This window comes from Streptomyces sp. NPDC001393 (genome assembly GCF_053597455.1).
The window spans coordinates 1-113,036 of record NZ_JBSFIH010000012.1 but is presented as its reverse complement, the minus strand read 5'-3'; the positions used below and the strand labels follow the sequence as shown (position 1 = coordinate 113,036).

Sequence of the window (113,036 nt, the reverse complement as noted above, 5' to 3'; positions counted from 1 at the left end):
CCCGACCTACAACCCGTCGGTCATCGAGGTGGACGCCGAGCGCGTGGCGTACTGGCTGGGTGTCGGCGCGCAGCCGACCGAGCCCGTTCTCGCCATCCTGAAGAAGACCGGCGACTGGCAGAAGTTCAAGGGCGAGCCGGCTCCCGCGCCGCTGCTCACCGCCGAGCCCAAGCCGGCCCGTCCGTCGTTCGAGGCTCTCGGCGGTGACGACGAGGGCAAGGGTGAGGCGATCACCCAGAAGAAGAAGGCTGAGAAGAAGGACGAGGCGGCCGCCGAGTCCGCGTCGACCGAGGCCTGAGCAGCATGCTCGAAGAGGCGCTTGAGCACCTCGTGAAGGGCATCGTCGACAACCCTGACGATGTGCAGGTCGCCTCGCGCAACCTGCGCCGCGGGCGCGTGCTCGAGGTCCGGGTCCACCCGGACGACCTCGGCAAGGTGATCGGCCGCAACGGCCGCACCGCGCGCGCTCTGCGTACCGTCGTGGGCGCCATCGGCGGTCGCGGTGTCCGCGTCGACCTCGTCGACGTGGACCACGTCCGCTGACGCTTCAAAGCAACCGGCTCGGGCCGGGGAGGGCCACTGGGCCGTCCCCGGCCCGCAGTCGTATGAGCCTCGCGGCTCTCGTCGTTCCGACAGGAGATCAAGCACAGTGCAGCTGGTAGTCGCACGGATCGGCCGCGCCCACGGCATCAAGGGCGAGGTCACCGTGGAGGTACGAACCGACGAGCCGGAACTGCGGCTCGCCCCGGGCGCCGTCCTGGCCACCGACCCGGCCTCCGCCGGGCCCCTCACCATCGCCACCGGCCGGGTCCACAGCGGCCGTCTCCTGCTGCGCTTCGAGGGCGTCACCGACCGCAACGCGGCCGAGGCCCTGCGCAACACCCTCCTGATCGCCGAGATCGACCCGGAGGAACTGCCCGAGGGCGAGGACGAGTACTACGACCACCAGCTCATCGACCTCGACGTGGTCACCGAGGACGGCGTGGAGGTCGGCCGGATCACCGAGATCTCGCACCTGCCCTCCCAGGACCTGTTCATCGTCGAGCGCCCCGACGGCAGCGAGGTGATGATCCCCTTCGTGGAGGAGATCGTCACCGAGATCGACCTGGAGGAGCAGAGGGCGGTCATCGCCCCGCCGCCGGGCCTGATCGACGACCGGGCCGAGATCGTCTCGTCCAGGGACGCGGGAGACGAGTCGTAATGCGCCTCGACGTCGTCACGATCTTCCCCGAGTACCTGGACCCGCTGAACGTCTCCCTCGTGGGCAAGGCACGCGCGCGTGGGCAGCTCGATGTCCATGTGCACGATCTGCGCTCGTGGACGTACGACCGCCACAACACCGTCGACGACACCCCGTACGGCGGCGGCCCCGGCATGGTCATGAAGACCGAGCCCTGGGGCGACGCCCTGGACACGGTCCTCGCCGACGGCTACGAGACCGGCGCCACGGCCCCCGCGCTGATCGTGCCCACCCCCAGCGGCCGCCCCTTCACCCAGGAACTCGCCGTGGAGCTCTCCGAGCGCCCCTGGCTGATCTTCACGCCGGCGCGTTACGAGGGCATCGACCGGCGCGTCATGGACGAGTACGCCACGCGGATACCGGTGTACGAGGTCTCCATCGGCGACTACGTCCTCGCCGGCGGTGAGGCGGCCGTCCTGGTCATCACGGAGGCCGTGGCGCGGCTGCTGCCCGGCGTCCTCGGCAACGCCGAGTCCCACCGTGACGACTCCTTCGCGCCCGGCGCGATGGCGAGCCTCCTGGAAGGCCCCGTCTACACCAAGCCGCCCGTCTGGCGCGGCCGGGGCATCCCGGACGTGCTGCTCAGCGGCCACCACGGCAGGATCGCCCGCTGGCGCCGTGACGAGGCCCTCAGGCGTACGACCGCCCACCGGCCCGACCTGATCGAGCGCTGCGACCCCAAGGCCTTCGACAAGAAGGACCGCGAGATGCTCTCCATCCTGGGCTGGGAACCGGACCCGGAAGGCCACCCGTACGGCCGATTTTGGCGGCGGGCCGGGGGCGTGGAACAATAGACCGCTGTTGTGCGCCCGTCCGGCGTGCGCCCCTGCCACAGGGGGACACGACGCCCGCCCCGACCCGCACACGGCTTCGTGCAAACACCTAGTTTCCGTTGATGACCTGTGGCATCAGCGAAGAAAGCAGACGAAATGTCTCACCTGCTCGACTCCGTCGACGCCGCGTCGCTGCGCAGCGACATCCCGGCCTTCCGTCCGGGTGACACCGTCAACGTCCACGTCCGCGTCATCGAGGGCAACCGCTCCCGTGTGCAGCAGTTCAAGGGCGTTGTGATCCGTCGCCAGGGCTCCGGTGTCCGCGAGACCTTCACGGTCCGCAAGGTCTCGTTCTCCGTCGGCGTCGAGCGCACCTTCCCGGTGCACACCCCGATCGTCGAGAAGATCGAGCTGGTCACCCGTGGTGACGTGCGCCGCGCCAAGCTGTACTACCTCCGTGACCTGCGCGGCAAGGCCGCGAAGATCAAGGAGAAGCGCGAGAGCTGAGCGCTTCCCCGGTGTCACGGCCCTGACCGGGCGCACAGCGGAGCCGGATAGCATCGGGCTCCGATGGACACCGAAGCACAGCCGACGGAACGCGACCGCTCCTCCCACCCGGATTCCCCGGGGCCGGAGGGACGGTCGCGTTTCGCGTTGGTGACGCGGATCGCCGACTGGCTGCCGGGCGGCAGGATCACCCTCACGCTCTTGTGCTGCCTGGCGTTTTTGCTCGTCCTCAACGCTTTCGTGGTGCAACCGTTCCAGATTCCGAGCGGTTCCATGGAACAGGGCTTGAGGATCGGGGACCGCGTTCTCGTAAATAAGTTGGCGTACCGTTTCGGTGCCCAGCCGCGCCGCGGCGACGTGATCGTGTTCGACGGCACGGGGTATTTCGGGGACGCCGACTACATCAAGCGGGTGGTCGGTACGGGGGGAGACCATGTGGTCTGCTGCGACAGGCAGGGGAGGATCGAGGTGAACGGCCGCGCCGTCGACGAGTCGGCGTTCCTCTATCCCGGGGACAGCGCCTCCGGCGTGCCCTTCGACGTCGTCGTACCCGCCGGCCGTCTGTTCGTCCTCGGCGACCACCGCAGCGACTCCAGCGACTCCCGCGACCATCTCGGCTCGCCCGGCGGTGGCATGATCCCGGTCGGTGACGTCATCGGCCGCGCCGACTGGATCCTGTGGCCGTACGACCATGTCACGCACCTGACACGGCCCTCCGCCTACGCGCGCGTGCCCGCTGCGGAGGGCGCGCATGGGTAACCGCGGCAAACCGCGCGGGGTGTCCAGCAACCCCGCCGACAACCTGCTGCCCACCGGATCGCGCCGCACCTCCGCGCCCGGCGGCGGCCGTACGCGCGCGGAGCGGCGGAAACTCCAGCGGAAGGTCAAACGCAGGCGCAGGCGTTCAGCCGTTCGGGAGATCCCTCTTCTGGTCGGTGTCGCCGTCCTCATAGCGCTGGTCCTGAAGACCTTCCTCGTCCAGGCGTTCGTGATCCCGTCCGGCTCGATGGAGCAGACGATCCGGATCGGCGACCGCGTCCTGGTCGACAAGTTCACCCCCTGGTTCGGTGCCACGCCGCAGCGCGGGGACGTCGTCGTCTTCCACGACCCGGGCGGTTGGCTGGCCGACGAGCAGACGGCCAAGCAGCACGACCCGGTCGTCGTCAAGCAGCTCAAGGAAGGCCTCACCTTCATCGGCCTGCTGCCCTCCGACAACGAGAAGGACCTGATCAAGCGGGTCATCGGGGTCGGCGGCGACCACGTCAAGTGCTGCGACGCGCAGGGCCGGGTCACCGTCAACGGCGTACCCCTCACCGAAGGGGATTACATCTATCCGGGTGACGTCCCGTCCGCCCAGCCCTTCGACATCACCGTCCCCAAGGGCCGGCTGTGGGTCATGGGCGACCACCGGGGCAACTCCGCGGACTCCCGTTTCCACCAGAACACCCCGTACGGCGGAACGGTGGCCGAGGAATCCGTGGTGGGCCGGGCCGTCGCCATCGGCTGGCCGATCGGCCACTGGACACGCCTTGCGGAACCTAAAACCTTCGCAAGCGTCGCCGACTCCGCGGCGGGTGCGACCGCCGGTCGCTCACCGTCGCATAGGGTTGCCCCCGAGAATCCGAACGGAACGACCCAGCTCCCGACCCCTGCGGAACTCCCGCTCGTTATGGGAGTGGTGGGCCTGCGTCGTATGCGGTGCAGGCGGCGGCACAGAGTAAGGAGTTGGCGTGGGGGATGTGGCGGTTGGCGCACGGTCGGGGCACGACGGCGAGGAGCACCGCGGGCACCCCGTGGAAGACAACGCCCCCGTGCCGGACGGCGCCATGACCTCTGGGAATGACGCGGCGGGCGACGAGGGCGCGCCGGACGACGGGCAGCGGCCGAGGACCGACGCCGCGGGTGCGGGCGCATCCGCGGCCCGGTCGAGGAAGCCCCGCTCCTTCTGGAAGGAGCTGCCGATCCTCGTGGTCATCGCGCTGGTGCTGGCGCTGCTGATCAAGACGTTCCTCGTGCAGGCGTTCTCGATCCCGTCCGCCTCGATGCAGAACACCCTCCAGGTGGGTGACCGCGTCCTGGTCGACAAGCTCACCCCGTGGTTCGGCTCCAAGCCCGAGCGCGGCGAGGTCGTGGTCTTCCACGACCCGGACGACTGGCTGGCGGGCGAACCGGCACCGAGCCCGAACGCCGTGCAGCAGGTCCTCAGCTGGATCGGCCTGATGCCGTCCGCCAACGAGAAGGACCTCATCAAGCGCGTGATCGGCGTCGGCGGTGACACGGTCCAGTGCAAGGGCGACGGCCCGCTGCTGGTCAACGGCCACGCCCTGAACGAGCCGTACGTCTACCCCGGCAACACGCCGTGCACCGACGACGAGCTGGGCGGCCAGTTCAAGGTGACCGTCCCCAAGGGCTACATCTGGGTGATGGGCGACCACCGCCAGAACTCCCGTGACTCCCGGTACAACCAGTCCGACAAGCACCACGGCATGGTCCCGGTCAGCGACGTCGTGGGCCGCGCGATCGTCAAGGCCTGGCCGATCAACCGCTGGGGCACCCTGCCGATCCCGGACACCTTCGACCAGCCCGGCATCAACCAGCAGACCTCGGCGTCCGCCGCCCTGACGGTGGCCCCGCAGGGCGTGGCCATCGCGGCGGTGCTGCCGGTGGCGATCTGGCGCCGCCGGCGCACGGACCGGCTGGAGTCGAAGACCGAGCAGAAGACGGCCGCGGGCAGCCGCTGACCGAAGGCGTCCCGGCGCTCCCCGAAGGGTGGACGGTGGACCGCCTGGGCTGCTGGGCCTCGTACGGGCCCGATCGACCGAGGCGATCCGGAACCTGTGGGTCCGGCGGCCGTCAGTCCTGTGCCCCCGGTCCGGCAGCGGTCGTGAAACAGGGGCTGCCCCTGCCCGGTACTGCCGGGTAGGGTGCGGGTCCATGGGTGGCGAGAGCACGACGCGTACGGCCCCGCACAGCGGCGGGACAGGCACGGCACAGCCCGGCGGCAGCCGGCTCGGACAACGGCTGTCCTCGGTGGCGGTGGCACTGGGCCTGGTGCTGTTCCTCGGCGGATTCGGCTGGGCGGCGGTGACCTACCGGCCGTACACCGTGCCCACGAGCTCCATGACCCCCACGATCGACGCCGGTGACCGCGTGCTGGCGCAGAAGGTCGACGGCAGCGAGGTGAGGCGCGGTGACGTGGTCGTCTTCGAGGACAAGAGCTGGGTCACCAACGCCAAGGTGGTCAAGCGGGTGGTCGCGGTCGGCGGCGACACCGTCTCCTGCTGCACGAACGGCAAGCTGACCGTCAACGGCAAGCAGATCGACGAGCCCTATCTGCCCAAGGGCAGCCTGGCCGAGATCAAGAACATCCCGACGGTGACCGTCCCCCAGGGCCGTCTGTTCCTCCTCGGTGACGAGCGCCAGGGCTCCCTGGACTCCACGGCCCATCTCACCGACGCGGCCAAGGGCACGGTCTCCCGCGACGCCGTGACCGCCCGCGTCGACGCGGTCATCTGGCCCTGGAAGGGCTCGCTCAAGCGCCCCACCGGCTTCGAAGCCCTCGGCACACTGTCCCAGCCCGGCCCGCTGTCCACGATCGAGCTGCTGATCGTCGCCGGCGCCGTTCTGGTGCTGGCCGGCGGTGCCTACGGCCCGATCGCGAGTCGCATGGGCCGCTCACGCGCGCGTGGCGCCCGCCCGGAGGCGGCCGGTGTCCGCTGAGGCCACGCGGCCCGGCGAGGACTCGTGCGGGGACTCGTACGAGGGCGGGCTGCGCAAGGTGGCCCGGGTGGTCCTGCTCGACCCGGAGGACCGCATCCTCCTCCTGCACGGCCATGAGCCGGACGATCCGGCCGACGACTGGTGGTTCACCCCCGGCGGCGGCCTGGAGGGCGCCGAGACGCGCGAGGAGGCCGCGCTCAGGGAACTCGCCGAGGAGACCGGCATCACCGACGTCGAACTCGGTCCGGTGCTGTGGCGCCGCATGTGCTCCTTCCCGTTCGCGGGCCGCCGCTGGGACCAGGACGAGTGGTACTACCTGGCCCGTACGACGCAGACGGCCACTGCGGCGCAGGGGCTGACGGAGCTGGAGCGGCGCAGTGTCGCCGGAGCACGCTGGTGGACGTGTCAGGAACTGACCCGGGCACATGAGACGGTGTATCCGACCAGACTCGCCGGGCTGCTGCGCACGCTGCTCGACGAAGGTCCCCCGGCCAGTCCTGTGATCCTCGACGCGGAAATCGTCTGAGGGGCCGTCGGACTGGCGCACAATGGGGGGATCGCACGGCTGAAGGGGAACATGCCATGAGCGCCGAGGACCTCGAGAAGTACGAGACCGAGATGGAGCTGAAGCTCTACCGGGAGTACCGAGATGTCGTCGGTCTGTTCAAATATGTGATCGAGACCGAGCGGCGTTTCTACCTCACCAACGACTACGAGATGCAGGTTCACTCGGTGCAGGGTGAGGTGTTCTTCGAGGTGTCGATGGCCGATGCCTGGGTCTGGGACATGTACCGGCCGGCGCGCTTCGTGAAGCAGGTGCGGGTCCTCACGTTCAAGGACGTGAACATCGAGGAGCTGAACAAGAGCGACCTGGAGCTTCCGGGCGGGTGATCCGGCCTCTCGCTTGCGGGTGACGGAGTTTTCCACAACCGCCGGGTTGTCCACCAAGATCAACAACTTGGGGCGGGATGCGTGACGGTTGGCGCCGGAGGTGGTGCCGACATGAGCAACGCACGCAGCGCACTCGGCAAGTACGGCGAGGACCTGGCCGCCCGGCGGCTCGCCGAGGCCGGAATGACGATCCTGGAGCGCAACTGGCGCAACGGCCGTTCCGGCGAGATCGACATCGTCGCGCGCGACGGTGACGCGCTCGTCGTCTGCGAGGTGAAGACCCGCAGGGGCGGCGACTACGAACACCCCATGGCCGCGGTGACCCCCGAGAAGGCGGCCAGGCTGCGCGAGCTGGCCGAGCACTGGATCCAGGCCCATGGCGGGGCACCGCCGGGCGGCGTCCGCATCGACCTGATCGGCGTCCTGCTGCCCCACCGCGGCGCCCCGTCCGTCGAGCATGCCCGGGGGGTGGCCTGAATGGGATTCGCCCGCACTTGCTCCGTGGCCCTGGTCGGCGTCGAGGGAGTGGTCGTGGAGGTCCAGGCCGACCTCGAACCCGGCGTCGCCGCCTTCACCCTGGTCGGCCTCCCGGACAAGAGCCTCACGGAGAGCAGGGACCGGGTCCGGGCGGCGGTGGTGAACTCGGGCGGCGAGTGGCCGCAGAAGAAGCTCACCGTCGGACTCAGCCCGGCGTCGGTGCCCAAAGCCGGTTCCGGCTTCGATCTGGCCGTCGCCTGCGCGGTCCTCGGCGCCGCCGAGCGGATCGATCCGCGGGTCCTCGCGGACATCGTCATGATCGGGGAGCTGGGGCTGGACGGCCGGGTCCGGCCGGTCCGCGGCATTCTGCCGTCCGTCCTCGCCGCGGCCGACGCCGGCTACGAGCAAGTGGTCGTGCCCGAGTGTGCCGCCGCCGAGGCCTCGCTGGTCCCCGGCGTCTCCGTCCTCGGCGTGCGCAGCCTGCGGCAGCTCATCGCGGTCCTCACCGAGGAACCCGTCCCTAAGGAGGAACCGGACGAGCAGGGTCGCCCCGACCCCCTCCTGGCCGGTCTGCGCGTGCCGGGCACGGGCGCGGCCACCGGCATGCACAGTGCCGGCGCCGCGCAGCACGAACACGATCACGACCTGGCGGACGTCGTGGGCCAGACGTCAGCCCGTACGGCCGTGGAGGTGGCCGCCGCCGGTGGGCACCACCTGTTCCTCGAGGGCCCGCCCGGCGCGGGCAAGACGATGCTCGCCGAGCGGCTGCCCGCCGTCCTGCCCCGGCTCACCAGGGAGGAGTCGCTGGAGGTCACGGCGGTGCATTCGGTGGCCGGGCTGCTGCCGCCGGGCAAGCCGCTCATCGACGTGGCTCCCTACTGCGCCCCGCACCACTCGGCCACGATGCAGTCCCTCGTCGGCGGAGGCCCCGGCATCCCACGCCCCGGGGCGGTCTCCCTGGCCCATCGCGGCGTGCTGTTCCTCGACGAGGCGCCCGAGTTCCACAGTCAGACCCTGGACGCCCTGCGACAGCCGCTGGAGTCGGGCCATGTCGTGATCGCACGCAGCGCCGGCGTCGTCCGGTTCCCGGCGCGCTTCCTCATGGTGCTGGCGGCCAATCCCTGCCCCTGCGGACGCTTCTCGCAACGCCACTCCCTGTGCGAGTGCCCGCCGTCGGCGATCCGCCGCTACCAGGCCCGGCTCTCCGGCCCGCTGCTGGACCGGGTGGACCTGCGCGTGGGGGTCGATCCGGTCACCCGGACCCAGCTCACCGAACCCGGCGCCCAAGGCGAGTCCACGGCCACCGTGGCCGAGCGGGTGCGGCAGGCCCGCCGGCGCGCAGCAGCCCGCCTGGCCGGGACCCCCTGGCGCACCAACAGCGAAGTCCCCGGCCGCGAACTGCGCAGTCGCTACCACCCCGTCGCCGGGGCGATGGACGAGGCCGAACGCAGCCTCGAGCGGGGTGTGCTCACCGCCCGGGGCATCGACCGGGTCCTGCGCGTGGCCTGGACGGTCGCCGACCTCGTCGGACACGACCGCCCGGACGCCACCGACGTCGCCCTCGCCCTGCAGCTGCGCACCGGAGTACCGCGCGGGGTGCCGATGGCCATCGGGGCACTGACATGACCACGGGCGAGGGCCCCTCGGACGAGATGCTCGGGCGGGTCTTTCTCTGCCGGGTGGTCGAGCCGGGGGACGAGGTCGGTGGGCGGTGGGTTCGGGAGTTCGGGGTCGGGGAGGTGGTGCGGCGGCTGCGGGAGGGGGTGCCGGCTCTGCCGGGGGTGAGCGAGGCGCGGTGGGCCGGGCTGGTCGCGCGGGCCCGGCGGGCCGTGCCGGAGCGGGATCTGGCGGTGGCCGCGGAGGCCGGGGCGCGGTTCGTGGCCCCCGGGGACGCCGAGTGGCCCGGGCAGCTCGATGATCTCGGGGACGCCCGGCCGATCGGACTGTGGGTGCGCGGGCGGCCCAGTCTGCGGATGTGGGCGCTGAAGTCCGTGGCCGTGGTGGGCGCGCGGGCCTGCACCGAGTACGGCACCCACGTCGCCGCCACCCTCGCCGGAGGCCTCGCCGAGCGGGGCTGGGTGGTGGTCTCGGGTGGCGCGTACGGCATCGACGGCGCCGCCCACCGAGGCGCCCTCGCCGCCCGTGGAGCCACCGTCGCCGTCCTGGCCTGCGGCGTCGACCGGCCCTACCCGCGCGGTCACGCCGCCCTGATCGGCCGGATCGCGGAACAGGGACTGGTGGTGGGCGAGTTGCCCCCGGGCGACCATCCGACCCCCAGCCGGTTCATCCTCCGCAACCGCGTCATCGCCGCGCTGACCAGGGGCACCGTCGTCGTGGAGGCCGCCTGCCGCAGCGGCTCGCTGGCCACCGCGCGGGCGGCAGGGCGCCTGGGACGGTTCACCATGGGCGTGCCCGGCCCCGTCACCAGCGCCCTCTCCGCAGGCGTGCACGAACTGCTGCGCACAGAGTCCACCCTGGTCACCGACGCCGCGGAAGTCATCGAACTCGTGGGTGACATGGGCGAACTGGCCCCACCCCGGAAGGGCCCCGTGCTCCCGCGTGACCTGCTGGAACCCGCCGCCCGGGCCGTCCTCGCCGCCCTGCCCGGCAACCGGGCGGCCGGCGTCGAGGAGATCGCGCTCGGCACACCGACCACCCGGGACGAGGCGATCGCGAGACTGTACGAACTCCGAGCACTTGGGTACGTCGAACGACATGGCGACGGCTGGAAGTTGACACGCCAGGCGGTGATGTCGGTCCGTATCGGTCACGGTCGGTGCTGACCGAGCGTGTTCGGCCGTCCGGGGGAACCACCGACGCCCTTGAGGTTTCCCGGAGTTGATGCTCGGGCCGGTCACGCAGAGCGAGCCGCGAAACCCGCGCACAACACCGGCGGGAGCGCCCCGCGCACGGGTGGAGCCGCACTGTTCGCACACCGCGACACCTCAGTCACGCTACGCTCACGAAGACGGCCGCACAGAACGCGCCAACTCGACACCAGACCGACAGCTCACCCAGGCAGCCCACTTCCCCCACCGAACCCCACCCCGTCCCACTTCACAGCACTTCACAGCACTTCACGGCAGAACGGCACAAGGCGACGAATGCCCCAGCACACCTCCGGGTCCGACCGGGCGGCGATCCCCCCAGCCGCCCGCGACGGTGGCAGCGTGCGGCCGCCCGCTCCCTCGACGCTCGACGAGCTGTGGCGGTCGTACAAGGCGACGGGGGACGACCGGCTGCGGGAGCAGCTGATCCTGCACTACTCGCCACTCGTGAAATACGTCGCGGGCCGGGTGAGCGTCGGCCTGCCGCCCAACGTCGAGCAGGCCGACTTCGTCTCCTCCGGCGTCTTCGGGCTGATCGACGCGATCGAGAAGTTCGACATCGACCGGGAGATCAAGTTCGAGACGTACGCGATCACCCGGATCCGGGGCGCCATGATCGACGAGCTGCGGGCGCTGGACTGGATCCCGCGGTCGGTGCGGCAGAAGGCGCGGAACGTGGAGCGGGCCTACGCCACCCTGGAGGCACGGCTGCGGCGCACCCCGAGCGAGGGCGAGGTCGCCGCCGAGCTGGGCATGGAGGTCGATGAACTCCACGCCGTGTTCAGCCAGTTGTCGCTGGCCAACGTGGTTGCGCTGGAGGAGCTGCTGCACGCCGGCAGCGAGGGCGGGGACCGGCTCAGCCTCATGGACACGCTGGAGGACACCGCCGCGGACAACCCCGTGGAGGTCGCCGAGGACCGGGAGCTGCGCCGCTTCCTGGCGCGGGCGATCAACACGCTGCCCGAGCGGGAGAAGACCGTGGTCACGCTGTACTACTACGAGGGCCTCACCCTCGCCGAGATCGGCAACGTCCTCGGGGTCACCGAGAGCCGGGTCAGCCAGATCCACACCAAGTCGGTGCTGCAGCTGCGGGCCAAGCTGGCGAGCTTCGGGCGCTGAGCCCGGCGGCACGACACCGAGTGGCTCCCGTTCGGCCGGGGGCGTCCGTAAAGTGGTTGACGTGCCAAGGATTCGAGCGGCCTCCGTGGCCGAGCACCGGTCGATGCAGCGAGCCGCCCTGCTGGACGCGGCCCGGTCGTTGCTGTCCGAGGGCGGGACGGAAGCGCTGACGTTTCCCGCGCTGGCCGAGCGGACCGGGCTGGCGCGGTCGTCCGTGTACGAGTACTTCCGGTCGCGGGCCGCGGTGGTCGAGGAGCTGTGCGAGGTCGACTTCCCGGTGTGGGCGGCGGAGGTGGCGGCCGCGATGGAGCGGGCCGACTCCGCCGAGGGCAAGGTCGAGGCCTATGTGCGGCAGCAGCTGGCGCTGGTCGGGGACCGGCGGCATCGGGCGGTCGTCGCCATCTCCGCGAGTGAGCTGGACGCCGGGGCGCGGGAGAAGATCCGGGCGGCGCACGGCGGGCTCGTCGCGATGATCGCCGAGGCGCTCGGGGAGATGGGGCATGAGCAGCCCCGGCTGGCGGCGATGTTGCTGCAGGGGGTCGTGGATGCCGCGGTGCGGCGCATCGAGCTCGGCGCGGCGGAGGATCCCGCGGTGGTGACGGATGCGGCGGTGGCCATGGCGCTGCGGGGTGTGCAGGGCTGACGCCGGCTGCCGCTGGGCGGGATGGGTCCCTGCCTGCGCCGGCAAGGTGCCGCTGCGCCCACCCCTGCCGCCCCCGGCACGAATGCCCGCGGCCACCCGGCTACGACGACAGCGGTACCCCCAGCACCGGCAGCAGCCGCGGTGGCCCCCTGTGCAGGAGCCAGGGCGGTAGCAGGGACAAGGGGTCGAGGTAGGTCCGGTCCCGGAGCAGGCCCCAGTGGACGCATGTCGTGGGGCAGTGGGAGCCGGCCGCCGGTTCCATCGTGCCCACCGCCTGACCCGCCCCCACCGCGTCCCCCTTGTGGACCAGCGCGGTCACCGGTTCGTACGTCGTGCGCAGATCCGTGCCCGCCAGGTCGACCGAGACGACCCCGCGCCCGGCCACCCGGCCCGCGAAGGACACCCGGCCCGGGGCGACCGCCCGCACCTCGGAACCGGCGGGGGCCGCCAGGTCCACACCCCGGTGCCCAGGGCCGTACACCGTCGCCGGTGGCTCCCAGCCCCGTAACACCAGGGGCCGGACGCCCACCGGCCAGGTGCGCGCGACGGCCGGGACCGGGGTGGCAGGGGGCGGTGCGGGGGCCGGAGGCGGGGTGTCCGCCCAGGACCGGGAGGGGGCCAGGGCGGCCAGGAGCAGGCCGAGGACCAGGCCGAGGAGCAGACCCGTCGACAGCAGGACATATCGCATGGCTTCTCGCATGCGACCACCGTCCCGCACCCCCGCCGATCATGGCCGGGGGCTGTGCACAACCCACCGGTTGTGGACAGCGGCGTCACCCGGTGCCCCGCCGGTCCCGTACACTTCTTCTGGCGATCCGGGTCACCGGGTCGACTTCGCACGCCCCGACACCGGGCCGGTCACCGGTCGGTGTCAGCGCCTCTCGGTCCTTCGCGGCAAGGCGCGTCGCGGGCGTCAGGCGCGGGAGCCGTCCGGCACCCGCGGCACAACCGAGAAACTCAAGGAGATACGGCCATGGCCGTCGTCACGATGCGGGAGCTGCTGGAGAGCGGCGTCCACTTCGGTCACCAGACCCGTCGCTGGAACCCGAAGATGAAGCGCTTCATCTTCACCGAGCGCAACGGCATCTACATCATCGACCTGCTCCAGTCGCTGTCGTACATCGACCGCGCCTACGAGTTCGTCAAGGAGACCGTCGCCCACGGCGGCACGGTCATGTTCGTCGGCACCAAGAAGCAGGCGCAGGAGGCCATCGCCGAGCAGGCCACCCGCGTCGGCATGCCCTACGTCAACCAGCGCTGGCTGGGCGGCATGCTCACCAACTTCTCGACCGTCTACAAGCGTCTGCAGCGCCTGAAGGAGCTCGAGCAGATCGACTTCGAGGACGTCGCGTCCTCCGGTCTGACCAAGAAGGAGCTCCTGGTCCTCTCCCGCGAGAAGGCCAAGCTGGAGAAGACCCTCGGCGGTATCCGCGAGATGCAGAAGGTGCCGAGCGCCGTCTGGATCGTGGACACCAAGAAGGAGCACATCGCCGTCGGTGAGGCCCGGAAGCTGAACATTCCGGTCGTCGCGATCCTCGACACCAACTGCGACCCCGACGAGGTCGACTACAAGATCCCGGGCAACGACGACGCGATCCGCTCCGTCACCCTGCTCACCCGTGTGATCGCCGACGCCGTCGCCGAGGGCCTCATCGCCCGTTCCGGCGTCGCCACCGGCGAGAAGGGCGAGAAGGCCGCGGGCGAGCCGCTCGCCGAGTGGGAGCGTGACCTGCTCGAGGGTGAGAAGAAGGCCGACGAGGCCGAGAAGCCGGCCGAGGCTCCGGCCGCCGAGGCCGCTCCGGCCGCCGAGGCCGCTCCGGCCGAGGAGAAGGCCGCCGAGGGCGAGCAGGCCTGACGCAGGCGTTGACGGCGGGGGCGGTACCTCAACCGACGGCGCCTCCGGCGCGGTCAAGTCCGCCCCCGCTGTTCACCCGTAGGTCGGTACGACGTATGCGTTCCGCGGCTACATGTGGAACGCAAACCGTGCGGATCTGAAGATCTTCCAGACTTCGAGAAAGACTCACAGACTCATGGCGAACTACACCGCCGCCGACGTCAAGAAGCTCCGTGAGCTCACCGGCGCCGGCATGATGGACTGCAAGAAGGCGCTGGACGAGGCCGAGGGCAACGTCGAGAAGGCCGTCGAGGCGCTGCGCATCAAGGGACAGAAGGGCGTCGCCAAGCGCGAGGGCCGCTCCGCCGAGAACGGCGCCGTGGTCTCCATCATCGCCGACGACAACTCCTCCGGTGTCCTGGTCGAGCTGAAGTGCGAGACCGACTTCGTCGCCAAGGGCGAGAAGTTCCAGGCCGTCGCCAACAAGATCGCCGAGCATGTCGCCGCGACCTCCCCGGCCGACATCGAGGCCCTGCTCGCCTCCGAGATCGAGCCCGGCAAGACCGTCCAGGCGTTCGTGGACGAGGCCAACGCCAACCTCGGCGAGAAGATCGTCCTGGACCGCTTCGCGCAGTTCTCCGACGGCTTCGTGCTCGCCTACATGCACCGCACCATGCCCGACCTGCCCCCGCAGATCGGTGTCCTGGTCGAGCTCGACAAGCCGAACGCCGAGGTCGCCAAGGGCGTCGCCCAGCACATCGCCGCCTTCGCGCCGAAGTACCTCTCCAAGGAGGAGATCCCGGCCGACGTCGTCGAGTCCGAGCGCCGCATCGCCGAGGAGACCACCCGCGCCGAGGGCAAGCCCGAGGCCGCGATCGCCAAGATTGTCGAGGGTCGGCTCAACGGCTTCTTCAAGGACGCCACGCTGCTCGGCCAGCCGTACGCGCTCGACAACAAGAAGTCGGTCCAGAAGGTGCTGGACGAGGCCGGTGTCACCCTGAAGCGCTTCTCGCGCATCAAGGTCGGCATCTGAGCCCGTTCCGCGATCGACGCGCGACCCGCGGGACATTCTCGGTAGGGTCGACAGCAGTCGTCCGCGCACACCGCCACACCCCGGCGTGGGGCGGACGGCAGCAGATCTGACGAGGAGGCCATTGCCGCGCATGGGAGCGAAAAGCGACCCCACCGGCAATGGCCTTCTTCGTATGTGCAACACGTGAAAGAGGCGGGATCTCCCATGACCACCAAGGCCCAGAAGAGCGACGACGGCAAAGTACGCGGCCGGTTTCTGCTGAAGCTGTCCGGAGAGGCGTTCTCCGGTGGCGGGGGCCTGGGCGTGGACCCGGACGTGGTGCACAAGATCGCCCGCGAGATCGCGGCCGTCGTCCGGGACGGGGCGCAGATCGCGGTCGTCATCGGCGGCGGCAACTTCTTCCGCGGCGCCGAACTCCAGCAGCGCGGCATGGACCGCGCCCGCTCCGACTACATGGGCATGCTCGGCACCGTGATGAACTGCCTCGCCCTCCAGGACTTCCTGGAGAAGGAGGGCATCGACAGCCGGGTGCAGACCGCCATCACGATGGGCCAGGTCGCCGAGCCGTACATCCCGCTGCGCGCAGTGCGCCACCTGGAGAAGGGCCGCGTGGTCATCTTCGGTGCCGGTATGGGCATGCCGTACTTCTCCACCGACACCACCGCCGCCCAGCGCGCCCTGGAGATCGACGCCGAGGCGCTGCTCATGGGCAAGAACGGCGTGGACGGGGTCTACGACTCGGACCCCAAGACCAACCCGGACGCCGTCAAGTTCGACGCGCTCGGCTACGGCGAGGTCATCACCCGCGACCTCAAGGTCGCCGACGCCACCGCCATCACCCTGTGCCGCGACAACAAGCTCCCGATCCTCGTCTTCGAGCTCCTCGCGGAGGGCAATATCGCCCGTGCCGTCAAGGGTGAGAAGATCGGCACGCTGGTGGGTGACCAGGGCAGCCGGAACTGACCCGGCAGCAACCCGGCCGGTGGCGCGCGGCCCCGTAAGGGGCCCGGATTCCGGCCGGGGGATGGACAATGTCCTGCCGGTCGGAAACCGTGCAGGAAGAAGACGCGACGCAGCCGGCCGCCGACCGCTTCAGGAACCGCAGCCGGGCCTTACTCAAGACACGCAGGAGCAAGTGGTGATCGAAGAGACCCTCCTCGAGGCCGAGGAGAAGATGGAGAAGGCCGTCGTGGTCGCCAAGGAGGACTTCGCCGCGATCCGCACCGGCCGTGCGCACCCGGCGATGTTCAACAAGATCGTGGCCGACTACTACGGCGCCCCGACGCCGATCAACCAGCTGGCCTCGTTCTCCGTGCCGGAGCCGCGCATGGCCGTCGTGACCCCGTTCGACAAGAGCGCGCTGCGCAACATCGAGCAGGCGATCCGCGACTCCGACCTGGGCGTCAACCCCAGCAACGACGGCAACATCATCCGGGTGGTGTTCCCCGAGCTGACCGAGGAGCGCCGCCGCGACTACATCAAGGTCGCCAAGGGCAAGGCCGAGGACGCGCGCGTGTCCATCCGCTCCGTGCGCCGCAAGGCCAAGGAAGCCCTCGACAAGCTCGTCAAGGACGGCGAGGTCGGCGAGGACGAGGGCCGCCGCGCGGAGAAGGAGCTCGACGACACCACGCACAAGTACGTCGCGCAGGTGGACGAGCTCCTCAAGCACAAGGAAGCGGAGCTGCTCGAAGTCTGATGAGCGACTCTTCCTGGGGGGCGCCGCCAGCGGCGGGCCAGGCCGGGTACTGGGGGCCCGCCGGGGGCGGGCCTGCCCAGCCTGTCCCGGGGGCCGTCCCGGCGGGTCCCGCGTACGATGCGCCTGAGGCGCAGCAGACTCGCCCCATGCCCATCGTGCCCGACGAACCCGCGTACGGCTCGGGACAGAGTGGCGACCCGGGGACCGCTCGGCGGGGCGGCCCCCTGTTCCAGGAATTCCAGGACGAGTTCCGCCCCGAGCCCCCGCAGGCCCGCGCCCTCCCGGCCGAGAACCAGAATCCGGAGCCCATGCCCGACGCCCACCAGCCGGCCCCAGCGCCGCAGAAGAAGAGCGCGGGCCGTGACCTGAGCGCGGCCATAGGCGTCGGGGTCGGGCTCGGTGTGGTGATCGTCGCTTCTCTGTTCGTCGAGAAGGCCGTCTTCGTCGGTGTGATCGCGGTCGCGGTCGTCGTCGGCCTGTGGGAGCTGACCAGCAGGCTGCGGGAGCGCAAGGAGATCAGGGCGCCGTTGGTGCCGCTCGCGGTGGGCGGTGCGGCGATGGTGGTCGCCGGGTACGTCAGCGGCGCTGAGGGCGCGTGGGTGGCCATGGCGTTGACGGCCCTCGCCACCCTGGTCTGGCGCATGACGGAGTCGCCGGAGGGCTATCTCAAGGACGTCACGGCAGGCGTCTTCGCGGCCTTCTACGTGCCCTTCCTGGCGACGTTCGTGGCGATGATGCTGACGGCGCAGGACGGCCCCTGGCGGGTCCTGACCTTCCTGCTGCTGACGGTGGTCAGCGACACCGGCGCGTACGCGGTCGGCTGGCGGTTCGGCAAGCACAAGCTGGCCCCGCGCATCAGCCCCGGCAAGACCCGTGAGGGCCTGCTCGGCGCGGTGCTGTTCGCGATGGTCGCAGGCGCCCTGTGCATGCAGTTCCTGATCAAGGACGGCACCTGGTGGCAGGGCCTGCTGCTGGGCCTCGCCGTCGCCGCCAGCGCCACGCTGGGCGACCTCGGCGAATCCATGATCAAGCGCGACCTGGGCATCAAGGACATGGGCACCTTGCTCCCCGGCCACGGCGGCATCATGGACCGCCTGGACTCCCTCCTCCCGACGGCTCCGGTGGTCTGGCTTCTGTTGGTGGTGTTCGTCGGGTCGGCGTGAGGGTTGCGTCGTACGGCTTCGGGCCCCTGCTCTGTCTCAGGGCGGGGGTCCGCTGGTGTGTGGTGGTGCGGTGCTTGGGGTGGGAGGCTGGGCGTAGGTCCTCTATCCGGAGAAGGAGGGTGTCATGTCCGCCTTCCACGAAGAGATCGACGTCGAACGGTCTCCCGGCGAGGTCTGGGCGTATCTCAGCGACCCGTCCCACCTGCCGGAGTGGCAGAAGAGCGCGGTGTCGGTCGAGCAGTTGGACGACAGCCCCTTCGGGCTCGGGTCCCGGATCCGGATCACCCGGCACGTCGGCCGCCGCGACGTCCCGATGACCATGCGGGTCACCGAGTTCGAACCGCCACACGCATGGAGCATGAGGGGCACCGACGGCCCGGTGCGGGGCCGGGTGCACGGCGAGGTCACCCCGCTTCCCGACGGCCGTACGCGCGTCACCATGGACCTGGACTTCGAGGGCCACGGCCTCGGCCGGGTGCTGATCCCCCTCGTCGTACGCCCCCAGGTCCGCAGGGAACTGCCGGAGAACGAGCGGCTGCTCAAGGAGCGGCTGGAGCACGCCGCCGCCTAGCCGGAAGCGGCCTCACGCGGCCCGGATGGCGGCGATGTCGAACTGGAGGCGGACCTTCTCGCTCACCATGGCCCCGCCCTGGGCCAGCCGGGCGTCGTAGGTCAGCCCCCAGTCGGAGCGGTTGATGGTGGTGGTGCCGTCGAAACCGACCCGCTCGTCACCGAACGCGTCGACGACATGACCGATGTAGGTGAGCTCCAGGTCGACGGGACGGGTGGTGTCCTTGATCGTGAGATCGCCGGTCATGCGGTAGACGTCCTCGCCGGCGAGCTGCACGCTCGTGCTGGTGAAGGTCATCCGTGGGTGCGCCCCGGCGTCCAGGAACTCCCTGCCGACCAGGTGCGCGTCGCGCTGCTCGACACCCGTGTCCACGCTGGCCGTGTACAGCACGATGTCGGCGCGGGAGTGGGCCGGGTCGCGGCCGTCGAAGTACAGGCGGCTCTCGTACTCGGTGAAGGCGCCCCGCACCGTCGTCACCATCGCGTGCCGCACGGAGAACCCGATCCTGCTGTGCGCGGGATCGATCAGCCACTCGCCGGTGAGGCCCGCCAGCTCGGGATCGGGCAGAACGGCGGTGGCACTGGCCACCGGCGCGGCGGTTGCCACGGGAGCGGCGGAGGGCTGCGCGCGCCGGTGGAAGGAGTTGCGGCCGAAAAGGTTCATGCTTCACGTGGGTAACGTCAGCCCCAGGGGTGGGACAAGGCCCGACCAGGAAACCCGACCGTTCGTCAGCAGAACTTCACAGGGGGCGCCGTGTGACTCGGGCGCCGGCCCGGGCCCACGAGAGCCCGAATCCCGAATCGCCCGTAGGATGACATCTGGGTAATCGCGCTCGCGGACCGGGAGAGCGCGTATGACACGAGACATCGACTTCACGGCCTTCTGTGACGCCGCACCGAGCGCGTATCTGGTGCTGGACAGGGATCTGGTCATCCGCTACGTCAACCCGGCCTATCTGCAGATCACCGGGCGAACCAGGGACGAGCTGATCGGGAGGTACTTCTTCGACGCCCTGCCGGAGAACCCCGGCGCCCCCGAGAGTGACGCGGAATCCCTGAAGGCGTCCATGCTCGAGGTCCTGCGCACCAGGAAGTCGGACACCCTCACGCTGCAGCGGTACGACATACCCGCCCCCGACCGGCCGGGCACGTTCGAGGAGCGGTGGTGGTCCGAGGTCCACACCCCGATTCCCGGACCGGACGGCACCGTGGAGTGGATCGTCCAGCAGGCCGACGACGTCACCGCCTTCGTCCACTCGGGCAGGGCGCATCCGCCCACCGAGCGCGACAAGGGCATAGCGGCCGAACTCTATGTGCGAGCGCGCGAGTTGCACCGGCTGAACCAGGAACTGCGCCAGGCCCACGCCCGCGAACGCCAGGTCGCCGTCACCCTGCAGGAAGCCATGCTCGACGACGCCGACCTGCTCCGGCACGACAACATCGCCGTGCGGTACCTGCCCGCGACCACCTCGCTCAACGTGTGCGGCGACTGGTACGACATCGTCGACCTGCCGCCCGACCGCTACGCGGTGGCGGTCGGAGACGTCGTCGGCCACGGCCTGCCCGCCGCGGCCGTCATGGGCATGCTCCGCAGCGCTCTGAGCGCAGCCATCCGGGCCCTCCCCAGCCCTGCCCAGGCCCTGGAGATCCTCGGCCTGTACGCCCGCTCCATCGACGGCGCGACGGCCGCGACCGCGGTGAAGGTGCTGGTCGACCCGCGCACCAGGCTGATCATCTACAGCAGCGCCGGGCACCCGCCGCCCATCCTGCTCCACAGCGACGGGACGTGTGAGCTGCTGGACCAGGCCACCGATCCGCCGCTCGGCGCCCGCCCGCACCATGTCCCCCGCCCCCAGGCCAGCGTGGTCTACACCCGCGGGGACACGCTCGTGCTCTACACCGACGGGCTCATCGAGCGCCGTGACGCGGACATCTACGCCGGCCTGAGCCGCCTGTCCAAAGCCCTGGCCCTGGACACCGCCCTTGCCCCTGACCAACTGGCCGACACGCTGCTGGCCCGGCTCGGCGTCGCGGGCGGAGCCAGTGACGACATAGCCCTGGTCGTCATCCGTCTGTAGCCATTTAGTGGCAGATGCCCCGGTTTGCAGTGTTGACGTCATGCCTGCGGCATATGACGATGTGCGGAACAGTGAGCGCCGAACCGTCGCCCTGTGAACCGCGCGGCGCTCCCGTCTCGGCCCGAAGGAGGGCGGCAATGAAGATGTTCCGGCGGCGTGTGCCGGGCAAGAAATCGGCGGTGGCGGCAATGGTCCTCGGAGCGACCCTCTTGGCCGCTCCGACCGCGACCGCCGCCACCGAGAGCCCGAAGCCCCAGAGTCCCGGCTTCCACCTCTGCGTCCACAGCGCCGGTCCGGCCGGACGCTATTTCTACCCGGGCTACGCCAACGTGCCCTGCCTCTGAGCGGTGCACCGGACGAGGAGTGGCTCGGTCACGCCGGGCTGAGCCCTCCTCCCGTTCCTCGGGCCGCGCCTCGAGGAACTTGGCGCACAGCGTGTCGGCATTGGTCAGGGCGACCAGTCATGGGTCGTCATGGCAGATCCCGAAGGCAACGAGTTCTGCGTCCTTGGCCGACGGCCCCAGCAGAACCCCTGAGGGCGCGGGTGTCGCCGGAGGCCAGGAGCAGGCTGCTCGGATCCTCCTGCTCCTCCTGCCGACAAAGGTCACCCAAGTGGATCTGCGACACTGGTAGGACCATGCCCAAGCCCGGAGAACTCACTTTCGTCGCGCCGCGCGGAGCTCAGAAGCCGCCGCGGCATCTTGCCGACCTCACGCCCGCCGAGCGCAAGGACGCGGTGGCCGGGATCGGTGAGAAGCCGTTCCGTGCCAAGCAGCTCTCGCAGCACTACTTCGCGCGGTACGCGCACGACCCGGAGCAGTGGACCGACATTCCCGCCGGATCGCGCGGAAAGCTGCAGGAAGCGCTGTTCCCGGAGCTGATGACCGTCGTCCGGCATCTGTCGACCGACCAGGGGACCACCCGCAAGACGCTGTGGCGGCTGTTCGACGGGACCCTGGTCGAGTCCGTGCTGATGCGGTACCCGGACCGGGTCACCATGTGCATCAGCTCGCAGGCCGGGTGCGGGATGAACTGCCCCTTCTGCGCCACCGGACAGGCCGGGCTCGACCGGAACCTGTCCACCGCCGAGATCGTGCACCAGATCGTGGACGGGATGCGGGCGCTGAGGGACGGAGAGGTGCCCGGAGGGCCTGCCCGGCTCTCCAACATCGTCTTCATGGGCATGGGCGAGCCGCTCGCCAACTACAAGCGGGTCGTGGGGGCCATCCGGGCGCTCACCGATCCCGCCCCGGACGGGCTCGGGCTGTCCCAGCGCGGGATCACCGTGTCCACCGTCGGGCTCGTGCCGGCCATCCACCGGTTCGCCGACGAGGGCTTCAAGTGCCGGCTCGCGATCTCCCTGCACGCCCCTGACGACGAACTGCGCGACACCCTCGTCCCCGTGAACACGCGCTGGAAGGTGCGCGAGGTGCTGGACGCCGGGTTCGAGTACGTCGAGAAGAGCGGGCGCCGGCTGTCGATCGAGTACGCGCTCATCCGCGACATCAATGACCAGGCCTGGCGAGGGGACCGGCTGGGCCGGCTGCTCAAGGGCAAGCCCGTGCATGTCAACCTCATTCCGCTGAACCCGACCCCGGGCAGCAAGTGGACGGCCTCCCGGCCGGAGGACGAGAAGGCGTTCGTCGAGGCCATCGCCGCCCATGGGGTGCCCGTCACCATCCGGGACACCCGTGGCCAGGAGATCGACGGGGCCTGTGGTCAGCTGGCGGCCACCGAGCGGTAATCTGGCCACCGTCCATCACATCTTCATATTCCGACAGGGGAGCGCCACAGCGCTGAGAGTGCGGCGGACAGGGCCGCAGACCCTCTGAACCTCGCCCAGGTCATTCTGGGTAGGGAGTTCGGTCATCACTCAAGCTGTTGCGCCCTGCCCGGGTCTCCCCAGCGGAGCCCGGGCAGGGCCGCGTCTCTTCCTGGCCAACCCCAGGAGGACATCCAGTGCAGAACAAGACCTTCGTGGCCGTGGCGGTCGGGCTCGGCCTGATCACGCTGTCCGCGTGCGGTTCCGGCGGCGGCGCCACGTCGTCCGCGGACTCCAAGGACGTGACGCTCGTCAGCCACGACTCGTGGGCCGTGTCCAAGAACGTGCTCGCCGACTTCGAGAAGAAGACCGGGTACAAGGTCCACGTCCTCAAGGACGGCGACGCCGGGCAGGCCGTCAACAAGGCCATCCTGACCAAGGACAACCCGCAGGGCGACGTCTTCTTCGGCGTCGACAACACCCTGCTCTCCCGCGCACTCGACAACGGCCTCTTCCAGCCGTACACGGCCAAGGGCCTCGACAAGACCGGCGCCGCCTACCAGCTCGACCAGGACAAGCACCGGGTCACGCCGATCGACTACGGCGACATCTGCGTCAACTACGACAAGGCGTACTTCAGCGAGCACAAGCTGACCCCGCCGCAGACCTTCGCCGACCTCGCCAAGCCCGAGTACAAGAACCTGCTGGTGACCGAGAACGCGGCCACCTCCTCGCCGGGCCTCGGCTTCCTGCTCGGCAGCGCCGCGCAGTTCGGGGACAACGGCTGGCAGGGCTACTGGAAGAAGCTCAAGGCCAACGGCGTCAAGGTCGTCGACGGCTGGGAGCAGGCCTACTACCAGGATTTCTCGGGCTCGTCCGAGGGCAAGAAGGCCGGGGGCGACCGACCGCTCGTCGTGTCGTACGCCTCCTCACCGCCCGCCGAGGTCATCTACGCCAAGAAGCGGCCCGGCACCGCGCCGACCGGGGTGTCGTACGGCACCTGCTTCCGGCAGATCGAGTTCGCCGGGCTGCTGAGCAACGCCAAGAACCCCAAGGGCGCCAAGGCGTTCATCGACTTCCTGGTCTCCAAGGAGTTCCAGGAGGACATGCCGCTGAACATGTTCGTCTACCCGGTCCTGCAGGGCGCGAAGCTCCCCGCCGAGTTCACCGAGTACGGCAGGGCCGCCGAGCACCCCGAGACCATGGCCCCCGGCAAGATCGCCGCCAACCGTGACCAGTGGGTCAAGTCGTGGACCTCGCTCGTACTGAAGTAGTCCCTCGAAAGGACCGCGCGAGGAGCGCGGCGCGGCTCGGGCTGATGGCCCTGCCCGTCGCGTTCTTCGCGCTGTTCTTCGCCTGGCCCGTGGCCGCGATCGTCGCGCGCGGGCTGAAGGTGGACGGCGCCTGGCAGTGGGGGCGGATCGCGGACGTCGTCACGCAGCCGGACATCCGGCACGTGCTGTGGTTCACCACCTGGCAGGCGCTCGCCTCCACCGCGCTCACCCTGCTGCTCGCGCTGCCCGCCGCGTATGTCTTCGCCCGGCTCGACTTCCCGGGCAAGCAGGTGCTGCGAACCGTCGTCACCGTCCCGTTCGTGCTGCCGACCGTCGTCGCCGGCAGCGCGTTCCTCGCCCTCGTCGGACACGGCGGGCTGCTGGACGACCTGTGGGGCGTACGACTGGACACCACGGTGTGGGCGATCCTGCTGGCCCACGTCTTCTTCAACTACGCCGTCGTCGTACGGACCGTCGGCGGGCTGTGGTCCCAGCTCGACCCCCGCCAGGAGGAAGCCGCCCGCATGCTCGGCGCATCCCCGCTGCGCGCCTGGCGGAAGGTCACGCTCCCGGCCCTCGCGCCCGCCGTGGCCGCCGCCGCGCTGATGGTGTTCCTGTTCACCTTCACCTCCTTCGGCATCGTCCAGATCCTCGGCGGCCCGACCTTCTCCACCCTCGAAGTGGAGATCTACCGGCAGACCTCCGAGGTCTTCGACCTCTCCACGGCCGCCGTTCTCACCCTCGTCCAGTTCGTCGCCGTCGGCGCGATCCTCGCCGTGCACGCCTGGACGGTACGGCGCCGGGAGACCGCCCTGCGGCTGGTGGACCCGTCGGTGACCGCGCGCCGGCCGCGCGGTGCCGGGGAGCGGGCCGTGCTCGCCGGGGTCCTCGTCACCATCGCGCTGCTGCTCGTCCTGCCCCTCGCCGTCCTTGTCCGCCGCTCCCTGGACGCGCCGGGCTTCGGCTACTACCGGGCCCTCGCGAACTCCGACGGCGGTACGTTCCTGGTGGCGCCCGTGCACGCGGTGTGGACCTCGCTGCAGTACGCCGTCGCCGCCACCGCCATCGCCGTCGTGATCGGAGCTCTCGCCGCCGCCGCGCTGGCCCGCCGGGACGCCGGACGACTGGTCCGGGGTTTCGACGCGCTGCTGATGCTGCCGCTCGGCGTCTCCGCCGTGACCGTCGGCTTCGGCTTCCTGATCGCCCTGGACAAGCCGCCGCTGGACCTCAGACAGTCCTGGATCCTCGTCCCGCTCGCCCAGGCGCTGGTCGGCGCCCCCTTCGTCGTACGGACCATGCTGCCCGTGCTGCGCGCGGTGGACGTACGGCTCCGGGAGGCCGCCGCCGTGCTCGGGGCCTCGCCCTGGCGGGTGTGGCGGGAGGTGGATCTGCCGCTGGTGCGGCGGGCGCTGCTGGTCGCGGCCGGGTTCGCGTTCGCCGTCTCGCTCGGCGAGTTCGGGGCGACCGTGTTCATCGCCCGGCCCGACAACCCGACACTCCCGGTCGCCGTGGCCCGGCTGCTCAGCCGCCCCGGTGACCTCAACTACGGCCAGGCGATGGCCCTTTCGACCATTCTGATGGTGGTGTGCGCCGCCGCGCTACTGCTCCTGGAGCGGCTGCGCACCGACCGGACGGGGGAGTTCTAGATGCCGACGGGGGAGTTCTGATGCCGCTGACCGGACGGGTGGGTGCCCGATGCTGCTGAGCCTCGATGCCGCGACCGTGCGCTTCGACGGGCGGGCCGTGCTCGACGCGGTCGATCTCGACGTCGCCGAGCACGAGGTGGTGTGTGTGCTGGGCCCCAGCGGCAGCGGAAAGTCGACCCTGCTGCGGGCGGTCGCCGGGCTCCAGCCCCTGACCGACGGACGGGTGCTGCTCGGCGGCCGCGACCAGTCGGGCGTGCCCGCACACCGGCGGGGCGTCGGCCTGATGTTCCAGGACCACCAGCTCTTCCCGCAGCGGGACGTGGGCGCGAACGTGGCGTTCGGGCTGCGCATGCACGGCGTGCCGAGGAGCGAACGGGGCGCCGGGGTGGGCGAGTTGCTGGAGCTGGTCGGGCTGCCCGGGGCCGCCCGGCGGGCCGTGGCCTCCTTGTCCGGCGGCGAGCAGCAGCGCGTGGCCCTCGCCCGGGCGCTCGCGCCCCGGCCCCGGCTGCTGATGCTGGACGAGCCGCTCGGCCAGCTGGACCGCTCGCTGCGCGAGCGCCTGGTCGTCGAACTGCGGGAACTCTTCGGCCGGTTGGGTACGACCGTGCTCGCGGTGACCCACGACCAGGGCGAGGCGTTCGCGCTGGCCGACCGGGTGGTGGTGATGCGGGACGGGCGGATCGCGCAGTCCGGCACTCCGCTTGAGGTCTGGCAGCGGCCCGCCGACGCGTTCGTGGCCCGCTTCCTCGGCTTCGACAACCTGGTCCCGGCCACCGTCGCCGGTACGGCAGCCGACAGCCCCTGGGGCAAGCTGCCGGTGCCCGAGGGCTCCCCGCAGGGCGCCCGCAGCCTGCTGGTCCGGCCCGCCGGAGTGCGGCTCGTGGCGGCCGACACCGGCCTGCCCTGCACGGTGACCGCGCGCACCTTCAAGGGCACCCATGTCGCCGTCCACCTCCAGCCCGCGGACGGGCCGCGACTGGAGGCGGCGTGCGCGCTGCGGGAGGCGCCGGAGGTGGGCGACGGTGTGGGCGTGGAGTTCGACGCGGCCGAAATCGTCGTAGTCGACTGAGGTTCCCGCCCTAGGGTGTGGGGCATGACACTGCTCGCGCATGATCGCTACTGTGAAGAAATCGCCCGCCAGGTGGACGAGTTCAGGGCCCTGGTGACCTCGGGCGCCGATCTGTCGGCCACCGTGCCGACCTGCCCGGAGTGGACGCTGGAACAGCTCGCACGGCACATGGGCGGCGCCCTGCGCTGGGCGGCCACGCTGGTCCGGGCCCGGGCCCAGGAGATGCTCCCGCGCGAGCAGGTGCCGCTCGGCGGCGGACCGGAGGCCGAGGGCGACGCGGCGGCCCTCGAGGCCTGGCTCGCGGAGACCGGGGAGATGATCGTCGGGGCGCTGCGCGAGGCCGGTCCCGAGGCCAAGGTGTGGTCCTGGATGGGCATGGTCACCAGCGGGTTCTGGGCCCGTCGGATGACCAACGAGATCACCATCCACCGCGCGGACGCCGCGCTCACCGTCGGCGCGCCCTACGAGGTCGCCCCCGACGTCGCCGCCGACGCGCTGGACGAATGGCTGCAGATCGCGGAGTGGGTGCAGCGCTCCGGGGCACGCGAGTGGGCGGGCGAGCTGCGCGGGCCCGCCCGCAGTATCCATCTGCACGCCACCGACGCCGCCCCGAACCTGAACGCCGAGTGGCTGATCGAGCTGGGCGAGAACGGACTCGGCTGGCGGCGCGGGCACGAGAAGGCCACGGTCGCCCTGCGCGGCCCGCTCACCTCCGTGCTGCTCGCCTTCTACAACCGGCTGCCGCTGGACGCACCCGGTCTCGAGGTCCACGGCGAGCGTGAGGTGCTGGAGTTCTGGCGCCGGCACGCCACCTTCGGCTGACACACGACCGCGGCCCGTCCCCTGGGGATAGGGGGACGGGCCGCGGTGGCGTACGGGTGAGGCGTCAGCTGCTGCCGCGCGCTCCACGACGGCGCATGCCGAACCAGACCGCGCCACCGCCGACGACGACCAGCGCGCCCGCGATGCCGGCGATCAGGCCGGTGTTGGAGCTGGCACCGGTCTCGGCGAGGTTGGAGGCACCGGCCGCCGGGGACGGCGCGTTGCTGGACGTGCCCGCCGGGGCGGAGCTGGAGGCGGAGGCCGACGGGGTCGGGGTTGCCGACCCGGCCGGGGCGGACTGCGTCGGCGTCGGGGAGGCCGACGGGGTCGGGGTGGGGCTCTCGCTCTTGCAGGTGGCGGCCGGGGTCGTCAGGCCGCCCGCGATGTCCTCGTCGACGAAGGGGCTGGCCGTGACGTGGATGCGGTACGTCGCGTTCGGCTGCCACTTCTCCGAGAAGGTGACCGAGGTGCCCTGGGTGGAGCCCTTGACCTCCTGCTGGCCGATCTGCTTCTCGACCCCACCGTTGTTCGTGCGGAACACGCTGATGGTGGCAGGGGTACCGGAGGCGTCGGTATCGGTGACGACGATGACGCCCTTTGCGCCGTCGCACTTGGCTTCGGCCTTGAATTCACTGATGCTGCACGCGAACGCGGAGCTGGACAGGCCCAGCACCACGGCGGCAGAGGCGGAGGCAACACCCAGAATGCGTACGGAACGGCGTACGCCACGGTGAGTTATGGACAACGTTTGTCCTTACGGAGTGCAACTGCGGGGGGTTCAGGAGGAGTTGGGGCACCAGATGAGGTGAGTGCCCCAGCACCCCCAAGAGGCTCACAGGTTTATAAGCGCTCCATAAGAGTGTCAACGCATATGCCACCTACGGCCGTTGACTTTGCCTTCTTATTAACCATCGTGACGTTTGGCGACGTTCGGACTGCGTGGGGTCAGCCCTGGACCGCCGCCGGATCCATCCAGATGACCTCCCAGGTGTGGCCGTCGAGGTCGTCGAAGGCGCGGCCGTACATGAAGCCGTGGTCCTGGGTCTCGCCGCTCGGGGTGGCGCCCGACGCGAGGGCCTTGTCCACGAGTTCGTCCACCTTCTCGCGGCTCTCGGCGCTCAGCGCGACCAGCACCTCACTGGTCTTCGTGGCGTCGGCGATCTCCTTCTCGGTGAACGTGGCGTAGAACGGCTTGGTGAGCAGCATCGCGACGATGGTGTCGCTGATCACCACGGAGGCGGCCTTCTCGTCGCTGAACTGCGGGTTGATCGTGTAGCCGAGCTCGGTGAAGAACTTCTTCGAGGCGTCGAGGTCGTTCACGGGCAGGTTCACGAAGATCATCTGCTGGTACATGACGGGTCTCTCCCATGGTGGTCCGTGCCGGGGTCGGCGTGTTCGGTGAGGTAGACCGGGGGTCCCGGGAGAACTCATCGGTCGCCGGAGAACTTTTTCAGCAGTCCATGCAGCAGTCTGTGTCAGCAGTCCGTGTCAGCGGTCCACGGGGAGGGCCGCCAGGGCGGCGACGACCAGGGTGAGCGGGCCGAACAGCGCCAGCAGGGCAGCCGCGCGCAGGGCCGCGGCCGCGCGCAGCATCGAGGCCGGGGCGCCGAGACGGAGCAGCGCGGCGGTCGTGTCGGCCCGGCACTGGCGGGTCTCCACGGCCGCGGTGAGCAGGGTGGCGACCGTGCAGCCGGTGACGAGCAGCGCGCCGAGGGTGGTCAGGGGCCCGAACGCCGGTGCCGAGCCGGCGTACAGCGTGGTCATGGCGTAACCGGCGGACGCGACCGCGCAGACGACGCCCAGCGGGCGGCCGATGCGGACGGCCTCCGTCATGAGGACCCGGCCGGCCAGGAGGCGGAGGGCGCCGGGGCGGGTGGACTGCAGGAGGCGGCCGCACAGGTGGGTGAGGCCGGGGGCGGCCAGCACCAGGCCGGTCGCGGTGAGCAGCCAGCCGAGGAGTACGGCGGCGTGTGAGCGGTCGGCGTAGGCCTGGGCCGCGAGGCCGGTGGCCAGCAGGGCGATGCCCCAGGGGAGACCGATGGGGGCCTCTTTGGGGGGCCTGGGGGTGCCGTCGGTCCAGTCGGCGCCCTGGGGCTCGGGGTCGGGGGCCGCCTCGGCGGCACGGCTGTCCGCGGGGTGGGGCTGGGGTTCCGCGCCGTCGTGACCCGGCTGCTCGCCGTCGTCGGCGCCCGCGGGCGGATGACCGGGCTGCTCGTCGTCCGCTTGTCCGTGCTGGTCGCGAGGGTCTGCGGCGCTCCGCCGCGACCGTGCCCCGAACCTGCCGTACGTCCCGAACGTCTCCCGCGCCACCGAGTGGCCGTACGCCCCGAAGCGGCCGTACCTGCGCAGGAGCGGGGTGGCGGGGCGGGGGTCCGTCGGGCGCAGGGTCAGGGCCACCGTGGCCGAGGCGAAGGCCGGGACCAGGCCCAGCAGGGTCAGGGTCGCCGGGACGGGAAGGTGCTCGCCCGCGGCCAGGAAGTCCGCGGCCGCGCCGTCGAAGGGCACGCCCGTGAGGTCACCGCGCAGCGTGAGGAAGACCAGCAGGGCCAGCAGTGAGCCCAGGGTGCAGGACAGGGCCGTGGTCAGCGCGGAGATCGCCATCAGGCGCGCCGGACCGAGGCCCACCGCGGACAGGCCCGTGCGCGGCCGGGTGCCCGGGTCGGTGCGGGCGACGGCGAGCGCGAAGTACACCGTGGCGGCGAGCGGCACCGCGCACCAGGCCAGCCGCAGCGCGGCGGCGTCCGCGGCCTCGGGGTGGTGCAGGGCGTAGCCGAAGCAGGACAGCAGCAGGAAGCCGGTGCCCGCCGAGGCCGCCGCCACCAGCAGACGGCGCAGCTGGACGGCGGGCCGGGCCGCCCGGGTCAGACGGAGAGCGACCACGCGGCGCGGCCTTCCGTCTCGGGGGTGTCCGGCAGGTGCACGGTGCTGACGCGCCGGCCGTCCAGCAGGGCCACGGCGCGGTCGGCGAGGGCGGCGGTGTCGGGGTCGTGGGTGGCGAGGACGACGGTGATGCCGTGCGAGCGGGCGGCCGAGGTGAGCGTGCGCAGCACGTGGGTGCGGTCGGCGCGGTGCAGCGGGGCCGTGGGCTCGTCGGCGAAGAGGACCGCGGGGGCCGGGGCCAGCGCCCGGGCGATGGCGACGCGCTGGCGCTCGGCCTGCTGGAGTTCGTGGGGGCGGTTGCGGGCCCGGTCGCCGACGTCGAGCCGTTCCAGCCACTCCAGGGCGGCGACCTTGGCCCTGCGCCGGCCGGCGCCGCGCAGCATCAGGGGGAGTGCGGCGTTCTCCCAGGCGCTCAGCTCGGGGACCAGGACCGGGGCCGGGTCGATCCAGCCGAAGCGGTCCCGGCGCATCCGCTCCCGGCGCATCGGGCCCAGGGTGTGCAGGGGCGCACTGTTGAACCACACCTCGCCGCTGAGCACCGGTAGCAGGCCGGACAGACAGCGCAGCAGGGTCGTCTTGCCGCTGCCGCGCGGCCCGGTGACGGCGACGATCTCGCCCTCGCGCACACCGAGCGAGACCCCGGCGAGCCCGGGGGAGCCGTCGGGGTGCCTGAAGTGCAGGGAGCGTGCCCAGAGCACGTCGTTGTCCGGTGGGGCCTCGGCCTCCATGGTCGTACACCTCGTTCTGATCCGTTTTCCCGTGCCTGTTCCCTCGTCCGGGGGAACGAAGGCTGGGCCGATCGGTCACTGGAACGCTAGGCAGACGCCGGGGCGGAGCCGGGACAGCACACGGCCCCGGGCCGCCGTTCTCACTCGAACGGGCGGCGCCGGGGCCGGGGCAGATCAGCTGATCGGATGAATCAGGCTCAGAGCTTGGTCCACGCCTCCGTCAGCGTCGCGCGCAGGATCTGCTCGATCTCGTCGAAGGTCTCCTGGTTGGAGATCAGCGGCGGGGCGAGCTGGACGACCGGGTCGCCGCGGTCGTCGGCACGGCAGTACAGGCCGTTGTCGTACAGCGCCTTGGAGAGGAAGCCGTACAGGACGCGCTCGGTCTCCTCCTCGTTGAAGGACTCCTTGGTGCTCTTGTCCTTCACCAGCTCGATGCCGTAGAAGAAGCCGTTGCCGCGGACGTCGCCGACGATCGGCAGGTCGTGCAGCTTCTGCAGGGTCTGCAGGAAGGCGCCCTCGTTGTCCAGCACGTGCTGGTTGAGGTTCTCGCGCTCGAACAGGTCGAGGTTGGCGAGACCCACCGCGGCGGAGACCGGGTGGCCGCCGAAGGTGTAGCCGTGCAGGAAGGTGTTGTCGCCCTTGTAGAACGGCTCGGCGAGCCGGTCGGAGATGATGCAGGCGCCGATCGGGGAGTAGCCCGAGGTCATGCCCTTGGCGCAGGTGATCATGTCCGGGACGTAGCCGAACTTGTCGCAGGCGAACATCGTGCCGAGGCGGCCGAAGGCGCAGATGACCTCGTCCGACACGAGCAGGACGTCGTACTTGTCGCAGATCTCGCGCACGCGCTGGAAGTAGCCGGGCGGCGGCGGGAAGCAGCCGCCGGCGTTCTGCACCGGCTCCAGGAAGACCGCGGCGACGGTGTCCGGGCCCTCGAAGAGGATCTGCTGCTCGATCTGGTCGGCGGCCCAGCGGCCGAAGGCCTCGGGGTCGTCGCCGAAGATCGGGGCGCGGTAGATGTTGGTGTTCGGCACCTTGTGCGCGCCCGGGACGAGCGGCTCGAAGGGGGCCTTCAGGCCGGGCAGACCCGTGATGGACAGGGCGCCCTGCGGGGTGCCGTGGTAGGCGACCGCACGCGAGATGACCTTGTGCTTGGTGGGCTTGCCGGTGAGCTTGAAGTACTGCTTGGCGAGCTTCCAGGCGGTCTCGACGGCCTCGCCGCCGCCGGTGGTGAAGAAGACCTTGTTCAGGTCGCCCGGGGCGTAGTCGGCGAGGCGCTCGGCCAGCTCGACGGCCTTGGGGTGGGCGTAGGACCACACCGGGAAGAAGGCCAGCTCCTGGGCCTGCTTGAAGGCCGTCTCGGCGAGTTCCGTACGGCCGTGACCGGCCTGGACCACGAACAGACCCGCGAGACCGTCGAGGTAGCGCTTGCCCTTGTCGTCGTAGATGTAGGTGCCCTCACCCCGGACGATGGTCGGGACGGGGGACTTCTCGTACGAGGACATGCGGGTGAAGTGCATCCACAGGTGGTCGTACGCGGTGCGGCTGAGGTCCTTGGTGCTCACGGTTATCGGGTCCTCACGGTTATCGGGTTCCCCACATGTAGGTCTGCTTCTTCAGCTTCAGGTAGACGAAGCTTTCGGTGGAGCGCACGCCGGGCAGCGCCCGGATGCGTTTGTTGATGACGTCCAGCAGGTGGTCGTCGTCCTCGCAGACGATCTCGGCGAGGATGTCGAACGAGCCCGCGGTCATCACCACGTACTCGACTTCCGACATGTCAGTCAGCGCGTCCGCGATGGACTCGACATCACCCTCGACGTTGATCCCGACCATCGCCTGCCGGCGGAAGCCCACGGTGAGCGGGTCCGTGACGGCGACGATCTGCATCACGCCCTGGTCGAGCAGCTTCTGCACCCGCTGGCGCACGGCCGCCTCGGACAGGCCGACGGCCTTGCCGATCGCGGCGTACGGCCTGCGGCCGTCCTCCTGGAGCTGCTGGATGATGGCGAGGGAGACGGCATCCAGCTGGGGGGTGCCGCCGTTCCTGGACTCGCGGGTGGAGTCCCTCTGGTCTGCGCTTCGACTGGCCACGACCTCACTGTGCACGAGGTCTCGACAGTTTCGCAAGCCCCGATCGATGAAATTCGTTGTTTATGAGACCGAAGCTTGCGGATTTCGCAGAACTCATGGCCGTGGGGGTGTTGAAAACGTCGGCTCGGCGACTAGTGTGGGTGTCTCAGTGAGTGGACAGTTGAACCAGATCAGGAGGCCGGCAGTGAGCACCGAGCTGCGTCGTCTGCGCAACTACATCGACGGTGAGTTCCGGGACGCCGCCGACGGACGGACCACCGAGGTGGTCAACCCCGCGACGGGCGAGGCGTACGCGACCGCGCCGCTGTCCGGCGAGGCGGACGTGGACGCCGCGATGGAGGCCGCCGCCCGCGCCTTCCCGGCCTGGCGCGACACCACCCCCGCCGAGCGCCAGAAGGCCCTGCTCAAGATCGCGGACGCGTTCGAGGAGCGCGCCGAGGAACTCATCGCGGCCGAGGTGGAGAACACGGGCAAGCCGATCGGGCTCACCCGCTCCGAGGAGATCCCGCCGATGGTCGACCAGATCCGCTTCTTCGCGGGCGCGGCGCGGATGCTGGAGGGCCGCTCGGCCGGCGAGTACATGGAGGGGATGACCTCGATCATCCGCCGTGAGCCGGTCGGCGTCTGCGCCCAGGTCGCTCCCTGGAACTACCCGATGATGATGGCCGTGTGGAAGTTCGCCCCGGCGATCGCGGCCGGCAACACGGTGGTGCTGAAGCCGTCGGACACGACCCCGGCGTCGACCGTCCTGATCGCGGACATCATCGGCTCGATCCTGCCCAAGGGCGTCTTCAACGTCGTCTGCGGCGACCGCGAGACCGGCCGGCTGATGGTCGAGCACGACACCCCGGCGATGGCCTCCATCACCGGCTCGGTCCGCGCCGGCATGTCGGTCGCCGAGTCCGCGTCCAAGGACCTCAAGCGGGTCCACCTGGAGCTGGGCGGCAAGGCCCCGGTCGTCGTCTTCGAGGACACCGACATCGCCAAGGCCGTCGAGGACATCTCCGTGGCGGGCTTCTTCAACGCCGGCCAGGACTGTACGGCCGCCTGCCGCGTCCTCGTCCACGAGGCGATCCACGACGAGTTCGTGGCCGCGCTCGCGAAGGCCGCCGAGGACACCAAGACCGGTCAGCCGGACGACGAGGACGTCCTCTTCGGCCCGCTCAACAACCCCAACCAGCTCAAGCAGGTCGAGGGCTTCATCGAGCGGCTGCCCGCCCACGCGCGCGTGGAGGCCGGCGGCAAGCGCGTCGGCGAGAAGGGCTACTTCTTCGCGCCGACCGTGGTCTCCGGCGTCAAGCAGGACGACGAGATCATCCAGAAGGAGGTCTTCGGCCCGGTCATCACCGTCCAGTCCTTCTCCGACGAGAACCAGGCCGTCGAGTGGGCCAACGGCGTCGAGTACGCCCTCGCCTCCTCCGTGTGGACCAAGGACCACGCCCGCGCGATGCGCATGTCGAAGAAGCTCGACTTCGGCTGCGTGTGGATCAACACCCACATCCCGCTGGTCGCGGAGATGCCGCACGGCGGCTTCAAGAAGTCCGGCTACGGCAAGGACCTGTCGGCGTACGGGTTCGAGGACTACACGCGGATCAAGCACGTGATGACCTCGCTGGGCGAGTAGGCACCGGCGACAGCAGTGAGCGGCCCCCGGACGGGTTCACCATCCCGTCCGGGGCCGCGCTGTCTCATGTCCCGGCGACGAACTCCGGCTCCTGCTCGGTCAGTTCGAGCCGTGCCGCCCGCTCCCGGTCCGCCGCCCGCTCCCGGTCCGCCGCCCGCTCCCGGTTCGCCGTCCGCTCCGGTCGCCGGGCTTCCGCGATCGCCCCCGTGACGCCCCTGCGGGCCGGCATCCAGGCGATGGCCACCGCTCGCACCGTCGCTTCGTGCGCCTGAGTGACCGTCCAGAGCCCGTCCACCGTACGGAGGTTGGTGTCCACGAGCGACAGGGTGTCGGGCAGCCGGGGCCATGCTCGACGCAGCGTCGATTGTCGGTGACGGCGGCGGGACGGCATCCTTCCGGGGTGCCCCAGACTTCCTCTCGCACCTCCGCGATGTCCCGCCGCTCCCTCCTGCGCGCCCTCGGCGGCACCGCCGCGCTCGGCGGCCTGGCCGGCTGCGGGGTGCCCGCCGCCTATGTCGCGCCCGGCGACCGGGCCGTCGCCGACGAGTCCGTGGCCGACAAGAAGCTGACCTGGGCGAACTGGCCGCTGTACATCGACACCGATGACAAGAACCCCAACAGGCGGCCCACCGTGGACGCCTTCGAGAAGCGCACCGGGATCTCCGTGGACTACGTCGAGGAGATCAACGACAACGACGAGTTCTTCGGCAAGATCAGCCCCGCGCTGATGAACCATCAGTCCACCGGCCGCGACCTGATCGTCATCAGCGACTGGATGTGCGCCCGGTTCGTCCGGCTGGGCTGGGTCCAGGAGATGGACCGCGCCCGGCAGCCGAACGTGGCGAAGTACCTGGACCCGCTGTTGCGAACGCCCGCCTTCGACAAGGGCCGTCGTTTCACGGTGCCGTGGCAGTCGGGCATCACCGGCATCGCCTACAACCGCAGGAAGCTGGGCCGCGAGATCCGGCACGTCAAGGACCTCTGGGCGAGCGACCTGAAGGGCCGCGTGACCCTGCTCTCCGGCCTGGACGAGTCCTTCGCGCTGCTGATGCAGGGCAACGGCGTGGACATCACCCGGTGGACGGCGGACGACTTCCACCACGTCTGCGACGAGGTGGAGCGCGAGATCCACCGCGGCCAGATCCGCCGCTTCACCGGCAACGACTACACCAAGGACCTGGTCAGCGGGGACGTCCTGGCCTGCCAGGCCTACTCCGGCGACGTCATCCAGCTCCAGGCCGACAACCCCGACATCCGCTTCGTCGTGCCCGAGGAGGGCGCCGAGCTGTGGTCGGACTCCCTGATGATCCCCAACCGCGCCCGCCACAAGGCCAACGCCGAGCGCCTGATCGACTACTACTACGCCCCCGAGACCGCCGCGCAGCTCGCCGCCTGGGTCAACTATGTCTGCCCGGTCCCGGCCGCCCAGGAGGTCCTCGCCTCCTCGAAGGACAAGGACACCGCCTCCCTCGCCGACAACCCGCTCATCTTCCCCGACGCCGGCATGCGGGCGCGCCTAGCGATCGCCCGGGACATCACGTCCACGGAGCGGGTGGAGTTCGCGAGGCGGTGGAACAGGATCGTGGGGCTCTAGGTCCTGTCGTCACCATCTTGTGACGACAGGGCCTGGCGGTGCCGGGAGGCGTCCAGGCTGAGGCTGCGGTTCAAGCACTCCGGTCAGGAGTCCGCGCGTCGGCTCGGGCCAGGAAGGCGCGCCAACTGGCCGGTGTGAAGCGAAGGGTGGCGTGGTTCCTGTCCTTGGTGTCACGGACCATGATCCGGTCACCGGTGCAGGCGACCTCGACGCAGTCGGCCGCTCCGAGGTCACTGAAACTGCTCTTGCGCCACGCCCACGGCTCTGCCACTCACGCCTCCTCCGCCTCGAATGCGGAGGGACTGCCGGCCCGGCTGGCCCGGCGAGGTGAGGTGCCACCTGCCGTCGACCGGTTACGGGCCCCTCGTCCCCCTCAGCCCGAGTGATCGCACAACGGATTACCAGCACTCGTCCTTCACCGTAACAATGCCTCGCGGGAAAGAACATGACACATCACGCCGTGACGAGGACGGCGGCCGGACATGGCCGGTTCGATAGCCGGCGAGGCACCCGTTGGTTCCGGACTCACTCCTTCCGGCGCGCGGCGCGCTAGGCTGACGGGAGGCATCTCACGAGGGGATGATCGATGACGCGTGCGGCTCCCTCTCCCTCTCCTCGGTCCTTGCTCTGGATGCAGGCGGTCTACGTGATCGTGTCCGGCACCCTGGCCTACGGCGCCGGATACGGTGCTGCCGGGCTGTTCGACTCGACACCGCTGGGCATCCTGGCGGCATCGCTCGTCATGGTGGCCGCGGGGTGGTGGGGGCACTCTCTCCACCGGGCGGCTCACCGGGTGTTGGCGACTCGGGCGCGGCGTCGGGGCGAACTGCTGCTTCCGCTCGAGTGAGTTCGCGGGCCACCGCGCGACGCCCGAGCCACCGCCGCAACCGCGCGGTGACCAGCACACCGGCGCCGCAGCCCAGTACCCCGGGCCAGTGGCCCGGATCGGGGATCACGACCGTGAACAGCACGGTGAAGAATCCGCCGATCACGACCGGCGGGATGGTGACGAGCCACAGCAGATGCACCGTGCGCGTGCGGGACGGCAGTACGTCGTGGATGATCTCGCTGCAGATGTGGATCCAGGTGTCCACCCGCCTACGTCCTGCCATGCCCGCACCCCCGCACCCGGCGCCCACCGCGCCGGAACCCCGCGCCAACCCGCGACCTTGCCATCGGCCACCTCGGTGATCCCTGGTCAGAAACCGCAGCCGGCGGTGCGGCTGCGGGCAGCGCCTTGCCTAGCGGTCCGACGCGTCGGGGCCGATGACCCGTCAACCGGGTCCGGGGGTGTGGCCGTCCTGCGTGCCGTTCCTGATCCTCAGCTTCCGCTGCGCCGCCGTCAGGGGGTCTCGGCGGGTGCAGCCAGTGTCAGGCCGTGGCTTTCGTCGCCGACATCGGCTGCCATGGAGCGCAGAAAGGTGCCGATGTCGTCCCGGAGCGCCTGGTCCTCCAGGCCCCAGAAGATCTCCAGATACTGGCCGGTGACCTCCGGGTCATTGCTCGAGTACGACTCTCCTCGTGGGTTCTCGAGATAGACGGAATCCGGCATTCCCTCCTCACGGAACTCGAAGTGGGTGAAGGGCCCCATCAGGCCCCGGTGCGCGCCCACGCCGAAGGGGAGCACCTGAACGGTGATCCGCGGATGCTCGCTCAGGTCCGCCAGCCGCTCCAACTGGGCCCGCATGACCTTCGGGCCACCGATCTGGCGGCGGATGACCGACTCGTCCATGATCAGGAACAGCTCGGGCCCCTCGTCGCCCTCGAGGATCTCCTGCCGGGCCAGCCGAGCCTCGACCAGCCGGTCCAGGCGTTCCGGCGAGGTCGCCTGCCCGGTCCCCGCGGCCATGGCCCGCATGTACTCCTCGGTCTGGAAGAGCCCGGGAACCACGAAGAAGTGGAACCCGCGGATGATCGAGGCGGACGACTCGAGGGCCAGGAAGGACAGGAACTCCTTGCTCAGCACGTCCCGGTACTCGGTGAACGGCATCTTGCGGCTGCTGCGCGCCAACTGCAGCAGTTCCTCGACCTTGCGGCGATCGGTCACCCCGTACTCGCTGAGCAACGCCTTGAGGTCGTTGACCGAGACGGCGACCTCTCCGGCCTCGATCCTGATCAGCTTGGACGGACTCCAGTACATCTTCGTGGCGACCTCACGCTGCGTCAGCCCCACGCGGTTCCGGGCCTTCCGCAACTCCGTCCTCAGACGCAGGCGCTGCACGGCAGCGCTCGGAGTGCTCACGATCGCCACCTCCCTACCTTGAAGGTCCAATGTGCAATGTAGCAGATAGTCATATCGCCAGGGAATACCTCACTAGTTGCGCGCACTGAGACGCTTGACCTGCAGGTCGGCGACCTGTGCGCTGGGCGGGCGCCACAGAACGGGGCGTCGCAGAATGCGAGATGGCAGAGGTGCAACTCACCTTCCGCCTGTCTGCATGATGGGGGTCACCGTACCGGATCTGACAGACCGACATGTCTGCGTTCGAGTGGTACGCGATCGACTGTGCTATGGCATTTCACGGCCGATTGCCCCATGGCTGCCCGCGCGGCCGGCGAACAGGTCTGCGCCGCCTACGCGCGGTTCCGCAGCACCTTGGCCTCCGGCCGCCGCACCCTGCGCGCGGTGCGCCACCCAATCGGGTTCGTCTGCCGGCCCGTCCTGTGCGACGGCAGCGACGGTGTCTGCGTCCACGTCCTCGGCGCACCGGAGGCGAAACCCGACGGGTTCGTGCCCCAAGTCTGCTGCCATGGCTACGACTTGACCAGCACCGGGCTTCGCGGCGAGCCCACGCACCGGGTCTTCGAAGTGCACAGCGATCCGTCGGGCGTGGACGAACTACGGCCCACGACGGCCGCCCCACCGCCACCCTGGTCCTGGGGCGGACCCTGCCCGGCCGGGTGGACCTCTCCCCGGGCGCCGCAGTCCGTGCGGTGAAGGCCTAGGGCAGGGAACCGGCCGCCAGTCCGCCCGCGCAGGCGATCAGCCAGTCCGCCGACGGCCACCGTGGGACCAGGCGACGTACGGCCGCGCCCGCCTGCGTGGGCAGGATGCCGCCCAGCAGGATCAGTGCTACGAGGTCACCGGCACCGATGCCCTCGTTCTGGGTCAGCGCGTAACCGGCGGCCAGAGCCATCGCGGCGAGGACGAGGTTGCGCAGGTCGATGTCGCCCAGGGACGGAAAGGCCGCTCCGGAGCCCCTGCGGACCGTGTAGAGAATCAGCACCGCCACCTCCGCGGCGATGGCGAAGAGTGCCACCAACATGGCTTGCCCTCCTAGAACTTGCAGGCCTTCTTGAGTGCGGGGATGCCGAGCAGCGCGGCGATGGCCTTGCGGTGCGCGGAGGTGAGCTTGCGGCGCTTGGCGTAGGTGCGGATGAGCTGCGCCGTCTTCTTCACGCCGATCTTCTTCACCAGTCGGACGGCGGTGACGACCCGCTTGGAGGAGCCCGCCGGGGTGAACGCGGCGATGAACCCCGCGACGGTCGTGGCGCACCACAGGACCTTCTTGGTGGTGGACCACCAGGAGGGGTCGATGACGATCGGGAAGGCGCTGCCCGCGTCGAACTCGACGTGCTGGACGAGCTTGTCACCGACCACCTTGTAGCTCGTGGGGACGTCGTTGCCGTGCGCGTCCTTGGCCCAGGGGGCGTCGAAGAAGCCAGAAGGACATCACGACCGGCCCCGCCCAGGGCGCGAAACGCTACGGCCTGGTCCGCGACACCGGAACCGACTTCGCGCCCGTCCCGCAGTACCTCACCCGCACCACCCCGGCCGACCCGGCGACGGTCCCTCAGCGGTCCCGGGTGTAGCGCTGCCGCGGGGCCATGTCAGCGGAGCGTGCCGCCCGCAGGGTGTGCAGGACGTCGACCCGGTTCGTGGTGATCGAGTCGGCGCCCAGGGCCAGCAGGCGGCCCATCGAGCGGCGGGTGTCCGGGGTCCACACGGACAGCAGGTAACCGTCGTGGTGGACGCGGGCCGCCAGCTCCCGGCTCACCAGGGAGAAGCGGTAGTTGAGCCAGCGCGGGCGGACCGCGTCCAGCAGTGCGGGCCGGGGCGGGGCCAGGCTCGTCCAGGTCAGCGCGATCTCGGCGGCCGGGTCGGCGGCGCGGACGGCGAGCATCGCCTCGGCGCCCGCACAGTAGTAGACGCGCTCCCGGGCCCCGCTCTGCCGGACCACGTCCATGACCCGGTCGACCATCCGCCGGTCGACCCGGCCGCACAGGTCCACCATCACCCGGCTGTCACCGGTCGCGGCCAGCGTCTGAGCCAGCGTCGGCACACCGCCCGCCGTGAGCCCGCGCACCTCCTCGGCGGACAGCGCGCCGAGCGGCCGGCCGACCTCCCACAGCCGCTGCAGGGTGTCGTCGTGCAGCAGCACGGGGACGCCGTCGCGGGTGAGCCGTACGTCGATCTCGACCGCGTCCGCGCCCCGGTCGAGCGCGGACCGCAGCGAGTCGATGGTGTTCTCACGGAGGCGGTAGGGGTCGCCCCGATGGGCCACGGCGGTCACGGTCTGCATGACCCCCATTGTGGGGTGCCCCCGGTCCTGGGGTGCGTCAGGAGGCGAGCCAGGCGCTGGTGTACGTGTCGATCTCGGCCGTGATCCTGGCCTTGCCTGCGGTGTCCAGGAACGACGCCTCCACGGCGTTCTTCGCCAGGTCGGCCAGGCCCCGCTCGTCCAGGTCGAGCAGCCGGGCGGCCACCGCGTACTCGTTGTTGAGGTCGGTGCCGAACATCGGCGGGTCGTCGGAGTTGATCGTCACCAGGACCCCGGCCCGGGTGAACTCCTTGATCGGGTGCTCGTCCAGGCTGCGGACCGCGCGGGTGGCGATGTTCGAGGTGGGGCAGACCTCCAGCGGGATGCGGTGCTCGGCGAGGTGGGCGAGCAGCTTCGGGTCCTGCGCGGAGCTGGTGCCGTGTCCGATGCGCTCGGCGCGCAGCTCGGTCAGCGCGTCCCACACCGTCTGCGGACCGGTCGTCTCGCCGGCGTGCGGGACCGAGTGCAGACCGGCGGCGATGGCCCGGTCGAAGTACGGCTTGAACTGCGGCCGGGGTACACCGATCTCAGGCCCGCCGAGCCCGAACGACACCAGTCCCTCCGGCCTGATCCGGTCGTCGGTGGCGAGCCGCGCCGTCTCCTCGGCGGACTCCAGCCCCGCCTCGCCCGGGATGTCGAAGCACCAGCGCAGTACGGTCCCGAACTCGGCCTCGGCGGCCTTGCGGGCGTCCTCGATCGCCGCCATGAAGCCCAGCTCGTCTATGCCGCGCCGGGTGGAGGAGAAGGGGGTGACGGTCAGCTCGGCGTAGCGCACCTGCTGCCGGGCCAGGTCGCGCGCCACCTCGTAGGTCAGCAGCCGGATGTCCTCCGGGGTGCGGATGACGTCGACGACCGACAGGTACACGTCGATGAAGTGCGCGAAGTCCGTGAACGTGAAGTAGTCGGCCAGGGCCTCGGGATCGGAGGGGACCTTGGAGTCGGGGTGGCGGGCGGCCAGCTCCGAGACGATGCGCGGGGAGGCGGAGCCGACGTGGTGGACGTGCAGTTCGGCCTTGGGCAGTCCGGCGATGAAGGTCCGCAGATCGCGGTCGGCCGTGCCGGCGGCGGGTACGGAGCTGTCGGTCATGGGGTCCTCCCCGGGACGGGCGCCCGCGAGCGTGGACCCTGGTCACGTGGGCCGTGGTGCGGGCGCGGTGATCGGCTGATCGGTTGCGCGGGATCATCGTAGGCCCCGGCCCGTGCCGTCCCGGCCTGCCCGTAGCATGGCGGCACAGCCAGCAGAGGGGTCCTTCACCATGTCCGACGAGGTGCCGCAGTCCACGCCACAGCAGCATCAGCCTGCCGGCGAGGGGTCGACAGCACCCCGGCTGTCCCTGGACAAGCGGACGCAGCAGGGCCCCGAGGATCACGCACCGAGCCCGGCTCCGGGGCACGGCGAGGCTTCGGCTTCGGGACAGAACGCCGTTTCGGGTCCGGGACAGAACGCCGTTTCGGCCTGGGCTCAGAGCGGCAGCGCGACTCCGGGGCCGGACGCTGCTTCGGCTCCGGGCCGGGGCACCGGCTCCGCTCCGGGTCGGGGCTACGGCTCCGCTCCGGGCCCGGGCACCGGCTCCGCTCCGGTTCCGGGCTCGATATCCGGGGCGCGCCCGGACACCGCGCCTGGTGACGCCTCCGTCCACTACCAGCCGACGCTGACCTCGCTGCCCTCCTCGCCGGACGAGCCCGCCGACGCCGTGCCGCAGGGCTGGGCCCCGCCGGCCGCCGCTTCCGCACCCCCGGCGGCGAACCCGTTCGCGCCGCCGGCGGCCACGGCCCCCGGGAACCCCTACGCCCCGCCGTCCGCCCCGGCGAACCCCTACGCCCCGCCTGCCGCGCAGCACGCGGGACCGGAACCCGTGCCCCCGCCGCCCATCGCCCCCGACGGCCCCGGCCAGGTGCCGTACGGCTACCCGGGCATGGCGCCCGCCTACGGCCACCCGGGGCCGCCCCAGCCGCCGTACGCCGGCCCCTACGGCTGGCCCGGCATGCAGCCGATGCCGAGCAACGGCATGGGCACGGCCTCGCTGGTGCTGGGCATCCTGGCGTCGGTCCTCTTCGCGCTGTGGCCGATCGCCCTGGTGCTGGGCATCCTCGCGGTGATCTTCGGCGCGGTGGGCCGCGCAAAGGCCGGCCGGGGCGAGGCCACGAACCCCGGCATGGCCCTCGCCGGCCTCATCTGCGGCGCGTCCGGCATCGTCCTGGCCGTGGTCTTCATCGCGTTCCTGGTCGCCCACCACACCTGAGGCACCGGTCGGCGCGACGGAGTCAGTCCGCTCTCAGCCGAGCCCGCGCCTCCATCAGGGCGAAGCCCAGCAGATTCGGCCCCCTCCACCGCTGAGGATCCGAAGCCGCCTCGTCGTCCGCCGCCAGGCCGATCCCCCACACACGGTCCACGGGACTCGCCTCGACCAACACCCGGTCGCCCGTGCTCAACAGGAACTCGCGCAGCGCGTCGTCGGCCGCGAACTTGTGCACGCTTCCCTCGACCACGATCCGGAACCGCTCCCGCTCCCATATCGCCTCGTCGAAGCCCCGGACCAGCCGGCCGGCCTTCTTGGCCTGGGAGGGATGGCCCGAGGCCAGCACCCGCCGCTCCGCCTCCGCGTCCCCGAACAGCCGCGCCTTGCCGGCCATCATCCAGTGCTCGGCCGTCGCGTACTCCACCCCGTCGACCTCGAACGGCGACGGCCACCACTGGCTCAGACAGCTCGCGCCGATGCTGCCGTCGGGCCGCGGCCGGTGCCCCCAGAAGTGGAGGTACTTGATCCGGCTGCCTGCCCGGACCTCGCTGATCAGGGCTTCCACCCCGTCGATCTTCCCCATGCACGCGAGTCTGGCACGCACCACTGACACTCCGTCCGCCCTTTTCCTGCCCGACTCGACACCTGGTCGACAGATTCCGTCGCGTAACCAAAAGGCAACAACGGAATCACTTGTTGGAGTCCTATTGCTCTGTCAGGATCGGCACTCAAATCGAGCTGGAGCTACGCCACCCACCCCCCGGGACGGGGCGAACGGCGGAGGAGAGCGACATGCACAACCCGGGCACCGCCACCCCGGAACGATTTCCCGCCGAGGAGCGATTCGCCGACGGCGCGCAGTTCATCGCGGGCCGGCCGGCGAAGGGCACCTCGGGCCGTACCCACGCCGTGGTCGACCCCGCCACCGGCGACGCGGTGTACACCTACGAGCTGGCCGGCACCGACGACGTCGACGCGGCCGTCGCCGCCGCGCGCGAGGCGTTCCCTGGCTGGGCCTCGGCCACCCCGGGCGAGCGCTCCGACGCCCTGCACCGGTTCGCCGCCGTCCTCGCCGAGCGCGCCGAGGACCTCGCCCGGGCCGAGTCCCTGCAGTGCGGCAAGCCGCTGAAGCTCACCCGCGAGTTCGACGTGCCGGGAACCATCGACAACACCGCCTTCTTCGCGGGCGCCGCCCGGCATCTGCAGGGGCAGTCCGCCGGTGAGTACTCCGGGGACCACACGTCGTACGTCCGGCGCGAGCCGATCGGTGTCGTCGGATCGATCGCGCCCTGGAACTACCCCCTCCAGATGGCCGCCTGGAAGATCCTCCCGGCGATCGCCGCCGGCAACACCATCGTGCTGAAGCCCGCCGAGCTGACCCCGCTCACCTCGCTGCTCTTCGCCCAGGCCGCCACCGACGCCGGCATCCCCGACGGTGTGATCAACGTCGTGACCGGGACCGGGAAGGAGGCGGGGGAGCACCTGGTCGGCCACCCGGATGTCGCCATGACCTCCTTCACCGGCTCCACCGGCGTCGGCAGGCGCGTCGCCGAGGTCGCCACCGCCACGGTCAAGCGGCTGCATCTGGAGCTCGGCGGCAAGGCGCCGTTCGTCGTCTTCGACGACGCCGACCTGGAGGCCGCCGTCCACGGGGCCGTCGCCGGTGCGCTCATCAACACCGGCCAGGACTGCACGGCCGCCACGCGCGCGTACGTGCAGCGGCCGCTGTACGAGGCCTTCGTGGAGCAGACCGCCGCCCTGATGGAGAGCGTGCGGCTCGGTGATCCCTTCGCGCCCGGCACCGACCTCGGGCCGCTCATCTCGCACGTCCAGCGCGACCGGGTGGCCGCCTTCGTCGACCGCGCGCGTGCCTACGCGCGCGTGGTGACCGGCGGCGAGGCCCCGAAGGGCGAGCTGGACAAGGGCGCCTACTACCGGCCGACCCTGATCGCCGGCGCGGCCCAGGACAGCGAGATCGTCCAGTCCGAGATCTTCGGCCCGGTTCTGGTCGTCCTGCCGTTCGACAGTGATGATGAGGGCATCCGCCTGGCCAACGACACCCCGTACGGCCTCGCCGCCTCCGCGTGGAGCAGCAGTGTGTACCGCGCGAACCGCGCCACCCGCGAGATCAAGGCGGGCTGTGTGTGGATCAACGACCACATCCCGATCATCAGCGAGATGCCGCACGGCGGCTACAAGGCGTCCGGCTTCGGCAAGGACATGTCGGCGTACTCCTTCGAGGAGTACACGCAGGTCAAGCACGTAATGTTCGACAATACGGCGGTTGCCCGCAAGGACTGGCACCGCACGATCTTCGGGGACCGGTAGCAGCCGTTCGACCGGCTGCCGCCGGGTGTGACGCTCCGGCCCTCGACCAGGCCGACCTCCCATTCCTCCCGAAAGGGCACCACGCGCATGGAGCAGTACGAGCCCGACCGCCTCACGCCGGTCGAAGTCGCCGCCATACGGCGCAGTCAGCGCAGCGGCCGGGCAGCGATGACCCGCCGGTCGCTGCTGCGCGCTTCCGCGGGCGGCGCACTCGCGGTCGGCGGACTCGGGGCGCTGAGCGGCTGCGGGATCCCGCCGGCCAACAAGACGCAAGGCGGCGTGTCCGCCGACGACCACTCGGCCAAGGAGAAGATCGTCAACTTCTCCAACTGGCCCGAATACATCGACGTGGACGACAAGACGAAGCGGCACCCCACGCTCGACGCGTTCGCCAAGCAGACCGGCATCCAGGTCAAGTACACCGAGGACATCAACGACAACGACGAGTTCTTCGGCAAGATCCAGCCGGAGCTCGCCGCCGGCCAGGACACCGGCCGCGACCTGCTCGTGCTCACCGACTGGCTGGCCGCCCGCATGATCCGCCTCGGGTACGTCCAGAAACTGGACCCGTCCAACCTGCCGCACGCCTTCGCCAACCTGTCGGACCAGTTCCGTGCCCCCGACTGGGACCCGGGCCGGGCGTACTCGTACCCCTGGCAGGGCATCTCGACCGTCATCGCCTACAACAAGAAGGCCCTCAACGGCATCGAGGTGAAGTCGGTCTCCGACCTGCTCGACAACCCCGGGCTCAAGGGCCGCGTCGGCTTCCTGACCGAGATGCGCGACAGCATCGGCATGACCATGCTCGACATGGGCATCGACCCGGCGAAGTTCACCGACGACGACTACGACAAGGTGATCGCCCGCCTCCAGAAGGCCGTCGACAAGGGCCAGATCCGCCGCTTCACCGGCAACGACTACACCTCCGACCTCACCAAGGGCGACTTCGCCGCCTGTGTCGCCTGGGGCGGCGACATCGTCCAGCTCCAGGCGGACAACCCGGACGTCGACTACGTCATCCCGGCCGCCGGCTACATGACGTCGACCGACAACATGCTGATCCCCAACAAGGCGCGCCACAAGACGAACGCCGAGCGGCTCATCGACTTCTTCTACGAGCCCGAGCCGGCCGCCGAGCTCGCGGCCTACATCAACTACGTGAGCCCGGTCGCGGGGGTGAAGCCGTATCTTGCCAAGATCGACAAGGCCGCGGCGAACAACCCGCTGATCCTTCCCGACAAGGCCATGCAGGCCCGGTCCCATGCCTTCCGCTCGCTGACGCAGCAGGAAGAGACGGCCTACCAGCAGAAGTTCTCGAAGCTCACAGGGGCGTGACGACGATGACGACACCAGACAACAGCGGCGACGTCCGCCTCTCCGGTATCTCCAAGACCTACGACAACGGCTTCACCGCCGTGCAGCCGCTGGACCTGACCGTGCCACAGGGCTCCTTCTTCGCCCTGCTCGGCGCCTCCGGCTGCGGCAAGACCACCACCCTGCGCATGATCGCCGGCCTGGAGGAACCTTCCTCCGGCACCGTGCGCCTCGGCGACCAGGACGTCACCCACCTGCCGCCGTACAAGCGCCCGGTGAACACCGTCTTCCAGTCCTACGCGCTCTTCCCGCACCTCGACATCTTCGAGAACGTCGCCTTCGGTCTGCGCCGGCGCGGCATCAAGAGCGTGAAGAAGCAGGTCGAGGACATGCTGGACCTCGTCCAGCTCGGCGAGCAGGCGCGCAAGAAGCCGCACCAGCTCTCCGGTGGCCAGCAGCAGCGGGTCGCCGTCGCCCGCGCGCTCATCAACCACCCCAAGGTGCTCCTCCTCGACGAGCCGCTCGGCGCCCTCGACCTCAAGCTGCGCCGCCAGATGCAGCTGGAGCTCAAGCGCATCCAGACCGAGGTCGGCATCACCTTCATCCATGTCACGCACGACCAGGAGGAGGCCATGACCATGGCCGACACGGTCGCCGTGATGAACGCGGGCCGCGTCGAGCAACTCGGCTCGCCCACCGACCTGTACGAGAACCCGAACACCACCTTCGTCGCGAACTTCCTCGGCACCTCCAACCTCATCGAGGCCGAGGTCGACACCAAGAGCGGCGACGACATCGTGCTCAAGGCGGGCGGCGGCAAGCTGGTGCTGCCCGAGTCGCGATGTTCGGCGCCGACGACGGCCGGCGGCAAGGTGCTGGTCGGCATCCGCCCGGAGAAGATCTCCCTCACGCACGCCGACGACGCGGGGGACATCCCCGAGGGCCGCAACCGGCTCACCGGCAAGATCGCCGACGCGAGCTTCATCGGTGTCTCCACCCAGTACGTGATCGACAGCCCGGTCTGCGACGAGCTCGCGGTGTACGTCCAGAACGTCGAGCGCGACGGGCGGCTCGTGCCCGGCGCCGACGTCGTGCTGCACTGGAGCCCGGCGCACACCTTCGGCCTGGACGCCGCCCAGGACATCGACGCGGGCACCGAGGAAGAGGCGGCCGTCTGATGTCGACGCTCACCGAGGCGCCCCCGCCCCTCGCGCCCACCGCGCCGGAGAAGAAGCCCCCGCGAAGGCGGGGCCGGTTCACGCCGTACTGGCTGCTGCTGCCCGGCATCCTCTGGCTCATCGTCTTCTTCGCGCTGCCGATGATCTACCAGGCCTCCACCTCCGTGCAGCAGGGCTCCCTGGAGGAGGGCTACAAGGTCACCTGGCACTTCGCGACCTACTGGGACGCGCTGAGCCAGTACTGGCCGCAGTTCCTGCGGTCCGTCTTCTACGCGGCCGCGGCCACGGTCCTGTGCCTGCTGCTCGGTTACCCGCTGGCCTATCTGATCGCGTTCCGCGCGGGCCGCTGGCGGAACCTGATCATGATCCTGGTGATCGCGCCGTTCTTCACCAGCTTCCTGATCCGCACCCTGGCCTGGAAGACGATCCTCGCCGACAACGGTCCGGTGGTGCACGTCCTGAACTCGGTGCACATCCTGGGCCTGACCAACTGGCTCGGCTGGACGGCCGGCGACCGCGTCCTCGCCACGCCGCTCGCGGTGGTGTGCGGACTGACGTACAACTTCCTGCCGTTCATGATCCTGCCGCTGTACACCTCGCTGGAGCGGATCGACCCACGGCTGCACGAGGCGGCCGGCGACCTGTACGCCAAGCCCTGGACCACCTTCCGCAAGGTCACCTTCCCGCTGTCGATGCCGGGCGTGGTCTCCGGCACGCTGCTGACCTTCATCCCGGCGGCCGGTGACTACGTCAACGCCGAACTCCTCGGCTCCACCGACACCCGCATGATCGGCAACGTCATCCAGACGCAGTTCCTGCGGATCCTGGACTACCCGACCGCCGCGGCCCTCTCCTTCATCCTCATGGCCGCCATCCTGGCCATGGTCACGATCTACATCCGCCGGTCCGGGACGGAGGACCTGGTCTAAATGCCCTTCGTCAACTGGCTCAAGCGCCATCTCGTCGTCATCGCGGGCATCCTGACGCTCGCGTACCTGCTGCTGCCCAACGTCATCGTGACGGTGTTCTCCTTCAACAAGCCGAAGGGGCGCTTCAACTACGAGTGGCAGCAGTTCTCCCTGGACGCCTGGAAGAAGCCGTGCGGCGTCGCCGACATGTGCGGCTCGCTGTCCATCAGCCTCCAGATCGCGATCTGGGCCACGATCGGCGCCACGATCCTCGGCACGATGATCGCCTTCGCCCTGGTCCGCTACCGCTTCCGCGCCCGCGGCGCCGTCAACTCGCTGATCTTCCTGCCGATGGCGATGCCCGAGGTCGTCATGGCCGCCTCGCTGCTCACCCTGTTCCTCAACATGGGCGCCCAGCTGGGCTTCTACACGATCCTCATCGCCCACATCATGTTCTGCCTCAGCTTCGTCGTCACCGCGGTCAAGGCGCGCGTGATGTCGATGGACCCGCGCCTGGAGGAGGCTGCCCGGGACCTGTACGCGGGCCCCGTGCAGACCTTCCTGCGGGTCACCCTGCCCATCGCGGCACCGGGCATCGCGGCGGGCGCGCTGTTGTCGTTCGCGCTCTCCTTCGACGACTTCATCATCACGAACTTCAACGCCGGCTCGACCGTCACCTTCCCGATGTTCGTGTGGGGTTCGGCGCAGCGCGGAACACCGGTCCAGATCAATGTGATCGGTACGGCCATGTTCCTCGTCGCGGTTCTGATCACGCTGTTCTCGATGCTCGTCACCAACCGCCGTAACAACCAGAAGGCGTAGGCCTTTTCAGAAGCGCCTTTTCGGAAAGTCCTCTGTAGGGAGTTGAAATCATGGCCCCAAGCGCCATGAGCCGTGGCAAAGACAACTGGATCGCTTCTCTCTCCGAAGCCCAGCCGGTTCCGTACTGGCTGGAGGACCCCGGCAAGCCCCACCCCGAGCCCGCCCTCACCTCCGCCGACACCTGCGACCTGCTGGTCGTCGGCGGTGGCTACAGCGGACTGTGGACCGCGCTGGGCGCGAAAGAGCGCGATCCGCAGCGGGACGTGGTCCTGCTGGAAGGCCGCGAGGTGGGCTGGGCCGCCTCCGGCCGCAACGGCGGCTTCTGCGCCGCCTCCCTCACCCACGGGCTGCCCAACGGCCTCACCCGCTGGCCCGACGAGATCCAGAAGCTTCAGGAGCTGGGCCGGCGCAACCTCGACGAGATCGAGGCCGCGCTCGCCCGGCACGGCATCGACTGCGACTTCGAGCGCACCGGCGAGATCGACGTGGCCACCGAGACCTACCAGGCCTGGGAACTGCGCGACTGGCACAAGGAGTTGGCCGAGCAGGGACTCGCGGACGGCATCGAGTTCCTGGACGCCGACGCCGTGCGCGAGCAGGTGAACTCACCCATCTTCGAGGCCGGCCTGTGGGACCGCCGGGGCGTGGCCATGCTGCACCCGGCGAAGCTGGCCTGGGGCCTGAAGCGGGCGTGTCTGCGGCTCGGGGTGCGGGTCTACGAGCACACACCCGCGCTGACGCTGAAGCCGTACGGCGCCGGGATGGCCGTACGCACGCCGTACGGCGCGGTCCGCGCCCGCAGGGTCGCGCTCGGCACCAACATCTTCCCGAACCTGCTGCGCCGCGTGCGCTCCTACACCGTCCCGGTCTACGACTACGCGCTGATGACCGAGCCGCTCACCGCCGACCAGCTGGCGTCGATCGGCTGGAAGAACCGACAGGGCCTCGGCGACAGCGCCAACCAGTTCCACTACTTCCGCCTCTCCGCCGACAACCGCATCCTGTGGGGCGGTTACGACGCGATCCACCACTACGGCGGCCGGGTGCGCGCCGAGTACGACGACCGCCCGGAGACGTACGCCAAGCTCGCCGGCCACTTCTTCACCTGCTTCCCGCAGCTGGAGGGCGTCCGCTTCACCCACGCCTGGGGCGGCGCGATCGACACCTGCTCGCGCTTCTCGGCGTTCTTCGGCACGGCGCACCAGGGGAGGGTCGCGTACGCGGCCGGGTACACCGGTCTGGGCGTCGGCGCGACCCGCTTCGGCGCGGACGTGATGCTCGACCTGCTGGACGGGGAGCGCACCGAGCGGACCGAGCTGGAGATGGTCCGCAAGAAGCCGCTGCCGTTCCCGCCCGAGCCGTTCGCCTGGACCGGGATCGCCCTCACCAAGTGGTCCCTGGCCCGCGCCGACGCGCACGGCGGCCGCCGCAACCTGTGGCTGCGGACGATGGACAGGCTGGGGCTGGGCTTCGACAGCTGAGGCCTTGTACCCGGTCGTGGTGGCTGGGTCAAGCCACGAGTTTCCGGAGCATGACCGAGCTCCCGCGTTCCGGCGTACTGGAAGCACGGGCCTCACCGGGAGGCACCGACTTCCACACCGGATCGGCAGGAGAAGATCATGAACTGCATCACCCGCATCACCCGCGTCTTCCGCAACCACGACGACTCCCGTGCCAAGCGCCGCCTGGGCCTGGCGACGGCGGCGGTGTCCGCCGCCGTCGTCGCCGGAGGCGTCATGCTCCCGGCCGTGACCGCCTCGGCGGCGCCGATGCACCCGGTGTCCGCGGTGACCATGGCTCCCCGGCACGACCACCACGACCGGGACTACTGGGACCACCACGACAGGCACCACTGCGGGGACGACTACTACTACGACGACTCCTACTTCCACCACGACCACGACCATCACGACCATGACCACTGGGAATCGGACTGACATGTGACCTAGGTCACATGAAGGGCATGCGGAATCCGCGTAATGTCCCCGGAAGGCCTCCCTCTCTCCCCCTGACGCGACCGCGTCGGTCGGTCGGGCGAGAGACAGGGAGGCCTTGCGATGACTGGGGCGAAGACGGCCGTCGAATGGCTGGCATCCGTCGCACCGGACCCCGAAGCCTGTTGCCGGGAATGGGAGCGCAATCCCCTGGGCATCGCGCTGCTGCCCGCCGGCCGGGCCTGGGACGTACTGATCCTGCCGGGCGACCTCGGTTACCCGACCCTGGACGTGCTCACCCGTGTGCTCGACCACCCCGGCCCGGTGCTCGTCGACTTCGGCGACAACCGGGTCGGGTTCTTCGTGCCGCCGGGCACCGCGGCCCGCTGGGTCGGCACCGGCGTCCGCTCCGCCGGAGTCGGCACCTGGATCGTCGTGCCGTATCCGGGCCGGGCGACCCGGGGCGTGCGCTGGCTGGTCCAGCCGGACGGCTCGGGCACGCTGACCGACCCCGCGCTGCTGGAACTGGCGATGCACGAGGCGGCGGCGCGGCTGGCCGGGGGAGAGGACGGGGAAGGGTAGCGTCCGGGATCCGCGGGCTCCCCCAGCTCCGCCCTCAGCCGGGAGTGCCGGAAGACCGCCGGCGCATGCTCCGGCCGACGCCCGGAACCAGCGACAGGGCGGTCAGCAGCACCGTGCACAGGCACCAGCTGGCCACCACGTCCAGTGGCCAGTGATAGCCGTGGCGGACCAGACCGTACGACACCCCGAGGACCAGGGCCGCGCACCCGGTGACCAGGATCCGGCGGGCGGTCGTGGAGCGCAGCCAGGAGAGCAGCAGCAGGGTCGCCGAGCCGTAGGCGACGGCCGCCGTGGCCGTGTGCCCGGAAGGGAAGTAGCCGACGCCCGGAGGAGGCTCCACGGAGGGTCCCGGCCGCGCCGTCCAGTCCTTGAGCGGTGCGACGATCGCCGGGACCAGCGCCATCAGGACGGCCGCCGCCGCGGGGGGCAGCCACCACCGGTGCGCGCCGGTCGCGCGCCCCCGCCGGAGGGCGTAGACCGCGGCCGCGGCGAGGACCGGGACGGCGACCTGGACGTTGCCGAGGTCGGAGAGGACTTGGCCGAACCCGTCCGGATGGACCAGGTCCCGGCTGAGGTGCGAGTCCAGGCGCAGCAGCGGGCCGTGGACCACGACCTGCCAGGTGATCAGGGCGAAGAGGGCGGCCGGAAGGGCGAGGAGTGCGCGGTGACGGGTTGACACGGTGCCCAGCTTCGCAGGTCCGCTCGGCCCGGCACGCGGGAACGCGCCGCATCGGCCGGGGCGCGGCCCACAGGGGCGAAGGAGAAGGAGGTCGGCCGCCCCGGAACAGGGGGGGTAGTTCCGAGGCGGCCGTCCGGATCGGAACGTCGCGCGCCCCGGGGGGTTTGGGGCGGCGACCGTCCGATCGGTGAGGAGATCCCGGAGCCGTCAGGCGCCGGTTGTGTGCGCGAGGGCACGACCAGGTCGAAGCTGGGGAGGCCCCGGCCTGAAATCGCCCACAGTCCCCTGTGGGCGGGGTGTATCTCTCATCTGGGTAGAACCTACGGCAGGCCGGGCCGCTTGGGCAGACGGAATCGGCTCCCGTCATCCACCCCGCACACCTTCTTCACACGGCCTGCCGCAGGCACCCTTCAGGGGGAGACCAGCCGCTCGGATGTGCGCACTCAGATGCGCGTGAACGCCTGCTCGATGATGTCCAGGCCCTCGGTGAGGAGGTCCTCGCCGATCACCAGCGGGGGCAGGAAGCGCAGCACGTTGCCGTAGGTGCCGCAGGTCAGGACCAGCAGGCCCTCGGCGTGGCAGGCCTTGGCGAGGGCGGCGGTGGCCTCCGGGTTCGGCTCCTTGGTGGCCCGGTCCTTGACCAGCTCGATGGCGATCATGGCGCCGCGGCCCCGCACGTCGCCGATGACGTCGAACTTCTCGGCCATGGCGGTGAGGCGACCCTTCATGATCTCCTCGATGCGCTTGGCCTTGCCGTTGAGGTCGAGCTCCTTCATGGTCTCGATGGCGCCGAGCGCACCCGCGCAGGCGACGGGGTTGCCGCCGTACGTACCGCCGAGCCCACCGGCGTGCGCGGCGTCCATGATCTCCGCGCGCCCGGTGACGGCGGCGAGCGGAAGCCCGCCGGCGATGCCCTTGGCGGTCGTGATCAGGTCGGGGACGATCCCCTCGTCCTCGCAGGCGAACCACTGACCGGTCCGGCAGAAGCCGGACTGGATCTCGTCCGCGACGAACACGATCCCGTTGTCGGCGGCGAACTGCCGGATGGCCGGCAGGAAGCCCTTCGCGGGCTCGATGAAGCCGCCCTCACCCAGCACCGGCTCGATGATGATCGCGGCGATGTTGTCCGGGCCGACCTGCTTGGTCATCTGGTCGATGGCCTGCGCGGCGGCTTCCGGCCCGGCGTTCTCCGCACCGGTCGGCCAGCGGTAGCCGTACGCCACCGGCACCCGGTACACCTCGGGCGCGAACGGCCCGAACCCGTGCTTGTACGGCATGTTCTTCGCCGTCAGCGCCATGGTCAGGTTGGTCCGCCCGTGGTACCCGTGGTCGAACACCACCACGGCCTGCCGCTTGGTGTACGCACGCGCGATCTTGACGGCGTTCTCGACGGCCTCGGCGCCGGAGTTGAACAGCGCGGACTTCTTGGCGTGGTCACCCGGGGTCAGCTCGGCAAGCGCCTCCGCGACCTCCACGTACCCCTCGTAGGGGGTGACCATGAAACAGGTGTGGGTGAAGTCGGCGAGCTGGGCGGAGGCACGGCGTACGACGGCCTCGGCGGAGGCGCCGACGGAGGTCACGGCGATACCGGACCCGAAGTCGATGAGCCGGTTGCCGTCGACGTCCTCGATGATCCCGCCACCGGCGCGGGTGGTGAACACCGGCAGCACGGAGCCCACGCCCTGCGCGACCGCGGCGGTACGGCGGGCCTGCAGCTCCTGCGACTTCGGGCCGGGGATGGCGGTGACGACGCGGCGCTCCTGCGGAAGTGCGGTCATGGGGGCTCCTGATGATCTTGCGTACCGAGCGGTCTGATCTGGCGTCCCGGACGATCCCGGGCGGTGAGTCTCCGGCCGCTTACCTACTCTTTCTTCGCAGGCTAGGGCCGGGGGTGGGGGGTGGGCATGCTCCATGTGGGCGTTGTCGTTCACCCCGGTTGTCCGTGGTGGACATAGCCGGGCGGCCGGGGTACGCCCAGTCGGCGGGCGCTCTCGGCCGCGTAAGCGGTGAACTCCCCTTGCGGGGGCGTTAGATTGCTGGCTGACGGTTCGACGGAACGGCTGGTCAGGGGGCAAGGGCGATGGACAGCGACGGCACGCGAGACGCGCGCGGCACGCATGCGCATCCTGTACCTCGCCCGGCGTCACCGACCGAGCGGGGCACGGTGCCGCCCATGCCGGCACTGCCGCCGGGCCTGCCGCCGAAACCGGACGGCTCCGCCTTCCTGACCTGGCTGCGGACCTCCCGCCCGGAGGCGGCGCCCGGCGTGTGGCGCCTCGGACACCGGCCCCGGCCCGAACAGGAGCCCGAGCGGCTCCCGGCCCGGCAGCTGATCAGCGGCGCCCTCATCGCCTTCCTGGTCGGCTGGCTGGTCTGGTCCCTGCTGTGGAACGGCTACCTCGGCAGCTGGTGGGTGCTCCCTCTCGAACTGCTCGTCCCCGACTCCTGGCGCAACAGCGACAGCAATGTCTCGCGTGCCTTCCTCTGGTACGGGTACTACACCGTCATCGCGCTCGCCATTGTGCTGATCGTCGGCCGTCTCGGCCGCTGGGGGGAGGTCTGGCGCCGCTACGGCCCGCCGGCCTGGCGTCCGGCCGTGCCGGTGGCCGAGCGCCCGCCGGCACCCGAGCAGGACCCGGCCGAATGGCCCCACCTGCGCCGTGCCGGTGCCCACGAGGCCGCCGAGCGCCTCGCCGCCGAGGCGCGGGCCGGGCTCATGCGGGACGTCGATCACGCGCGGATCAGCCGGGCCTGGCAGGGGGTGCGCTCGGGGCGGCACAGCCTGGCCGCGTTCACCGGCGCCGTACTCAAGGACGGCTCCGCCGCCTGCCTGCATCCCTCCGGCGAACGCGACCTGCCCGTGCGGCACGCCCGCCACGACCTGATCACCGGCCAGGTCCGGCTCGGCACCGCCGCCGACGACCCCCGCAACCCCTACCACTACCGAGGCGCGGGCCTCGGCCTCGATCCCGGCCTGCTCGGCACCTCGCTGCTCGCCGTCGGTCCGTCCGGCTCCGGCAAGACCGGTGCGGTGGTACGGCCGCTCGCCGAGTCCCTGTGCCTGCACGCCCTCGCCGGGCGCGCCTGTGTCGTCGTCGTCGGTGCGGTGGGCGCCGGACTCGGCTCGGACGAGGCCTACGACGTCGTCGTACGCATCGGTCAGCCGGAGTCCGTCTACGACCTCGACCTCTACGGGGGCACCACCGACCCCGACGAGGCCGCCGCCATACTCGCCGAGGCCCTCGCAGGCGACCTCGCCGATGCGCACCCGGGCAGCGACAGCCGCCGCTCGGCGACCGTTCTCGCCCAGTTGCTGGGTCCCTTCCGGGCCGTCCACGACCGCTTTCCGTCCGTGCCCGAGCTGCGCCGGCTCCTCGACGGCGCTCCCGGCCCGCTCGCGGCGCTGCGCAAGGCGCTGACGGACACGGGACAGGAAGGGCTCCTGCGGGAACTCGACGCCCGCGAACGGCAGATGGCCCACCCGGGTGACGTCGGCACCGTGCTCGCCGACCGGATCGCCCTGCTCGACCGGCCCGCCTTCGCCGGCTTCTTCGACACCTCCGACCAGACCCGGCCGTTCTCGCTCAAGGCCCTCGACCACCCGGTACGGGTCCGCATCGACCTGCCCCAGCGCGGGCACGCCGATGCCTCCCGGATCCTGGCCCGGCTGGTGCTCGCCCAGTTCACGGCGGCCGTGACCGTACGGGAGGACCGGTCGCTGTTCGCCTGCCTGATCCTCGACGACGCCTCCGGCGCCATCACCCCGGAGGCGGTCCGCGGCATCCAGCGGCTGCGTTCGGCGGGGGCCGGCGCGGTGCTCACCCTGCGCACCCTGGACGACGTGCCCAGGCCGCTGCGCAGTCCGCTGCTCGGCGCGATCGGCTGCCGGATGGCACTGTCCGGAGTCACCCCCTGGGACGGGCAGGACTTCGCCGAAGTGTGGGGCAAGGAGTGGACCGAGACCCGGGACGTCACCGATCGCCAGATCATCGCCGAGACCCCGGCCGGCAAGGCCGTGCACATCCTGCGCCGGGTCATCACGGGACAGGCACCCACCGCTCGCGCCGTCACCGTGCGGCAGGTCGAGCGGGAGCGCTGGTCGGCCTCCGAGTTGGCTCATGGGGTGCCGGCCGGGCATGCGGTGTTGTCGTTGACGAGTGTGCGGGGGGAGCACGCGCCGCCGTTGCTGGTGGATCTGAGGGGGTGACGGGGCGGCGGGGGACCGTACGGTGAGGCAGAATCGGTGTAGGTCGTTCATACGGTTCGGCCAAAGGATCCATCCCGTCGTCACACTGTCCGCACACTGCCCGCCCGGACGCCCGGTGTTCCGTCATCTGAAGGACCGATGCCCCCTACCCTCGCCTCGCTCGTCCACCATTCCGCGCTGAAGCTGACCGTGCGCGCGGGCGAGGACCGCCTCGACGTGCCCGTCCGCTGGGCCCACGTCAGTGAGCTGGCCGACCCGGTGCCGTACATGGAGGGCGGCGAGCTGCTGCTGATCACCGCGCTGAAGCTGGACGCGGAAGATCCCGAGGCCATGGGGCGGTATGTGAAGCGGCTGGTCGGGGCCGGTGTCGTGGGGCTCGGCTTCGCCGTGGGCGTCAACTACGAGGAGATTCCGGCGGCCCTCGTCGACGCCTGCCGGACGGAAGGGCTGCCGCTGCTGGAGGTTCCCCGGCGCACCCCCTTCCTCGCCATCAGCAAGGCCGTCTCCGCCGCCATCGCCGCCGACCAGTACCGGGCCGTCACCGCCGGGTTCGCCGCGCAGCGGGAGCTGACCAAGCAGGCGCTGACCTCCGGGCCCGAGGGGCTGCTCGGCGCGCTCGCCGGGCAGGTCGACGGGTGGGCCGCGCTGTACGACGCCGCCGGCTCCGTCGTCGCCGCCGCGCCCGAGTGGGCCGGACGGCGGGCCGCCCGGCTGACGGCGGACGTCGAGCGGCTGCGGGAGCGGCCCGCGCCCGCCTCCTCCGTGGTCGGCGGGCCCGATCACGAGGACCGGGTCGAGCTGCACTCCCTGGGGACGGGGCGGCGGCCGCGCGCGGCGCTCGCCGTCGGCACCGCCGCCGCCCTCGGCACCGCCGAGCGGTACGCCGTGCACTCCGCCATCGCCCTGCTCACCCTCACCACCGAACGCTCCCGCTCCCTGCACGCGGCCGAACAGCGCGTCGGCACGGCCGTGCTGCGCATGCTCCTCGCCGGGGAACCCGACCACGCCCGGGCCGTCGCCGGGGACCTGTACGGCGGACTGCTCGACGCGCCGTTCCGGATGATCGTCGCCGAGTCGGTGCCGGGATCCGCCGCTCGGGCGCATGCCGATGCCCATGGTCACCTGCGGACGGCGGGTGCCGGCGGCGGCGCGCCCGCCACCGGTGACCTGAGCGGCGATCCGCTGGGCGGGCTGGCGGAGAGCATGGAGTCCGCCGCCGCGCGCTCGGGGGAGGCCGTGCTGGTCGTGCCCGAGGGGGAGCGGCTGGTGGTGCTCGCCGCGGACGGGGGAGCGGCGGTGGCAGCCGGTACGCAGTACGCCGGCGCGCTCGAGGCGGCACGAGCGGTGGCGGAGCAGGCCGGGGGCGAGGAGGAGGAACTGGTCGTCGGGTTGTCCGCGCCGGCCGGGCCGATCGCCGCCGCGGCCGCCTACAAGCAGGCCGAGCAGGCGCTGTCGGTGGCGCGGCGGCGGGGGCGGGTGCTGGTGGAGCACGAGCAGCTGGCCGCGGGGTCCGTGCTGCCGTTGCTCGCCGACGACGCGGTGAAGGCGTTCGCGGACGGGTTGCTGCGGGCGCTGCACGAGCACGACGCGACGGGGCGGGGCGATCTGGTGGCCTCGCTGCGGGCGTGGCTGTCGCGGCACGGGCAGTGGGACGCCGCTGCCGCGGACCTCGGGGTGCACCGGCACACGCTCCGGTACCGGATGCGGCGGGTGGAGGAGATCCTGGGGCGCTCCCTGGACGACCCGGACGTGCGGATGGAGCTGTGGCTCGCCCTGAAGGCGACCAGCGCCGAATAGTCCAAAAAGTAGTGCGCGGTTCCGCTACTGCTACGACCCGGACAAGCGACCGCCGGCCACCCCCGCCCTACCGTTGACCACGAAAGCCAAGCAGCACACCTCCAACGCGGAAAGGCCGGGAATCGCGCATGACTTCGATCCACGCCTTCTGGCTCGCCGGCCGCCAGGTCACCGGCGAGGACACCTTCGACGTCAGCTCACCGTGGGACGGCCGGCTCGTCGGCAAGGTCGGCGTGCCGACCGACGCCCAGGTCGAGGAGGCCGTGGCCGCCGCGTACGCCGTGCGGGACGAGTTCGCCGCCACCCCGGCGCACGTGCGCGCCGCCGCCCTGGACCACGTCAGCAAGCGGCTGGTCGAGCGCACCGAGGAGATCGCCCAGCTGATCTCCGCCGAGAACGGCAAGCCCATCAAGTGGGCCCGCGGGGAAGTCGGTCGCGCCGTCTCCGTGTTCCGGTTCGCCGCCGAGGAGGCCCGCCGGTTCAACGGCGGCGAGGCCCAGCGGCTCGACACCGACGCCGGCGGCCAGGGCCGGCTGGCGCTGACCCGTCGCTTCCCGAAGGGTGTCGTGCTCGGCATCGCGCCGTTCAACTTCCCGCTGAACCTGTGCGCCCACAAGGTCGCCCCGGCGATCGCCGTCGGTGCGCCGATCATCCTCAAGCCGGCCCCGGCCACCCCGCTCTCCGGCCTGGTCCTGGGCGAGCTGCTGGCCGAGACCGACCTGCCGGCCGGCTCCTGGTCGGTCCTGCCGGTCCCGAACGACCGCATGCCCGCCCTGGTCCAGGACGAGCGTCTGCCGGTGATCTCCTTCACCGGTTCCGACAAGGTCGGCTACGCGATCATGGACTCGGTGCCGCGCAAGCACTGCACGCTGGAGCTGGGCGGCAACGGCGCGGCCGTCGTCCTCGCCGACTTCGCGAGCGACGCGGACCTGGACTGGGCCGCGACCCGCATCGCGACCTTCTCCAACTACCAGGGCGGCCAGTCCTGCATCTCCGTGCAGCGCGTCATCGCCGACGCCGCCGTCTACGACCGCCTGCTGCCGCGCATCGTCGCCGCCGTCGAGGCCCAGGTCACCGGTGACCCCTCCGACGCCAAGACGGACGTCGGCCCGCTGGTCAGCGAGGACGCCGCCAAGCGCGTGGAGTCCTGGGTGAAGGAGGCCGTCGAGGCCGGCGCCCAGCTGCTCACCGGTGGCGACCGTGACGGCGCCTCCTACGCGCCGACCGTCCTCACCGACGTACCGGCGGACGTCACCCTCGCCTGCGAGGAGGTCTTCGGACCGGTCCTCACCGTGCAGAAGGTGGACGGCGAGGCTGCGGCCTTCGCCGCGGTCAACGACTCCAAGTACGGCCTCCAGGCGGGCGTGTTCACCCACGACCTGCAGGTCGCCTTCCGCGCCCACCGCGCCCTCGAGGTCGGCGGCGTGGTGATCGGCGACGTCCCGTCCTACCGCGCCGACCAGATGCCGTACGGCGGCGCCAAGCAGTCCGGTGTGGGCCGCGAAGGCGTGCGGTTCGCGATGGAGGACTACACCTACGAGCGCGTGCTGGTCCTGACCGGTCTCGCGCTCTGACCTGCCACGGACAGGTCGGAAACGGCAGCGGCCGGTGCCCACTGTGCGGGGGCACCGGCCGCTGTCGTTTGCTGCCTCTGAGTAAAGGATTCGACATCGGCTGTTCAAGAGTCCTGCTGTGTGTCTTGATCTGTCCATGACTCTCCCGATGGGATGCGCCTGACCAGTTCGTCCGACTCAGGACGTCTCAGGGATTTGTCAGGGGAACACATGCGCATAGCCCGTACCGGGCGCGGCCTCGCGGCTTCCGCCGCCACTGCCGCACTCGTCGCCGCAGGACTGGCGACCATCTCCTCGGCCGGCGCCACCAGCGCCGCGCCCGCCGGCGTACCGCACACCTTCGCGCAGCCGGCCATCGCGGGGCACAACCTGGTCCACGGCGTGGCCAGCCCCCTTCCCATCGCCCAGTGCCAGGCCAAGTGGCACATCAACTGCTACAACCCGCTGCAGTACCGCACCGCGTACAACCTGAACCCGCTGTACAAGAAGGGCATCACGGGCAAGGGCCGTACGATCGTCATCGTCGACTCCTTCGGGTCCCCGACCGTCCAGCACGATCTGGACGTCTACAGCAAGCAGTTCGGGCTGCCCAGCACCAAGGTCAACGTCGTCAAGTGGGGTCACGTCCCGAAGTTCGACCCCAAGAACCCCGACATGACCGGCTGGGCCGGCGAGACCTCGCTGGACGTCGAGATGGCCCACGCCGTCGCGCCCGACGCCAAGATCGTCCTGGTGGAGACGGCGGTCGCCGAGACCGAGGGCACCACCGGTCTGCCGGAGATGATGTCCGCCGAGAAGTACATGATCGACCACGGGGTCGGCGACGTCATCAGCCAGAGCTTCGGCGCCACCGAGAACACCTTCCCGGGCTTCGACAAGGGCGACTTCTCCAGCATCAAGAAGCTGCGGTACGCCTACGAGGACGCGCAGCGCAAGCACGTGACCGTGCTCGGCTCCTCCGGTGACGGCGGCGCCACCGACGCCATGGCGGACGGCAAGACGTTCTACAAGTACCGCGTCAACTCCTGGCCGTCCTCCGACCCGTTGGTCACCTCCATCGGCGGCACCCAGCTGCACCTGAACGACAAGGGCCGGCGCGTCAAGCCGGACAGCGTCTACAACGACAACGGCGCGGGCGGCGGCGGCCAGTCCCACGTGTTCACCCGCCCGGGCTTCCAGGACGGTGTGAAGAACGTGGTCGGCACCCGCCGCGGCACCCCGGACATCTCGATGGCCGCCGCGGTCAACGGCGGTGCCTGGGTGTACTCCAGCTACGACCCGACCGCCACCGGCTGGGGCGTCTCCGGCGGCACCAGCGAGGCCAGCCCGCTGTTCTCGGGCATCGTCGCCCTCGCCGACCAGGCGGCCGGCCACCGCCTGGGCGACCTCAACCCGGCGCTCTACACCCTGCTGAAGCAGAAGAACCCGGGCATCGTCGACGTCAACGACGGCACCGACAACAGCTACCAGGGCGTCACGGGCTACAAGGCCGTCAACGGCTACGACATGGCCACCGGCGTGGGCACGCTCGACGCCCTGCGGTTCGTGTCCGCCCTCGCCAAGAACCACTGAGGGTAACCGCTTTCAGGCTCTGCAGGGCGCTGCCCGCCCTGCAGAAGGGGCCCGGCACCGCTGCCTTTCGGTGCCGGGCCCCTCTGCGTCGTCGGCGCCCTCCGGACCCTCAACCGGAGAAGCCGACGTGCGCGAGCCGCAGCGGGCCGCGCAGCCTGAGGCGGACGTCGTGCACGCCGTCGGCGACCAGGCCGGCGCCGAGGGTGGTGTAGGCGTAGACGCCGGCGGTGGGGCCGGCCGGGGTCAGCGCGGCCAGCACCGGGCCGCCGTCCAGGGACACCTCCAGCACACCCTCGCCCGCCACCCGCGCCGTCACCTCGCGCACCCCCGTACCGAAGTCGCAGGCGCGGTAGACCAGTTCGGCCGCCCCGCCGTCCGCCGGTGTCACCGCGTCGCCCGCCGTCCTCGTCCGGTCCACGATCGCGACGCCGGACTGCTCGTCGAAGTCGGTCCCCGACAGGCCGCGCCGAACGACCGCCCGGGCAGCCATCACGACCTGCTCGGCGGCGGGAGGGGCACCGGCTCGCTCACCCTGGGCCGCTACGGAGTGGCGGTGCTGCGGCCATGAGCGACGGACCGGTCCACGGGACCTGGGAGCCGGCCCCGGCGGCCCGCTGGGAGGACGCCTTCCTGGCCGGGAACGGCCACCACGGCATCCTTGTGTTCGGTGATCCGAACGACGACCGGGTCATCGTCACGCATCACACCCTGGTCCGGCCCAACGGCGGCGAGCGGGCCCAGCCGCCCCGCCTGGCCGCCGAACTGCCCGCACTCCAGGACCGGTTGCTCGACGGCGACCGCACCGCTGCCGAGGGCTTCACCGACGGCCGCCCCCTGCAATGGGTACAGCCCTTCCACCCCGCCTTCCAGGTACGGCTGCACACATCCGGCGGCAGCGGGCACGGGCACGGGTACCGCCGGACCGTCGACTTCACCACCGGTGAGGTCACGGCCTCCTGCGCCGACTTCCGCAGCCGGGTCTTCGTCTCCCGCGCGGACGACGTGATCGTGCACGAGCTCGCGGCGGCCGACCTCGACATCGGCCTGGACCACCGGCTGCCCGGCGCACCGGCCGGGCTGCGGGTCGGTCACGGCGCGCTGCTCACCCCCGAGGGCGCCCTGCTCAGCCTGCGCGCCCGCTATCCGGGCAGCGGCCGGTCCTACACCGGCGTGACCCTCGTCGCCGTACACGGGGGCAGCACCGAACTCGTCCCGCCGGCCGTCCGCGTCACCGGCGCCCACCGGATCCTGCTCCTCACCCGCGTACACCGGCACACCGGCGAGGCGGACGTGGCCGCCGAGGCCCGGCGCCTCCAGACCCTGCTGGAGGGCACCGAAAACGGCACTGAGCGGCCGTACGACGTCCTCCTCGGCCGCCACCTGGACCGGCACCGCACCGCCTACCGGCGGGTGACACTGGACCTCGGCGCCGATCCGGCCGAGCGCGCCCTGCCCGGCTCCGAGCTGCTGCGCCGCCCGCACAGCCCGGCCCTGCTGGAACGGCTCTTCGCCGCCGGCCGCTACCACCTGCTCTCCAGCAGCGGCCGCAACCCGCCCCGGCTCACCGGCCTGTGGACCGGCGACTGGAACACCGCCTGGTCCGGCGCCTTCACCACCAACGCCAACCTCAGCCTCCAGACCGCCGCCGCGCCCGCCGCCGCCCTGCCCGAGGTCACCGAGGCGCTGGCCGGCCTCGTCGCCCGGCAGCTGCCGGACTGGCGGACCAACGCCCGCGCGATCTTCGGCACCCGGGGCGCCGTCGCGCCCTCGCACACCGACGGCGAGTCCGGGCTGACGTACCACTTCAGCCGCGAATACCCCCTGCACCTGTGGACGGCCGGAGCGGACTGGCTGCTCAAACCGCTCGTCGACCACGACGAGATCCACGGCACCCGGGACCCGCGCACCGCCGCCGCGCTCGCCGAGGCGGCCCTCTTCTACGAGGACTTCCTCACCCGCACCGACACCGAGGGACGGCTGGCCGTCGTCCCCTCCTACTCGCCGGAGAACCGTCCCGCGAACGGCAGCTGGGGCGCCCTCAACGCCGCCATGGACCTCTCCGCCGCCCGGCACGCCCTGCTCACCGCCGCCCGCTACCACCCCGAACGGGCAGGGACATGGCGGGCGTTGGCGGACCGGCTGCCCGCACACCGGATCAACGCCGACGGGGCGCTCGCCGAATGGGCCTGGCCCGGCCTGGAGGACACCTACGACCACCGCCACCTCAGCCACCTCTACGGCGTCTGGCCCCTGGACGAGATCACCCCCCACGACACCCCCGACCTGGCCGCCGCCCACCGGGCGCTCCGACTGCGCGGCGCCGAGAACCACTCGGCCCACGGCCATCTGCACCACGCCCTCGTCGCCGCCCGCCTGGGCGACCGTGACCGTGCCGCCCACGCCCTGCGCCAGGTGTTGGAGGGCGACTTCTTCCACGCCTCGCTGATGAGCGCCCACTACCCGCGCCGGGACGTCCACAACGCGGACGCCGCGCACACCCTGCCCGGCGTCCTGATCGAGATGCTCGTCCAGTCCACCCCGGACCGGCTCGTGCTGCTGCCCGCCGTCCCGGAGGCCTGCCCGTACGGCGAACTCCGGGGCGTGCGCACCCGGTTCGGCGCGGAGCTCGACCTCAGCTGGGCTCCGCAACAGGCCACGGTCATCCTCAGACCGAGCCGCACCGCCCGCACCGCCCGCATCGACCTGCGGACTTCCTCCAGTGCCGGACCGCTCGACCTCGTCGCCGGAGAAGACCGCGTCCTCGTCCTGGGGGCGCGGTGACCGAGAAACACCGTCAATTCCCCCCCCATGGAAGGGACACCATGGCAACAAGCACGCTCGGCAGGGTCGCCAAGGCCCTGACAGCCCCCGCCCTCGCCCTCGGCGCCACCGTCGGCCTCGCCTCGGCCCCCGCCTCCGCCGCGGTCTGGAGCTCCTGCGACCAGTGGGGCAGCACCACGCTGAACGGCTACACCCTCTACAACGACATCTGGGGCTCCGGCGCCGGCAGCCAGTGCATCTGGGCCAACTCCGGCACCAACTGGGGCGTCTGGGCGAACCACCCGAACACCGGCGGCATCAAGTCCTACCCCAACGCCAAGAAGGTGATCAACAAGTCGATCAGCTCCCTGTCCTCGCTCAGCAGCAGCTACAACGTCACCGTCCCGTCGTCCGGGGCCTACGAGACGGCGTACGACATCTGGGACACGGGCCACAAGTACGAGATCATGCTCTGGGTCAACAAGACCGGCGCCGTCGGCCCGCTCGGCACCTCGCAGGGCACCGTGACCCTCGGCGGCTCCACCTGGACCGTCTACAAGGGCAACAACGGCTCCAACGACGTCTTCTCCTTCGTCCGCAGCTCCAACTCGAGCTCCGGCACGGTGAACGTCCTGCCGATCCTGAAGTGGATCAAGGACACCAAGGGCTGGTTCGGCGACGTGACCATCGGTGACCTCCAGTTCGGCTTCGAGATCACCTCCTCCTCCGGCGGACTGGACTTCACCGTCAACAGCGAGCGCATCAGCAGCAGCTGAGCGGTGGGCAGGGGGGCCGGTCCCGTGCGGGCCGGCCCCCAGCCGTCATTCGGCGATCGGCAGCTCGGCGCCGTCCCGCAGGAACAGCGGGATGCGGTCCAGCGGGGCGTCCACCGTCACCGCCGTACCGCCCTCGTACGTCTCACCCGTCCACGCGTCCGTCCAGCGCGCCCCCGCCGGGAGGTGGGTCGTCCGGGCCGTCGCGCCGGCCGTCAGCACCGGGGCGACCAGCAGGTCCCGGCCGAAGAGGTAGGCGTCGTCCACCGACCAGGCCGCCTGGTCGTCCGGGAACTCCAGGAACAGCGGGCGCAGCACCGGCAGCCCCTCCTCGTGGGCCTCCCGCATGACCTTGAGCACGTACGGCTTGAGGCGTTCGCGCAGGCGCAGGTACTTCTCCAGGATCGCGCCGGCCTCCTCGCCGTACGACCACACCTCGTTCGGACCGCCCGTCATCTCCGGGCCCAGCGGCATGCCCGGGTCGCGGAAGCCGTGCAGCCGCATCAGCGGGGACAGCGCGCCGAACTGGAACCAGCGGACCATCAGCTCGCGGTAGGCCGGGTCGTCCGGGTCGCCGCCGTGGAAGCCGCCGATGTCGGTGTTCCACCAGGGGATGCCGGACAGCGCGGTGTTGAGGCCGGCCGCGATCTGGCGGCGCAGGGTCGCGAAGTCGGTGCCGATGTCACCGGACCACAGGGCGGCGCCGTAGCGCTGACTGCCCGCCCACGCCGAGCGGTTGAGGGTGATGACCTCCTCGCCCTGTGCGCGCAGGCCTTCGTGGATGGTGCGGGCGTTCTAGCGCGGGTACAGGTTGCCGACCTCCGGACCCGTCCCCGCCCAGTACCGCAGATTCTCCGGGAAGCCCGGCAGGCAGAGGCGTGCCCCGGACGCGGCCGGAGCACGTGCAGGTACGTCAGGAGGCGGCCGGTGCCGGTCCCGAACTCGCCCGCAGCGTCAGCTCGGGCGCGAGCAGCACGACCTCGTCGCCGCCCCGCCCGTCCAGCTTGGCCACGAGGTGCTCGACCGCGTACCGGCCCATCTCCTGTGCCGGGATGGCGACCGAGGTCAGCCGCACCGAGGCCTGCACGGCGACCTGGTCCGGGCAGATCGCGACCACGGACACGTCCTCCGGCACCGCCCGGCCCTGCTGGCGCAGCAGGGCGAGCAGCGGCTCCACCGCCGACTCGTTCTGCACCACGAACCCGGTCGTCGCCGGCCGCTCGTCGAGGATCCGGGCCAGGGTCACGGCCATCGCGTCGTAGCCGCCGTCGCACGGGCGGTGCAGCACCCGTACGCCCGTCTCGCGGGCCCGGGAACGCAGCCCGTCGAGGGTGCGCTCGGCGAAACCGGTGTGCCGCTCGTAGACGGCCGGGGCCTCGCCGATGACAGCGACGTCACGGTGACCGAGCCCCGCCAGGTGCTCCACGCACATCGCGCCCGTCGCGGTCCAGTCCAGGTCGACGCAGGTCAGGCCTGCTGTGTCGGCGGGCAGCCCGATCAGGACGGACGGCTGGTCGGTGCTGCGCAGCAGCGGCAGCCGCTCGTCCTCCAGCTCGACGTCCATCAGGATCATCGCGTCGGCGAGACCGCTGCCGGTCACCCGGCGCACCGCGTCGGGCCCCTCCTCCCCGGTGAGCAGCAGGACGTCGTAGCCGTGGGTGCGGGCCGTGGTGGCCACCGCGATGGCGATCTCCATCATCACCGGCACGTACATGTCGGTGCGCAGCGGGATCATCAGCGCGATGATGTTCGACCGCTTGCCGGCCAGGGCGCGGGCGCCGGCGTTGGGGTGGTAGCCCAGTTCCCGGATGCTCTGCTCGACCCGCTGCCGGGTGGTCGCGGAGATGGACCGCTTGCCGCTGAGGACATAGCTCACCGTGCTCGCCGAGACTCCGGCGTGCTGGGCGACCTCGGCGAGGGTGACCATCCGTGCTCCAAGCTCTGTGAAGCGCTTCGACTACTGCGCGTTGCTGACGTGGCTGAATGAGGGTGAGATTGACACTAGCTTCAGCCGGGTCGGGGTGTCCATAGGTGTCGAAGCGCTTCGACGACTTTTCCGTGGTCGCTAGGTGGCCGAAATACCGGACGCGCCGCCGGGAAGCAGTACACACCCATGCGCCGGGGCTGCGGCAGGGCTTTCGGCCGGATGGACGCGCGAGGGGTGGTGAGGTCGGCCCGTTTCGGGTACCAACGATCCAGTAGCACTGGTCGGTAACGAACGGTCCGCAATCATCCCTCTTCGCGGCGAGGTGAGCCTCATGTCGGCCCCCACCACTTCACGCACCACCGTCACCGAGCGCGAGGCCCGTCAGGTGGCGGAGGCCGCCCGGCAGCAGGACTGGCACAAGCCCAGCTTCGCCAAGGAACTGTTCCTCGGGCGCTTCCGGCTCGACCTCATCCACCCCCACCCGCTCCCGGACCCCGAGAGCGTCCGGCGCGGCGAGGAGTTCCTCGCCAAGCTGCGCGCGTTCTGCGAGTCCACGATCGACACCGCCCGCATCGAGCGCGAGGCCCGCATCCCCGACGAGGTCGTCACGGGCCTGAAGGAACTCGGCGCCCTCGGCATGAAGATCGACCCCAAGTACGGCGGTCTCGGCCTCACCCAGCTCTACTACAACAAGGCCCTCGCCCTGGTCGGCTCCGCGAGCCCCGCCGTCGGCGCGCTGCTCTCCGCCCACCAGTCGATCGGCGTGCCCCAGCCGCTGAAGATGTTCGGCACCCAGGAGCAGAAGGACGCCTTCCTGCCCCGCTGCGCCCGCACCGACATCTCCGCCTTCCTGCTCACCGAGCCGGACGTCGGCTCCGACCCTGCCCGCCTCGCCACCACGGCCGTACCCGACGGGGACGACTACGTCCTCGACGGGGTGAAGCTGTGGACCACCAACGGGGTGGTCGCCGACCTGCTCGTGGTCATGGCGCGGGTGCCGAAGTCCGAGGGGCACAAGGGCGGCATCACCGCGTTCGTGGTGGAGGCGACCAGCGAGGGCATCACCGTCGAGAACCGCAACGCCTTCATGGGTCTGCGCGGCATCGAGAACGGCGTCACCCGCTTCCACCAGGTGCGGGTCCCGGCCGCGAACCGGATCGGCCCCGAGGGCGCGGGCCTGAAGATCGCGTTGACGACGTTGAACACCGGCCGGCTGTCGCTGCCGGCGATGTGCGCGGGTGCCGGGAAGTGGTGTCTGAAGATCGCCCGCGAGTGGTCGGCGGAGCGTGAGCAGTGGGGCAAGCCGGTGGCGCTGCACGAGGCCGTCGGCTCCAAGATCAGCTTCATCGCGGCCACCACCTTCGCCCTGGAGGCCGTCCTCGACCTCTCCTCCCAGATGGCCGACGAGGACCGCAACGACATCCGCATCGAGGCCGCCCTCGCCAAGCTCTACGGTTCCGAGATGGCCTGGAAGATGGCCGACGAACTGGTCCAGATCCGCGGCGGCCGCGGCTACGAGACCGCCGAGTCGCTCAGGGCCCGTGGCGAGCGGGCGGTCCCCGCCGAGCAGATGCTGCGCGACCTGCGCATCAACCGCATCTTCGAGGGCTCGACGGAGATCATGCACCTGCTCATCGCCCGCGAGGCCGTCGACGCCCACCTCTCGGTCGCCGGTGACCTCATCGACCCCGACAAGTCCCTGTCCGACAAGGCGAAGGCGGGCGCGCACGCGGGCGTCTTCTACGCCAAGTGGCTGCCGAAGCTGGTCGCCGGACCGGGCCAACTGCCCCTGACATACGGCGAGTTCAAGCACGAAGTCGATCTGTCCGGGCATCTGCGCCATGTCGAGCGCACCGCCCGCAAGCTGGCCCGTTCCACCTTCTACGCCATGTCCCGCTGGCAGGGCCGGATGGAGACCAAGCAGGGCTTCCTGGGGCGGATCGTGGACATCGGCGCCGAGCTGTTCGCGATGAGCGCGGTCTGCGTCCGGGCCGAACTGCTGCGCAGCCGGGGCGAACACGGCCGCCAGGCCTACCAGCTGGCCGACGCCTTCTGCCGGCAGGCCCGCATCCGGATCGAGGAACTCTTCGACCGGCTGTGGACCAACACCGACGCCCTCGACCGCAAGGTGGTCAAGGGCGTGCTCGGCGGGGCCTACACCTGGCTGGAGGAGGGCATCCTCGACCCCTCCGGCGACGGGCCGTGGATCGCCGACGCGACCCCCGGACCCTCGGCGCGGGAGAGCGAGCGCCGCCCCTTCGGCGACTGAGCCGCCCTCCCGCGGGCCGACCGGGCGCCTGGGGTCAGTTGCCCCAGGTGCCCTGGTTCACGGCGCAGGTCCAGCCCGAGCCGTGCAGGGTGAACTTCAGCTGGTAGCTGTGGGTGTTGAGCAGGTGCGTGGGAATCCTCATGCCCAGGCTCGCCCTGCCCTTGAACGTCCCCGTGGAGACGGACACCGAGGTGGACGTGTTGTGGGTGATCCTGCCGCCGGTGGGCTTGGCCTTGCCGAAGCGGAGGTTCTTGACGTTCGAGACGCTGAACGTGACGTTCTTGAAGCTCGTGGCCGTCTTGCTCTTGAGGCCGAAGTACAGGCCCCCGTTGGTGACCCAGCCGTGCGCGTCGTAGTAGAAGCGGCTCGGGTACACGATGTCGAGCGGGCAGCCGGTGCTCTGCGGAGCCCGGGTGGCGGCGGCCGCGCCCCCGGCGAAAGCGAGCTGAGTGGCTGCCAGCACACCGGCGGTGGCCAGCGCGGCCGCGGTCGTACGCATGCGGTTCAAGGTGGTGTTCCTCCCCCTGTTGTTCCCCCAGTTGAGCGCGCCCTCCTCGAAGGGCGCCACGGGAAGGATGCCATCACCGGCGGGCCGGCGGCGCGCGATTTCAGAAATATGATCTTCATTACGCCCCCACGGTGCCCGCACAGCGCTCTCACAACGCCCTCACAACGGAAAACCGCTCCATCGGTGACGAACCCCTCCGAGGCACCCGCCCGGGGGACGCCGTGTCCGGGCCCCCACCGGTTGGGGCAACAATGGGGGGATGACCGACAGCCCTGCCCATCCGGCACCCCTCGCCGATCCGCACCTCGTCTACGACCCCCTCGCGGGCGACAGCCTCAAGGACGTGGTGATCCTCGGCTCCACCGGATCCGTCGGCACCCAGGCCATCGACCTCGTGCTGCGCCACCCCGACCGGTTCCGGGTCACCGCCCTGTCCGCCAACGGCGGCCGCATCGCCCTCCTCGCCGAGCAGGCGCGCCGGCTGCGGGTACGGACCGTCGCGGTCGCCCGCGAGGACGTCGTACCCGCCCTGCGCGAGGCGCTCGCCGCCGAGTACGGCCCCGGCGAGCCGCTGCCCGAGATCCTCGCCGGACCGGACGCGGCCACCCAGGTCGCCGCCTCCGACTGCCACACCGTGCTGAACGGCATCACCGGCTCCATCGGCCTCGCGCCCACCCTCGCCGCCCTGGAGGCGGGCCACACCCTGGCGCTCGCCAACAAGGAGTCCCTGATCGTCGGCGGCCCGCTGGTCAAAGCGCTCGCCAAGCCGGGCCAGATCATCCCGGTGGACTCCGAGCACGCGGCCCTCTTCCAGGCGCTGGCCGCCGGGACGAGGGCCGACGTACGCAAGCTGGTCGTCACGGCCTCCGGGGGTCCCTTCCGCGGCCGTACGAAGGCCGACCTGGCCCAGGTGACCGTCGAGGACGCCCTCGCCCACCCCACCTGGGCGATGGGCCCGGTCATCACGATCAACTCCGCGACCCTCGTCAACAAGGGCCTGGAGGTCATCGAGGCACACCTCCTCTACGACATTCCCTTCGACCGCATTGAGGTGGTCGTGCATCCCCAGTCGTATGTTCACTCGATGGTCGAGTTCACCGACGGATCCACGATCGCCCAGGCGACGCCCCCCGACATGCGCGGGCCCATCGCCATCGGTCTGGGCTGGCCCGAACGCGTCCCCGGCGCGGCGCCCGCCTTCGACTGGAGCAAGGCCTCCACCTGGGAGTTCTTCCCGCTGGACAACGAGGCCTTCCCCTCGGTGAACCTCGCCCGGCACGTGGGGCAGCTCGCGGGCACGGCCCCGGCGGTGTTCAATGCGGCCAACGAGGAGTGCGTCGAGGCCTTCCGCAACGGCGCACTGCCCTTCAACGGCATCATGGAGACCGTCACCCGGGTGGTCGAGGAACACGGCACCCCGGACCGGGGAACTTCACTCACCGTGTCGGACGTCCTCGAAGCGGAGACCTGGGCCCGCACCCGGGCCCGCCGGCTCACCGGCACGAAGGCGACCGCGGAGGCGCGTGCATGACGACCTTGATGTTCATCCTCGGCATAGTGGTCTTCGCGGTCGGCCTGCTCGTCTCGATCGCCTGGCACGAGCTGGGGCACCTGTCCACGGCCAAGCTCTTCGGCATCCGCGTGCCCCAGTACATGGTCGGCTTCGGCCCGACCGTCTGGTCGCGGAAGAAGGGCGATACCGAGTACGGCATCAAGGCGGTCCCGCTCGGCGGCTACATCCGCATGATCGGCATGTTCCCGCCCGACGACCAGGGCCGTGTCTCCGCCCGCTCCACCTCCCCGTGGCGCGGCATGATCGAGGACGCCCGCTCGGCGGCCTTCGAGGAGCTCCAGCCCGGCGACGAGACGCGCATGTTCTACACGCGCAAGCCCTGGAAGCGCGTCATCGTCATGTTCGCGGGCCCCTTCATGAACCTGATCCTCGCGATCGCCCTGTTCTTCACGGTCCTGATGGGCTTCGGCATCCAGCAGCAGACGACCACGGTCGCCTCGGTCTCGCCGTGCTCCATCGCCCAGAGCGAGCACCGCGACACCTGCAAGAAGTCCGACCCGGTCTCCCCGGCGCAGAAGGCCGGGCTGAAGGCGGGCGACCGGATCCTCTCCTTCGACGGCGTGCGGACCAGGGACTGGAACACCCTCTCGGACCTCATCCGGGACAGCGCGGGCAAGAACGTCGCGATCGTCGTCGACCGCAAGGGCCAGGACGTGACCCTGCACGCGACGATCACCACGAACATGGTCGCCAAGAAGGACGCCAGCGGTCAGTACGTCCAGGGCTTCGTCCCGGCGGGCTTCCTCGGCTTCAGCGCCGCCACCGGCGTCGTCCACCAGGACTTCGGCCAGTCCGTGACCTGGATGAACGACCGGGTCGGCGACGCCGTCGACTCCCTCGCCGCCCTGCCCGCCAAGATCCCGGCCCTGTGGGACGCCGCCTTCGGCAACGCCCCGCGCCAGCCGGACTCCCCGATCGGCATCGTCGGCGCGGCCCGCATCACCGGCGACATCGCCACGCTGAACATCCCCGCCTCCCAGCAGCTGGCGATGTTCGTGATGCTCCTCGCCGGCTTCAACCTCTCTCTGTTCCTGTTCAACATGCTCCCGCTGCTCCCGCTCGACGGCGGACACATCGCGGGCGCCCTGTGGGAGGCCCTGCGGCGCAACGTGGCGCGGGTGCTGCGCCGCCCGGACCCCGGTCCGTTCGACGTGGCGAAGCTGATGCCGGTGGCGTACGTGGTGGCCGGGATCTTCGTCTGCTTCACCATCCTGGTGCTCATCGCGGACGTGGTTAACCCGGTGAAAATCTCCTAGCCACACGCTGTTCGAGGCGGCCCGGAAGGATGTCCTGCGGGCCGCCTCCCATTGAGTGGGTTTGCCGGGTGGGATGTGCTCGCGCCAAGGCCGGTGGCGTAATCTCGAGGCCTGGAGCCCGCCGTTCACGGGACCGGACCTTGATCCACGACTTGGGGTTGCACAGCAGATGACTGCGATTTCTCTCGGCATGCCGTCCGTTCCGACCAAGCTCGCCGAGCGCCGGACGAGCCGGCAGATCCAGGTCGGAAGCGTGGCGGTCGGCGGAGACGCGCCCGTCTCGGTCCAGTCCATGACCACGACCCGTACGTCCGACGTCGGCGCCACCCTCCAGCAGATCGCCGAGCTGACCGCGTCCGGCTGCCAGATCGTGCGGGTGGCCTGCCCGACGCAGGACGACGCGGACGCCCTGGCGACCATCGCCCGCAAGTCCCAGATCCCGGTCATCGCGGACATCCACTTCCAGCCCAAGTACGTCTTCGCCGCCATCGAGGCCGGCTGCGCCGCGGTCCGCGTCAACCCCGGCAACATCAAGCAGTTCGACGACAAGGTCAAGGAGATCGCCAAGGCCGCCAAGGACCACGGCACCCCGATCCGCATCGGCGTCAACGCCGGCTCCCTGGACAAGCGCCTGCTCCAGAAGTACGGCAAGGCGACGCCGGAGGCGCTGGTGGAGAGCGCCCTGTGGGAGGCGTCCCTCTTCGAGGAGCACGACTTCCGGGACATCAAGATCTCCGTCAAGCACAACGACCCGGTCGTCATGATCGAGGCCTACCGCCAGCTCGCCGAGCAGTGCGAGTACCCCCTCCACCTCGGCGTGACGGAGGCGGGCCCGGCGTTCCAGGGCACGATCAAGTCGGCGGTGGCATTCGGAGCGCTGCTCTCGCAGGGCATCGGCGACACGATCCGCGTGTCCCTCTCGGCTCCGCCCGTCGAGGAGGTCAAGGTCGGCCTCCAGATCCTGCAGTCGCTCGGCCTGCGCCAGCGCGGCCTGGAGATCGTCTCCTGCCCGTCCTGCGGCCGCGCCCAGGTGGACGTCTACAAGCTCGCGGAAGAGGTCACGGCCGGTCTGACCGGTATGGAGGTCCCGCTGCGCGTGGCCGTCATGGGCTGCGTCGTGAACGGTCCGGGCGAGGCCCGCGAGGCCGACCTCGGCGTCGCCTCCGGCAACGGCAAGGGCCAGATCTTCGTCAAGGGCGAGGTCATCAAGACCGTCCCCGAGTCCAGGATCGTGGAGACCCTCATCGAGGAGGCCATGAAGCTGGCCGAGCAGATGGAGCAGGACGGCGTGGCCTCCGGCGAGCCGTCGGTGTCGGTGGCCGGCTGAGGTCCCCACCCACCCTGGGCCGGGTTTTCCGCGCCCCCGGGGGCCTCGGTCCCCAGGGGGCGCCGAGGCGCACGTCCGAGACAGCGCGGCTATAGTTCCGGGACCAGCAGAACCCCAGGGTGAGGCCCCGTACGTGTTGACCCAGACCACCTCCCGGGTGCTCGAACCGAGCGACCTCGACGCCGCGCTCGCCGTCCTCGGCCGCGAGCCGGTCGCGAACGCCTTCGTGACCTCCCGGGTCCAGGTCGCGGGCCTCGACCCCTGGCGCCTCGGCGGCGAGATGTGGGGCTGGTACGAGGACGGCATGCTCACGTCCCTGTGCTACGCGGGCGCCAACCTGGTCCCGGTCTGCGCCACCCCGCGCGCCGTCCGCGCCTTCGCGGACCGGGCGCGAAGAGCCGGCCGGCGCTGCTCCTCCATCGTCGGCCCCGCCGAACCCACCGCCGCGCTGTGGCGCCTGCTGGAACCCCACTGGGGCCCCGCCCGCGAGGTCCGCCCCCACCAGCCCCTGATGGTCACCGACCACATGCCCGTCTGCATCGCCCCGGACCCCTACGTCCGCCGCGTCCGCAAGGACGAGATGGAGACGATCATGCCGGCCTGCGTGGCGATGTTCACCGAGGAGGTCGGCGTATCGCCGCTGGCCGGCGACGGCGGCCTGCTCTACCAGGCCCGCGTCGCCGAACTCGTCGGCGCCGGCCGCTCCTTCGCCCGCCTCGACGAGCACGGCAAGGTCGTCTTCAAGGCGGAGATCGGCGCGGCGACCAGCCAGGCCTGCCAGATCCAGGGCGTCTGGGTGGCCCCCGAGTACCGGGGCAGGGGACTCGCGGCCCCCGGCATGGCGGCGGTGCTGCGCTACGCCCTCGCCGACGTGGCCCCGGTCGTCAGCCTGTACGTGAACGACTTCAACACGGCGGCGCGGCGGACGTACCTCAGGGTGGGCTTCCAGGAGGTGGGCGCTTTCATGAGCGTCCTGTTCTGAACCCGCTGTACGCTCCGGGCATGGACCTCGTGATCGGCTCCCTGGACCTCGCTGCCCGCGTCGACGAGGCCCTGGCCGTCCAGGCCGTAGCCTTCGGGCTGGGCCCCGACGAGGTCGCCGTGCGCCGGCAGATCGTCCAGCGGCACATGCAGTTCCCGGGCGCGCGAGCCCTCGGCGCGAGCGTCGGCGGACACCTCGTCGGCTTCGTCTACGGCATGCCCAACTCCCGCACCCACTGGTGGTCCACCGTCGTGGAGCCGTACCTCCGCGCGACCGGCAACGACTTCTGGCTGGACGACTCCTTCGTGATCACGGAGCTGCACGTCCACCCCCACCACCAGAACCGGGGCATCGGCCGCCGCCTGATCACCGCCATCACGGACTCCGCGACCGAACCCCGCTCGATCCTCTCGGCGATCGACACCGACAGCCCTGCCCGCGGCCTGTACTTCTCCCTCGGGTACGTCGACCTCGCCCGCCAGGTCCACTTCCCCAGCGCACCGAAGCCGTACGCGGTGATGGGCGCCCGCCTTCCGCTGCTCCGCAGGGGGAACCGGGGCGTATCCGATTTCCACCGGCACAGCCCGCCCGGCTAACCTCCTGTGCCATCACCCTTACCCGGCAGGAGTACGAGAACCATGGCCAACGCACCGGTCCAGCGCATGTCCCAGTTGATGGCGAAGACGCTGCGCGACGACCCGGCGGACGCCGAGGTCCTCAGCCACAAGCTCCTCGTCCGCGCCGGCTACGTCCGCCGCACCGCCGCCGGCATCTGGAGCTGGCTGCCCCTCGGCAAGAAGGTCCTCTCCAACGTCGAGCGGATCGTCCGCGAGGAGATGGACGCCATCGGCGCCCAGGAGGTCACCCTCCCCGCCCTGCTGCCCCGCGAGCCCTACGACGCGACCGGCCGCTGGGACGAGTACGGCCAGGAACTGTTCCGGCTGAAGGACCGCAAGGGCGGCGACTACCTCCTCGGCCCCACCCACGAGGAGATCTTCACCCTCCTGGTCAAGGACCAGTGCACGTCCTACAAGGACCTGCCGGTCATCCTGTACCAGATCCAGACCAAGTTCCGGGACGAGGCCCGCCCCCGCGCCGGCATCCTGCGCGGCCGCGAGTTCCTGATGAAGGACTCGTACTCCTTCGACCTGGCGGACGAGGGGCTGGCGCAGTCGTACGCCCTGCACCGCGCGGCCTACCAGCGCATCTTCGAGCGCCTCGGCCTCGACTACCGCATCTGCGCGGCCACCGCCGGTGCGATGGGCGGCTCGAAGTCCGAGGAGTTCCTGGCCCCGGCCGAGGCCGGCGAGGACACCTTCGCGGACTGCCCGAACTGTGACTTCGCCGCCAACACGGAGGCGATCACGTACGCGCTCCAGCCGGTGGACGGCTCGGCGGTCCCCGCCCTGGAGGAGATCCCCACCCCCGACACCCCGACCATCGAGACCCTGGCCGCCTCCCTCGGCGTCCCCGCCTCCGCCACGCTGAAGAACCTGCTGGTGAAGGTGGACGGCGAGATCGTCGCCGTCGGTGTCCCCGGCGACCGCGAGGTCGACCTGGGCAAGGTCGAGGCGCACTTCGCCCCGGCGGTCGTGGAGATGGTCACCGAGGCGGACTTCGCCGGCCGCCCCGACCTGGTCCGCGGCTACGTCGGCCCGCAGGGCCTGGGCGAGAAGGTGAAGTACATCGCCGACCCGCGCGTGGCCCCCGGAACCTCCTGGATCACCGGCGCCAACAAGGACCAGACCCACGCCAGGAACGTCGTCGCCGGCCGTGACTTCGAGGCCGACGCGTACGTGGACGTCGTGGTCGTCCAGGAGGGCGACCCCTGCCCGAAGTGCGGCACCGGCCTGAAGCTGGACCGCGCCATCGAGATCGGCCACATCTTCCAGCTGGGCCGCAAGTACACCGACGCCCTCAAGCTCGACGTCCTCGGCCAGAACGGCAAGCCGGTCCGCGTCACCATGGGCTCGTACGGCATCGGCGTCTCCCGCGCGGTCGCGGCCATCGCGGAGCAGAGCGCCGACGACAAGGGCCTGGTGTGGCCCAAGGAGGTCGCCCCGGCCGACGTGCACGTGGTCGCCGCCGGCAAGGCCCTGCAGACCGAGCTGGCCCTCGACGTCGCCGAGAAGCTGGCCGCCGCGGGCGTGCGGGTCCTGGTCGACGACCGGGCCGGCGTCTCCCCGGGCGTGAAGTTCACCGACGCCGAGCTGATCGGCGTCCCGCAGATCCTGGTCGCCGGCCGCCGCTCCGGCGAGGGCGTCGTGGAACTGAAGGACCGCAGGACCGGCGAGCGCGAGGAACTCTCCGTCGAGGACGCCCTCGCCCGCCTGACGGCGGTCTGACCCCCACCCGACCTCCACCCCCCGGACCGGCCCGTTCACCTGCACGAGCGGGCCGGCCCGGCATGGGCGGCACCCTCAGCCGAGCCAGCTCGCGAACTCCAGCAGGAGCTCCGCGTCCTTCTCACGGCCGACGCGTCCGGCCCGTACGCCGGACTCCACCGCCCGGAACAGCGTCCACCCCCGCAACCGCTCCTGGTCCACCTCCAGCGACTCGGCGAGCCGCTTGATGCGCCGCCGGGTCGTCGCGGCGCCCGCCGGTGCCGCGATCAGGTCCTCCACGCGGTCCCGCACCAGCCGGGCCAGATCGAACGCGCACTCACCGACCACCGGGTCCGGACCCACCGCGAGCCACGGCATCCGCTCCCCGGCCAGCACCTTGCTCTGCCGGAACGTACCGTGCAGCAACCGGTGTTCGGGCGGCGCCGACAGCAGCTCCTCGCGGGCCGCGAGTGCCGCGTCGACCAGCGGGGCCACCTCGGGGTCGGTCTCGGCGCCCGCCCGCATCGCCGCCGCCTGGCGCCCCGTGCGCTCGGCGACGGTCTCGAAGACATGACCGGCCGGCGGGTCGACCCACAGCCGCCGCAGCGTGCCCGCGGCCTCCAGCAGCGCCTTGGCCTCCGGCAGCGACCGCACGGACACATCCGGGTGCAGCCGCTCCAGCAGCAGCACACCGTCCTCCGCGCCGGCCTCCAGCAGTTGTACGGCGCCCAGCCCGCCCCAGTGCGCCAGCGCCGCCCGCTCGCTCTCCGGACGGGCCCGCGGCGGGGCCAGCTTCAGCACGGCCGGGGTGCCGTCGGCCCGCCGCACCAGCACCACCAGGCTGCTGCGGCCGCCCGGCACCTGAACCCGCTCCACGGTCAACTCGCGCCTGGCAACGGCCCGTTCGGCGGCCGCGGGCAACTGCGCGAGCCAGTCGTCCCCGGCCGGTGCCGTCTCACCGAGCGCCCGTACCAGGCGCGGCGGCGGTTCGAAAGCCATGCGCGAGTCGTTCCTTTCCAGTCCGGGTCCAGTCGTACGGCCGCCTACGGGGTCACGCGGTCACGGGGACACCGAGGCAGTGGCCGACGGTGCCGTACCGGCCGCACCGGTCCCCGCACCAACGGACCGCTCGGCGAGCCCAGGGAAGGCTACGCTCTGTCCGCTCCAGCGCACCGCGCGCACCGCGGCCTCCCGCAGCGCGGCGGCGGCCGCGCCGCGCCGCGCGCCCGTCGAGGCCCGCACCAGATCCGCGTAGACACCCGCCACCCGCTCCTCCAGCCGGGCGGCGAGCCGCACGGCGGCGGGGGAGTCCGGCACCGGGAACGGCAGCGCGTACCCGGCGTTCGCGGCGACCGGCTGCCCGCCCAGGTCGCGGACCTCGCGGATCAGCGCGTCCCGGCGCGCCCGGTGCGCGTCGTACGCCGCCCGCGCCTCGGTCCGGCGCGCCGCGCTGATCTTGCCGCCGACGACGCCGTACCCGTACACCGCCGCGTGCTCCGCCGCCAGTGCCGCCTGCAGCGCCGCCAGTTCGCCCGACATCGCCTCGTCGCTCACTTCGCCCCCTCCGTCAGCAGGTACGCGTGCACGGCCCCGGCCGCCGCCACCGACGCCAGCAGCCGCGCCAGCTCGCCCGGCACCGCCGGCAGGGCCCTGGCACGCCGGTCGGCGAGGCCGCGCTCGGCGGCGGCCAGGCCGGCGAGGGCGTCCTTCTCGGTGGCCGGCACGGCCGGACCGGCGGACGGGGAGGCCGAGGACCTCGCGGGCGTGGGCGTCGTACCGTCCGCGAAGGCCGCGGCGTGGGCCGCGACCTGGGCGCGCAGCGGGCCCAGCCGCTCCGCCAGGCCGGGGTGGACGGCGAGCACGGCGTCGTACCGGGCGAGCAGCTCCCGGCTGTCCAGCGCCGCACGCGCGCGTGCCCGCTCCGTCGCCGAGGAGCCGCCACCGGAGTCCGGACCGGCCGTGCAGCCCACCAGCAGAGCGGCACCGGCGGCCGAGGCGAGCAGGGATCTTCTACGCGGCCCCGAAGGGCGCAGGGGTGGGGGGTACGGCACGCTGACGTCCTCGGGGAGCTCGTACGAACACACGGGCGGGCTTTCGGACCGCCCCGCCGTGATCACGGTACCCGCGCATCCCCTCGCCTCATGTCACCGGCTCAGCGCACCCGCCCGCCCTCGCATGCGAACCGCCCCCCGCCGGAGGCGATACCCTTTGACCAGACACGCGACCCATCCCACAACAGCACACGCGGCCGAGGAGTCACCCGGATGAGCACCACCCAGAGCGAGAGGCTGCGAGAGCTGCTGGAACCGCTCGTCACCTCCCAGGGGCTGGATCTCGAAGAGATCGCCGTGGACTCCGTCGGACGCAAGCGGGTGCTGCGCGTGGTCGTCGACTCCGACACCGGAGCGGATCTGGACGCCATCGCCGATGTGAGCCGTGCGCTCTCGGCGAAGCTCGACGAGACCAACGCGATGGGCGACGCGGCGTACGACCTGGAGGTCGGAACCCCCGGCGCGGAGCGCCTCCTCACCGAGCACCGGCACTTCGTGCGCGCCACCGACCGGCTCGTGAAGTTCCAGCTGACCGAGGGCGGCGAGCTGGTCGCCAGGATCCTGAACGTCGACGACGAGGGCCTCGAGCTCGAGGTACCCGGGGTGAAGGGGCGTAAGGCCACCACCCGTCGGCTCGGCTTCCCCCAGATCGCCAAGGCGCGCGTGCAGGTCGAGTTCAGCCGCAAGGAAGACAAGGCCGACAAGGCCAAGAAGGACATGAAGGAAGAGGAGGAGGCGTAGCCGTGGACATCGACATGAGCGCCCTGCGGGGCTTGGTCAGGGAGAAGGAGATCTCCTTCGACCTGCTGGTCGAGGCGATCGAGTCGGCCCTCCTCATCGCCTACCACCGCACCGAGGGAAGCCGCCGACACGCGCGCGTGGAGCTCAACCGGGAGACCGGGCATGTGACCGTGTGGGCGAAGGAGGACCCCGAGGACCTCGAAGAGGGGCAGGAGCCGCGCGAGTTCGACGACACCCCGTCGGGCTTCGGCCGGATCGCCGCCACCACCGCCAAGCAGGTCATCCTGCAGCGGCTGCGGGACGCCGAGGACGACGCGACGCTCGGCGAGTACGCCGGCCGCGAGGGCGACATCGTCACCGGTGTGGTCCAGCAGGGCCGCGACCCGAAGAACGTGCTGGTCGACATCGGCAAGCTGGAGGCGATCCTGCCGGTGCAGGAGCAGGTGCCGGGCGAGACCTACCCGCACGGCATGCGCCTTCGCTCGTACGTCGTCCGGGTGGCCAAGGGCGTGCGCGGACCGTCGGTCACCCTCTCCCGTACGCACCCCAACCTGGTGAAGAAGCTCTTCGCCCTGGAGGTGCCGGAGATCGCCGACGGCTCGGTGGAGATCGCCGCGATCGCCCGTGAGGCCGGTCACAGGACCAAGATCGCCGTACGGTCCACCCGTTCGGGCCTGAACGCCAAGGGTGCCTGCATCGGCCCCATGGGCGGCCGGGTGCGCAATGTGATGGGCGAGCTGAACGGCGAGAAGATCGACATCGTCGACTGGTCGGACGACCCGGCGGAGATGGTGGCGAACGCCCTGTCACCCGCTCGGGTGAGCAAGGTGGAGGTCGTCGACCTCGCCTCCCGTTCCGCCCGGGTCACCGTGCCGGACTACCAGCTGTCGCTCGCGATCGGCAAGGAGGGGCAGAACGCCCGCCTCGCCGCCCGGCTCACCGGCTGGCGGATCGACATCCGGCCCGACACCGAGCAGGCCGGGGACTAGGCAGGCAAGACCAGGCAGGGAAGACCAGGCAGGGAATAAACCAAGCCGCAGGTCGCTTGGATCACGACAACAGCCGTTCGATCTTTGCCCCGAAGGGGTGAGGTCGGTGCGGGGAGGTAGACTTAACCGTGTCTGGCCGGACGCACGCCGGAGCATGCCCTGAACGCACCTGTGTGGGGTGCCGGGAGCGGGCGGCCAAGAACGATCTACTGCGGATCGTGAAGATCGAGGACGCATGCGCCCCCGATCCTCGCGGTACGCTGCCCGGCCGGGGTGCCTATGTACACCCCGCCCTGGTCTGTCTCGACCAGGCGGTACGTCGCCGGGCGTTCCCGCGGGCACTGCGCGCCCCGGGGCCGCTCGACACAAAGGCGTTGCGCCATTACGTCGAGCAGACAACAGTTGCCGAGCAGGCAACACCGTAAGACGTGCCGTACGGAACCCCGTGCGGCCTGGTACCTCGCGAGTCGAAAGCAGGTCGAGATTGCGATGAGCACTCGATGAGTACGCGATGAGTACGCCCATGAACTAGCGACGGTCCGGCCTCACCCGGACCTCAAAGGAGCGAAGTGGCTAAGGTCCGGGTTTACGAACTCGCCAAGGAGTTCGGCGTTGAGAGCAAGGTCGTCATGGCCAAGCTCCAGGAGCTCGGTGAATTCGTCCGTTCGGCGTCTTCGACCATCGAAGCGCCCGTAGTACGCAAGCTGACCGACGCCTTCCAGGGCGGTGGCAACGGCAAGTCCGCCGGTAAGCCCGCCCCGCGCAAGGCTGCCCCCAGGCCCGCCGCGCCCTCTCCGGCGCAGGCGGCTCGTCCTGCTGCCCCGAAGCCGGCAGCCCCCAAGCCCCCGACGGCGCCCGCTGCCCAGCAGCCGGCCGCCCCGTCGGCTCCCGCCGCGCCCGCGCCGGCCCCGGGCCCGCGTCCGGTGCCGGGTCCGAAGCCCGCGCCGCGTCCGGCTCCGGCCGCCCCGGAGTTCACCGCTCCGCCGGCCGCCCAGGCCCCGCAGGCTCCGGCCGCCCAGGGTCCGCGTCCCGGCGCCCGTCCGGGTGCCCCGAAGCCCGGCGGCGGACGTCCGGGTGGTCCCGGCCAGGGTCAGGCCCGTCCGGGCCAGGGTGCCCCGCGTGCCGGTGGCCAGGCCCCGCGTCCGGGTGCCCGTCCGGCCGGTCCGCGTCCGGGCAACAATCCCTTCACCTCCGGTGGCTCCACCGGCATGGCCCGTCCGCAGGCCCCGCGCCCGCAGGGCGGCGCGCGTCCCGGCCCCGGTGGTCCCGGCGGCGCCCCCCGTCCGCAGGCGCCCGGCGCCCAGGGCGGCGGTCCGCGTCCGCAGGCTCCCGGCGGTCCCCGTCCGAGCCCGGCCGGCATGCCCCGGCCGCAGGGCGGTCCGCGTCCCGGCCCGGCCGGTCCGCGTCCGAACCCCGGCATGATGCCGCAGCGTCCCGCTGCCGGCCCGCGTCCGGGCGGCGGTGGCCCCGGCGGCCGCGGTCCCGGTGCCGGCGGTCGTCCCGGTGGCGGCGGCGGTCGTCCGGGCGGCGGCTTCGCCGGTCGTCCCGGTGGCGGCGGCTTCGCCGGTCGTCCCGGTGGCGGTGGCGGCGGCGGTGGCGGCTTCGCCGGTCGTCCGGGTGGTCCCGGCGGTGGCGGCGGTGGCCGTCCCGGCTTCGGCGGCCGTCCCGGCGGACCCGGTGGCCGCGGTGGCACGCAGGGCGCCTTCGGCCGTCCCGGCGGTCCCGCGCGTCGTGGCCGCAAGTCGAAGCGGCAGAGGCGCCAGGAGTACGAGGCCATGCAGGCCCCGAGCGTCGGCGGCGTGATGCTGCCGCGCGGCAACGGCGAGACCATTCGTCTCTCCCGCGGCGCGTCGCTCACCGACTTCGCGGAGAAGATCAACGCCAACCCGGCGTCGCTCGTCGCGGTCATGATGAACCTCGGCGAGATGGTCACCGCGACGCAGTCCGTCTCCGACGAGACGCTGCAGCTCCTCGCCGACGAGATGAACTACGCGGTTCAGATCGTCAGCCCGGAGGAGGAGGACCGCGAGCTGCTCGAGTCCTTCGACATCGAGTTCGGCGAGGACGAGGGCTCCGACGAGGACCTGGTCGTCCGTCCGCCGGTGGTGACCGTCATGGGTCACGTCGACCACGGTAAGACCCGGCTGCTCGACGCGATCCGCAAGACGAACGTCATCGCGGGCGAGGCCGGTGGCATCACCCAGCACATCGGTGCCTACCAGGTCGCGACCGAGGTCAACGACGAAGAGCGCAAGATCACCTTCATCGACACCCCGGGTCACGAGGCGTTCACCGCCATGCGTGCCCGCGGTGCGAAGTCGACCGACATCGCGATCCTGGTCGTCGCGGCCAACGACGGCGTCATGCCGCAGACGGTCGAGGCGCTCAACCACGCCAAGGCGGCCGACGTGCCGATCGTCGTCGCGGTCAACAAGATCGACGTCGAGGGTGCCGACCCGACCAAGGTGCGCGGTCAGCTGACCGAGTACGGCCTGGTGGCCGAGGAGTACGGCGGCGACACCATGTTCGTCGACATCTCCGCCAAGCAGGGTCTGCACATCGACTCGCTGCTGGAGGCCGTGATCCTCACGGCCGACGCCTCGCTCGACCTGCGGGCCAACCCGGCCCAGGACGCGCAGGGCATCTCGATCGAGTCCCGTCTCGACCGCGGCCGTGGTGCCGTGGCGACGGTCCTCGTCCAGCGAGGCACGCTGCGGGTCGGCGACACGATGGTGGTGGGCGACGCCTACGGCCGCGTCCGCGCCATGCTCGACGACAACGGCAACAACGTCGCCGAGGCCGGCCCGTCGACGCCGGTCCAGGTCCTGGGCCTGACCAACGTCCCGGGTGCGGGCGACAACTTCCTGGTGGTCGACGAGGACCGTACGGCCCGTCAGATCGCCGAGAAGCGCGCCGCCCGTGAGCGCAACGCGGCCTTCGCCAAGCGCACGCGCCGCGTGTCCCTGGAGGACCTGGACAAGGTGCTCAAGGCCGGCGAGGTCCAGCAGCTGAACCTGATCATCAAGGGTGACGCTTCTGGTTCCGTCGAGGCCCTGGAGTCCTCCCTGCTCCAGCTGGACGTCGGCGAAGAGGTCGACATCCGCGTCCTGCACCGCGGCGTCGGTGCGGTCACGGAGTCCGACATCGACCTGGCGATGGGCTCCGACGCCATCGTGATCGGCTTCAACGTCCGCGCGGCAGGCCGCGCGGCGCAGATGGCCGAGCGCGAGGGTGTGGACGTCCGGTACTACTCGGTCATCTACCAGGCGATCGAGGAGATCGAGGCGGCCCTCAAGGGCATGCTCAAGCCGGAGTTCGAAGAGGTCGAGCTGGGTACGGCGGAGATTCGCGAGGTCTTCAAGTCGTCCAAGCTGGGCAACATCGCCGGTGTGCTCATCCGGTCCGGCGAGGTGCGCCGCAACACCAAGGCCCGCCTCATCCGCGACGGCAAGGTGGTCGCGGAGAACCTCACCATCGAGGGCCTGCGTCGCTTCAAGGACGACGTCACCGAGATCCGCGAAGGCTACGAGGGCGGTATCAACCTCGGCAACTTCAACGACATCAAGGTCGACGACGTCATCGCGACGTACGAGATGCGGGAGAAGCCGCGGGCGTAAGGGCCGGCGGTACCTGAAGCTGGCCGGCGGGACCTCGGTCCCGCCGGCCAGCTGGCCGTTGCGGAGGCCGTTGCGGGGGCCACGGAAACCCCGTCGAGCCACCGCGCAGGTTCGCGTAATCTTTTGGTGTCCCCGGCCCACACGGGCCCGGGGCCATCGATCCCGTACCGGCGGGTAGACCCGGCACACAACATGTACGTGGGGACTCTGTCCTTCGACCTCCTCCTCGGCGACGTCCACTCGCTGAAGGAGAAGCGCTCCGTCGTCCGCCCGATCGTCGCCGAACTCCAGCGGAAGTACGCGGTGAGCGCGGCCGAGGTGGACCACATGAACCTCCACCGGCGAGCGGTCATCGGCCTCGCCATGGTCTCCGGCGACGCGGCGCACCTCACCGACGTACTGGACCGGTGCGAACGGCTGGTCGCCGCCCGCCCCGAGGTGGAGCTGCTGTCCGTACGACGGCGCTTCCACGGCGAAGACGACTGACGACCAGACCCAACACCAACGCAAGCAGAAGAATGAACGGGAGACGGACCAGTGGCCGACAACGCGCGGGCGAAAAGGCTGGCGGACCTCATCCGGGAGGTGGTGGCCCAGAAGCTGCAGCGCGGGATCAAGGACCCGCGGCTCGGCTCGCACGTCACCATCACGGACACCCGGGTGACGGGCGACCTGCGGGAGGCGACCGTCTTCTACACGGTCTACGGAGACGACGAGGAGCGGAAGGCCGCCGCGGCGGGCCTGGAGAGCGCCAAGGGCATCCTGCGCTCCGAGGTCGGCCGCGCCGCCGGGGTGAAGTTCACGCCGACCCTGTCCTTCGTCGCGGACGCCCTCCCGGACACCGCCCGGACCATCGAGGACCTCCTCGACAAGGCGCGGCAGTCCGACGCGAAGGTACGCGAGGCCTCCGCGGGCGCCGCTTACGCGGGCGGCGCGGACCCGTACCGCAAGCCGGCCGAGGACGACACGGCCGAGACGGACGGCGACGCCGCGGAATGACCCAGAAGCACACCACGCCCGACGGCCTCGTCATCGTCGACAAGCCGTCGGGCTTCACTTCGCACGACGTGGTCGCCAAGATGCGCGGCATCGCCCGGACCCGCCGGGTCGGCCACGCGGGCACCCTCGACCCGATGGCGACCGGCGTGCTGGTCCTCGGCGTCGAACGTGCCACCAAGCTCCTCGGGCACCTCGCCCTGACCGAGAAGGAGTACCTGGGCACCATCCGCCTGGGCCAGAACACGATCACCGACGACGCCGAGGGCGAGATCACCTCGTCCGCCTACGCCTCCAAGGTGACCCGGGACGCCATCGACGCCGGCATCGCCAAGCTGACCGGCGACATCATGCAGGTGCCGTCCAAGGTCAGCGCCATCAAGATCGACGGCGTACGGTCGTACAAGCGGGCCCGCGAGGGCGAGGACTTCGAGATCCCCGCCCGTCCGGTGACGGTCTCCTCCTTCACGGTGTACGACGTCCGGGACGCCGTGGCCGACGACGGCACGCAGGTCCTCGACCTGATCGTCTCGGTCGTCTGCTCCTCCGGCACCTACATCCGCGCCCTCGCCCGTGATCTGGGTGCCGACCTCGGCGTCGGCGGCCACCTCACCGCGCTGCGCCGGACGCGCGTCGGGCCGTACAAGATCGATACGGCGCGGACGCTGGACCAGCTCCAGCAGGAGCTGACCGTGATGCCGATCGCGGACGCCGCCGCGGCCGCGTTCCGCCGCTGGCAGGTGGACGACCGGCGCGCCCGGCTGCTGCTCAACGGCGTCCGGCTGGAGATGCCCGACGAGTACGCGGGCGCCGGTCCCGTCGCCGTCTTCGACCCCGAGGGCCGCTTCCTCGCGCTGGTCGAACACCACAAGGGCAAGGCCAAGAGCCTGGCCGTCTTCGGCTGAGCCGTCTTCGGCTGCACCGACGGCGCAGGGTCTGCCCGTGGAGCGGCGGCCGGCCACGGGGCGTGCCCCTGCCGCCGCTCCACGGTCCCCCCTCGGTTCCCCCATCCCTAGGGTTATCCAGCGGCAGCCGGCTATTCACCCGACCGGGCAGGCGCTCGGAGTGAACCAGGGGAGCGGAAGGGGGCGCGTTCGCCACACGCTCTGTCCCGCCGATCACCCCACGCCTACCGTCGACAACAGTGCGACGCAAGACGGGCGTGTGAGCTCGGCGGGGAGGTACGGCCATGGCGGGACGGGGCCCGCGCACCGACAGGGGCGCCGACGCCACCAGCTACACCACAGGTACCACTGACATCGGCAGCATGGGCGGCACCGGCGGCACCACGGGCTTCTCACACCGCGCCGAGGGCCTGCCGGACCCCACCGCCGCGCCGGGCGCACAGGACGACGGGCCCCGCCCCGACCCCGCCCTCGTCCAGATCCGCGACCTCGCAGGACGGCCCCGAGGCGTCGGCTTCCTCGCCGATCACCAGGGCACCCTGCTCACCAGCCACGAGGCGGTCGACGGCCTGCCCCGGCTCGTGCTGCAGGTCGCCGGCGGCGACCGCACCTGTGTGGTCGCCGCGGACGCCGTCACCCCGCTGCCCGAGCGCGACCTGGCCCTGGTCCGCACCGAGGGCCTGGGCCTCGACCCGCTGCCGCTGACCGTGCGGGAGCGGATCGACGCCGGAACCTATGTACGGATCCCCGCGGGCTGCTGGCGTCAGGCGCGGGTGCTGGCCGCCACCGAGGCGACGTACACCGCCACCGACCGCTTCCACCTCCTCCAGGAGGCGCTGGAGCTGGCCATCGGCACCGCCGGCCAGGACGCGCTGCGGCTGGGCGGCGGTGCGGCCGGGGGACCGGTGCTCGACACGGAAACCGGCGCGGTGATCGGCGTCCTCGGCACCGCCCTGCGCTCCGCGCAGCGCGACACGGGCTTCGCGGTGCCGCTGCGGCCCGCCGACGGCCCCCTCGGCGAGCTGCTCGCCCGCAACGCGGCCACCGTGCCCGCCTACGGCGCCGACCTCAACCTCGCCGGCATCCTGCAGCTGACCGCCACCTCGGTCGGCCAGGACGGCCCGCAGGGCCTGCTCGCGGGGGCCGTGGAACCGGTCGAACGCCACGGCGTCGCACGGGAGTTGGCCGCCTTCACGGACGGCGAGCGGGCCGTGCTCGGGCTCGTCGGCGCCCCGGGCAGCGGCCGTACGACGGCACTCGCGGCCCTCGCCGCCCGCCGGGCCCGCGGCGAGTGGCCTGCCCCGACGCTGTGGCTGCGCGGCGCCGACCTGGAGGACGGCGACGACTCGGTGGCCGACGCGGCCCGCCGCACCCTGGAACGGGCCGCCAGGATCGTCGCCGCCGCCCGTGCCGTCCGCCCCGAATCCCTGGGCGACCTCACTCCCGAACACCTGGCCCACCTCGCCGCCCGGGCCGGCCGCCCGCTCCTGCTCGTCCTGGACGGCCCCGAGGAGATGCCACCCGTCCTCGCCCCCCGCCTCCCCGACTGGACCGGGGGAACGGCCACCTGGCTGCGCCGGACCGGGGCACGCCTGGTGGTGGCCTGCCGGGAGGAGTACTGGGAGCGGGCAGGAGCGGAATTCCCTGCCGAGCTGCTGCACACACCGACGCCCTCCGCGGCCGCCACCCCGCCGACTTTGGCGGCGTCAGCCCGTTGTGCTGCGTCCGGGGTTCGGGCCGGGGCAGCTGTGTCTGAGGCGGGGCCTGGCTCGGCGGTGTCCGGTGGTGGCGGGGTTTGTATGGCCGCGGCCGGTGTGGGGAGCCCGGTCGGTTGTGGGGCTTCGGTGGCCTCAGCCCGTTCTGTTGCTTCCGGGGCTTGGGCAGCCGGGGCCGGCGTGTGTGAGGCGGGGCCTGGCTCGGCGGTGTCCGGTGGTGGCGCTGCCCGTACGGAACCGGCGGGTCCGGCGACCTCGGCCTGCTGTGCGGCCTCCGCCGCTTCAGCCGGATCCGCCGCTCCAGGCGCTCCCACGGCTTCCGTGGCTGCGGGCGCCTCTTCCGGTCCCGTGGCTTCCGGCGCTTCCTTCGGTGCCGCGGCCCCAGACGCCCCTTCCCGTCCCGTGGCTCCCGCCGCCTCCGTCGGTGCAGCGCTTGCGGCCGCCCGCACCGGTTCCATGGCTGCGGCCGCCCCTACGGGTCCCATGACTCCGGCCGGCCCTGCACGGCCGGGGACCTCCGTGGCTCCGGCCACCCAGGCGGGCACCCCGACCCCCACGGACACGGACATGCAGACGGCCCACGCAGTCCTGATCAACCCCGCAGACGCCGCCGAGCCCGGCACCGCCCCCAGCAGGCCCACGGCCCCCCTCCCACCCTGCCTGCACCTGCCCGATCTGACCGCGGAAGAGGCCCGTCTGGCCCGCGTCCGCCACGCGATCCCCGACGGCGCCCTGACCGAGCGCGACGCCCGGCATCCGCTCACCCTCCGGCTGCTGTCCGAAGTCCGGGCCGCCACCCCGGACGCACACATCGCGGGGCCGGTCGACCGGCACGAGGTGTTCGCCGCCCACCTGGACCTGATGTGCCTGCGCATCGCGGTACGGCTCGCCGCGGACAGCGGCCTGCACGGCACCGCCGTACGCCGGCTCGCCGCTCGCGTGGCCGGGCAGGTGCACGAGGCCGCCCGGCGGAGCCTCGGGCCCGGGCAGGGCGAGCTGGACCGGGCGTCGTTCGAGGCGGTGTTCCCCTGGGGGCCCGCCCCGGCCCGGCTCGGCGGCGGCACCGGCTGGGCGTCCGCCGTACTGGCCGAGGGCCTGCTCGTCCCGGCCGGCCGGGGCTACCGCTTCGCGCACGAGGAGCTGGCCGACTGGATCCAGGGCATGCACCTCGACCTCGACGAGGCCCTGCGCGCCCTGGTCCACCGCCCCCGGGCCGACCGCGAAACCGCCCCCGTGCCGGTGCCGCACCATCGTGTCGGCCCCGTCGTCCAGGCCCTGCTGCTCCTCGCCCGGCAGCAGGGCGACCGCCAACTGGCCGCCCGGCTACGGGATTTGACGGACGCCCTGGACCGCGACCCCGGCTCCTGGTGGGCCGCCCGGCTGCTCGCCCGCACCCTGCTGGAGGTCCCGGACGCGACGCCGTACACCGAGGTGCTGCGGCGGCTCGCCGACCGGATCGTGGCCTGGCGCCACGCGCAGCGGCCCGTGCCGGCCGAGTTCGGCCCGGGCTTCTGGACCGAACTGCCGGTCGGTGACACCGAGCGGCTCGATCTGCTGCGCCGGCTCGTGCCGGCCGACCGGACGCCCCCGGAGGCCGGCGAGCGTTACCTGGACGCCGTCGCCCGGCTGCTCGCGGCCGCGCCCGCCGCCGTACAGCCGCGGCTGACGTGCTGGTTCGACGACGAACGGCCGCTGCCCGCGACCCCGCACGCCACCGTCGCGACGGCCGCGCAGGCGCTGCTGCACACCCACCGGCACGGCGCGCTCGACGACCTCACCGACACCCTGGTGGCGAGCCCGCACCGGCGCGCCGACGAACTGCTCGCGACCCTCGCCGAGGACGAGCCGTCGGCCCTGTGCCGGGCGGTCGACCGCTGGGCGCACGACGAGCGCCCCGCCCGCCGGGCCGCGGCCGTGGCCCACGGCCTGCGCACGGCCCCGCACGTCCGCTCGGCGGCCGACCGCGAGCTGCTGCGCTACGCCGCCCTCACCCTGCTGGCCCGCCCCGCCGACCGCGCCCTGCACGGCGGCGCCCTCGCCCTGCTGGTCCGCGACCCGCAGAGCCGCGACCGGCACCTGCACGCCGCCCTGCGGCACTTCGCGGACGGCGACCCGCAGTTCCCGCCGAGCGCCCTCGCCCCCGCCCTGACCACCCACCCCGAACCGGTCCTGGAAGCCTTCCGCGCCCGCCTGTGCGGCCCGCACCCGGAGGAGGCGCTGCTCCGCACCCTCGCCGACGTCCCCACCCCGGCCCTGGCCCGCCGCGTTGCGCCCCTGCTCCAGGAGGCGGCACGGCTGCGCCCGCAGACCGCCGGCCACCTCGCCGCCCAGATCGACCGCCGCCTCGCCCAGGGCCCCACTGCCCGCCCCGTCCTGCTGCCCCTGGTCACCGGCCTGCTCGACGGCGCCCCCGAGCAGCTCCGCGCCGCCCTTGCCCCCGTCCTCGCCGCCGGCGGCACCCCCACCTCCCGCCCGCTGCGCAGGGAGCTGCTGGAGCTTCTGCTCGCCCGGGAACAGGCCCCCGCCGTGCTGGCCGCCGTGCTGCACGCGGTGGCCGAGCACGGCGCCGGGGACGTCCGGGAGGAGGAGGTCCGCGGGCTCGTCCACCGCACCGGCCTGCTCCTCGTCCGCACCCCCGAGGGCGCCACCTGCTTCGACCGCGGCCTGGTCGACCTGGGCCGGCACGTGCCGGGCTTCGCCGCGCGGATGGCCGGCTGGCTGGCCGCCGCCCCGGACGAATGGGCCGCCGTCGTGGGCCCCAGCACCCGCCGCACGCTGGAAAACCTGGCGGGTGTCCGCGTCCCGGCCTGACCGGCAGGGGGGACGGCTTGACCGGCAGTGGGGGTACGGCCTGACCGGCAGCGGGGGGTACGGCCTGACCGGCACCCGGGGGTGCGGTGGACGTGCGCCCGGTCACAGCCCCGATACCGATGCGGGTCCGGGGCACCCGGCATGGCACCCTTAGACCTGCGCAAGTCTTAGGCGTCGATTTGGACACGGGTTCGAGGAGCGGTCACAGTGCAGCGCTGGCGTGGCTTGGAGGACATCCCCCAGGACTGGGGGCGCAGCGTCGTCACCATCGGTTCCTACGACGGCGTCCACCGCGGCCACCAGCTGATCATCAAGCATGCCGTCGACCGCGCCCGCGAGCTGGGCGTCCCGGCCGTCGTCGTCACCTTCGACCCGCACCCCAGCGAGGTCGTCCGCCCCGGCAGCCACCCGCCGCTGCTGGCCCCGCACCACCGCCGTGCCGAGCTGATGGCGGACCTGGGCGTGGACGCGGTCCTCATCCTCCCCTTCACCACCGAGTTCTCCAAGCTCTCGCCCGCCGAGTTCGTGGTGAAGGTCCTGGTGGACAAGCTGCACGCGAAGGCGGTCGTGGAGGGCCCGAACTTCCGCTTCGGCCACAAGGCGGCCGGCAACGTCGAGTTCCTCGCAGAGCAGGGCAAGATCTACGACTTCGAGGTCGAGGTCGTCGACCTGTACGTCACCGGCGAGGCGGGCGGCGGACAGCCGTTCTCCTCGACCCTGACCCGCCGCCTGGTCGCCGAGGGCGACGTCGAGGGCGCCCGCGAGATCCTGGGCCGCCCGCATCGCGTGGAGGGCGTGGTCGTCCGCGGCGCCCAGCGCGGCCGCGACATGGGGTTCCCGACGGCCAACGTCGAGACCCTCCCGCACACCGCCATCCCCGCCGACGGCGTGTACGCCGGCTATCTGCACGTCGCGGGCGAGGCCATGCCGGCCGCGATCTCCGTCGGCACGAACCCGCAGTTCGACGGCACCGAGCGCACGGTGGAGGCGTACGCCATCGACCGCGTCGGCCTCGACCTGTACGGCCTGCACGTCGCCGTCGACTTCCTCGCCTACGTGCGCGGCCAGGCGAAGTTCGACACGCTGGAGGCCCTGCTGGAGCAGATCGCCGCGGATGTGAAGCGGTGCCGCGAGATCGTGGCGGCGGAGGGGTAGGCCTGCGGCGGTGCTACGAAGCGACAGGGCGGCCGGTGCGCTGAGCACCGGCCGCCCTGTCGCTTGCCTACTGCCGCTTGCCTACTGCTGCGGATAGCCGGGCTGCGGCTGCTGCTGCCCCTGCGGCGGCTGGGGGTAGCCGTACGGCTGGCCAGGCTGCTGCGGCGGGTACGGCTGCTGGCCCGGCGCCGCCTGGGGGTAGGGCTGCTGACCCGGTGCCTGCGGGTACGGCGGCTGTCCCTGCTGGGGCGGGTAGGGCTGCGGCGGCCCGGTGTACAGCTCCTGGCCGGGGGCCTGCGGATAGGGCTGGCCCGGCATCGGCTGGCCCGGCATCGGCGGGGCGGCCACCGGCGGCGGGTTGCCGTCGCTGGTCCACAGCCCGTGCGCCTGCTGGTGCCGTACGAAGTCCTCGGCGACCATCGCGGCGAGGTTGAAGTACGCCTCGCGCGTCCGCGGCCGCATCATGTCGAGGTCGACCTCGGCACCGGCGGCCAGATGTTCGTCGAAGGGCACGACCACGACCCCTCGGGTCCGCGTCTCGAAGTGGGACACGATGTCCTCGACCTTGATCATCTTGCCGGTCTCGCGGACCCCGGAGATGACCGTGAGCGACCGGGAGACCAGGTCGGCGTACCCGTGCGCGGACAGCCAGTCCAGTGTCGTACTGGCGCTGCTCGCGCCGTCCACGGACGGCGTGGAGATGATGATGAGCTGGTCGGCAAGGTCGAGCACCCCGCGCATGGCGCTGTACAGCAGACCGGTGCCCGAGTCGGTCAGGATGACCGGGTACTGCCGGCCGAGCACGTCGATCGCGCGCCGGTAGTCCTCGTCGTTGAACGTGGTCGAGACGGCCGGGTCCACGTCGTTGGCGATGATCTCCAGACCGGAGGGCGCCTGCGAGGTGAACCGCCGGATGTCCATGTAGGAGTTCAGGTACGGGATCGCCTGCACGAGGTCGCGGATGGTGGCACCCGTCTCCCGGCGCACCCGCCGCCCGAGCGTGCCGGCGTCCGGGTTGGCGTCGATGGCGAGGATCTTGTCCTGCCGCTCGGTGGCGAGGGTGGAGCCGAGTGCGGTGGTCGTGGTCGTCTTGCCGACGCCGCCCTTGAGGCTGATGACCGCGATCCGGTAGCAGGACAGCACCGGGGTGCGGATCAGCTCCAGCTTGCGCTGCCGCTCAGCCTCCTCCTTCTTGCCGCCGAGCTTGAACCGGCCGCCCGCCGCCGCGGGCCGTCCGCTCTTCGCCTTCTGCTTCTTGTTGTTCAGCAGCCGGTCCGAGGACAGCTCCACGGCGGCCGTGTAACCGAGCGGCGCGGCGCCGGGGTTGGTCGGCTGCCGCTGGTCGTGCTGGACGGCCTGCGGCCATGCCCCGCCGGCTCGCGGGTCCACCGGGGCGTGGGGGGCCTGCGGGACCTGCGGCGCTTGGTCGGCTGCCGGTGCGCCGCCCGGTGCCTGCGGCGGCTGCGGGAATCCGTAACCGCCGGGCTGGGGCTGGGCGTTGGGGGTGCCGGGCTGCGGGGCGGGGGGCTGCGGGAAGCCGTAACCACCCGGCTGGGGCTGGGGCTGGGGCTGGGGCTGGGCGTTCGGGGTGCCGGGCTGGGGGAAGCCGTAACCTCCCGCCGTGTTGGGGCCGTTGGGGCCGTTGGGGTTGGGCTGGGGTGCGGGGGGCTGCGGGAAGCCGTAGCCGCCCGCCGCGGCGGGCCCCGTCGGGTTCTGCTGCGGTCCCGGGCCCGCCGCCGGCTGCCCGGAGGCGTTCGGCTGACCGGGCTGACTGGGCTGGCCGGGCTGCGGCGCCGTGGGCACGCCGGGCTGGTTCGGCTGGTTCGCCGGGTTCGGCTGGTTCCAGGCGGCGGGCGCGGGCTGGGGTGCCTGCGGCTGGAAGGGCGGCTGCTGGCCGGATCCGTCACCGGGGCTCTGCGCGGCCGACGGCTGCGGCCGGCCGGGCATCGGGCCGGGCTGTTGCTGCGCGGGCCACTGGGCCGCCGGAGCGGGCGCCGCGGGCTGGTAGGAGGGCGGCAGCGGAGGCACCCCGCTCTGCGGCGCGGGCGGAGGCGCCCAGCCGGGCCGGGCGTCCTGGACGGGAGCGGGGGGCACGGTGTCCTGGGGCGCGCCGGCCTGCGCGGTGCCGTCCGGCTGGGCGCCGTTCTCCGCGTCCTGCGCGGCCGCGTCCGTGGCCCCGGTGCCGTCGGCCTCGGCGTCGCCGGACTTGGTGTCGTCGGACTTGGTGTGCTCGGACTCGACATCGTCGGACTGGGCGTCGTGGGCGGAACCCTCCCGGGCGCCGTCCGTGTCCCCGGCCTCGGCACCGGTGTCGCCCTCGGCCGTGTCGCCGGCCTGAGCCTTGCTCGCGCCCTCGCCTTCGCTGCTGTCCTCATGCGCGTCGGCAGCGGAGACCACCGCGTCCTGCCCGGAACCGGCGTCGGCCCCGGAGCCGGCTTCCCCGGAGGCCATGTCCGCGGACCCCGCGTCCGACTGCTCCTCCGCGCCTTCGGCACCCTCGGCGGAGCCCTCCGGCGCGGACGCCTCGGACGCGTCGCCCTCGGCACCGGCGGAGCCCGTGGCCGTACCCGCCGTACCCGCAGTGGAGCCCTCGTCGTCGGCGCCGGTCCGGATCGCGGCGGCGCGCTCGGCGATCTCCGCGATCTCGCGCTTCAGGGCCACGGCGGAGAACCGCATGGTGGCCCCGCTCTCCAGGTCCCCGTTGCTCGGCTCCGGCTCGGCGGCGGGCGCCGGAGCCTGCGGCGGGGTCTGCGGCGCCTGCTGGGCGGCCTGTGCCTGCTGAGCCGGTTGGGCGGCCTGCGGCTGCTGCGCCTCGAACCCCTCCGGCAGCCGCGGCATCGGTACGGGATTCCCGACGGGCGGCGTGGGCGGCGCGGGCGGCACGGGCCCGGCGTAGGGGGCGCCCTGGGTCGGCGGAGCCAGGGTGTAGGAAGAGTCCTGGGCTGGCGCGGGAGGCGGGGGATAGGGAGTGCCCTGGGCCGGCGCGGGAGGCGGGGTGAAGGCAGCGCCCTGGGCCGGCGGCGCGGGCGGGGTGTAGGGGGCGTCGTGCGCCGACGGGGGTGGCGGGGGCGCCGGAGCCGGCGCAGACGTACCGGACGAGCCCTGCGCGTTCTGCGTGTACCAGGCGGGCGGCGCGTAGTCGATGGTGAACTCGCCCGTCATCTCGATGGCGGACTCCGCGTCGGTCTGGTCGTCGTCGGGTGTGTCCCAGCCCCCGCGGATCCCGTCCCGATCGCTGTTCACAGTTCCTCCTGGTGTGGTCGAACACCCTCATGCCGTGTCGGGGCGACCGAGTTGTGTCGTTCCGAGTCGTCCGTGGTCGTTCGGGGCAGCCCGATCCGGCGGTTCTCCCCCCGGGGCGCCGACGTCCGGTCCACGGGTCGTGTCATCGTGCCCCGTCCCAGCCTAATCACCACCAGCCGTACCTCGGCAGGCCCGCCTGCCTCCGAGCACCTGCCCGCCGGCTCACAGGGCGCTCCGAACTGCCGCAACCACCCCATGGCTTGCCCGGCGAATTAGGCACTAATCGGCAGGCAAGCGACGAACCAGGAATGCCGGCAGCTCGAACAAAAGGGGCATGGCGGGCGGTTCAGTCCATCCGGCGTGGTGTGCCCAACAATCCGATCTCGGCGTCGGTGGGTTGGGTCAGCACGTACTGCCGGTCACGATCCGTGCACCACAGGGTGACGCCGTCGGGCAGTGCCGGAAGTGACTCCACCTCGGCGCGCGTCAGCCCCATGGTGCGACCCAGTTCTGCGGCTTCGTCCGGTGAAACCCGCTGGATTCCGGCCAGCCGGGCCTGGCGCAGCAGCCGGGGCGCGACCGGGCTGAGATACGGCAGCAGGGTCAGCACCGACTGCCAGGACCCGGACACCACGCGTCCGCGCGGGGGCCGCATGCCACAGTCCCGCACCACCAGCACGGGTGTGCCGGCGGAGGCACCCTGTGGCGGCACGCGACCGACGTCGTACACGGACAGTCCGTTCTGCCCGCCTCCCATGGCGTGCACCATCTGCATCCAGGCCTGCGGCCGGCCGGTCTCGACCGCGACCCGGGCGCCCGTGGCCGCGCAGCGCAGCGCCAGCACCTGTGCGGTCCACAGGCCGCCGATGAGCACGACGTCGTACGGCGTCGGCCGGTTGATGCCCAGTACGGCCGGCTGGCCCTCGGCGTCGACCCCCGCCACCACGCCGTCGTCCCCGATGGGCAGGGTGAGCGCGTCCAGGTGCTGCACGGCCAGCGCGTGCCGGCCGTGCCGGGGCCCGATCAGGCCCAGTCCGTGTCGCAGCAGTTCGACCGCCCGGCGCGGACCGGACGCCACCGGGGCCTTTGTGTCCGGCGGGGAGGACATCGCCGGAATCGTCGTCACCGCGCACCTCCGAGCGGCAGTGTGGCCAGCATGCCCGGCAGTTGTTCCCGGTCGAGGCGGGCCAGGCCGGCCCCCGCCTGCCGGGCGGCGCTCTCCAGCGCGCGCCGCGCCGCCACGAGTTCGTCGTCGCTGCGCCCGGTCACCCGCAGATGAGCGGACAGTGCCACTTCCTGCCGCTCGCCGTGCGTGAGCGTGAGGCTGAACGTGGTCGCGAGGGCCGGTGTCGCGGTGACCCGGGCGACGAAGTGGGGGAACGACTCGCCCCGCCCACCGCCCAGTTGGGGCCAGCGCCTGATCCAGTACGTCGTGTGCCGGCGGTTGTCGCAGCGCCAGCTGCGCCCGGACTCCTCCGTACGCCGCTCCCGGGTCTCGCCGCGCCCGGCCTCGGCAGTGACCAGCGGGTTGGCGCAGGCGGAGGTGGCCAGCGCGGCGACCAGTTCCTCTTCGTCGAGCACGCGCGCCCGGAACCCGGCGCCGGTCAGCCGGCTCGCGAGATGGTCCGCGCTCCGCGCGACGCACTTCTGCGCACCGAGCAGACCACCACCGCGCGCGGCCACCGCCTCCGCGCACAGCTCCGGGTCGAGCTTCAGGGCGATCCAGGTGATGCGCACCGCCGGGGCACCCGTCTGCTCCTGCAGCGGAAGGTAGTTGGAAACGGCGACGGACTGCTGGGGCAGGTGCAGCGCGGGCGCCGGCTGGGTGTGCAGGGCGGGTTCGCACTCGAGGGGGGTACGGGCGCGGGCTCGGTACCGGTGGTGTCGCCGCATCGGCGGCCCGCCGCTGCCGCGCCTTCAATACCCTTGCCGTGGCCAGCCATTCGGGCTAGGACCGTCCCCGGCACCGGATGAACGCGAGCGCGGCTACCGCGAGTTCCGGCAGTACAAGCCGTTGCAGGCGGAACGAACCGGACTCCAGCGGAATCCTCACCGTTCGCTGGAATTCCGCCCCTGAGCAAGGCGCTTGGGAGTCCAGACACCGTACCCGCGCCACGGAGCGGATCAGACACCAGGCATAGTAGGGGTCGATCCGACAGCGGAGAACGGAGACAGTGGTCTCCGGCCGTCATCCGGACGGCACACGGGGAGAGACAGGGCAGATGGCATCTCGGCGGGAGCAACTCAACGCCTGCACCTTTGCGAAGCAGCGCATGCTCGCGGCCTTCGTCCAGCCTTCCTCGGACGGCTCCGAGGAGGGATCTCCCAAGCCCTTGCGGGCGATCCTGCCCAGGAGGCGCATCGAGGCTCAGGCCCGCCGCGGCCACGAAATCCCGGTCGGGCTCGTCGGCGGCTGTGCGCTCGCCTCCTGCGCCGTGCTCTATACCGGGCAGGTCGCCCCGCTCCTGGCGGCCGGACTCGGTTCACTCGTCCTGCTCGGCCTCGGCCTGGCGCTCGCTGTGTTCGACGTGTACGCGACCGCCCGCGCGATGACCAGCAAGTGACCGGGGCCGGCATCGTCGGCCTCCCGGCCCCGTCAGTGACAGCGAGGAAAAGGATTCGGCACCGTGAGCTTCGGCCCGCCCCCGTCCATATACACCCAGTCCGCATTGGCCGTGGACCAGTCCCGGGCCAGGCGGCGTAGGCGCATCATCAGCGGGGTCGCCGCGGTGGTGGTCGCCATGGTGTGCCTCGGCGCGGGACTGTTCTGGTACCACTCGGCCGGCCGGACGAAGGGGCAGCCCGACGTCGGGGCGGTCAAGCAGGCCCCGGACGACATACGCAGGACCATGGAGAAGGTGCCCGTCTCACCGGAGGGCCAGGTCGTCGTCAAACACAATGAGGGAGGCCTCACCCGCGGCCAGCAGCGGATTGCGCCCGCCACCTGGGTCACGGGCAGGATCGTCGCGCGGGCCCTCGCCGACCGTATCGAGGGCTACAAGATCGAGCCCCACCCCGACTGGGACGCGAAGGCATGGACTCTCCAACTCGGCGGCCATGTCTGCGCCGTGAGCCGCGACGTGACCGCCGACGGCCGGACCGCCGTCGCCATCGAGCCCGGTCGCACCGACTCCCCCCAGTACGGTGTCTGTGACGAGGTGCTCATGGTCGACCTCGGCACCGGCAAGAAGCTGTGGCAGCAGAAGGTGCCGAAGGCCAACGCCGCCTCCATCATCGGCACCAACATCTCCCTGACCCGGGGCGTCGTGGCCATCGCCTGGGACGAGGGGTCGGTGGCGTACGACATGAACGGCGGCAAGCGGCTGTGGGACACGTCCGCCACGTCCCGGTGCCACGACTCGGCGTACGTCGGTGGCGGGGCCCTGCTGGCCCTCGTCAAGTGCGGCGAGTCCGGCAACGCCACCTATCGGGTGGAGAAGCTCGAGCCGCGCACCGGCAAGACCCTGTGGCGCTACTCGGTCAGCAACGGTCTGCGGGACATCTACCTGCCCTCGGCCGACCCGCCCGTGATCGCCGTCGAGGCGGGGGACTACCAGGTCACGGACCTGATCACGCTTGATCCGAAGAATGGCGAGCGGCTGGCCACCATCTCGATGAACGGCTACGACCCCAAGTGCGGCGGCAACGTCGAGGGTTACTTCGACGCCGTCGACAAGTGCTACGGCATGGTGGTCGGCCGCGACCGAGTCTTCGTCATGAGCAAGGACACCGCAGACCTCACCCGACAGCCCGAGAACAAGATCACGGCCTTCGGCCTCACGAAGGGCACCGCCGTCGCCACATTCGAGGGCCGGCTCTTCCAGCAGGTCGTCCCGGTCCGCATGAACGGTGATGATCTGATCGTTTTTCGTTCCACCGAGGACGACGTCCAGCCGGCCGCCGTGGTGGACTGGGACCCTCGGACCGACAAGGAGACCCCGTACCTCCTGTTCCACCTCCCGCAGAACGACGAGGGTGAACTCGGCGACCCGGAGCAGTCGGACATCCTCTATGAACAGGGACAGGCCTTCTTCGCCCGCCGCGTGCTGACACCCGACGACGTCCACCCGAAGGACCCGGTGTTGTCGGTGATCGGAGTGGGCAGTGCGGGGCTGAAGCACTGACATGGGAGAGGGTGCGGCACGCACGCGTGCCGCACCCTCTCCCATGCTCTGCTCACTGAGCCGCCAGCCCCCCGTTGCGCTCCGTGGGCTCCAGATCGAACTCCCCGTCCCGTGCCCCCAGTACGAACGCCCGCCACTCCGCCTCGGTGTAGCGCAGCACGGTGTCGTGGTCCAGGGAGGAGCGCATCGCCACCGCCCCGCCGGGCAGGTACGCGATCTCGACCCGCTCCTCGTGCTCCTCCGTGCCCGGGGCGCAGTGCCACTCGACGCCGGAGATGTCGAGCGCGTACAACTCGTCCCGCTCCCGCTCCTTGCGTGCCCTGAGTTCCTTGTCGTCAACGTCGGCCATCGCGGCTGTCGTCCTTCCCTGAGTGCCGGCGAGCAGTGCAACTCACCCTACTGGCCCGGATTCCCGCTGATCAGCGGTTCGGACGACGTGGACCCCGGCACCGTCGCCCGCCCGAGCGCCAGTACGACCGAGCACATATGACCGAGCGGATACGCCGGATACGACCGAGCACATACCTGCCCTGGTGCAGCCCGCTGTGCGCCGTCACCGGGCACGTCAGCGCCGCCGGCTGGACGGCCGTCGCCTTCCCGAGCCGGAAGAGCGACCAGGGCGAGGCCGGCTCGGTGTGGGCCCACAGGCGCTTGCCGTGCGTCATGTCGCAGGCGGCCGAACCCTGGTCCCAGGCCACGACGACCGCGCCGTCGGTCAGCGTCACGTTGACGCCCGTGGCGGGCTGGTCTCCGCTGGTCGATGAGGGCGAGCCGGTCGCAGGGCCCGCGTCTTCGCCCGTACCGGTCGCGCGCGGTGGACCTACCCGGTGGACCAGGGCATCACCGATGCCCACCTGGTCTCCTCCCGGCCGGCCGTACTCGCCCTCGCCGCGGGCGACGACCTCGTCACCGGCCTGATCTCCCTCGACGAGCACGGCAGGACCCTCGCCCGGATCAAGCTGGACCCCGAGCACCAGACCCTCGCCTGCGACCAGGCCTTCAGCGCGGTCGTCGAAGGCTGCCGCACGGTCGTCGTGGGTGACAGCCGGGCCTTTCTCGCCACCGACCACGGAATCGACGCCTTACTGCTGTTCGGCGCGGAGGCCGACGACCTCGCCGGGATGGGCGACCCGGCCGAGGACGACGTCTTCTGCGAGCACGGCGGCTGTTCTACGCGGCGACGCGATTGCGCGGACCGACCACCAAGGGCGACACGGGCAGCACCACCAACGTCGCCGCCGACGTCGGGCCGGCGGCCTCCTGAGGCGCGCCGGAGGCCGCCCATCGCCGCAGGAGCCCCCGTCCAGGGCCACCGCGCGACCCTGGTACCCTGGCTGACGGCCGTTCGTGTACGCACCCCCGGAGCCCTCTGTGAAGGTTCTGGAGGCCGCGCCCAGCGGATCCCGCCTCCCGAGTAACGGAAGCTCCCCCGAGACGCAGACCGGGGGCACTCGGAGGCACTCAACAGACTATGAGGAGTACGCGTGTCGCTCGACGCCGCTACGAAGAAGCAGATCATCGCCGAGTTCGGTACCAAGGAGGGTGACACCGGCTCCCCCGAGGTCCAGGTCGCTCTGCTCTCCCGTCGGATCTCCGACCTGACGGAGCACCTCAAGACCCACAAGCACGACCACCACTCCCGCCGTGGCCTGCTGATCCTCGTCGGTCAGCGCCGCCGCCTTCTGCAGTACCTGGCGAAGAAGGACATCCAGCGCTTCCGTGCGCTGGTCGACCGCCTCGGCATCCGCCGTGGTGCGGCGGGCGCCAAGTAAGACGCCGTGAAGGGAGCGGTTCCCGGTAGCAGATCCGGGGGCCGCTCCCTTCGTCGTACTTGCGGAAACGTGCGGAGTGTCACTCACGCTTTGTAGTGTGGTAGCACAACGCAATACGTACGACACAGAACGACGTACGGCACAGAACGACGTACAACCAGAACGAGGAGAAGCGCACCTCGCCGCCGCCGGTCCTCGGTAGTGGCCCCCGGGGGGAAGCGAGCCCCGGGTGCTTCGATCGAAGACCGGCCCGCACCAGACGGCGCGCTTCTCCACCGCCGTCCCCCTGCCACACGGGCAGCCAAGGGACGAAAGACGATATGTAACGGAGAAAACGCTAGTGGAGAACGAGACCCACTACGCCGAGGCCGTCATCGACAACGGCGCCTTCGGCACCCGCACCATCCGATTCGAGACGGGCCGCCTGGCCAAGCAGGCCGCCGGTTCCGCCGTGGCGTACCTGGACGACGACACCATGGTGCTGTCGGCCACCACCGCCTCCAAGAACCCCAAGGACCAGCTCGACTTCTTCCCGCTGACGGTGGACGTCGAGGAGCGCATGTACGCCGCCGGGAAGATCCCCGGCTCCTTCTTCCGCCGTGAGGGCCGGCCCTCCGAGGACGCCATCCTCACCTGCCGCCTCATCGACCGCCCGCTGCGCCCGTCCTTCCGGAAGGGCCTGCGCAACGAGATCCAGATCGTCGCCACGATCATGGCGCTCAACCCCGACCACCTGTACGACGTCGTGGCGATCAACGCCGCGTCCGCGTCCACGCAGCTGGCCGGTCTGCCCTTCTCCGGCCCGATCGGCGGCGTCCGCGTCGCGCTGATCCGCGGTCAGTGGGTCGCCTTCCCGACGCACACCGAGCTCGAGGACGCCGTCTTCGACATGGTGGTCGCCGGCCGCGTCCTGGAGGACGGCGACGTCGCGATCATGATGGTCGAGGCCGAGGCCACCGAGAAGACCATCAAGCTGGTCGAGGGCGGCTCCGAGGCGCCGACCGAGGAGGTCGTCGCCGCAGGTCTGGAGGCCGCCAAGCCCTTCATCAAGGTCCTGTGCCGCGCCCAGGCCGACCTGGCCGCCAAGGCCGCCAAGCCGGTCGGCGAGTTCCCGATCTTCCTGGACTACCAGGACGACGTACTCGAGGCCCTGACCGCCGCGGTCAAGCCCGAGCTCGCCCAGGCGCTCACCATCGCCGGCAAGCAGGAGCGCGAGGCCGAGCTGGACCGCGTCAAGGGTCTCGCCGCCGAGAAGCTCCTGCCGGAGTTCGAGGGCCGCGAGAAGGAGATCTCCGCCGCGTACCGCTCGCTGACCAAGGCCCTGGTCCGTGAGCGCGTCATCAAGGAGAAGAAGCGCATCGACGGCCGTGGCGTGACGGACATCCGTACGCTCGCCGCCGAGGTCGAGGCCATCCCGCGGGTGCACGGCTCCGCGCTGTTCGAGCGTGGCGAGACCCAGATCCTGGGCGTCACCACCCTGAACATGCTCCGCATGGAGCAGCAGCTGGACACGCTCTCCCCGGTGACCCGCAAGCGCTACATGCACAACTACAACTTCCCGCCGTACTCCACCGGTGAGACCGGCCGCGTCGGCTCCCCGAAGCGCCGCGAGATCGGCCACGGCGCCCTCGCCGAGCGCGCGCTCGTGCCGGTGCTGCCGACGCGCGAGGAGTTCCCGTACGCGATCCGCCAGGTGTCCGAGGCCCTCGGCTCCAACGGCTCGACGTCCATGGGTTCGGTCTGCGCCTCCACCATGTCGCTGCTGAACGCCGGTGTGCCGCTGAAGGCCCCGGTCGCCGGTATCGCCATGGGTCTGATCTCGCAGGAGATCGAGGGCGAGACGCACTACGTCACCCTCACCGACATCCTCGGTGCCGAGGACGCCTTCGGTGACATGGACTTCAAGGTCGCCGGCACGAAGGACTTCGTGACCGCCCTCCAGCTCGACACCAAGCTGGACGGCATCCCGGCCTCCGTCCTGGCCGCGGCCCTCAAGCAGGCCCGCGACGCGCGTCTGCACATCCTCGACGTGATGATGGAGGCCATCGACCGTCCGGACGAGATGTCCCCGCACGCCCCGCGGATCATCACCGTCAAGATCCCGGTCGACAAGATCGGCGAGGTCATCGGCCCCAAGGGCAAGATGATCAACCAGATCCAGGAGGACACGGGCGCCGAGATCACCATCGAGGACGACGGCACGATCTACATCGGTGCCGCCGACGGCCCCTCCGCCGAGGCTGCCCGCGCCACGATCAACGGCATCGCCAACCCGACGATGCCCGAGGTCGGCGAGCGCTACCTCGGTACGGTCGTGAAGACGACCACCTTCGGTGCGTTCGTCTCCCTGCTGCCCGGCAAGGACGGTCTGCTGCACATCTCGCAGATCCGCAAGCTCGCCGGCGGCAAGCGCGTGGAGAACGTCGAGGACGTCCTCGGCGTGGGCCAGAAGGTCCAGGTCGAGATCGCCGAGATCGACTCCCGCGGCAAGCTCTCCCTCGTTCCGGTGATCGAGGGCGAGGAAGGCAACGAGTCTGACAAGGACGACGCCGAGCAGTGACGTCCCGTAGCTCCAAGGTGACGGCCCGCCCCTCTTCGGAGGCGCGGGCCGTCGCCCGTACCCAAACCCTCATCAAGGGCCAGAACGGCATCGGCACGGTCCGCAAGACCACCCTCCCCGGCGGCCTGCGCATCGTCACCGAGACCCTGCCCTCGGTCCGCTCCGCGACCTTCGGCATCTGGGCGCACGTAGGCTCCCGCGACGAGACCCCGGCCCTGAACGGCGCCACGCACTACCTGGAGCACCTGCTCTTCAAGGGCACGTCGACACGCAGCGCGCTGGACATCTCCTCCGCCATCGACGCCGTCGGCGGCGAGATGAACGCGTTCACGGCCAAGGAGTACACGTGCTACTACGCGCGCGTGCTCGACACCGACCTGCCGCTCGCCATCGACGTGGTCTGCGACATGCTGACCGGCTCGCTCATCCTGGAGGAGGACGTCGACGTCGAGCGCGGCGCGATCCTCGAAGAGATCGCCATGACCGAGGACGACCCGGGCGACTGTGTGCACGACCTGTTCGCGCACACCATGTTCGGCAACAACGCCCTGGGCCGCCCCGTCCTCGGCACGGTCGACACGGTCAACACCCTCACCGCCGACCGCATCCGTCGCTTCTACCGCAAGCACTACGACCCGACCCACCTCGTGGTCGCCTGTGCCGGCAACATCGACCACAACAAGGTCGTACGACAGGTCCGCGCGGCCTTCGACAAGGCGGGCGCCCTGACGAACCCGGACGCGCTGCCCATCGCCCCGCGCGACGGCAGCCGTACGATCCGCACGGCCGGCAAGGTCGAGCTGCTCGGCCGCAAGACCGAGCAGGCGCACGTCGTCCTCGGCATGCCCGGCATCGCCCGCTCCGACGACCGCCGCTGGGCCATGGGCGTGCTCAACACCGCCCTCGGCGGCGGCATGTCCTCCCGCCTCTTCCAGGAGGTCCGGGAGAAGCGGGGCCTGGCCTACAGCGTGTACTCGTACACCTCGGGCTTCGCCGACTGCGGCCTGTTCGGCGTGTACGCCGGCTGCCGGCCGAGCCAGGTGCACGACGTGCTGAAGATCTGCCGCGACGAACTCGACCACATCGCAGCCAACGGCCTGACCGACGACGAGATCGCCCGCGCCATCGGCCAGCTCCAGGGCTCCACCGTGCTCGGCCTGGAGGACACCGGCGCGCTGATGAACCGTATCGGCAAGAGCGAGCTGTGCTGGGGCGAGCAGATGTCCGTCGACGACATGCTGGACCGGATAGCGGCGGTCACCCCGGACGAGGTCCGCTCGGTCGCCCGCGACATCCTGGGACAGCGCCCGTCGCTGTCGGTCATCGGCCCGCTGAAGGACAAGCAGGCCGCACGGCTGCACGACGCCGTCGCCTAATCACTCCCGTAAGGAAGCACAAGAGATGAGCAAGCTGCGCGTGGCGGTCCTCGGTGCCGGGGGCCGGATCGGATCCGAGGCGGTCAAGGCGGTCGAAGCCGCCGAGGACATGGAGCTGGTCGCCGCCCTCGGCCGGGGCGACAAGCTCCAGACCCTGGCGGAGACAGGCGCCCAGGTCGCCGTGGAGCTGACGACCCCGGACTCCGTCATGGACAACCTCGACTTCTGTGTGCACCACAGCATCCACGCCGTCGTCGGTACGACCGGCTGGACCGAGGAACGCCTCGCGCGGCTGACGGGCTGGCTCGCCGAGTCCCCGGAGACCGGCGTGCTCATCGCGCCGAACTTCTCCATCGGCGCGGTCCTGACGATGAAGTTCGCGCAGATCGCCGCACCGTACTTCGAGTCCGTCGAGGTCGTCGAGCTGCACCACCCGAAGAAGGTGGACGCGCCGAGCGGTACGGCCACGCGCACCGCTCAGCTCATCGCCGAGGCCCGCAGGGCCGCCGGTACGGCCCCGGCGCCGGACGCCACGGTGACGGCCCTGGACGGCGCGCGGGGCGCCAGTGTCGACGGGATCCCCGTCCACGCCGTACGGCTGCGCGGGCTCCTGGCCCACCAGGAGGTGCTGCTCGGCGGCGAGGGCGAGACCCTGACCATCCGCCACGACTCCCTGCACCACAGCAGCTTCATGCCGGGCATCCTGCTCGGCGCCCGCCGCGTGGTGACCACTCCGGGCCTGACCTTCGGCCTGGAGCACTTCCTGGACCTGAGCTGAGACAGACCCTCCGATGCGCGCGAAGATCACCTACCTCGTCACGGCCGCCGTCCTGGTCTTCTACTTCGTCCTGGTCGGCAGCCGCGGCGTCATGCTCATCCAGTCCGGTACGGCCGTCACCGTCACCTTCGGGGTCGCGGTGCTGATCCTGCCGGTCATCGGCCTGTGGTTCCTGTGGAAGAACACCCAGTTCGTCCGCAGGGCCAACGCCCTGGCCGCCGAACTCGACGCCGCGGGCGGCCTGCCGGTGGACGAGCTGAAGCGGCTGCCCAGCGGCCGGATCGACCGCGACTCGGCCGACGAGGTCTTCGCCAGGCGCAAGGCCGAGACCGAGGCGTCCCCCGACGACTGGCGCTGCTGGTTCCGCCTCGCCGTCGCCTACCACGACGCCCGCGACACCCCCCGCGCGCGCAAGGCGATGCAGAGGGCCATCGCCCTGCACGACGGCAAGGCGGTCGAGGCCTGAGCAGGCCGGGCGAAGCCGGCCGAGGGCCGGCAGTCGCCGGCGGGGAGCGGGCCGCATCGATATGCGTCTACCCGCGGTGCGCGGGCGCCACCAGCCACAACGGTGGCGCACACGATCGACGGCGTCTCACGGCCCTGCCGGCGAAGCGCTCGGGCCCCGACTCTCATCGCCCGGGAATGCTGCCCCCGCCGTCCACGCCGAGCTGCTGCCCGGTGACGAAACCGGCGTCCTCGCTCAGCAGGAAGGCGATCGCCGCGGCTACCTCCTCCGGGCGGCCGAGGCGTCCCGCGGGGACGGAGCGCAGCACCCTGGCCTCGTCCGCACCGCCCACGGGGTGCGAGGCACGGAAGAGGTCGGTCTCCACCGGACCGGGAGCCACCGCGTTGACCGTCACCCCGTCCGCCGCCAACTCCAGCGCCCAGGTACGCGTCAGGCCCACCAGCGCGCTCTTGGCCGCCGCGTAGCTGCTGCGCCGGCGTGCGCCGTGCACGGAACGGCTCGTCACATTCACGATGCGGCCCCAGCCGCGCTCCCGCATCCCGCCGACGCAGGCCTGGGTGACCTGTACGGCGGCGCGCACGTTCAGGTCGTACACGGCCTGCAGGGCGTCGAGCGTGATCTCGCCCAGCGGTTCCGGCACCGCGATGCCGACGTTGTTGACGACCGCGTCCACGCGCTCCGTACGGGTCACGGTCTCCAGCAACTCGCGCGTGGCGTCCGCATCGGCGAGGTCGCAGGGGTGCAGCAGGCCCGGGAAACCATCGTCCGGGGCGCTGCGGGCGACCCCCAGCACGCGGTGTCCGAGGCCGGCGAGACGGTGTGCGGTGGCCAGGCCGATCCCCTTGGAGGCTCCGGTGATCAGCACGGTACGTCCGGACAACAGCGGTCTCCTCTCCTCGCGCGGACACGTCGGCCGAGCCTTTCACCCGCTCCCGTGCAGCACGCCCCGAACGCCGAAGGGGCCGCTCCGCAGCTCGCGCGGACCGGCCCCTTCGACGGCGCCCAGGGGTTCAGCGGTGGCGGTTCTCCGCAGCCCACGCCTCCACCGTGTCCGCGGCCCGGTCGAACGCGGCCGGGCGGCCCAGGAAGTCCAGGGTGTGTGTCGTCAGCAGGACAGGCGTGTCCTCGGCCGGCCGGTCCTGGCGGACGAGCGCCAGCGCCTGTCCCTGCACCGTCCGCGGCAGTCCCAGCCAGCGCACCGGCTGCTGCACCGTCCGCACCGAGACCACCCGCGCCCACGGCACCGTACGCGTCACCAGGAAGCCGACGTGGCGCAGCCCGCGCCCACTCACCCACACGCCCATGCGCAGCAGCCGCAGTGCGCCGGCGATGACCGCCAGGCCCCCGGTCAGGACCGCGCCGGCGGAGGACACCGAGCCGGTCAGGGCGATGGCCACCGCGGCGAACAGCACGAAGGAGGCGAGTAGCAGCACCAGCGCCGCCACAGCCACCCGCCAGGGACCGGGACGGTAGGGGCGCCGCCAGCGCTCCCGGTCGTCGAACGGCAGCGCGCTGTCGGAAGCGGCCTCGAATGTGCGGTCGGCGGTCAGGAAGGACAGGGGCACGGCTGGTCCTCACCTCATGCGTGCGTGGGCTGTGCCCGGTGAGGCTATCCGCCGCTGTTCCCGGCCACCACCCTGGGCGGCCGGACGGGGTCAGTGCCCCTGCGAGGCCTGGGACTGCTGCGTCGGTGTACTGGACGGCGTGGACATCGCCGGCATGGCGATGATCAGGGCCCCCACCAGCCCCGCGACGAGGGTGAGTCCCAGCAGCCAGTGCCCGGCTATCTGCCCGAAGGACGCCCGCGGCCGGGGCGGGGGAGTGACATTGCTGCGGAACCGGTCAGCCTCGGCCAGGAAGGCGAAGGGTACGGGCTCGCGCCGACGGAACATCGCGGGTACGTCTCCTTTCGGGATCAACGTTTTCGGCTCGAACGAGTGGGCCTCACCGATACAGACGCTCGAGTGACACAAAAGGTGCCCATGTCGGAAAAAATCCATGGTGAGATTTTTGAGGCCGGTACTGCCGTGGCTCGGCCGGGTACTGCCGTGGCCCCGGCGGGTGCCCCGTAAGGTGGGCGCGAACCACAGCTGTGATGGGAAGGACCCCAGACCCCGTGACCACCCCCGAGTCGCTCACGTTCCGCAGTGACGTCACCGTCGAGCTGGTGAAGTCCAGTGCTTCGGATGCCGACGTCCTCTTCGCCGCGCGGGTCTCCACCGCCGGCGAGCAGTCCCTGGACGAGCTGAAGAAGGACCCCGAGCGCTCCAAGGGGCTGATCAACTACCTGATGCGCGACCGGCACGGCAGCCCGTTCGAGCACAACTCGATGACGTTCTTCATCAGTGCCCCGATCTTCGTCTTCCGCGAGTTCATGCGGCACCGCGTCGGCTGGTCCTACAACGAGGAGTCCGGCCGCTACCGGGAGCTGGAGCCGGTCTTCTACGTCCCCGGCACCGACCGCAAGCTGGTCCAGGAGGGCCGCCCCGGCAAGTACGTCTTCGTCGAGGGCACCCCGGCCCAGCACGAAGCGGCCGGCGCCACCCTGCGGGAGTCGTACGAGCAGGCGTACGCCGCCTACCAGAAGATGCTCGCCGAGGGCGTCGCCCGCGAGGTCGCCCGCGCGGCCCTCCCCGTCGGCCTCTACTCCTCGATGTACGCCACCTGCAACGCCCGCTCCCTGATGCACTTCCTGGGCCTGCGCACCCAGCACGAGCTGGCCAAGGTGCCGTCCTTCCCGCAGCGGGAGATCGAGATGGTCGGCGAGAAGATGGAGGCGGAGTGGGCGAAGCTCATGCCGCTGACGTACGCCGCCTTCAATGCGAACGGGCGCGTGGCCCCGTAAGACCTGTAAGACCCGTAAGAAAGGCCTACGAAGCCCTGTTCCCCCACCAGGAACGGATGTACGGGTCAGCCTCGCGAAGTGTCCGTATTGCGGCATTTAGAGAAGTTCATCTAGCCTGATCAAACGGACCCGGCACTGCTTGAACCCCCGAGCAGGCAGTGCCGGGATCCGCATTTGTCCTGACTTTCCCGACCCCCCGAGGGCAGACCGCACAGGGAGCACCGAGTAGCGTGTTACCCATGGCTCCGACCTCGACTCCGCAGACCCCCTTCGGGCGGGTCCTCACCGCCATGGTCACGCCCTTCACGGCGGACGGCGCACTCGACCTCGACGGCGCGCAGCGGCTCGCCGCCCACCTGGTGGACGCAGGCAACGACGGCCTGATCATCAACGGCACCACCGGCGAGTCCCCCACCACCAGCGACGCGGAGAAATCGGACCTCGTACGAGCCGTCCTGGAGGCCGTCGGCGACCGCGCCCACGTCGTCGCCGGCGTCGGCACCAACAACACCCACCACAGCATCGAGCTGGCCCGCCAGGCCGAGCGCGACGGCGCACACGGCCTGCTGGTCGTCACGCCGTACTACAACAAGCCCCCGCAGGAGGGCCTGTACCGGCACTTCACCGCCGTCGCCGACGCCGCGGGCCTGCCGGTCATGCTGTACGACATCCCCGGCCGCAGCGGCGTCCCGATCAACACCGAGACCCTCGTCCGGCTCGCCGAACACCCCCGGATCGTCGCGAACAAGGACGCCAAGGGCGACCTCGGCCGCGCGAGCTGGGCCATCGCCCAGTCCGGCCTCGCCTGGTACTCCGGCGACGACATGCTGAACCTCCCGCTGCTCTCCGTGGGCGCGGTCGGCTTCGTCTCGGTCGTCGGCCACGTCGTCACCCCCGACCTGCGCGCTCTGGTCGACGCGTACGTCTCCGGCGACGTCGTCAAGGCCACCGAGATCCACCAGAAGCTGCTCCCGGTCTACACCGGTATGTTCCGCACCCAGGGCGTCATGACCACCAAGGCCGCGCTCGCCCTCCAGGGACTGCCCGCGGGCCCGCTGCGCTCGCCCATGGTCGAGTGCTCGCCCGAGGAGATCGCGCAGCTCAAGATCGATCTTGCCGCCGGCGGGGTACAGCTCTGACAACAGACTTGGCACCACACGGGCTTCACAACTGAAGAACAACAGAAGAAGCGGGCCACCGGTGCCCGCACCCCACAACGACAACTGCTTCTGCACGAACGTCTCACGCGCCACGTGCCCGACCGGTACGTGGCGCGTGTGGTGAGGAGAGTCTTTTGAGTCATCCGCATCCCGAACTCGGCCCGCCCCCGCCCCTCCCCGAGGGTGGTCTGCGGGTCACCCCGCTCGGCGGTCTCGGCGAGATCGGCCGGAACATGACGGTCTTCGAGTACGGCGGCCGCCTGCTGATCGTCGACTGCGGAGTGCTCTTCCCCGAGGAGGAGCAGCCCGGAATCGACCTGATCCTGCCGGACTTCTCGTCCATCCGGGACCGCCTCGACGACATCGAGGGCATCGTCCTCACGCACGGCCACGAGGACCACATCGGCGGTGTCCCCTTCCTGCTCCGCGAGAAGCCGGACATCCCGCTGATCGGCTCCAAGCTGACCCTCGCCCTGATCGAGGCCAAGCTCCAGGAGCACCGGATCCGCCCGTACACCCTCGAGGTGGCCGAGGGGCACCGCGAGCGCATCGGCCCCTTCGACTGCGAGTTCGTCGCCGTCAACCACTCCATCCCGGACGCGCTGGCCGTCGCCATCCGCACTCCCGCCGGCATGGCGGTGCACACCGGCGACTTCAAGATGGACCAGCTCCCGCTGGACAACCGCCTCACGGACCTGCACGCCTTCGCGCGCCTGAGCGAGGAGGGCATCGACCTCCTCCTCACGGACTCCACGAATGCCGAGGTCCCCGGCTTCACGCCGCACGAGCGCGACATCTCCAACGTCCTGCGGCAGGTCTTCGCCGGCGCCCGCAAGCGGATCATCGTCGCCAGCTTCGCCAGCCACGTCCACCGCATCCAGCAGATCCTGGACGCCGCCCACGAGTACGGCCGCCGGGTGGCCTTCGTCGGCCGCTCCATGGTCCGCAACATGGGCATCGCGCGAGACCTGGGGTACCTGAAGGTGCCCCCGGGTCTGGTCGTGGACGTGAAGACGCTGGACGACCTCCCGGACCACGAGGTGGTCCTGGTCTGCACGGGCTCCCAGGGCGAGCCGATGGCGGCGCTGTCGAGGATGGCGAACCGGGACCACCAGATCCGGATCGTCGAGGGCGACACGGTGATCCTGGCGTCCTCGCTGATCCCCGGCAACGAGAACGCGGTCTACCGCGTGATCAACGGCCTGACCCGCTGGGGCGCCAACGTCGTGCACAAGGGCAACGCCAAGGTGCATGTGTCCGGCCACGCGTCCGCGGGCGAGCTGCTGTACTTCTACAACATCTGCCGCCCGAGGAACCTCATGCCGGTCCACGGTGAGTGGCGACACCTGCGCGCCAACGCCGAGTTGGGCGCGCTGACGGGTGTCCCGCACGACCGGATCGTCATCGCCGAGGACGGCGTCGTGGTCGACCTGGTCGAGGGCAAGGCCAAGATCTCCGGCAAGGTCCAGGCGGGTTACGTGTACGTCGACGGCCTCTCCGTCGGCGATGTCGGCGAGCCGGCCCTCAAGGACCGCAAGATCCTCGGTGACGAGGGCATCATCTCCGTCTTCGTGGTCGTGGACTCGTCCACCGGCAAGATCACCGGCGGCCCGCACGTCCAGGCGCGCGGCTCCGGTATCGAGGACTCGGCCTTCGCCGACGTCATCCCGAAGATCACGGAGTCGCTGGAGCGCTCGGCCCAGGACGGCGTGGTGGAGCCGCACCAGCTCCAGCAACTCATCCGGCGCACCCTCGGCAAGTGGGTCTCGGACACCTATCGCCGCAGGCCGATGATCCTCCCTGTGGTCGTGGAGGTCTGACGGTCCGTCGGAGCTTCACCCGAGCGGGGCGCCTCGATTTGCATCGAGGCGCCCCACTCCAGTACGTTTACGGCTCCGCCCAACCGGGAACCCCAGCACTTCACGCGCTGGACACGGGTGCCCGGAGCGGGTGGGAAAACCGACTCAGAACTTCTGATAAAGTCGGAACCGCCGGAAAGGAAACCGCGAGAAAAAGCGGGAACCTGGAAAGCACCGAGGGAATCGGATCGAGAAAAGATCTGATAGAGTCGGAAACACCGAAGGGAAGCGCCCGGAGGAAAGCCCGAGAGGGTGAGTACGAAGGAAGCGATCGTTCCTTGAGAACTCAACAGCGTGCCAAAAGTCAACGCCAGATATGTTGATACCCCGTCTCCGGTCATCACGATCGGGGCGAGGTTCCTTTGAAATACACAGCGAGGACGCTGTGAACGGTCGGATCATTCCTCCGACTGTTCCGCTCCCGTGAAAAGCATTCACG

At 71.2% G+C, this 113,036-nt stretch carries 106 protein-coding genes and 4 pseudogenes (1 of these 110 running past the window's edge); 76 read left to right on the top strand and 34 right to left on the bottom strand.

Going from position 1 to position 113,036, the window contains the following annotated elements:
• From rpsP to ACWC2T_RS16195, 16 genes are all read left to right on the top strand, one after another.
• On the top strand, window positions 1-298 hold the 3' portion of the coding sequence (gene rpsP, locus ACWC2T_RS16270) for a 30S ribosomal protein S16 (protein ID WP_450671009.1). 122 nt of this gene lie to the left of the window's left edge; only the last 298 of its 420 coding nucleotides appear in the window; its start codon lies off the left edge, out of view; it ends in the stop codon at window positions 296-298.
• A gap of 5 nt (window positions 299-303) precedes the next feature.
• On the top strand, window positions 304-543 hold the full coding sequence (locus ACWC2T_RS16265; protein WP_003973401.1) for an RNA-binding protein: 240 nt from the start codon (window positions 304-306) through the stop codon (window positions 541-543).
• Between the two features lie 106 nt (window positions 544-649).
• Window positions 650-1,201, top strand: coding sequence for a ribosome maturation factor RimM (gene rimM / locus ACWC2T_RS16260; protein WP_450671008.1), 552 nt, complete (start codon window positions 650-652; stop codon window positions 1,199-1,201).
• A complete protein-coding gene (gene trmD / locus ACWC2T_RS16255) occupies window positions 1,201-2,034 on the top strand; it encodes a tRNA (guanosine(37)-N1)-methyltransferase TrmD (RefSeq protein WP_450671007.1) in 834 nt (277 codons plus the stop codon). Before rimM ends, trmD begins: the two co-directional genes overlap by 1 nt.
• 135 nt (window positions 2,035-2,169) lie before the next feature.
• Window positions 2,170-2,520, top strand: coding sequence for a 50S ribosomal protein L19 (gene rplS / locus ACWC2T_RS16250; RefSeq protein WP_055704359.1), 351 nt, complete (start codon window positions 2,170-2,172; stop codon window positions 2,518-2,520).
• A 63-nt stretch (window positions 2,521-2,583) separates the two neighbouring features.
• Window positions 2,584-3,279, top strand: a complete 696-nt coding sequence (gene lepB, locus ACWC2T_RS16245) for a signal peptidase I (RefSeq protein WP_450671006.1) — start codon at window positions 2,584-2,586, stop codon at window positions 3,277-3,279.
• Window positions 3,272-4,363, top strand: coding sequence for a signal peptidase I (lepB, locus tag ACWC2T_RS16240; protein ID WP_450671005.1), 1,092 nt, complete (start codon window positions 3,272-3,274; stop codon window positions 4,361-4,363). The genes lepB (ACWC2T_RS16245) and lepB (ACWC2T_RS16240) overlap by 8 nt, the downstream gene beginning before the upstream one ends.
• Window positions 4,251-5,261 carry a signal peptidase I gene (lepB, locus tag ACWC2T_RS16235; RefSeq protein ID WP_450671004.1) on the top strand — a complete coding sequence of 337 codons (1,011 nt, stop codon included), beginning with the start codon at window positions 4,251-4,253 and terminating at the stop codon, window positions 5,259-5,261. Before lepB (ACWC2T_RS16240) ends, lepB (ACWC2T_RS16235) begins: the two co-directional genes overlap by 113 nt.
• 193 nt (window positions 5,262-5,454) lie before the next feature.
• Entirely contained in the window at window positions 5,455-6,240 is a 786-nt protein-coding gene (gene lepB, locus ACWC2T_RS16230) for a signal peptidase I (RefSeq protein WP_450671003.1), read from the top strand.
• Window positions 6,230-6,766 (top strand): NUDIX hydrolase, encoded by a 537-nt coding sequence (locus tag ACWC2T_RS16225; protein WP_450671002.1) that lies wholly within the window; start codon window positions 6,230-6,232, stop codon window positions 6,764-6,766. Before lepB (ACWC2T_RS16230) ends, ACWC2T_RS16225 begins: the two co-directional genes overlap by 11 nt.
• A gap of 56 nt (window positions 6,767-6,822) precedes the next feature.
• Complete coding sequence (locus ACWC2T_RS16220; RefSeq protein WP_003965949.1) at window positions 6,823-7,131, top strand: DUF2469 domain-containing protein; 309 nt, start codon at window positions 6,823-6,825, stop codon at window positions 7,129-7,131.
• An 81-nt stretch (window positions 7,132-7,212) separates the two neighbouring features.
• Window positions 7,213-7,608, top strand: coding sequence for a YraN family protein (locus ACWC2T_RS16215; protein ID WP_351560257.1), 396 nt, complete (start codon window positions 7,213-7,215; stop codon window positions 7,606-7,608).
• The gene (locus ACWC2T_RS16210; protein ID WP_450671001.1) at window positions 7,609-9,234 is read left to right on the top strand and encodes a YifB family Mg chelatase-like AAA ATPase; all 1,626 of its coding nucleotides are present in this window, start codon (window positions 7,609-7,611) and stop codon (window positions 9,232-9,234) included.
• Complete coding sequence (dprA, locus tag ACWC2T_RS16205; RefSeq protein WP_450671000.1) at window positions 9,231-10,391, top strand: DNA-processing protein DprA; 1,161 nt, start codon at window positions 9,231-9,233, stop codon at window positions 10,389-10,391. Before ACWC2T_RS16210 ends, dprA begins: the two co-directional genes overlap by 4 nt.
• A 321-nt stretch (window positions 10,392-10,712) precedes the next feature.
• On the top strand, window positions 10,713-11,555 hold the full coding sequence (gene whiG, locus ACWC2T_RS16200; RefSeq protein WP_450670999.1) for an RNA polymerase sigma factor WhiG: 843 nt from the start codon (window positions 10,713-10,715) through the stop codon (window positions 11,553-11,555).
• A gap of 85 nt (window positions 11,556-11,640) precedes the next feature.
• Window positions 11,641-12,198, top strand: a complete 558-nt coding sequence (locus ACWC2T_RS16195) for a TetR/AcrR family transcriptional regulator (protein WP_450671063.1) — start codon at window positions 11,641-11,643, stop codon at window positions 12,196-12,198.
• 100 nt (window positions 12,199-12,298) lie between these two features.
• On the opposite strand, the gene ACWC2T_RS16190 is transcribed toward ACWC2T_RS16195, so the two are convergent.
• Window positions 12,299-12,898, bottom strand: coding sequence for a peptidoglycan DD-metalloendopeptidase family protein (locus ACWC2T_RS16190; RefSeq protein ID WP_450670998.1), 600 nt, complete (start codon window positions 12,896-12,898; stop codon window positions 12,299-12,301).
• A 273-nt stretch (window positions 12,899-13,171) separates the two neighbouring features.
• On the opposite strand from ACWC2T_RS16190, the gene rpsB reads away from it, so the two are divergent.
• From rpsB to ACWC2T_RS16160, 6 genes are all read left to right on the top strand, one after another.
• The gene (gene rpsB, locus ACWC2T_RS16185; protein ID WP_450670997.1) at window positions 13,172-14,053 is read left to right on the top strand and encodes a 30S ribosomal protein S2; all 882 of its coding nucleotides are present in this window, start codon (window positions 13,172-13,174) and stop codon (window positions 14,051-14,053) included.
• A gap of 175 nt (window positions 14,054-14,228) precedes the next feature.
• Window positions 14,229-15,065, top strand: a complete 837-nt coding sequence (gene tsf, locus ACWC2T_RS16180; protein ID WP_450670996.1) for a translation elongation factor Ts — start codon at window positions 14,229-14,231, stop codon at window positions 15,063-15,065.
• A 204-nt stretch (window positions 15,066-15,269) separates the two neighbouring features.
• On the top strand, window positions 15,270-16,028 hold the full coding sequence (gene pyrH, locus ACWC2T_RS16175) for a UMP kinase (RefSeq protein ID WP_166002526.1): 759 nt from the start codon (window positions 15,270-15,272) through the stop codon (window positions 16,026-16,028).
• 175 nt (window positions 16,029-16,203) lie between these two features.
• Entirely contained in the window at window positions 16,204-16,761 is a 558-nt protein-coding gene (gene frr / locus ACWC2T_RS16170; RefSeq protein WP_055706853.1) for a ribosome recycling factor, read from the top strand.
• On the top strand, window positions 16,761-17,924 hold the full coding sequence (locus ACWC2T_RS16165) for a phosphatidate cytidylyltransferase (RefSeq protein ID WP_450670995.1): 1,164 nt from the start codon (window positions 16,761-16,763) through the stop codon (window positions 17,922-17,924). The genes frr and ACWC2T_RS16165 overlap by 1 nt, the downstream gene beginning before the upstream one ends.
• A 124-nt stretch (window positions 17,925-18,048) precedes the next feature.
• The gene (locus ACWC2T_RS16160) at window positions 18,049-18,495 is read left to right on the top strand and encodes an SRPBCC family protein (RefSeq protein WP_450670994.1); all 447 of its coding nucleotides are present in this window, start codon (window positions 18,049-18,051) and stop codon (window positions 18,493-18,495) included.
• 12 nt (window positions 18,496-18,507) lie between these two features.
• Here ACWC2T_RS16160 and ACWC2T_RS16155 read toward each other — a convergent pair whose 3' ends face one another.
• Window positions 18,508-19,158 carry a YceI family protein gene (locus tag ACWC2T_RS16155; protein ID WP_450670993.1) on the bottom strand — a complete coding sequence of 217 codons (651 nt, stop codon included), beginning with the start codon at window positions 19,156-19,158 and terminating at the stop codon, window positions 18,508-18,510.
• 190 nt (window positions 19,159-19,348) lie between these two features.
• Here ACWC2T_RS16155 and ACWC2T_RS16150 point away from each other — a divergent pair, with 190 nt between their 5' ends.
• From ACWC2T_RS16150 to ACWC2T_RS16115, 8 genes and pseudogenes are all read left to right on the top strand, one after another.
• The gene (locus ACWC2T_RS16150) at window positions 19,349-20,572 is read left to right on the top strand and encodes a PP2C family protein-serine/threonine phosphatase (protein WP_450670992.1); all 1,224 of its coding nucleotides are present in this window, start codon (window positions 19,349-19,351) and stop codon (window positions 20,570-20,572) included.
• A 137-nt stretch (window positions 20,573-20,709) separates the two neighbouring features.
• On the top strand, window positions 20,710-20,916 hold the full coding sequence (locus tag ACWC2T_RS16145; protein WP_450670991.1) for a hypothetical protein: 207 nt from the start codon (window positions 20,710-20,712) through the stop codon (window positions 20,914-20,916).
• A 66-nt stretch (window positions 20,917-20,982) separates the two neighbouring features.
• Window positions 20,983-21,108 (top strand): annotated as a pseudogene (locus ACWC2T_RS16140) (VOC family protein); the annotation flags it as partial.
• Window positions 21,109-21,209: 101 nt separating this feature from the next.
• Complete coding sequence (gene rlmN / locus ACWC2T_RS16135) at window positions 21,210-22,316, top strand: 23S rRNA (adenine(2503)-C(2))-methyltransferase RlmN (RefSeq protein ID WP_450670990.1); 1,107 nt, start codon at window positions 21,210-21,212, stop codon at window positions 22,314-22,316.
• Between the two features lie 215 nt (window positions 22,317-22,531).
• Window positions 22,532-23,608 carry a thiamine ABC transporter substrate-binding protein gene (locus tag ACWC2T_RS16130; RefSeq protein ID WP_450670989.1) on the top strand — a complete coding sequence of 359 codons (1,077 nt, stop codon included), beginning with the start codon at window positions 22,532-22,534 and terminating at the stop codon, window positions 23,606-23,608.
• A gap of 44 nt (window positions 23,609-23,652) precedes the next feature.
• Window positions 23,653-25,254: an ABC transporter permease gene (locus ACWC2T_RS16125; protein WP_450670988.1), complete on the top strand. Its 1,602-nt coding sequence runs from the start codon at window positions 23,653-23,655 to the stop codon at window positions 25,252-25,254.
• 49 nt (window positions 25,255-25,303) lie between these two features.
• Window positions 25,304-26,323 (top strand): ABC transporter ATP-binding protein, encoded by a 1,020-nt coding sequence (locus tag ACWC2T_RS16120; RefSeq protein WP_450670987.1) that lies wholly within the window; start codon window positions 25,304-25,306, stop codon window positions 26,321-26,323.
• A 24-nt stretch (window positions 26,324-26,347) separates the two neighbouring features.
• Window positions 26,348-27,145 (top strand): maleylpyruvate isomerase family mycothiol-dependent enzyme, encoded by a 798-nt coding sequence (locus tag ACWC2T_RS16115; RefSeq protein WP_450670986.1) that lies wholly within the window; start codon window positions 26,348-26,350, stop codon window positions 27,143-27,145.
• Window positions 27,146-27,209: 64 nt separating this feature from the next.
• Here ACWC2T_RS16115 and ACWC2T_RS16110 read toward each other — a convergent pair whose 3' ends face one another.
• The 6 genes from ACWC2T_RS16110 to ACWC2T_RS16085 all read right to left on the bottom strand — a co-directional run bounded on the left by ACWC2T_RS16110 (window position 27,210) and on the right by ACWC2T_RS16085 (window position 32,856).
• Entirely contained in the window at window positions 27,210-27,890 is a 681-nt protein-coding gene (locus ACWC2T_RS16110) for an LAETG motif-containing sortase-dependent surface protein (protein WP_450670985.1), read from the bottom strand.
• A gap of 200 nt (window positions 27,891-28,090) precedes the next feature.
• Entirely contained in the window at window positions 28,091-28,498 is a 408-nt protein-coding gene (locus tag ACWC2T_RS16105; RefSeq protein ID WP_450670984.1) for a VOC family protein, read from the bottom strand.
• A gap of 135 nt (window positions 28,499-28,633) precedes the next feature.
• Entirely contained in the window at window positions 28,634-30,025 is a 1,392-nt protein-coding gene (locus tag ACWC2T_RS16100; protein ID WP_450670983.1) for a hypothetical protein, read from the bottom strand.
• A complete protein-coding gene (locus ACWC2T_RS16095; RefSeq protein ID WP_450670982.1) occupies window positions 30,007-30,753 on the bottom strand; it encodes an ABC transporter ATP-binding protein in 747 nt (248 codons plus the stop codon). Before ACWC2T_RS16095 ends, ACWC2T_RS16100 begins: the two co-directional genes overlap by 19 nt.
• Before the next feature lie 197 nt (window positions 30,754-30,950).
• A complete protein-coding gene (locus ACWC2T_RS16090; protein ID WP_450670981.1) occupies window positions 30,951-32,315 on the bottom strand; it encodes an aspartate aminotransferase family protein in 1,365 nt (454 codons plus the stop codon).
• 19 nt (window positions 32,316-32,334) lie between these two features.
• Complete coding sequence (locus tag ACWC2T_RS16085) at window positions 32,335-32,856, bottom strand: Lrp/AsnC family transcriptional regulator (protein ID WP_067041370.1); 522 nt, start codon at window positions 32,854-32,856, stop codon at window positions 32,335-32,337.
• A gap of 169 nt (window positions 32,857-33,025) precedes the next feature.
• Here ACWC2T_RS16085 and ACWC2T_RS16080 point away from each other — a divergent pair, with 169 nt between their 5' ends.
• Window positions 33,026-34,465: a gamma-aminobutyraldehyde dehydrogenase gene (locus tag ACWC2T_RS16080; RefSeq protein ID WP_450670980.1), complete on the top strand. Its 1,440-nt coding sequence runs from the start codon at window positions 33,026-33,028 to the stop codon at window positions 34,463-34,465.
• A gap of 64 nt (window positions 34,466-34,529) precedes the next feature.
• On the opposite strand, the gene ACWC2T_RS16075 is transcribed toward ACWC2T_RS16080, so the two are convergent.
• Window positions 34,530-34,781 carry a hypothetical protein gene (locus ACWC2T_RS16075; protein WP_450670979.1) on the bottom strand — a complete coding sequence of 84 codons (252 nt, stop codon included), beginning with the start codon at window positions 34,779-34,781 and terminating at the stop codon, window positions 34,530-34,532.
• Window positions 34,782-34,895: 114 nt separating this feature from the next.
• Here ACWC2T_RS16075 and ACWC2T_RS16070 point away from each other — a divergent pair, with 114 nt between their 5' ends.
• Window positions 34,896-36,059, top strand: coding sequence for an ABC transporter substrate-binding protein (locus tag ACWC2T_RS16070; RefSeq protein ID WP_450671062.1), 1,164 nt, complete (start codon window positions 34,896-34,898; stop codon window positions 36,057-36,059).
• 70 nt (window positions 36,060-36,129) lie between these two features.
• Here the strand turns inward: ACWC2T_RS16070 and ACWC2T_RS16065 are convergent, their stop codons facing one another.
• The 3 genes from ACWC2T_RS16065 to ACWC2T_RS16055 form a co-directional block, all read right to left on the bottom strand.
• Window positions 36,130-36,330 carry a DUF397 domain-containing protein gene (locus ACWC2T_RS16065; RefSeq protein WP_450670978.1) on the bottom strand — a complete coding sequence of 67 codons (201 nt, stop codon included), beginning with the start codon at window positions 36,328-36,330 and terminating at the stop codon, window positions 36,130-36,132.
• A gap of 469 nt (window positions 36,331-36,799) precedes the next feature.
• A complete protein-coding gene (locus tag ACWC2T_RS16060) occupies window positions 36,800-37,171 on the bottom strand; it encodes a hypothetical protein (RefSeq protein WP_450670977.1) in 372 nt (123 codons plus the stop codon).
• A 230-nt stretch (window positions 37,172-37,401) separates the two neighbouring features.
• Window positions 37,402-38,301, bottom strand: a complete 900-nt coding sequence (locus ACWC2T_RS16055; RefSeq protein WP_450670976.1) for a helix-turn-helix domain-containing protein — start codon at window positions 38,299-38,301, stop codon at window positions 37,402-37,404.
• 294 nt (window positions 38,302-38,595) lie between these two features.
• On the opposite strand from ACWC2T_RS16055, the gene ACWC2T_RS16050 reads away from it, so the two are divergent.
• A complete protein-coding gene (locus tag ACWC2T_RS16050) occupies window positions 38,596-38,997 on the top strand; it encodes a hypothetical protein (RefSeq protein WP_450670975.1) in 402 nt (133 codons plus the stop codon).
• A 4-nt stretch (window positions 38,998-39,001) separates the two neighbouring features.
• Here the strand turns inward: ACWC2T_RS16050 and ACWC2T_RS16045 are convergent, their stop codons facing one another.
• The 4 genes and pseudogenes from ACWC2T_RS16045 to ACWC2T_RS16030 all read right to left on the bottom strand — a co-directional run bounded on the left by ACWC2T_RS16045 (window position 39,002) and on the right by ACWC2T_RS16030 (window position 41,833).
• Window positions 39,002-39,325 carry a hypothetical protein gene (locus ACWC2T_RS16045; RefSeq protein ID WP_450670974.1) on the bottom strand — a complete coding sequence of 108 codons (324 nt, stop codon included), beginning with the start codon at window positions 39,323-39,325 and terminating at the stop codon, window positions 39,002-39,004.
• A gap of 11 nt (window positions 39,326-39,336) precedes the next feature.
• Window positions 39,337-39,660: a hypothetical protein gene (locus tag ACWC2T_RS16040; protein WP_450670973.1), complete on the bottom strand. Its 324-nt coding sequence runs from the start codon at window positions 39,658-39,660 to the stop codon at window positions 39,337-39,339.
• Window positions 39,661-39,853: 193 nt separating this feature from the next.
• Entirely contained in the window at window positions 39,854-40,582 is a 729-nt protein-coding gene (locus ACWC2T_RS16035) for a glycerophosphodiester phosphodiesterase (protein ID WP_450670972.1), read from the bottom strand.
• 37 nt (window positions 40,583-40,619) lie between these two features.
• Window positions 40,620-41,833: pseudogene (locus ACWC2T_RS16030) on the bottom strand (adenosine deaminase).
• Window positions 41,834-41,856: 23 nt separating this feature from the next.
• Between ACWC2T_RS16030 and ACWC2T_RS16025 the strand changes: the two are divergent.
• Entirely contained in the window at window positions 41,857-42,843 is a 987-nt protein-coding gene (locus ACWC2T_RS16025) for a DUF4190 domain-containing protein (RefSeq protein WP_450670971.1), read from the top strand.
• Between the two features lie 22 nt (window positions 42,844-42,865).
• On the opposite strand, the gene ACWC2T_RS16020 is transcribed toward ACWC2T_RS16025, so the two are convergent.
• Window positions 42,866-43,423 (bottom strand): NADAR family protein, encoded by a 558-nt coding sequence (locus ACWC2T_RS16020; protein WP_450670970.1) that lies wholly within the window; start codon window positions 43,421-43,423, stop codon window positions 42,866-42,868.
• A gap of 209 nt (window positions 43,424-43,632) precedes the next feature.
• Here ACWC2T_RS16020 and ACWC2T_RS16015 point away from each other — a divergent pair, with 209 nt between their 5' ends.
• The 8 genes from ACWC2T_RS16015 to ACWC2T_RS15980 all read left to right on the top strand — a co-directional run bounded on the left by ACWC2T_RS16015 (window position 43,633) and on the right by ACWC2T_RS15980 (window position 51,906).
• Entirely contained in the window at window positions 43,633-45,168 is a 1,536-nt protein-coding gene (locus tag ACWC2T_RS16015) for a gamma-aminobutyraldehyde dehydrogenase (protein ID WP_450670969.1), read from the top strand.
• 87 nt (window positions 45,169-45,255) lie between these two features.
• On the top strand, window positions 45,256-46,503 hold the full coding sequence (locus ACWC2T_RS16010) for an ABC transporter substrate-binding protein (RefSeq protein ID WP_450670968.1): 1,248 nt from the start codon (window positions 45,256-45,258) through the stop codon (window positions 46,501-46,503).
• Between the two features lie 5 nt (window positions 46,504-46,508).
• A complete protein-coding gene (locus tag ACWC2T_RS16005; protein ID WP_450670967.1) occupies window positions 46,509-47,660 on the top strand; it encodes an ABC transporter ATP-binding protein in 1,152 nt (383 codons plus the stop codon).
• Entirely contained in the window at window positions 47,660-48,589 is a 930-nt protein-coding gene (locus ACWC2T_RS16000) for an ABC transporter permease (protein ID WP_450670966.1), read from the top strand. The genes ACWC2T_RS16005 and ACWC2T_RS16000 overlap by 1 nt, the downstream gene beginning before the upstream one ends.
• The gene (locus ACWC2T_RS15995; protein ID WP_450670965.1) at window positions 48,590-49,390 is read left to right on the top strand and encodes an ABC transporter permease; all 801 of its coding nucleotides are present in this window, start codon (window positions 48,590-48,592) and stop codon (window positions 49,388-49,390) included.
• Window positions 49,391-49,440: 50 nt separating this feature from the next.
• The gene (locus ACWC2T_RS15990; RefSeq protein ID WP_450670964.1) at window positions 49,441-50,871 is read left to right on the top strand and encodes an NAD(P)/FAD-dependent oxidoreductase; all 1,431 of its coding nucleotides are present in this window, start codon (window positions 49,441-49,443) and stop codon (window positions 50,869-50,871) included.
• Between the two features lie 138 nt (window positions 50,872-51,009).
• The gene (locus tag ACWC2T_RS15985; RefSeq protein WP_450670963.1) at window positions 51,010-51,327 is read left to right on the top strand and encodes a hypothetical protein; all 318 of its coding nucleotides are present in this window, start codon (window positions 51,010-51,012) and stop codon (window positions 51,325-51,327) included.
• Window positions 51,328-51,447: 120 nt separating this feature from the next.
• Window positions 51,448-51,906, top strand: a complete 459-nt coding sequence (locus tag ACWC2T_RS15980; protein ID WP_450670962.1) for a hypothetical protein — start codon at window positions 51,448-51,450, stop codon at window positions 51,904-51,906.
• Window positions 51,907-51,940: 34 nt separating this feature from the next.
• Here ACWC2T_RS15980 and ACWC2T_RS15975 read toward each other — a convergent pair whose 3' ends face one another.
• Window positions 51,941-52,585 (bottom strand): phosphatase PAP2 family protein, encoded by a 645-nt coding sequence (locus ACWC2T_RS15975; protein ID WP_450670961.1) that lies wholly within the window; start codon window positions 52,583-52,585, stop codon window positions 51,941-51,943.
• A 443-nt stretch (window positions 52,586-53,028) separates the two neighbouring features.
• Window positions 53,029-54,363: a 4-aminobutyrate--2-oxoglutarate transaminase gene (gene gabT, locus ACWC2T_RS15970; protein WP_450670960.1), complete on the bottom strand. Its 1,335-nt coding sequence runs from the start codon at window positions 54,361-54,363 to the stop codon at window positions 53,029-53,031.
• Between the two features lie 302 nt (window positions 54,364-54,665).
• Between gabT and ACWC2T_RS15965 the strand changes: the two genes are divergently transcribed.
• The 4 genes from ACWC2T_RS15965 (at window position 54,666) to ACWC2T_RS15950 (ending at window position 61,735) form a co-directional block, all read left to right on the top strand.
• Window positions 54,666-56,792, top strand: a complete 2,127-nt coding sequence (locus ACWC2T_RS15965; protein WP_450670959.1) for an ATP-binding protein — start codon at window positions 54,666-54,668, stop codon at window positions 56,790-56,792.
• 138 nt (window positions 56,793-56,930) lie between these two features.
• Window positions 56,931-58,589, top strand: coding sequence for a PucR family transcriptional regulator (locus tag ACWC2T_RS15960; protein ID WP_450670958.1), 1,659 nt, complete (start codon window positions 56,931-56,933; stop codon window positions 58,587-58,589).
• A 128-nt stretch (window positions 58,590-58,717) separates the two neighbouring features.
• On the top strand, window positions 58,718-60,163 hold the full coding sequence (locus ACWC2T_RS15955; protein WP_450670957.1) for an aldehyde dehydrogenase family protein: 1,446 nt from the start codon (window positions 58,718-58,720) through the stop codon (window positions 60,161-60,163).
• 210 nt (window positions 60,164-60,373) lie between these two features.
• A complete protein-coding gene (locus ACWC2T_RS15950; protein WP_450670956.1) occupies window positions 60,374-61,735 on the top strand; it encodes a S53 family peptidase in 1,362 nt (453 codons plus the stop codon).
• A gap of 109 nt (window positions 61,736-61,844) precedes the next feature.
• On the opposite strand, the pseudogene ACWC2T_RS15945 reads toward ACWC2T_RS15950, so the two are convergent.
• Window positions 61,845-62,222, bottom strand: a pseudogene (locus tag ACWC2T_RS15945) (carbohydrate-binding protein); the annotation flags it as partial.
• Here ACWC2T_RS15945 and ACWC2T_RS15940 point away from each other — a divergent pair.
• Genes ACWC2T_RS15940 through ACWC2T_RS15930 form a run of 3 tightly spaced genes read left to right on the top strand, consistent with a single transcriptional unit; the run spans window position 62,169 to window position 65,271 of the window.
• Window positions 62,169-62,303, top strand: a complete 135-nt coding sequence (locus tag ACWC2T_RS15940) for a Beta-galactosidase C-terminal domain (RefSeq protein WP_450671061.1) — start codon at window positions 62,169-62,171, stop codon at window positions 62,301-62,303. The pseudogene ACWC2T_RS15945 and the gene ACWC2T_RS15940 overlap by 54 nt on opposite strands.
• Entirely contained in the window at window positions 62,300-64,516 is a 2,217-nt protein-coding gene (locus ACWC2T_RS15935) for a glycosyl hydrolase family 95 catalytic domain-containing protein (protein ID WP_450670955.1), read from the top strand. The genes ACWC2T_RS15940 and ACWC2T_RS15935 overlap by 4 nt, the downstream gene beginning before the upstream one ends.
• Window positions 64,517-64,557: 41 nt before the next feature.
• Window positions 64,558-65,271: a glycoside hydrolase family 12 protein gene (locus ACWC2T_RS15930; RefSeq protein WP_450670954.1), complete on the top strand. Its 714-nt coding sequence runs from the start codon at window positions 64,558-64,560 to the stop codon at window positions 65,269-65,271.
• A 45-nt stretch (window positions 65,272-65,316) separates the two neighbouring features.
• Here ACWC2T_RS15930 and ACWC2T_RS15925 read toward each other — a convergent pair.
• Window positions 65,317-66,138 (bottom strand): annotated as a pseudogene (locus ACWC2T_RS15925) (glycoside hydrolase family 31 protein); the annotation flags it as partial.
• Between the two features lie 43 nt (window positions 66,139-66,181).
• Entirely contained in the window at window positions 66,182-67,195 is a 1,014-nt protein-coding gene (locus tag ACWC2T_RS15920; RefSeq protein WP_450670953.1) for a LacI family DNA-binding transcriptional regulator, read from the bottom strand.
• A gap of 331 nt (window positions 67,196-67,526) precedes the next feature.
• On the opposite strand from ACWC2T_RS15920, the gene ACWC2T_RS15915 reads away from it, so the two are divergent.
• Window positions 67,527-69,464 (top strand): acyl-CoA dehydrogenase family protein, encoded by a 1,938-nt coding sequence (locus ACWC2T_RS15915; RefSeq protein WP_450670952.1) that lies wholly within the window; start codon window positions 67,527-67,529, stop codon window positions 69,462-69,464.
• A gap of 34 nt (window positions 69,465-69,498) precedes the next feature.
• Here ACWC2T_RS15915 and ACWC2T_RS15910 read toward each other — a convergent pair whose 3' ends face one another.
• Window positions 69,499-69,963, bottom strand: coding sequence for a hypothetical protein (locus ACWC2T_RS15910; protein WP_450670951.1), 465 nt, complete (start codon window positions 69,961-69,963; stop codon window positions 69,499-69,501).
• A gap of 268 nt (window positions 69,964-70,231) precedes the next feature.
• Between ACWC2T_RS15910 and dxr the strand changes: the two genes are divergently transcribed.
• The 6 genes from dxr to ACWC2T_RS15880 all read left to right on the top strand — a co-directional run bounded on the left by dxr (window position 70,232) and on the right by ACWC2T_RS15880 (window position 77,455).
• Window positions 70,232-71,503 (top strand): 1-deoxy-D-xylulose-5-phosphate reductoisomerase, encoded by a 1,272-nt coding sequence (gene dxr, locus ACWC2T_RS15905; RefSeq protein WP_450670950.1) that lies wholly within the window; start codon window positions 70,232-70,234, stop codon window positions 71,501-71,503.
• Entirely contained in the window at window positions 71,500-72,801 is a 1,302-nt protein-coding gene (locus tag ACWC2T_RS15900; protein ID WP_450670949.1) for a M50 family metallopeptidase, read from the top strand. Before dxr ends, ACWC2T_RS15900 begins: the two co-directional genes overlap by 4 nt.
• Before the next feature lie 169 nt (window positions 72,802-72,970).
• Window positions 72,971-74,128 (top strand): flavodoxin-dependent (E)-4-hydroxy-3-methylbut-2-enyl-diphosphate synthase, encoded by a 1,158-nt coding sequence (gene ispG / locus ACWC2T_RS15895; protein ID WP_450670948.1) that lies wholly within the window; start codon window positions 72,971-72,973, stop codon window positions 74,126-74,128.
• 133 nt (window positions 74,129-74,261) lie between these two features.
• On the top strand, window positions 74,262-75,110 hold the full coding sequence (locus ACWC2T_RS15890; RefSeq protein WP_450670947.1) for a GNAT family N-acetyltransferase: 849 nt from the start codon (window positions 74,262-74,264) through the stop codon (window positions 75,108-75,110).
• Window positions 75,111-75,130: 20 nt separating this feature from the next.
• Window positions 75,131-75,706 (top strand): GNAT family N-acetyltransferase, encoded by a 576-nt coding sequence (locus ACWC2T_RS15885; RefSeq protein ID WP_351210754.1) that lies wholly within the window; start codon window positions 75,131-75,133, stop codon window positions 75,704-75,706.
• Between the two features lie 42 nt (window positions 75,707-75,748).
• Window positions 75,749-77,455, top strand: a complete 1,707-nt coding sequence (locus ACWC2T_RS15880) for a proline--tRNA ligase (protein ID WP_450670946.1) — start codon at window positions 75,749-75,751, stop codon at window positions 77,453-77,455.
• A gap of 75 nt (window positions 77,456-77,530) precedes the next feature.
• Here the strand turns inward: ACWC2T_RS15880 and ACWC2T_RS15875 are convergent, their stop codons facing one another.
• From ACWC2T_RS15875 to ACWC2T_RS15865, 3 genes are read right to left on the bottom strand one after another with little or no spacing between them, the layout of a single operon-like run.
• Window positions 77,531-78,433, bottom strand: a complete 903-nt coding sequence (locus ACWC2T_RS15875; protein ID WP_450670945.1) for an aminoglycoside phosphotransferase family protein — start codon at window positions 78,431-78,433, stop codon at window positions 77,531-77,533.
• Window positions 78,434-78,493: 60 nt separating this feature from the next.
• The gene (locus tag ACWC2T_RS15870) at window positions 78,494-78,973 is read right to left on the bottom strand and encodes a ferritin-like domain-containing protein (protein ID WP_450671060.1); all 480 of its coding nucleotides are present in this window, start codon (window positions 78,971-78,973) and stop codon (window positions 78,494-78,496) included.
• A gap of 11 nt (window positions 78,974-78,984) precedes the next feature.
• Entirely contained in the window at window positions 78,985-79,485 is a 501-nt protein-coding gene (locus ACWC2T_RS15865) for a hypothetical protein (RefSeq protein ID WP_450670944.1), read from the bottom strand.
• Window positions 79,486-79,698: 213 nt separating this feature from the next.
• Between ACWC2T_RS15865 and rimP the strand changes: the two genes are divergently transcribed.
• From rimP to ACWC2T_RS15820, 9 genes are all read left to right on the top strand, one after another.
• Window positions 79,699-80,226 carry a ribosome maturation factor RimP gene (gene rimP, locus ACWC2T_RS15860; protein ID WP_450670943.1) on the top strand — a complete coding sequence of 176 codons (528 nt, stop codon included), beginning with the start codon at window positions 79,699-79,701 and terminating at the stop codon, window positions 80,224-80,226.
• 2 nt (window positions 80,227-80,228) lie between these two features.
• Entirely contained in the window at window positions 80,229-81,215 is a 987-nt protein-coding gene (gene nusA / locus ACWC2T_RS15855; RefSeq protein ID WP_450670942.1) for a transcription termination factor NusA, read from the top strand.
• A 128-nt stretch (window positions 81,216-81,343) separates the two neighbouring features.
• On the top strand, window positions 81,344-81,640 hold the full coding sequence (locus tag ACWC2T_RS15850) for a YlxR family protein (RefSeq protein WP_351210740.1): 297 nt from the start codon (window positions 81,344-81,346) through the stop codon (window positions 81,638-81,640).
• Between the two features lie 144 nt (window positions 81,641-81,784).
• Window positions 81,785-84,832, top strand: a complete 3,048-nt coding sequence (infB, locus tag ACWC2T_RS15845; RefSeq protein ID WP_450670941.1) for a translation initiation factor IF-2 — start codon at window positions 81,785-81,787, stop codon at window positions 84,830-84,832.
• Between the two features lie 192 nt (window positions 84,833-85,024).
• Entirely contained in the window at window positions 85,025-85,318 is a 294-nt protein-coding gene (locus ACWC2T_RS15840; RefSeq protein WP_030619068.1) for a DUF503 domain-containing protein, read from the top strand.
• A 51-nt stretch (window positions 85,319-85,369) separates the two neighbouring features.
• Complete coding sequence (rbfA, locus tag ACWC2T_RS15835) at window positions 85,370-85,831, top strand: 30S ribosome-binding factor RbfA (protein ID WP_450670940.1); 462 nt, start codon at window positions 85,370-85,372, stop codon at window positions 85,829-85,831.
• Window positions 85,828-86,733 carry a tRNA pseudouridine(55) synthase TruB gene (gene truB / locus ACWC2T_RS15830; RefSeq protein WP_450670939.1) on the top strand — a complete coding sequence of 302 codons (906 nt, stop codon included), beginning with the start codon at window positions 85,828-85,830 and terminating at the stop codon, window positions 86,731-86,733. Before rbfA ends, truB begins: the two co-directional genes overlap by 4 nt.
• Before the next feature lie 362 nt (window positions 86,734-87,095).
• The gene (locus ACWC2T_RS15825) at window positions 87,096-91,259 is read left to right on the top strand and encodes a hypothetical protein (protein WP_450671059.1); all 4,164 of its coding nucleotides are present in this window, start codon (window positions 87,096-87,098) and stop codon (window positions 91,257-91,259) included.
• Between the two features lie 207 nt (window positions 91,260-91,466).
• Entirely contained in the window at window positions 91,467-92,414 is a 948-nt protein-coding gene (locus ACWC2T_RS15820; RefSeq protein WP_450670938.1) for a bifunctional riboflavin kinase/FAD synthetase, read from the top strand.
• A gap of 81 nt (window positions 92,415-92,495) precedes the next feature.
• Here ACWC2T_RS15820 and ACWC2T_RS15815 read toward each other — a convergent pair whose 3' ends face one another.
• The 3 genes from ACWC2T_RS15815 to eccE all read right to left on the bottom strand — a co-directional run bounded on the left by ACWC2T_RS15815 (window position 92,496) and on the right by eccE (window position 97,550).
• Window positions 92,496-95,657 carry an SCO5717 family growth-regulating ATPase gene (locus tag ACWC2T_RS15815; protein ID WP_450670937.1) on the bottom strand — a complete coding sequence of 1,054 codons (3,162 nt, stop codon included), beginning with the start codon at window positions 95,655-95,657 and terminating at the stop codon, window positions 92,496-92,498.
• A 346-nt stretch (window positions 95,658-96,003) separates the two neighbouring features.
• A complete protein-coding gene (locus tag ACWC2T_RS15810; protein WP_450671058.1) occupies window positions 96,004-96,765 on the bottom strand; it encodes a hypothetical protein in 762 nt (253 codons plus the stop codon).
• A 14-nt stretch (window positions 96,766-96,779) separates the two neighbouring features.
• A complete protein-coding gene (gene eccE / locus ACWC2T_RS15805) occupies window positions 96,780-97,550 on the bottom strand; it encodes a type VII secretion protein EccE (RefSeq protein ID WP_450670936.1) in 771 nt (256 codons plus the stop codon).
• A 329-nt stretch (window positions 97,551-97,879) separates the two neighbouring features.
• Here eccE and ACWC2T_RS15800 point away from each other — a divergent pair, with 329 nt between their 5' ends.
• Both ACWC2T_RS15800 and ACWC2T_RS15795 read left to right on the top strand, forming a co-directional pair.
• Entirely contained in the window at window positions 97,880-98,221 is a 342-nt protein-coding gene (locus tag ACWC2T_RS15800; protein ID WP_450671066.1) for a hypothetical protein, read from the top strand.
• A gap of 63 nt (window positions 98,222-98,284) precedes the next feature.
• Entirely contained in the window at window positions 98,285-99,781 is a 1,497-nt protein-coding gene (locus ACWC2T_RS15795) for an outer membrane protein assembly factor BamB family protein (RefSeq protein ID WP_450670935.1), read from the top strand.
• A gap of 52 nt (window positions 99,782-99,833) precedes the next feature.
• Here ACWC2T_RS15795 and ACWC2T_RS15790 read toward each other — a convergent pair whose 3' ends face one another.
• Together ACWC2T_RS15790 and ACWC2T_RS15785 are read right to left on the bottom strand one after the other, a co-directional pair.
• Window positions 99,834-100,130: a DUF397 domain-containing protein gene (locus ACWC2T_RS15790; protein WP_450670934.1), complete on the bottom strand. Its 297-nt coding sequence runs from the start codon at window positions 100,128-100,130 to the stop codon at window positions 99,834-99,836.
• Window positions 100,131-100,200: 70 nt separating this feature from the next.
• The gene (locus ACWC2T_RS15785) at window positions 100,201-100,506 is read right to left on the bottom strand and encodes a hypothetical protein (protein WP_450670933.1); all 306 of its coding nucleotides are present in this window, start codon (window positions 100,504-100,506) and stop codon (window positions 100,201-100,203) included.
• A gap of 102 nt (window positions 100,507-100,608) precedes the next feature.
• Here ACWC2T_RS15785 and ACWC2T_RS15780 point away from each other — a divergent pair, with 102 nt between their 5' ends.
• The 6 genes from ACWC2T_RS15780 (at window position 100,609) to ACWC2T_RS15755 (ending at window position 106,733) form a co-directional block, all read left to right on the top strand.
• Window positions 100,609-101,199 (top strand): hypothetical protein, encoded by a 591-nt coding sequence (locus tag ACWC2T_RS15780; RefSeq protein WP_450670932.1) that lies wholly within the window; start codon window positions 100,609-100,611, stop codon window positions 101,197-101,199.
• Between the two features lie 66 nt (window positions 101,200-101,265).
• Window positions 101,266-101,553: a 30S ribosomal protein S15 gene (gene rpsO, locus ACWC2T_RS15775; RefSeq protein WP_003997419.1), complete on the top strand. Its 288-nt coding sequence runs from the start codon at window positions 101,266-101,268 to the stop codon at window positions 101,551-101,553.
• Between the two features lie 340 nt (window positions 101,554-101,893).
• Window positions 101,894-104,113 (top strand): polyribonucleotide nucleotidyltransferase, encoded by a 2,220-nt coding sequence (locus tag ACWC2T_RS15770; protein WP_450670931.1) that lies wholly within the window; start codon window positions 101,894-101,896, stop codon window positions 104,111-104,113.
• A complete protein-coding gene (locus ACWC2T_RS15765) occupies window positions 104,110-105,489 on the top strand; it encodes a M16 family metallopeptidase (protein WP_450670930.1) in 1,380 nt (459 codons plus the stop codon). Before ACWC2T_RS15770 ends, ACWC2T_RS15765 begins: the two co-directional genes overlap by 4 nt.
• 25 nt (window positions 105,490-105,514) lie before the next feature.
• On the top strand, window positions 105,515-106,267 hold the full coding sequence (dapB, locus tag ACWC2T_RS15760) for a 4-hydroxy-tetrahydrodipicolinate reductase (RefSeq protein ID WP_450670929.1): 753 nt from the start codon (window positions 105,515-105,517) through the stop codon (window positions 106,265-106,267).
• A gap of 13 nt (window positions 106,268-106,280) precedes the next feature.
• A complete protein-coding gene (locus ACWC2T_RS15755) occupies window positions 106,281-106,733 on the top strand; it encodes a tetratricopeptide repeat protein (RefSeq protein ID WP_351210692.1) in 453 nt (150 codons plus the stop codon).
• A gap of 163 nt (window positions 106,734-106,896) precedes the next feature.
• Here the strand turns inward: ACWC2T_RS15755 and ACWC2T_RS15750 are convergent, their stop codons facing one another.
• The 3 genes from ACWC2T_RS15750 to ACWC2T_RS15740 all read right to left on the bottom strand — a co-directional run bounded on the left by ACWC2T_RS15750 (window position 106,897) and on the right by ACWC2T_RS15740 (window position 108,625).
• Window positions 106,897-107,613 (bottom strand): SDR family oxidoreductase, encoded by a 717-nt coding sequence (locus ACWC2T_RS15750; RefSeq protein ID WP_450670928.1) that lies wholly within the window; start codon window positions 107,611-107,613, stop codon window positions 106,897-106,899.
• A 130-nt stretch (window positions 107,614-107,743) separates the two neighbouring features.
• Window positions 107,744-108,298: a hypothetical protein gene (locus tag ACWC2T_RS15745; RefSeq protein WP_450670927.1), complete on the bottom strand. Its 555-nt coding sequence runs from the start codon at window positions 108,296-108,298 to the stop codon at window positions 107,744-107,746.
• 90 nt (window positions 108,299-108,388) lie between these two features.
• The gene (locus tag ACWC2T_RS15740) at window positions 108,389-108,625 is read right to left on the bottom strand and encodes a hypothetical protein (RefSeq protein ID WP_351210686.1); all 237 of its coding nucleotides are present in this window, start codon (window positions 108,623-108,625) and stop codon (window positions 108,389-108,391) included.
• 203 nt (window positions 108,626-108,828) lie between these two features.
• On the opposite strand from ACWC2T_RS15740, the gene thyX reads away from it, so the two are divergent.
• The 3 genes from thyX to ACWC2T_RS15725 all read left to right on the top strand — a co-directional run bounded on the left by thyX (window position 108,829) and on the right by ACWC2T_RS15725 (window position 112,558).
• Window positions 108,829-109,578, top strand: a complete 750-nt coding sequence (gene thyX, locus ACWC2T_RS15735; RefSeq protein WP_450670926.1) for an FAD-dependent thymidylate synthase — start codon at window positions 108,829-108,831, stop codon at window positions 109,576-109,578.
• A 239-nt stretch (window positions 109,579-109,817) separates the two neighbouring features.
• The gene (gene dapA / locus ACWC2T_RS15730; RefSeq protein WP_450670925.1) at window positions 109,818-110,717 is read left to right on the top strand and encodes a 4-hydroxy-tetrahydrodipicolinate synthase; all 900 of its coding nucleotides are present in this window, start codon (window positions 109,818-109,820) and stop codon (window positions 110,715-110,717) included.
• A gap of 155 nt (window positions 110,718-110,872) precedes the next feature.
• The gene (locus tag ACWC2T_RS15725; protein ID WP_450670924.1) at window positions 110,873-112,558 is read left to right on the top strand and encodes a ribonuclease J; all 1,686 of its coding nucleotides are present in this window, start codon (window positions 110,873-110,875) and stop codon (window positions 112,556-112,558) included.
• Window positions 112,559-113,036 lie beyond the last annotated feature (478 nt).

Coding starts and splice junctions, on each gene's coding strand:
- ACWC2T_RS16265 (WP_003973401.1), top strand. CDS start 304: ATGCTCGAAGAGGCGCTTGAGCACCTCGTGAAGGGCATCGTCGACAAC.
- trmD (WP_450671007.1), top strand. CDS start 1,201: ATGCGCCTCGACGTCGTCACGATCTTCCCCGAGTACCTGGACCCGCTG.
- rplS (WP_055704359.1), top strand. CDS start 2,170: ATGTCTCACCTGCTCGACTCCGTCGACGCCGCGTCGCTGCGCAGCGAC.
- lepB (WP_450671006.1), top strand. CDS start 2,584: ATGGACACCGAAGCACAGCCGACGGAACGCGACCGCTCCTCCCACCCG.
- lepB (WP_450671005.1), top strand. CDS start 3,272: ATGGGTAACCGCGGCAAACCGCGCGGGGTGTCCAGCAACCCCGCCGAC.
- lepB (WP_450671003.1), top strand. CDS start 5,455: ATGGGTGGCGAGAGCACGACGCGTACGGCCCCGCACAGCGGCGGGACA.
- ACWC2T_RS16220 (WP_003965949.1), top strand. CDS start 6,823: ATGAGCGCCGAGGACCTCGAGAAGTACGAGACCGAGATGGAGCTGAAG.
- ACWC2T_RS16210 (WP_450671001.1), top strand. CDS start 7,609: ATGGGATTCGCCCGCACTTGCTCCGTGGCCCTGGTCGGCGTCGAGGGA.
- dprA (WP_450671000.1), top strand. CDS start 9,231: ATGACCACGGGCGAGGGCCCCTCGGACGAGATGCTCGGGCGGGTCTTT.
- whiG (WP_450670999.1), top strand. CDS start 10,713: ATGCCCCAGCACACCTCCGGGTCCGACCGGGCGGCGATCCCCCCAGCC.
- ACWC2T_RS16190 (WP_450670998.1), bottom strand. CDS start 12,898: ATGCGAGAAGCCATGCGATATGTCCTGCTGTCGACGGGTCTGCTCCTC.
- rpsB (WP_450670997.1), top strand. CDS start 13,172: ATGGCCGTCGTCACGATGCGGGAGCTGCTGGAGAGCGGCGTCCACTTC.
- tsf (WP_450670996.1), top strand. CDS start 14,229: ATGGCGAACTACACCGCCGCCGACGTCAAGAAGCTCCGTGAGCTCACC.
- pyrH (WP_166002526.1), top strand. CDS start 15,270: ATGACCACCAAGGCCCAGAAGAGCGACGACGGCAAAGTACGCGGCCGG.
- ACWC2T_RS16165 (WP_450670995.1), top strand. CDS start 16,761: ATGAGCGACTCTTCCTGGGGGGCGCCGCCAGCGGCGGGCCAGGCCGGG.
- ACWC2T_RS16160 (WP_450670994.1), top strand. CDS start 18,049: ATGTCCGCCTTCCACGAAGAGATCGACGTCGAACGGTCTCCCGGCGAG.
- ACWC2T_RS16155 (WP_450670993.1), bottom strand. CDS start 19,158: ATGAACCTTTTCGGCCGCAACTCCTTCCACCGGCGCGCGCAGCCCTCC.
- ACWC2T_RS16150 (WP_450670992.1), top strand. CDS start 19,349: ATGACACGAGACATCGACTTCACGGCCTTCTGTGACGCCGCACCGAGC.
- ACWC2T_RS16145 (WP_450670991.1), top strand. CDS start 20,710: ATGAAGATGTTCCGGCGGCGTGTGCCGGGCAAGAAATCGGCGGTGGCG.
- rlmN (WP_450670990.1), top strand. CDS start 21,210: ATGCCCAAGCCCGGAGAACTCACTTTCGTCGCGCCGCGCGGAGCTCAG.
- ACWC2T_RS16125 (WP_450670988.1), top strand. CDS start 23,653: ATGGCCCTGCCCGTCGCGTTCTTCGCGCTGTTCTTCGCCTGGCCCGTG.
- ACWC2T_RS16120 (WP_450670987.1), top strand. CDS start 25,304: ATGCTGCTGAGCCTCGATGCCGCGACCGTGCGCTTCGACGGGCGGGCC.
- ACWC2T_RS16115 (WP_450670986.1), top strand. CDS start 26,348: ATGACACTGCTCGCGCATGATCGCTACTGTGAAGAAATCGCCCGCCAG.
- ACWC2T_RS16105 (WP_450670984.1), bottom strand. CDS start 28,498: ATGTACCAGCAGATGATCTTCGTGAACCTGCCCGTGAACGACCTCGAC.
- ACWC2T_RS16095 (WP_450670982.1), bottom strand. CDS start 30,753: ATGGAGGCCGAGGCCCCACCGGACAACGACGTGCTCTGGGCACGCTCC.
- ACWC2T_RS16070 (WP_450671062.1), top strand. CDS start 34,896: ATGTCCCGCCGCTCCCTCCTGCGCGCCCTCGGCGGCACCGCCGCGCTC.
- ACWC2T_RS16060 (WP_450670977.1), bottom strand. CDS start 37,171: ATGGCAGGACGTAGGCGGGTGGACACCTGGATCCACATCTGCAGCGAG.
- ACWC2T_RS16050 (WP_450670975.1), top strand. CDS start 38,596: ATGGCTGCCCGCGCGGCCGGCGAACAGGTCTGCGCCGCCTACGCGCGG.
- ACWC2T_RS16045 (WP_450670974.1), bottom strand. CDS start 39,325: ATGTTGGTGGCACTCTTCGCCATCGCCGCGGAGGTGGCGGTGCTGATT.
- ACWC2T_RS16035 (WP_450670972.1), bottom strand. CDS start 40,582: ATGCAGACCGTGACCGCCGTGGCCCATCGGGGCGACCCCTACCGCCTC.
- ACWC2T_RS16025 (WP_450670971.1), top strand. CDS start 41,857: ATGTCCGACGAGGTGCCGCAGTCCACGCCACAGCAGCATCAGCCTGCC.
- ACWC2T_RS16020 (WP_450670970.1), bottom strand. CDS start 43,423: ATGGGGAAGATCGACGGGGTGGAAGCCCTGATCAGCGAGGTCCGGGCA.
- ACWC2T_RS16015 (WP_450670969.1), top strand. CDS start 43,633: ATGCACAACCCGGGCACCGCCACCCCGGAACGATTTCCCGCCGAGGAG.
- ACWC2T_RS16010 (WP_450670968.1), top strand. CDS start 45,256: ATGGAGCAGTACGAGCCCGACCGCCTCACGCCGGTCGAAGTCGCCGCC.
- ACWC2T_RS16005 (WP_450670967.1), top strand. CDS start 46,509: ATGACGACACCAGACAACAGCGGCGACGTCCGCCTCTCCGGTATCTCC.
- ACWC2T_RS16000 (WP_450670966.1), top strand. CDS start 47,660: ATGTCGACGCTCACCGAGGCGCCCCCGCCCCTCGCGCCCACCGCGCCG.
- ACWC2T_RS15995 (WP_450670965.1), top strand. CDS start 48,590: ATGCCCTTCGTCAACTGGCTCAAGCGCCATCTCGTCGTCATCGCGGGC.
- ACWC2T_RS15990 (WP_450670964.1), top strand. CDS start 49,441: ATGGCCCCAAGCGCCATGAGCCGTGGCAAAGACAACTGGATCGCTTCT.
- ACWC2T_RS15985 (WP_450670963.1), top strand. CDS start 51,010: ATGAACTGCATCACCCGCATCACCCGCGTCTTCCGCAACCACGACGAC.
- ACWC2T_RS15980 (WP_450670962.1), top strand. CDS start 51,448: ATGACTGGGGCGAAGACGGCCGTCGAATGGCTGGCATCCGTCGCACCG.
- gabT (WP_450670960.1), bottom strand. CDS start 54,363: ATGACCGCACTTCCGCAGGAGCGCCGCGTCGTCACCGCCATCCCCGGC.
- ACWC2T_RS15965 (WP_450670959.1), top strand. CDS start 54,666: ATGGACAGCGACGGCACGCGAGACGCGCGCGGCACGCATGCGCATCCT.
- ACWC2T_RS15960 (WP_450670958.1), top strand. CDS start 56,931: ATGCCCCCTACCCTCGCCTCGCTCGTCCACCATTCCGCGCTGAAGCTG.
- ACWC2T_RS15955 (WP_450670957.1), top strand. CDS start 58,718: ATGACTTCGATCCACGCCTTCTGGCTCGCCGGCCGCCAGGTCACCGGC.
- ACWC2T_RS15950 (WP_450670956.1), top strand. CDS start 60,374: ATGCGCATAGCCCGTACCGGGCGCGGCCTCGCGGCTTCCGCCGCCACT.
- ACWC2T_RS15935 (WP_450670955.1), top strand. CDS start 62,300: ATGAGCGACGGACCGGTCCACGGGACCTGGGAGCCGGCCCCGGCGGCC.
- ACWC2T_RS15930 (WP_450670954.1), top strand. CDS start 64,558: ATGGCAACAAGCACGCTCGGCAGGGTCGCCAAGGCCCTGACAGCCCCC.
- ACWC2T_RS15920 (WP_450670953.1), bottom strand. CDS start 67,195: ATGGTCACCCTCGCCGAGGTCGCCCAGCACGCCGGAGTCTCGGCGAGC.
- ACWC2T_RS15915 (WP_450670952.1), top strand. CDS start 67,527: ATGTCGGCCCCCACCACTTCACGCACCACCGTCACCGAGCGCGAGGCC.
- ACWC2T_RS15910 (WP_450670951.1), bottom strand. CDS start 69,963: ATGCGTACGACCGCGGCCGCGCTGGCCACCGCCGGTGTGCTGGCAGCC.
- dxr (WP_450670950.1), top strand. CDS start 70,232: ATGACCGACAGCCCTGCCCATCCGGCACCCCTCGCCGATCCGCACCTC.
- ACWC2T_RS15900 (WP_450670949.1), top strand. CDS start 71,500: ATGACGACCTTGATGTTCATCCTCGGCATAGTGGTCTTCGCGGTCGGC.
- ispG (WP_450670948.1), top strand. CDS start 72,971: ATGACTGCGATTTCTCTCGGCATGCCGTCCGTTCCGACCAAGCTCGCC.
- ACWC2T_RS15885 (WP_351210754.1), top strand. CDS start 75,131: ATGGACCTCGTGATCGGCTCCCTGGACCTCGCTGCCCGCGTCGACGAG.
- ACWC2T_RS15880 (WP_450670946.1), top strand. CDS start 75,749: ATGGCCAACGCACCGGTCCAGCGCATGTCCCAGTTGATGGCGAAGACG.
- ACWC2T_RS15875 (WP_450670945.1), bottom strand. CDS start 78,433: ATGGCTTTCGAACCGCCGCCGCGCCTGGTACGGGCGCTCGGTGAGACG.
- ACWC2T_RS15870 (WP_450671060.1), bottom strand. CDS start 78,973: ATGTCGGGCGAACTGGCGGCGCTGCAGGCGGCACTGGCGGCGGAGCAC.
- rimP (WP_450670943.1), top strand. CDS start 79,699: ATGAGCACCACCCAGAGCGAGAGGCTGCGAGAGCTGCTGGAACCGCTC.
- ACWC2T_RS15840 (WP_030619068.1), top strand. CDS start 85,025: ATGTACGTGGGGACTCTGTCCTTCGACCTCCTCCTCGGCGACGTCCAC.
- truB (WP_450670939.1), top strand. CDS start 85,828: ATGACCCAGAAGCACACCACGCCCGACGGCCTCGTCATCGTCGACAAG.
- ACWC2T_RS15825 (WP_450671059.1), top strand. CDS start 87,096: ATGGGCGGCACCGGCGGCACCACGGGCTTCTCACACCGCGCCGAGGGC.
- ACWC2T_RS15810 (WP_450671058.1), bottom strand. CDS start 96,765: ATGTCCTCCCCGCCGGACACAAAGGCCCCGGTGGCGTCCGGTCCGCGC.
- eccE (WP_450670936.1), bottom strand. CDS start 97,550: ATGCGGCGACACCACCGGTACCGAGCCCGCGCCCGTACCCCCCTCGAG.
- ACWC2T_RS15800 (WP_450671066.1), top strand. CDS start 97,880: ATGGCATCTCGGCGGGAGCAACTCAACGCCTGCACCTTTGCGAAGCAG.
- ACWC2T_RS15790 (WP_450670934.1), bottom strand. CDS start 100,130: ATGGCCGACGTTGACGACAAGGAACTCAGGGCACGCAAGGAGCGGGAG.
- dapB (WP_450670929.1), top strand. CDS start 105,515: ATGAGCAAGCTGCGCGTGGCGGTCCTCGGTGCCGGGGGCCGGATCGGA.
- ACWC2T_RS15755 (WP_351210692.1), top strand. CDS start 106,281: ATGCGCGCGAAGATCACCTACCTCGTCACGGCCGCCGTCCTGGTCTTC.
- ACWC2T_RS15740 (WP_351210686.1), bottom strand. CDS start 108,625: ATGTTCCGTCGGCGCGAGCCCGTACCCTTCGCCTTCCTGGCCGAGGCT.
- thyX (WP_450670926.1), top strand. CDS start 108,829: ATGGGAAGGACCCCAGACCCCGTGACCACCCCCGAGTCGCTCACGTTC.
- dapA (WP_450670925.1), top strand. CDS start 109,818: ATGGCTCCGACCTCGACTCCGCAGACCCCCTTCGGGCGGGTCCTCACC.